The organism is Streptomyces sp. NPDC001568, assembly GCF_042893755.1.
GTDB lineage: Bacteria > Actinomycetota > Actinomycetes > Streptomycetales > Streptomycetaceae > Streptomyces.
Map to the genome: position 1 here is coordinate 19372 of NZ_JBIAVF010000011.1, position 112173 is coordinate 131544.

Consider the following 112173-nt stretch of genomic DNA (forward strand, 5'->3'; position numbering starts at 1 on the left):
ATTTTTTCTGGGGGGGGCCTCTGGGTGGGTTTTGTGGGTGGTAGGGGGGGGGGGGGCGGCCCGGGGGGGGGGCCCGCCCCACAGCGTTGCCGTTCGGCGTCAATCCCTGGTGGTTACTTCGGCATGAGGACGGTGTCGACGATGTAGACGTTGGCGTTGGCGGTCTTGACGTTGCCGCAGACGACGTTGGAGGTGTCGTTGACCTTGTAGGCCTCGCCCGAGCCGCTGGTGGTGAGCTTGGTCTTCTCCAGGGTGTCGAAGGAGCCGTTCTCCAGCTGCTTCGGGGTGAGCTTCTGGCCGACGACGTGGTAGGTGAGAATCTTGGTGAGCATGGCCTTGTCGGCGAGGACCTTGTCGAGGTCGGCCTTCGGGATCTTGGCGAAGGCGTCGTTGGTCGGGGCGAAGACGGTGATGTCCTTGGCGTTGTTGAGGGTGTCGACCAGGCCGGCCTGCTTGACGGCGGTGACCAGCGTCGACAGGGCCGGGTTGTTGGAGGCGGCGGTGGCGACCGGGTCCTTGGCCATGCCGTCGAAGGAGCCAGCGCCGTCGGCCGGGACACCGGAACAGGCCGAGCCGAACGGCTTGTCCATCGCCATCGACGCGTCCGGGGTGGCCGGCTGGGAAGCGGCGGGCGCGTCGCTGCTCTTGTCCGCGGCGGATCCGGAGGCGGAGTCGCTGCCCGAGTCAGAGCAGGCAGCCAGGGAGAAGGGCAGGACTGCGGCCGCGGCAACAGCAAGGGCGGTACGGCGGAAGCGCAGAGTGTTCGACATGATCAGAATCTCCTGTTTTGTTCTCGGATTGGGTCAAGGGTCGGCCTGGGGGCCGGGTGGGGTGTGGAGGTCTGACCGGCGGCGAGTGGCCGGGGCATGACCTGCCGGTCGTTACGTGGTGACGAAGACGCTGTGCCAGCCGCTGGCGCCGTCGGGGATGGTCCTTTTGCGTTCCTCGGTCTGGACCTGGCCGGTGCCGTCGGTGGCGCGGACGGTGAGGTTGTGGCCGCCCGGTGTCGGTTTCCAGGGGAAGGACCACTGGCGCCAGGTGTCCTTGTTCGCCTGGGGGGCGAGGTCGGCGGTCTGCCAGGGGCCGTCGTCGATGCGGACTTCGACGCGGTCGATGCCGCGGTGCTGGGCCCAGGCGACTCCGGCCACCGTCACCACCTCGCCCGTGGGCCGTCCGAAGGGCTTGGGGGTGTCGATGCGGGCCTGCGTCTTGATGGGCGCCTTGCGGGCCCACTTGCGTTTGACCCAGTACGGGTCGTAGGAGTCGAAGGTGGTGAGCTCGATCTCCTTGATCCACTTGCAGGCCGACACGTAGCCGTACAGGCCGGGGACGAGCATCCGGACGGGGAAGCCGTGGTCGAAGGGCAGCGGTTCACCGTTCATCCCGACGGCGAGGATCGCGTCCCGGCCGTCCATGACGTCCTCGACCGGTGAGCCGAGCGTCATCCCGTCGACCGAGCGGGCGACCAGCTGGTCCGCCTTGCCGCCCCGGGAAGGCGGGACGACGCCGCACTCCTTGAGCAGGTCGTCCAGGCGCACACCGAGCCAACGTGCGTGGCCGATGTAGGGCCCGCCGACCTCGTTGGAGACGCAGGTCAGGGTGATGTCCCGCTCGATGAGAGGCCGGTCCAGCAACTCCTGGAAGGTGTAGGTGCGCGGGCGGGTAACGCCCTTGCCGCGGATCCGCAGCCGCCAGGTGTCCGCGTCCACCTTCGGGACGACCAGCGCGGTGTCCACCCGGTAGAAGTCTTTGTTCGCAGTGGTGAAGGCGCTGATGCCCTCCACCTTGAGCTGCACACCGCTCGGAAGCGCGGTAGCGGCGGAGGCCGGTGCCGGCAGTTTGACGGCGGCCCGGGAGGCGCTGGCTCCTTGGCCACTCCTGCCGATGAGTGTGCGTCCCAAGGCGCCCGCGCCGGTGGCGGCGACGGCGGTGACGGAGGCCGCGGTGAGGAAGCCCCGCCGCGACCAGCCCCCTTCGGTGGGCTGCGTGCCGGGGGCAGAGCTGCTGGAGGTGAGCTTGCCGGCCAGGAGGTAGAGGACGGCGGCCCCTGCGAGCGCGCCGACCATGGAAGGCAGTGCGTCCGCGACCCCTTGGGTGTCGGGCCTGCTCAGCGCGGCAGCCGCGCCGATCACACCGAAGAGCAGGACACCCGCTGCGCCAGCTCGTCGGTAGCGCAGGGAGACGATGCCGAGGACGATGCCGAGGAGGCCGAGCACGGCGAGGATGCCGAGCTGGAGGACGACTTTGTCGTTCTCGCCGAACGTGCGGATCGCGAAGTCCTTGACCGCGGCCGGCGTCCGGTCGATGGCGGCGCCACCCACGACGGTCACCGGTCCGGCCTGCGGCCGGATCAGTGAGGCCACGAGCTCGGCCACCGCGAGCGCCGTGTACCCGGCCAACAGACCGGACACGGCGCCCAGCGTGTTGCGGGCTAGGGACTTGCGGAAGGTGCTCACAACGGTCATTCGCTGTGGTCCGTCCGGCGGATTGGTCGCTTCTGCGATCAGTTGAATCTCGCGCATGGAGCGGTTCCGCGATCCGGTGTCGACCAAGCTGTCGAACGGGTAGGCCCGCCTTCGCTGCCGCTCACCCCGCCGTGGGGCGATCGGCACCGGAATCACTCGAAAGAATGACAGCCCAGGTGCTGGGTAGCCGCTCAGGGCAATCCGCACAAATGGCCGCTCCGAAGAAGCGGTAGACAGCGGAGAAACATGGCCGGTCCCCGAGGGGCCGGCCCTTCTCGCGGCGAAAGAGCTGTTGATGACATCAAGGCACGAAAGCGGGTACGGCCTGCGCACGGCCGGGCCGCAGCATCGCACGCGGCAACAGGGGACGGGACGCCGATGACCCAGCCCCAGCAGTCCCGTGCCCATGATCCCGTCGGCCGGCAGCTGCAGGAGGTGATGGAGCGGGTGGGTCAGGGCGACAAGGACGCCTTCTCCGTTCTCTACGACGCGGTTGCCGCGACCGTGTTCGGGATCGTCGTCAAAGTCGTGCGGGACCGGGCCCAATCGGAGGAGGTGGCACAGGAGGTGATGATCGACGTATGGCGTCAGGCCGCTCGCTACCGACCCGAGCAGGGCGCCGTCATGACCTGGGTGGCGACCATCGCCCACCGTAGGGCCGTGGACCGGGTCCGCTCCGCCCAGGCAGCCGTCAACCGCGAACACACCACGGGCGTACGCGATCAGGTGCGGCCCTTCGACGAAGTCGCCGAGGAGGTTGAGAACCGGCTGGACAGCGAGCAGGTACGGCGCTGTCTAAGCGGTCTGACCGAGCTCCAGCGCCAGGCCGTGACGCTGGCCTACTACGGGGGACTGACCTACCGCGAGGTCGCGGAAGAACTGCGATCCCCGCTTCCGACCATCAAGACCCGAATGCGCGACGGACTGATCCGGCTGCGCGACTGCATGGGGGTGACCACATGAAACACGAAGCAGAACTGCACACCCTCACCGGTGCGTACGCACTCGACGCGCTCACCGGTGAGGAACTCCGCGCGTTCACCGCGCACCTTGAGCACTGCGAAGGCTGTCACCAGGAGGTCGACGAATTCGCTGCCACGGCGGCACGCCTGGCCGCGGCGGTGAGCCTGCCCCCGCCCGCCGCCATACGGCAGGTGGTCCTGGAACGCATCGACGGTGTCCGGCAGTTGCCGGCGCGCACTCCACTCGTCCCGTCGGTCCGGCTCACCACACGTCTCACCCGCAGGGCCAAAGCGTTCGTGGTCGCGGCCAGCATCGTCGCCGCCGCCGGGTTCGGCGGTACCGCCCTCTGGCAACACCAGCAGGCGGAGCAGGCCCGCACCCAGGCCCAACGCGCAGGCGAGCAGGTCCAGGACATGACCGCCGTGATGGCCGCCCCCGACGCCCGGACAATCCGTGGCCGCACCAGTACCGGGGCCCTGGCCTCCCTTGTGACCTCCGCCCGCCTGAACCAGGCCGTCTTCCTCGCCTCAGGGCTCCCCCCAGCGCCCGCGGGACGGACCTACCAGCTGTGGTTCAACGACCACGGCACCATGCGCCCCGCCGGCCTCATCCCCGGCGACGGCTCCATCCTCATGCAGGGAGACCCCGGCCAGGCCCTCGCCGTCGGCCTCACCCTCGAACCCGCGGGCGGCTCTGCCCAGCCCACCACCAGCCCCTTGGTCCTCCTCTCCCTTCCCGCCTGACCGGGACAGCGGTTCCGGCGTCAGCCACGGCTTCTACCCTCGCGGCGTCCTGCCCGCCTGCGAGGGTTTCCTGCGCGGTCTGTGCCGCCGGAGCTGCTGCCCTCTCCCTGACCGCAGCAGCGTGGACCGGCCGACACAGCCTCCGCACGAGCGGCCATGCTCTTCGCGCAGCCGGTTTCCGCCTCCCTCACCATCCGGTGACGGCGCGGGCGGTGAGGCCGAGCCCGACGAGGAGGACGAGGGCCGAGGTGGCGGCGGGTCCGATGCGCCCGAGCTTCCGCAGGCGTGCGGAGGCCCGTTCGGCAGTGCGGGCGGCGATGCGGTCGCGCAGCCGTACGAGGAGTAGTCCGGCGAGGGTGAGGGTGACCGCCATGCCGAGGCCGTAGCCAACGACGAGGAGAACTCCGAAGGCGGTCCGGCCGAGGGCCACGGCGCCGAGGAGGACGACCAGGGCCGAGGGGCTGGGGACGAGACCGCCGGCGATGCCGACACCGATCAGCGACCAGCTCCTGCGGCGTGCCGGCGCGTGCGTGTGGTGGTGATCGGCTTCGTGGGTGTGAAGGCGGTCGGATTCACCGTGGTGATGAGCATCGTGGCTGAGCACGGTGGCGGTTTTCGTCAGGACCACAGTGGTGCCGTAGGCCGGCGCGCTGTCCGGGGCTCGGCGTGAGGACGGCAGGCCGGTCGGCGGCTCGTGGCTTTGCCCGTGATCCCCTCCATGCCCGTGGTCGTGGTCGTGCTCATGGTCGCCGTGGTGGTGATGTCCGTGGCCGTGGTCGCCATGGTGGTGTCCATGGCTGTGGCTGTGGCCGTGTTGGAGAGGGCGACCGCGAAGGGCGGAGTGCAGGAGTTGGATGCCGATGGCGGTGACGAGGAGACCGCTGACCAGGCCAAGCCAGGTGAGGACGGTTTCCCCGGCGAGGTGGGTGGCGAGCGGGAGGGCCAGGCCAAGGACGAGGACACCCGCTGTGTGCGTGAGAGTGACGGTGGCGCCGACCGTGACGGCGTCGCGCGGGGTTCCGCGGCGTCCGGCGAGGTAGGCGGCCATGATCGTCTTGCCGTGGCCGGGCATCGCCGCGTGTGAGGCACCGAGGACGACGGCGAGGAGCAGGGCGAGAAGCCCGACGGGGACGGTCAATTCGCGGCTGCCGACGAGGCTGTCGAAGAGGGCGGAGACCTTGTTCAACGCCGCGGTGACGGGGCCCGCGCCGGGCAGGCCGGGCGGCACGATCCGGGCCGCGATCCCCTGACCGGGAGTCGTCCGCAATTCGGCCGTGCGCTGGTCAACCGGGTCGGCGAGAGGATCCTGCGGGTACTGGCGCAGCTGGTTGGTGGGTGAGGCCGCCGCGACGGTGGAGCTGGTGAGGGTGAGGCCGTCACCGCGGGCGGTGATCTCGTGCCAGCCGACGCTCCGGGTGACGCACGAGCGGCGGGAAAGCCGCACCCCGAGAGCGGCGGGCGCGGTCTGGGCGGACTCCACGCACGCGTGATGATGCTCGACGGCCACTTCGAGGCCGGCCCCCGACCCGAGGGAGGCTTCGAAGTCCGGGCCACGCTTCCCTTCCAGCCCAGACAGGCATGAGGCCCGTGACCACTGCACCCGATCTGATCCGCGTCCTCGTCTGCGACGACCAGGCCCTCGTCCGCACGGGCTACGTCACGATTTTCTCCGCACAACCCAACATGGAAGTCGTCGGCGAAGCGGTCAACGGGCACAAGGCCTTCGCGTCCTCACGCCTGCTCACCCCCGACGTGGTCGTGATGGACATCCGCATGCCCCTGCTCGACGGCATCCAAGCAACCCGGCAACTGGCCGGCCCCGACATCGAGGACACGAACCCGCCGAAGGTCCTGGTCGTCACCACCTTCAACGTCGACGCCCACGTCTACGACGCCCTGCGTGCCGGAGCCAGCGGTTTCCTCCTCAAGGACGCACCGCCCACGGAGTTGGTCAACGCCATCCGGACCGTGGCCCGTGGCGAAGCCCTCCTCGCGCCGGCCGTCACCCGCCGCCTCATCGGCCACTTCGCCGGTCACCTGCACCCGACAGGCAACACCCACCCGGCCAGGGACGACGTCGTGCGCGCCCTGACCCCCCGTGAACTGGAGGTGCTCCAGCACATCGCCGAGGGCCTCTCCAACACGGAGATCGCGATGACGCTGTACATCACCCCCGAGACCGTCAAGACCTACGTATCCCGCATCCTCGCCAAACTCGGCCTCCGCGACCGCGTCCAGGCCGTCGTCCTCGCCCACCGCACAGGGCTCGCCCCCGGCCCAGCATGAACGGCGAGCGCCCGAGGAGCCGATCCGGAGACAGGGGACGGGCACCGGTCGAGGAGGCGTGCGAGTTCGAGGACGACGTGCAGGGGCTGGTTGGGCAGTGCGTCGAGCCGCATGTCGTTCTCGTGGACGCCGAGGAGGTCGGCGACTTCCCAGTGACCCGACAGCTCGCCCGGTCGTCAGTCCTCGTGCCCGAGGCGTACGTCCCGTTCGGCGTGACCGCCGCTCGAGACCTGCAGGACCGTCGCCACCGGCGGATAGCCGGCCGCGATGACCGTGTACTCGCCCGATGACAGGTCGACGAACCGGAAGGTCCCGTCCGGTCCGGTGGTCAGGGTGTCCACCACGATGCCGGCCGCGTCGAGCAGGGTGACCCTGGCGTCCTCGACCGGTTTGCCCGAGCCGGCGCGCACTGTGCCGCGAAGGACCGCGCCGCCCCTCAGCTCCACGTCCTGGCGGGTCTCGCGGGAGGCCCGCACGGTCACCGGCAGGGCAGCCGGCCGGAATGCCGGGGCGCTCGCGGCCAGGGTGTACTCCCCCGCCACCAGATCCGGAATGACGTACCTGCCCTCCGGGCCTGTCGGGGTGGAGGAGACCACCTCGCCCCGGATGTCTGTGAGGATGACGGTCGCGTCGCTGACCGGGGTGCCGTCGGCGGTGAGGACCGAGCCGGCCAGCCGTCCGGTGCCGCCGAGCACCACGTCCAGTTCCACCGGCCGCTCGCCCACGGTCACACTGACCGCCTGCGGTTGATGGCCGCCGGCGGCAGCGATCAGGACGTACGCTCCGGGGCGGCTCACGTTGAGCGCGTAGCGTCCGTCGGCTCCGCTGGCGCCCCGACCGACTTGACGGCCGCTCCCGTCGATCAGGGTCAGGGCGGCGCTGGGTACCGTGCTGCCGTCGGGGTGCTGGACGGTGCCGCCGACCGGCAGCCCGCCCGACCAGGAGGCGTCGGTCCAGGTCCGCGCGGCTGGGACCTCGACGGGGAGCGACTGCGAAGGCTCCTCGTGGAGCGGCGAATCGGCTGCGGGGGCGTTGTGGGACAACAGCGGTTTCTCCTTGAGGAAGCAGGCGATGAGCAGGCCGAGGACGAGCACGGGCACGAGGTAGAGGAAGATCCGCGGCATGGCCTCGGCGTAGGCCGCGATGTACGCGTCCCGGACGGCCGGCGGAAGGGAGTGCACCAGCTGCGGGGTGATGGCGGAGGGGTCCGGGAGCCCTGCATCGGCGGGCAGCCGGACGGCGAGGGCGTCGGTCAACCGGCCGGCGAAGACCGTGCCGAAGACGGCGGCGCCGATGCTGCCGCCCATCTGCCGGAAGTAGTTGTTGGCGCTGGTGGCGGTACCGAGGTCGGTGGGTCGCACCGAGTTCTGCACGGCGAGGACGAGCACCGGGAGCACGAGCCCGATGCCGATGCCGAGGACGGCCATCCACAGGCTGTACGCGAGCCGGGTGGTGTCGGTCTCCAGCCGGGAGAGCAGCCACATGCCGAGGATGGACAGTGCCCCGCCCATGACCGGGTAGACCTTGTAGCGGCCGGTCCTGCTGATCAGCTGGCCGGACGTGATGGAGGCGACGACGACCCCACCCATCATCGGCAGCATGAGCAGCCCGGATTCGGTGGCGGTGGCACCCTCGACCATTTGCAGGTAGGTCGGCAGGTAACTGGCGGCGCCGAAGAGCGCGATGCCGACGACGGCCCCGACCAGAGCGGTGACCGTGAAGACCGGGTCGCGGAACAGCCGCAGCGGAATGATCGGTTCGGACGCGAAGTGCTCGGCGACCACGAAGAGCAGGGACGTTCCGGCGGCGCCGACGGCGAGTCCCAGGATCACCCGCGAGTCCCACGCGTACTCGGTACCACCCCAACTCGTCAGCAGCACGAGGCAGGTCGACGCGGCGGCGAGGAGTACGGCACCGATCACGTCGAGCCGGGGCCGGACCGCAGGCTTGGGGAGTTTCAGCACGACTGCGATCACAGCCATCGTGATCAGCCCGAACGGCACGTTGATGTAGAAGCACCAGCGCCACGACGCGTGGTCGGTGAAGAACCCGCCGAGCAGCGGTCCGGCAACGGACGCGAGGCCGAAGGCCGCGCCGATCAGCCCCATGAAGCGACCGCGCTGTCGGGGCGGCACGATGTCCGCGATGATCGCCTGCACCCCGATCATGAGCCCGCCCGCGCCGACTCCCTGGACCGCACGGAAGGCGATCAGCTCGTCCATCGTGCGCGACCAGCCGGCCAGCGCGGAACCGATGATGAAGACCACGATGGCGAACTGGAAGACGCTCTTGCGGCCGAAGAGGTCGCCGAGCTTGCCGTAGAGCGGCAGCCCGATGGTGGAGGTGAGCAGATAGGCCGTGATGGCCCACGACATCCGGTCCAGGCCCTGGAGCTCCCCGACGATCTTCGGAAGCGCCGTGGCAACGATCATCTGTTCCAGCGCGGCGAGCAGCAGCGCCAGCATCAGTCCGATGAAGACCAGCCGGACCCGGCGCGGACTGAACTCCACGCCCCCCGGTTCCCCTTCGCCGGAGGGCGGCGGTCCGCCCGCGACGTCCAGGCCTCCCGGCGCGACTGCGGTCCGCTTCTCGAACCGAACCGGAGTCGGGTGCGGGGCGGCCTGCTCGTCCGTCACCAAGGTGCTACCGCGCACGTACTGCTCCCCTCGTTGCCTCAGGCAATCTCGCCTGCGCCGCCCTTTTCTCGCATTCGGCAACAGCAGGAGCAAACGAGCGGATTGACATCGCGAAGGTGCCCGACGGGCATAAGTGCCGGTGGGAGGGGGTGCGGTAAACCGTCGGCCGGTACGGAGAACCACTCGAACCGGTGAGGCTGCGGACCCGCCCGTGACCGGCGGGCACCAGTCGGCCGGCGACGGCGGAGGGCCTCCTGGTTTCACCGTGCGCCTGGCGCTCGGCGTGCCTTGCCGCCCGGGCTCCGCCATGCTGATCACCCACTGCGACAATCGCCCCAGGCGGCTATCGCCCCCGAAGGTCACCGGTTTCGTGGACCTGGACGAGGTCGAGCCGATCCGGTTCGACAGGGCCCCCTACTCCGGCCCCCGAGCTGGTACTTCATGTTGGCGGAGGCTCAGTGCCGTCCGCGACGTGTGCGAGCGGCCCGTGACGGCCCATTACCGGCCGTTTCCTGTGGGGCAAGGGCGGGTGGCACGTGCCGCGGATCGATGTGGGGCACCGCCGTTCTGGCAGAGAACTGACGGTTCCGCAGAGGCATCGGTTGCTCCGACCGGCGTCCCGGAGCCCCGCGGAACCGAAGCTTTCCCGCCCGCAGCACCTCTACTGAGCTGCACCCTTGTCCGTCAGTGACGGCCCGCTCACCGCTCTGCGCACATACGGGGGCATCGATATCGGCCGGTCCGCAGGTCCTCGTACGGCGGGAGGAACGCTGCGGCGCCGTGCCCGCGCACCTCGGCGCCAGGTCGGATACGTGACTGGATCGCGGCCGTCCGACGGCCTGGCCGATTCTGCAGCCGGGCGTCGCAGGGGAGTTGGCAGAGGGCGCTGTCGAGGACATCATCCTTCTTCGTACGGTCCGACCATTCGTTCGTGAGCAGGAAATGCGTTCGGCAATAGCCGCCGCACATCCCCCCAACGAATCGAGGCGCCGGCAGACGGCACAGAGCCCCTTTTCCCATGGGTGCGAGTACCGAACGCGCTCCCGCCTGACCATCCGTTGCCACACGGCTGCCTCCTCGCACACTCACGCCTCCGTTCATTCGATTTCACCATAGTGGAGTTCTTGACCATCATGTACATACGCTCGAAGTCACTCACCTTCATCGCTGTTGCCGTAGTGATGTGCACCGCCGGTCTCGTCCCGTCGGTCGGCCACGCCGCCGAGATTCCGGCCGATGAGATGGTGCGCTCCTACGCCGAAAACCACGGACTCACCGCAGCCGATGTCAAGCGCATCAACACCCTGAACGAGAAGGCCCTGAGCCTCGGGCCCGGAAAGGCCACGGGCTCCGTACTGCCGGACGCCTCCGCGTCCTTCAGGGACGCGGCGGACGGCGGGATGGAGACCCCGGCGGCCGAGCCGCTGGACCGGATGCCCGACCCGTACCGGGCTTATGGCGGCAGGGCCTCGACCTCGGTCGGCAACTACATACGCAAGTGGCAGCAGGTGTACGGCCAGCGCGACGGTCAGCGGCAGCAGATGACCGAAGCGCAGCGGGAACAGCTCGCCTACGGCTGCGTCGGCGTCACCTGGGTGAATTCTGGCAACTACCCGACGAACAAGCTGGGTTTTGCGTTCTTCGACGAGAACAAATACAAGGACACCATCAAGAACACCAGCCCCCGCCCGGGTGAAACCCAGGCCGAATTCGAGGGGCGCACAGCCAAGCAGAGCTTCGACGAGGAGAAGGGCTTCAAGCGGGCCCGCGATGTCGCATCCGTGATGAACAAGGCCCTCGAAGGTTCCCGCGACGAGAACGCTTACCTCACCAAGCTCAAGACGGAGCTCGGCAAGGCGAACGACTCCCTGGTCAACGAGGACGGCCGCTCGAACTTCTTCGCCGCTCTGCGCAGCACGCCGTCGTTCAGGGACAAGAGCGGAGGCAACTTCGATCCCTCCAGGATGAAGGCCGTCATCTACTCGAAGCACTTCTGGAGTGCCCAGGACCCGCGCGGTTCCGCCGACAAGAGGAAGTTCGGCGACCCCGAGGGCTTCCGGCCCAACCAGACCACCGGCCTCGTCGACATGTCGAAGGACCGGAACACCTCGCGCAGCGCCACCAAGCCCGGCGAGAGTTTCATCAACTTCGACTACGGCTGGTTCGGCGACCAGAAGGAGCCCGCTGCCGACAAGACCATCTGGACCCACGCCAACCACTTCCACAACCCCAACGGCGACATGGGACCGATGAACGTGTACGAGAGCAAGTTCCAGAACTGGTCTTCCGGATACGCCGACTTCGACCGCGGCGCCTACATGGTCACCTTCATCCCGAAGAACTGGAACACGGCTCCGGACAACGTGACACAGGGCTGGCGGTAACCGAGGGACCGGATCCCCTCGACGGGATTGAGGTCGGCGGCGGGACCGCCTGCGGTCGCCGCACTCGCCCGCCGACGCCGATGCCGAACGGCGCGGAGAGGAGTGCGGCGACCGCAACGGACAGGGCCAGTCCTGACAGGCCGGTAACGTCCTTGCCCACCCCCTCTCCTGCCCCTGGGGGCCTCCTGCCCTGGGCCACCTCGTGCCAAGGCGGCTCCTTCCTCCGGAACACCACGGGGCCCGGTCCCGACGACTGGACCGTCACCGTGGCCTCGCGCGACGGCGGCTGGTGGCACTGCACGGGAGGCGCGGTCCGGGGCCTCACCGACCTGATCAGCGGAGCCTTGGATCGTTGGGAGTTCTCGCAGGTGTCAGCACGCTCTGTTTGGATGCGGGTTGCCGCTCCGAGAGAGGGAAGCATGCCCCGTACCACGCCGCCCCGCCCGTTCGACGCCGCTTCGGTCTTCCCGGAGCTCGCCGGGATGTCCAGGACCACGACCCGGCTGCGCCCCCGGCCCGGTGCGCCCACCGTGCGCGAGAGTTCGGTGGGCGGACCGTTGCTGTGGCCGGCCGACGAGCCCTGGGCGTCGTGTTCGCAGGAGCACGACGCCCCCTTCGCGCTGAAGACACCCGATGAGGTGCGCACGCTCCGGCGAATCCATGCCCAGGAGGTCTGGACGGCCGAGGACCACGCCGAGGTCTCCCGGATCAACATCGGCCACGATCCGTCGCTGCTGCCCGAGGGTCCTCACCCGCTGATACCGGTGGCGCAGCTCTGGGCCCGCGATGTGCCCGGCTTGCCGTTCCCCGAGGACACGGACTTGCTCCAGGTGCTGTGGTGTCCGTTCATCGACATCGAGGACCGGCGGGGATCGGAAGCCGTCCAACTGCGGTGGCGACGGGCCGGAGACGTGGCGGAGGTCCTGGATGCCGCGCCCGAGCCCTTGTACGTCGGCACGGACGAGCTGGTGCCGGTCCCGTGCGTGCTGCATCCGGAACAGGTCCGCGAGTACCCGGCCACGCACGATCTGGACCCCGACCTGGCCGCACGGATCGACAGCCGGGAGGAAGACAGGGACACGGGCTACCGCGGAGCGCTGTCCGTCGCGCCGGGGTGGAAGACCGGCGGCTGGGCTGCTCCCTTCACCTTCCGTGATTCCGGCGGTCCGGAGGAACTCCGCTGCGCCCGGTGTTCGGCCGTCGGCGAGCCCCTGCTCACCATCGCCCACGCCGAGTGGGACGCCGAGACGGACAGCCGGCGGCCGATCGAGGAGGCGCACGACGCGTCCACGACCCCGACGAAGGTCACCGTGGGCAGAGGCTACTCCCTGCAGTTCTACGTGTGCCCCATCGACCCCCGACACCTGCCGGTCACCGTCATGCAGTGACGCGACGAGGCCCGGGAGCTGCGGAGCGTCCGCTTCACCGCATGGGGCACGCGCGACAAGGGCCTGCGCGCGGGTCTCACGCACGTCGGTCCGTTCCGCCGCCCACACCGCTCCGAGCTCGAGTGCGCGGCGGGCGCTTCCGGGTTCGTCCACGGGAACGCTGACGCCGACGCACACCCGGTCCGTCGGGCCGAGCCACCGCGCCAGTCCCCGCGAGCCTGCGTTGAAGGGCCGAGCACGTACCGGGGTGCACCGGGGTGCACCCGGGACTCCTGCTCTCGGCGGGGATCGTGGCGCAGTCCTTGGGGAGCCGAACGCCCTACTGATGGATGGGGACGAACTTGCCCGTCACGTTGCCGACGTGGTCGGGCTCCTTCGCCACGTCGAGGCGCAGCTCCGGGGCGCCCTCGGAGAACTCCAGCTGCGACAGCTCGACCCACACCACATTGGGGCTCGTGGTGGACTCGTAGAAGTACCGGCGTTCGGTGCAGTCGGTGACGGTTCGCCAGCGCGTGGTGGAGATGTTCGGCCGCACCTCGTCCGCGGTGCCGAACGGAGCAGAGGCATTGCGGATCACGCTGAACATGTACGCCGCGGCCTCGCGGGGGTCGGAGGTGCCGGGAAGCTGCGCGGAGTAGTAGGCGGCGCGGGCGAAGCGGTCCGGGGAGTCGACGCCACCCGGCAACGGCTGATCGCCACCGAGCCCTTCGTACCGCTTCTGCAGTTCCAACTGGTCTTCGAACCAGGGAGAGTTCGCCATCACCGTGTACTGCTTGCCCTGGTGGACGACGGCCTTGCCCGCGCGGAACTCGATGATGGCCGAGTGGCCGTCCTTGTCCGCGAGCGCGAGGTGACCGGTGCCCGCCCTGCCGCCGAGGTCCTTTGCGATGAGCTGTACGTTCTCACCCTCGATCTTCCTCACCGCGTCGTCCACGTTGTCGAAGCAGTCGAGCAGCCACTGGATCGCCCAGAACAGCTCCAGTCCAGGGCGCGCGGGGTCACGGTCGCCGTACTCCGATTCGGAGAGGTACAGCCCGCTGACCTGGAACCCCGCCTCGTTGACGCCGTCGACGGCGGCCTCGCGGTACATGAGCGCGACGACGCTGCCGAACCGCGACGTCCAGGTGAAGTTGCCCGGGGCCGTGGGTGTGGTGGGCATGCTCCGGCGCTCCACGCCACGCGGGCGCACCGCCAGGATCGTGTCCGTGTCCTGGTACCAGTCCATACTCCGGGCGACCAGCACGTCGCCCTGGGGAGGAGCACCTTGCGTCATGCGAGAGTGCCCCTGCGATGACCACAAGATTCGCGTACACATGAGGGAAGCATGGGCGATGCCCCTGGGATCGGAGGGTAGACCCGCCCGGCTCGCCGCCACGCACCACGATGTCGGCCGAATGCACTTCGCGCAGGAGGTGCGGCGCCGGCACGACGAGGCTTGTGGTCGCCGCACAGCCAGTCCGCCCAGACCGTAGCCCGTGCCGGAGATGTCCACCGCCCAATGAACCTTGCCCGCCGGATTCCGGATCTCGCCGAGCGCGGTCAGGATCGCCGACTCGTCGTTGTCGACCTTCCTCGACCACGGCGTCGCGCCGGTCTCGTCGACCAGAGTCACCCAGTGGTGGCCCTTGCCGGCATCCACACCGACCCAGACCAGTTGAGATGTGCGCGCTTCGTGCGGTCGGTGATTACGGAGACGGCCGGCTGGGTGTTCCTCGGGCCAACTGGATGTCGTACGGAACGAGGAGGGGCGTGTGAACGAGCGGGCGACCCTATCAGCAGCCAGGGCGCCCCGAAGGACCGGGCGGCCACTCCTCCCAAGCCACTGAAAGCAAGCTGTCGTCAGCCACACCGGCCCTCCCGGGCTCTGCGCCATCTGGCGGCGCGACGGGGTCGTCGGCGAGGACCTGCTGTTGAAGCTCGAGCCGGAGGCCCAGGAACGCGTCCGGGCCCTCGGCGTGAGGGTGCGCAGCCCTTGGTGACCGGCAAGCCCGACGAGAAGCTGCTACGCCTGCACAGCACGGAAGGCGACGGCCGGTAGCGCGCCCGGGTCCGGTGGCGTCCTGGCCTTCCTGCGGTAGGGCAGGACGCCGTCATGTCCGTCCGGGGTGTGTCCGGGGCCTGGGCAGCCGCATGATCATCCCGCAGGACCTGGCGCCGTTGCAGACCCGATCAGGCCGAACCGGACCGGGCCACGGAGCCGTGCGCGTTGCCCGGCCCGGCAGCCAGGGCGAGCCCCATGGGGCCGGGCGATGCACGATCACAGGGCTGTTTGCGCCGACCGCGCTCCTTGTGGCGGGACGGAGCCCTCCGACCGATCCCCGTACTTCGTTCACGAGCGTTTCAGGAAGTTGCTTCCGTGCTGTGGAAGGGCTGGTTCTGGCGCTGAAGTGCGAGTTCTCCGGGTGCGCAGGCGGCGAGGGTATCGGGGTCGGTGACCGGCGGCCGGTCGGTGCGGATGACCGACGCGGCCGCGTCCCGCAGCCATGCCGGGTAGGGCTCTGCTTCCGCGAAGGTGGCCAGCCGGGCCAGGTGATGCTCCGGCTCATCGAGGATGTCCTCGTAGGACAGGGCCATCCGCCGTTCTGCGGGAAGGTGCATGAACTCCTCAACGCCCCGCGTGATGAGACCCGACCAGAACGTCCCGAACTCCGCCAGCGGGATCGGGGCGCGCATCACGAACTCGCAGTCCACGTTGCCCGCGAGGTGGACCAGGTGCTGGGGCAGTGAGTCGGCGTGTTCGGGGCCGATCTGGAAGGGGGAAGTGAGGCCGAGCAGCACCATGGCCTCCGTCCGCAGCAGCAGGGTGCGGAAGCCGATGTGCCGGCTCATCGACAGCGCACACGCAGGTCCGGAGCGGCTCAGGTGCACGAAACGCGCTTCGGGGAACATGACGCGCAGTGCGGGGAGGAAGGCGAGCGAGGCACCGGAGCGTTCCACCACCACCGTGCCGCCCAGCCGCTGTCCGAGCTCGGCGAAGAGCGCGCGGTACTGGTCGGCCGCCGGCCGGGCGGGCCAGCCGGGGATCGTGGCGGCGAGTTCGTCGTGCAGCGTGTCGGGGTTGGCTGTCAGCGCGGGCAGTGCCATGTGGGAGATGGCCGGCACGCCGCTCTCGGGACCGAAGCGCCCTTGCCCGTAGGGGTAGAGCAGTTCGGGCATGGGGAAGCCGGAGGCCGCGATCGCGTCGAGAGGGCGGGCCGGACCGCTCAAGAGCGACCAGAAATCGTTCCCGTCGAGCACTCCACCCTCGAACGCCGCGTTGCCCCTGCACGCCAGCGACGTGAAGAACTCGTTCATGCTCAGCACATCAGGATGGGCCTGCAGCGTGCGCGACAGCATGGTCGACCCACAACGGCCGCTTCCCACAACGAAGGTGATGCTCATAAAGCCTCCCGGACGCCATCTCATTCCGTCACCGGGCATGACACTACGTCACACAGCGGCCGGCCTTCCTTGCGCGGATGCCCAGAGGGGCAACTCCGGCCATTCTTCCAACGCGCCGACAAAGCCGATGGGCGCACCGTGTCCGCAGAGGCGCGCTCGTCTCGGAAGGCACCCGTCCGGACGGGTGAACGGACTCCGCCGATGCCCCTCGCCTCCGCGGCCGTCTCACCAAAGTTCACCTGCGGGAGTTCCGCGAGAGCCCTCTCCGCGATCACGCTTCCGTAGGTCGCCGATCGCAAATTTCCGCTCATAACCCGCACGTTCTGCGAGGTACCCGCCAACATGAACACCGCCACCAACCAGGCATCCCGCCGGCCCTCCCCCGGACGCCGGGTCGGCCGGCCGGTCCCGTCGTCGCGGACGCCCTCGGATACCACGACAAAACCACCAGCCACCTCCTCGGAGAGACCGGCGGAGCCTTGAGCCGACACCCCGCAAGCGACCACCTATGGTCACCATCGGCTCGACTCCTCATCGACTCACCGACGGTTGCAGCTCGGATCACGTCCTGGACCGGTTGCGGGTAGCCGGTCTCGGCGATGTCCTCGGCCCAGCCGGCATTGAAGGAGTAGTACCGGCCTTCCCGATCCGGGCTGAGGATCGCATCGAGCATCGCCAGTGAGCGGCACAGGTTCCGCAGGTCAGCGATGGAAGGGAGCCGGCGAGCCATGTCATGGCCAGGCACATTCCCACCCAACCGGATGCCCCTGGCACCCAGGATCTCCTCCCACGGCTGTCACGGTCAGTGGCAGTGCGGGATCGAGGGTGAAGTTGACACCGATACTTGGCTTCCTGAATTATTTACTACCTGAAGTACTGGTACTCGCGCCCGCCCGGCGCGGTCAAACCGGAGGAAGGGCGCAGACATGGACCCCGCCCAGCACGGAGCAGCCGTCGCGGCCGAGGCCGCCTCGTTCATCGCCACGGTCACCGGAGCCGACCTCTCCACCGCGGTGCCGACCTGTCCCGGCTGGACCCTCGGGGACCTCACGCAGCACGTGGGCGGCGTGCACCGTTGGTTCTCCGAGCTGCTCCGTCGGCGTGTCCAGCAACCGCCGACGAGTCGCGCGGTGGACCTGCACCTACCGGAACGCCCCCAGGGGCTCCCGGACTGGCTGGCCGAGAGTGCGGCGCAGTCCGCCGAGGTCTTCGCCGCCACCGACCTGGACGCTCCGATGTGGGCCTGGGGAGTCGACCAGCACGCCCGGTTCTGGGTGCGACGCATGCTCTTCGAGACCCTCGTCCACCGGGTCGACGCCCAGCTCGCGCTCGGGCTGACGCCACAGGTCGACCGGGCGTCGGCGGTCGACGGCATCGACGAGTTCCTCACCAACCTGCCCTTCGCCGCCTCCTTCGCGCCGCTGACCGCCCAACTGCGCACCCCGAACCGCGCCATCCGCTTCAGTTGCCCGGACGAGGACTGGCTGTTCGATCTGCGCCCCGACGGCTTCGCCCTGACGGCGGACACGGCGGACGGCACCGCCGCCCGGACGGCCGATGCCACGGTCCGCGGGACCGCCACCGACCTCCTCCTGCTCCTCTACGGCCGCCTGGACCCGCGCAGCGGCGCCGTCCAACTGCTCGGCGACCAGGACCTCCTAGACCACTGGTTCGCCCACTCGGCCTTCTGAGCCGCGGCAGCCCGGCGGCCCGTGTTCCTCGAGCCGCTCACCGAGGGTGACCCGTCGTGTTCACGCGCCGGTCCCACCCGTGGGACCGAGGCCGCGACCCCGTAGGCCGGCCGTCGATCACCGACTCGGAGCGATCGACCCGTTCATCACTGTCGCGGACCGTTGGGGGGACACGGGAGGCGAGCGGGTCGGTGTTCTGTTGAGGCGTCGGTGCACGACAGATCGAACCCCCACCCCCGGGGTCCCGCCCCACTCGGTGAGGCACCGACGGACCCCGTCGTCCTGGAGGATTTGAACCATGCGCATCACCCGCACGCTCGCCACCGCCGGTCTCACCCTCGCCACCCTGGGCCTCGCCGGCACCGCGTCCATCGCCTCGGCCGCGCCCGTCACCACCAACCCCCCGACTGTCTCCGCCGCGGCGCCCACCCAGGGCGCGCACAGCGGGGGCCAGGTACTCGCCCTCACGCAGGGCGGCTGCCCGCTCTGCCTGCCGTAACCGGGTAGGACCAGCACCCCACCGCAGCGGCTGCCCCTCCTCGGGGCGGCCGCTGCGGCGCGGAAACGAATCCGGCGCCGCGCGTGGTCGGAGTCGACGAGTACGCCCCCCGGAGCCCCCGGTCCGTTCAGGTCGCCGACCGGTGGCACTCGTGGCACAACCCCAGCGAGGCCGCGGAGCGAAGCATCGCCCAGCGCTGCGGCGGCCTGCGGATTGCCCCCGAGGCGAATCTACGGGGCGCGGGCGGTCCATCGTGCGGGCTCCGTACGCCGCCCACCGACGAGGCCGTGCCCCGATGGGCTGTGGCCCGAAGGCTGGTGACTTGTACATGAACGCGTGCAACATCTGATGGCCGACCCGCACACGCTCGCGCTCCACCGTGACGGACACCCGGAGGCGTCCGTTGTGGCTGACCAACTCGGGGGGATCCTGCGGACGGGGTCCGGGTACGGAGGGAGGCTTGGGCACTTGTCCTGTGTTCCAGCTCCGGATATCACCTCGTGACGGCGAGGCGTGGAACACGGCTGCGTGACCACGAGGAGCTCGTCCGACCAGCCCCCTACGACCCGGTCCTTCCCCTCCGTGCGACAACGCGACAGTGTCCGGGCCTCGGTGGCCCGGGCGTGGATGTCGACCGCTATGCCTGGTGGTGCCGAGGCGGTACGGATCGGGCGTTCGTGAAGCAGGCGTGGGCGCACAGGGCGCCGCAGGCGTCCTTGCGCAGGACGACCTCGGCCATCACCTGCCACTCGGGCAATGGGGTCAGGGCGAGGTCTTCGGCGCCCCTTCCGGGGCGGGTGGACGTTCCGCTGATGATGGTGCTCATGATTCCTCCTGTGAGGGTGCGGGTCGCGCACCCTCAAGAACACCACCCGGCCTGCCTGCCCGGTGTCGTGCCTTCGGACGGTTCATCGGATGACAGGCGGGGTGGTGCCGTGGCCGGTACACCGCCCCGACGTCGACAGGCGGGGGGCGGCGTAGAGGCGGGCAGGGCGGGCTTCGGCGACATTCTAGGGGCGGCCCTTGCGGCGCGGCGGGACGTCCGTCTTCACCTGCATGCAGGTTCCCATGCAGAAGACGCAGGAGGCCTTCGCCCGGGCGTCCTGTTCGGATGCCTGGAGATCCAACCGTTCGAGGGTGAGGGGCCGCCCGGGCGACGTGGCACCGATGACGGGAAGGTCGTTGTCCATGAGATGTCCTCCCAACGGGGACGAGTGGAAAATACGGCCATCATCCTCACGTCCGCGACCGGCCGACGTCATGCGACCGGATGACACGGAGGATCACGCACGAACCGCCCGACGAGGCATCCGGGTGCGGGGCCTGTTCCGGCGGCCGGGGCGGAGCGCGACGAGGGACGGTCACGGCTCCTCATGCGGACGGTCGAGATGCCCAGGCCGGGGCTGCGGCGGGTCGCCGCGCAGCCGTGGGGCGGCGCCCGGACGGATGCGGTCTTATGCGTACGGTATGTACCACTTCATGTAAGGGTTGGAATCGGAGAAGTTGCTGGTGTAGACGTCGCCCTTCAAGTTGGAGTCCAAGGCGCGCTTGTTCTGGTGATTGACCAGCGTGAACACGTCCTGCATCACATAGTGCTGATCCCACCACTGCTGGGGATCCTGCGAGTTGCAGGCCTTGGCCGTCACGCGGTCGCTTCCCACTCCCCCGCCCGCGAGGCAGAGGTTGGTCTTGCTGCTCTGCAGCATCGTTCCGTTGCCGGTGGCGTGGAAGATCCAGCGCTGGTACGGGTTGTTCTTGCCGCAGCCGTTGCTGTTTCCCTTGGTGTAGACGGATCCCGTGGTGTCGCCGTCGAGACACCCCGACGTCTGCCAATTGGTGAGCCCACTGGTTGTGCTTTGGGCAGCCGCCGGGGTCTGCGTGGCCACGACGGTCACACAGGCCGCGGCGACCAAGGCGCAGGCCATGCCGGCCTTGTTCTTCATCGAGATCTTCACTGTTCCACTCCACTTGAGGAAGCGCTGTCCGTGGACCGCGAGTTGAGCGCGGGACTCGCAGCGCTGTGATCTGTTCGTACGTCTGTCGTCAATCGGTGACGGATGGCCCAAACGACAGCTTCTGGGCCGAGGGGTTGCGCAGTGGGCAGGGCCGGGCGGTCGTGACCACCGGCGGCGGAGTTCAACCGCCACCACGTTCCGTGGTCAGCGGCTGCCGTGGAGCGCGAGGAAAGGGGCGAGCCGCGGGACTCCGCCGGTTCCGAGGCGGATCTGCGTGAAGTTGTCGTACGTCCGTCCGTCGATGTTCACAGGTGCGACGGTTCCGCCGTTCACGGTTCGGTGGGCGACGCGGGACAGGGCCGCCCACTGGGTCTGCAAAGTGAGGCCGAAGTTGCCGAGGTGACTCGGACGGTTCGGGTCGGTGTCGTCGTATCCCCTGTTGAGGGCAGCGGCGATACGGTGTTCGATCCAGCCGAAACGCGCGGCTTCGGAGGTGGCGCCGATGAGGTAGGCCAACTCGCTGGGCGCGCTGGGCCGATTCGCGGCGGTGAAGTTGTTCAGGAATTGCATGGTCATGTGCATGCTCGCGGCCGTGTAACTGAAGTCGCGGCGAAACCCGTGGGGGTCCAAGCTGTCGTAGTTCCCCCGATATCCGAGACTCTGGAAGAGCGGCGCGTGCTCAAGCCCTTGGCCGCGCTGGACCTCGCCGGCCAACGGGAAGGCGGGGTTCGTGTCGGGCTGGAACATCCAGTGCTGACCGCGGCTGGTGAAGCCGAGGAGGTACAGGTTGTCCACACTGAAGTACAGCTTGAGGTGGGACCTCGGCGCTCCGCCGTTCTCGTTGGTCCAGACGCGGGCTTCGATGACGCGGTTCGTGTTCGTCCGCGTCGGCGTGTCACGCATGTCGTCGCCATTGGCTCCGTCCATCCGGTGGCCGGCAGCCGCACGGAGTTGCGCGATGAAGTCCCGGTACCGGACCGCACGGTCCGCGCCCATGTCGCCACCGTTACCGGTATCCAGACCGTAGACGTACCAGTCGAGAACGGTGTACTGCTTGGAGGTCTCCGCATGGGCCGGGGTGGCGCCCACGGTCACCAGGGCGCAGGTGGCCAGGAAGGCCAGGAACACAGTGCCCAGGCGCCTGCCGGCGCGGCGTATGGCGCAGATCGGATTCATCGGTGGTTTCCCTGAGGTGGTCGGCGCGGGCCGCTCGATGAGACGAGGGCTCCGCGCAAGCGAAGGTGGCGGCTTCGCGGACGTCGGTGCTCCGGTTCCTCGTCCGCTCCACCAGACAACCCCACGGACCCCAGGCAGGACAGGAAGTTTCACCTGCAGAAGTAGGGTGCCGCGCACTTCTGCGGATGGCCGGGGGGAGTAACGCGCGAGCGCTGTCGTACGTGAAGCGTGGATGCTGCGGCGGGCCGCAGCGTGCAAGCCCGGGCGACCACCCCGCGCATGGACACGAGCGAGCAGTTCCTCCAGATCCGTGAGGTCGCCCCGTGTCCGTCCCGTACGGTCATCCGCCGAGGGCGAGCTCGTCGACTGCGTGGTCCTCATCGTCCTGGACCTTGGTGCGGACGAGTTCGTCCTGGCAGCCCGTGCGGCGCCGCCCTTCGCTGCCGCCGAGTCGAGACGCAGGTCCGTGGCGCCCGGGGCTCGGGAACTCTCCCGCCGGGTCGCTCTTGAGGCGCCTCCCGCCCGTGAGCCACCCCGGGCCGGCTTCCGATGAGGAGAGGTTCCGGGTCCCCGGGCGCGGTGCGGGCCGGGACCCGGGCGCGGTGCGGGCCGGGTGCTCACCGGCTTCCCGTGCCCGGGGAGTCAGGGTTGCTTGGGTGGTGCCTGCTGCCGCACCGTCACACCGGCTCCGGTCGGTACCGGCCCCATTGCCTACCGGTTCGTACGGTCACCGACGCCCTCACGATGGCTGTCGCCACCGTGAGGGTCGACGTCGCCCCGCAGCACTCACGACGCGCTCAACGACGCCGACGGCGGCTCGTCCAGGTGCTGCCGATGCCGGCCACTTGGAGAGCGAGCAGCATGAGGCCGAGGATCATGAAATTGCCGGACGAGAACACGTGGTTCGTCGATATTTCCGCCGCGTTGATCAAGAAGCTGATGAAGAACAAGACGGCTGCCGCGATACCAAGCATCACTGCTCCTTCCAGAAGGTGATTGCCGTCTGCCCTGGCCTCGCGGCCGCATGCGAGGCGAACGACGAGCGTTCCGGCGGGACGAGCGACACGGGACGGGTTCAGCACGCGTGCGCGGCGACGCGGAGGCGCAGTCGACGGATGGTGGCGAACGAGTTCTCCACGAGGCGGCGTTCGGCGTGGTAGCCGTCGGCGATCCACTCGTGGGTGTCCGCTGATGGGGCCCCGAACCACCCCTGGGGCGGAGGGGTGGTGGCGACGGCACACCGCCCCTCGTTCTCGGGACTTGCCCACACGTCGCCGACCCGAACCTCGGACGTCCCCCGCCGCACCGCACCACGGTAGGGCGTGGGCGTGCCTGATCCGGATCGGACGGGGTCAGGTGCGCGTGGTGAGGCGTGCGAGTGCCGTGTCGTAGCGTGCTTGGACCCTCTCGTTCGGTGTGGCCCGCAGGAGGGCGCCGAGGGCTCGTACCGCGCCGTCGTCGTAACCGGCAGATTCCGCTTCGCGGGCTGCGAGGTCGAGTTGGGCGATGCCCTCCGTGCGGTTGCCGAGTCCCAGCAGTGCTTCCCCCTGGATGGTGAGCAGCAGGATGTGGGGGATGTCGGTGGTGTCCGGTCGGTGGTCGAAGGCCAGGGCGCGGGTCGCGGTGGTGAGGGCCCGCTGCCAGTGTCCGGCGTCGGTCTGATGGCGGGCGAGGTGCTGCAGAGCCAGGCGTTCGATCCTCCGGTCATTGCTCTCGCGTGCCAGCTCGGCCGCGCGTTCGCAGCTCTTCGCGGCGGCGTCCTGGTCGCCGAGGGCGGCTTGGGTCGTGGCCAGCACGATCAAGGCGTTGGCCTCGGCGAACGCGTCAGCGGCTTCGGCGGCGAGCGCGGCGGCCGCCGCCAGGTGGGTCAGCGCTTCCGAGGTGCGTCCTTCCTCGGTCAGGACCCAACCGAGGACGTTGAGCACCCGTGCTTCGCCGTGCGGGTCGGCGTCGGCCCGGGCCGCCGCCAGGGCGGTTTCCAGGAGCGGTGCCCAGCCGTCCCGGACGCGCCACACGATCAGCGGCCACATCGTCATGACGATCCGCCACGTCCTGCCGTGCAGCGCGGTGGCGTGCGCTGCGGCGACCGCCAGTACGAGGTTGTGGCGTTCGGCGGTGTACCAGGCCACGGCGGCGGACCGGTCGGCGAGCGCGCGTACGGCGGCGGGCGGCAGGAAGTCCGCCGGCAGCGGGAAGCAGTACTCCGAGCCGGGTTCGGCCGCCGCAACGGCGCTGGTGGCGGCGGTGATGTAGTGGTCGAGCACACGCTTGAGCGTGTCGGGGTGGGCGTCCCGGCTGCGGGCGTAGAGCCGCACGAGGTCGTGCATCGTCCACCGGCCGGGGGTGGTCTCGATGAGCAGGTGCGCGGCGGCCAGGCGCTCCAGGGCGGCCTCTGCGGCCGCGGGGTCCGTGCCCGCCAAGGCGGCTGCCGCGTAGCGGTCGACGTGCGTGCCGGGGTGGCGGCCGAGGGCCGCGAACAGGTGGGAGACGTGCTCGGGGAACTGTCGCAAGGTCAGCCGCAGTGCGGCCCTGACTCCGGTGTCCTCCAGGTCCAGCAGGCTCAGCCGGCGTGTCTCGTCGGACAGTTCGGCGGCCATCGCGTCCAGGGTCCAGTCGGGCCGCCCGGCCAGGCGGGCGGCTGCCACCCGAAGGGCCAGCGGCAGCCCGCCGCACAGCTCGCCGAGCCGGAGCGCGGCGGCCGGCTCGGCGTGCACCCGGTCGGCGCCGAGGATCCGGACCAGGAGCATGGTCGCGTCCTGGGGTGTGAGGACATCGACGGCGACGGGCCGGGCGGCGTCGGTGATGATCAGTCCGGGGAGGCGGTGTCTGCTGGTGACGACGGTGACGCAGCGGTCTCCGCCGGGTAGCAGGGGCCGGACCTGTTCGGAATCGCGTGCGTTGTCGAGTACGACGAGGAGCCGGCGATCGGCGGCCAGCGACCGGAACAGGGCGGCCGCGCCGTTCTCGGACTCCGGTATCCGGTCGGGTGGCACGCCCAGAGCCAGCAGGAACTCGCGCAGCACCTCGATGGCGGCCCACACGCCGGTGTCGCTGAAGCCGCGCAGGTCGGCGTAGAGGCGTCCGTCGGTGGGTCCGGCAGGGTCGTGGTGGGCCCAGTGCAGCACGAGGGCCGTCTTCCCTACCCCGGCAGGGCCGACGACCAGACAGACGGGCGCCTCGCCCGCCGTGGCCCGGGACAGGGCGGCGAGTTCCGCCGTCCGGCCGTGAAAGCCGCGCGGCGCGCGCGGCACCAGATCGGGCGCGCTCCTGGGCGCCGCGGCGACCGGGGCGGCGGCGGGCGGCGGGGCGTCCGTCCGGCGGGCCCGGCGGGGACGGCCCAGACTCGCGGCCCGCTCCAACTCCCGGGTACCGGCGGCGTCGAGCCTCAGCGCGGCGGCCAAGGCCTCCACGGTACGGCGCTGTGGTCCGCGGGCGCGCCCGCGTTCCAGGTCGGACAGGGCCCGAACGCTCACTCCCGCCGCGTGTGCCAGGTCCTCCTGGCTGAGCCCGGCTTTCGTCCGCAGACCATGCAGGCGCTCACCGAACCCGCCGGTGGCCGGTGTACCGGTGGTCATCCTCGAAGCATCCTCTGATCCGTGCGGCCCGGCACAGCACCGGAACCATCCGGCAGAATTATGACAAGACATTAGTTCTGCCGGTGAAACTGCCGGGGCCGGCCCGTTCCTCCTCCGTTCGGCTGGAGGTGCTTCGGACGGAGGGTGGGCCCCACCCGGCCCCGGCCCCGGCCAGGCTCGGGCCGCAGGCCGCGAACAGGATCCCCAGGCGCCTGACGAGCAGGCCCCTCGCGGTGATCGGCGCGACGCCCAAGGCGAGCGCCATGAAGGAACCGGCGAAGCCGAGCCACCGCTTGCGCAGCGTGGCCGCAGCGACGGGCAGCAGGAGGGTGACGCTCATGGGCGGCCACCGTCGATCCGGATCGGCTCGGTGGCGTGGTGCGCGTCGTCGTACGGACCTTCTGTCCGGCCGGTGTTCGGGTCGGCCTCCAGCCGCGCCATGTGCTCGGCCACCCGTAGGTGCGTCCGGCCCCGATGTCTCGGAGGTACCCTCGCCGCGCAGCGGCGGTCGAGCGATAGGGATCAGGCGGCGGGCACCTTGTCCAGAAAGCCGTAGACGCCCGTGATCCTGCCGGCGCCGTCGGTGACGAGGACGTCGAAGCCGATGGCCATGGGCTCGGCGCCCGGGCCGGTCACCAGGGCCCACTGGAAACGGGCGACGTTGTGATGGGTGTCGACCGTCCCGTGCAGCTCGAAAGAGAGGCACTCGAACTGCTCGCGGGCGCCCGTGAGAACGGCCGCGATGCCCTCGTGCCCCTCGACCGCGGCGAGCGGGTCGATGTAGGGGGCCTCGGAGGTGAACAGGTCGGCGACTCCTGCGGCGCGGCGGTCGGCGTCGCCTTCGTTCCAGAGGGCGAGGTACTTGGTTACGGTGTCGATCAGGTCGCTCATGAGTCGGCTCCTTGTACGGGTGAAGTGATCGGTAAAAAGATGTCGCGGGGAGCGGCACAGGACGCGAGAGCGTGCTCCGGTGAAGGAGGTGAGGGAGGTGAGGGACGATCATCCCGGCTGGCTCCCATAAGACGGCGGCGCCGGGACCGTGGGCCGTGAGGTGACTTCGCCGCGGCGCAAGTTCGACGAGAACCCGCCGGCGGGAAGGGCGGCACTCCTCATGGGGTGCAGGCCTCGGCGATCGACATGCTGTTCTCGTAGAGGTGGTGCCGGGTGATCCGGCCGCCTTCGACGGTGAGGTGCAGCGCGAACGGGCCCTCGAAGGACTTTCCCGTCGCACGTACGACTCCTGACAGGTGTCCCATCAGGACGGCTTCGGAGCCGTCGACGAGGAAGGTGTCGACGGAGGCGCGAGCCTTGTCGGGCACGGTGTGTTCCATCAACTCCGTAAGCTGAGCTGCGCACTCGGCGGCCGTGGACCGTGGGCGGATCCACGGGACGGCGGGGTTCTCGGCCAGCAGCCAGTCGACCTCGCGGGCGAAGAGCCCGGTGAGCCGCTCGGTATCCCCTGCCACCCGGGCGGCAAGGAACTCCTGCACTACGGCCCGGGTGACCGCGGCAACGGAACTCGTGGTGGTGGCGGTGGCGCCTGCGCGTGCCGTGTTCGCAGTGGACTGGACGGACATGACGCTCTCCTCGCGGCTGCGTTGGCGACGGGCTCCCCGTCGATGTGCTTCATCCTGGCGGCGGAGGAGGTAACGGTCGATTACCCCAGAGGTAAGTAAGTGGTCGGCCGAGACAGGTACACGTTTCCGGGTTCGTCCGGGTGGAGCAACCGGCGCTTGCGGCGCAGGGCTCGGGTGACTTCAGCGCCGACCGGGGCGAAGGCGCATCCGGACCATGGGTCGCGCTCCGCCCCGAACCCGCCGGCCGAGGCGGTCCGCTGGGAGGCCCCGAGGCGTTCGGCGAGGTCGGCTGCGGCGGGAAGCCGCCCGTCACTCGTTCCACCCCGGGACTCACCCGCACTGGGCGGCGGGCAGTGCATTTCGGGGGGTTCGCGTTGTGGGCGAGCGCATTCCCCTCGCGCGGTGTTCCTGAGCCGGTTCCGGGTTTACCGGTGCATGATGCGGCGTCTGCGGATACGCCAGCTGTCCAGTACTGGCTACTTCCACGGCCCTGGAATCGTGCTAGGGCCGGTGCGGGTTCGGTAAGCAGTTCAAGGGAAGGGGCGGGGACGAGAAGGGCAAGGCTGTGCCCCGGCCTGGCTGACCGGGGCACAAGGGGTCAGTGGTTCTCGATCCACCAGACGATCAACCCGACACCACCGGCGCCGGCTCCGTATGCCGCGCCGCGGGCGAGATGGAACGCAAGCGACTTGCGTCGGCGTGCGAACCACCGGCCCACCCTCCCGATAAGGGACAGCGCGCGCGGGCCCGTTTCAATACTTTCGGGCGCGGTCGATTTTGCCTTATCCTGCATAGCGTGCTCCGTGATAGTGACGGGGCCTTGCAAAGGAGCCCTTCCGACGGAGGCCTAGGAACCGTGTCGGAGTTACAAGGGCTCCTTTCGCACGAGTGCAGGGTCCTGCTAGCCGAGCCGGTTAAGTGCCGCCCTGCTGCTCCTCGTTCACACAATGTTGCCTCGATATCTTCTGTAGCGCAGCTGACCATTGGGGGCGGTTTAGGCACCCCTTCTTTGTGAGATCCCTACAATCCGCGTGACGTCTACATAACGCGCGTCGTAGGTTCCTACAAGATATGCGTCATTGACGGATCATCAAATAGGCTTCGTTCATGCGCGGGTGACGGCCCGTCGACGGTCAGGGATTGAACCAGCAACAGCCCTCGCCTACGTTTCTGCGGCGACTTCGCTCACTTCGGCATGCAACCCTCGCCTAGCGCCCGTCACCAACAGCCCAAAGACAAGGTGGTCACCCAACAGAAACCTGACACTCCACCAGGCAGCAGGTCACGTGGCCAAGCGGCACAACAGAGTGTCAAGAGGGAGATTGCACAGTTCGGCGGCGCGATCGCACGTCTCGTAAATGCAGCAGGTCAGCTGCCGAACAACATGCGTGCCACGGCGCTCTCATCCTGCTGCGCGCCGGTGTGCCGTGCAGCAGGGGGAATGGAGCGGCGGCACCCACCAGCAGTGGCGCCCCGAGCCCGTGGGCGACGGCTGCTACCGCCTGGTCACCCGGCACAGCGGCAAGGTCCTCCAGGTCACCACGGTTACCGCCGGCACCCGCAACGGGGCACTGGCGCGCCAGCACCTGTGGGCCAACGAGGACCACCAGAAGTTCCGCCTCGCCCCCCCGTCTGACCGCCCGGCTCCGTCAGGCAGCCCTGACGGAGACCATGCTGCCAGCGCCCTCTCGCCCGCACGAGCACACACAGCGTCGCCCGCCCGTGCCGGCGAGACGAGGGAAGATCCGGCCCTCCGAGGTCCCCATCATGTGCTGCGCACGGCCGACGCCATCGGCTCTCTCACCATCCGAACTGCCGAACAGCGCAGCGGTAGACGCGGGAGCCGGGCGAGAAACTCTGAGCCGAGGACGGAGAGCGGGGTGGACCTCCCGACCACGCGCAGGTGCGCGGGGCCACTCTGGCCCACATGATCACCGAATCGGGGGAACGCCGATGAGCGACGACATCCATCGGCCAGCGCAGACACGATGCGGACGGGGCTCACCGTGTCACCGCTTTGGTCTCCGTCCCGGTCTCGTCCGCCCGGAAGGTGCGCCGGTAGGCGGCGGGCGTCGTGCGCACGGCCTCGTGGAAGCGCCGGCGCAGGTTAACGGCCGAGGAGAGGCCGACCCGGTGCGCGATCGTTTCCACGGGCAGGTCGGTCTCCTCCAGCAGCGCCCGGGTCGCGGCTATCCGGCGGTCCAGCAGCCAACGCCCGGGGCTGATCCCCAACTGTTCGGAGAAGCGCCGGGTCAGCGTGCGCGTCGAGACCTGGGCGCGGGCCGCCATCTCGGCGACGCCGACCGGCTGGTCCAAGCGCCCGGCGAGCCACTCCAGCAGCGGGGCCAACGAGTCGGCGACCGGTCCGGAAGTGGGCAGTTCGGCGTACTGCAACTGGCAGCCCTCACGGTGCGGCGGCATCACCATCTGCCGGGCGATCCGCAGCGCGTGCGCGGCGCCGTGGTCGGAACGCACCAGGTGCAGGCAGAGGTCCACGCCCGCGGCCGATCCGGCGCTGGTCGCGACGTCACCGTGGTCCACGTACAGCACCGCGGGATCGATCCGGACCCGCGGAAACCGGGCGGCCAGCTCCGGGGCTTGGGCCCAGTGGGTGGCGGCCCGCCGGTCGTCCAGCAGTCCGGCGGCAGCGAGCACGAAGGCGCCCGAGCAGATGCCCACGACCCGCGCGCCGCGGCGGTGCGCCTGTCGGACCGCCGCGATCACCGCCGTCGACACCTCGGCGTCGATCGGCTGTTGCCAGCCGGGGATCAGTACGGTGTCCGCCCGCTCCAGCGCCTCCAGGCCCGTCGTGACCAGCAGGTCGTATCCGGCCCGGGTCGGCACCGGGCCGGGATGCTCGGTACAGACCTCGAAGGCGTAGCGGGAGGGAATCGCCGGGCTGTGGTCGCCGAACACCTCCGTCGCGCAGGCCAGCGGGAAGGTCGACTGCGGAGACCGCAGCACGGCCACGACCCGGTGCAGCGCCGGGGAGTTCGGCAGCGTACGAGACGTCATGGCGCGAAAGTACCCCATCGTGTCGTTCAGGACACTGGGGTTGCCGATTGGTCCGGTCCAACATCGTCCTGTGACCACCGCACGTAGGCATACACAGACACAGGCCCGGAGCGCTCCGACCGTCCCGAGCAATCCGCCACCCGCCGCGACCTCGTTGTGGGACCGACGGTTCACGCTCTACTTCACCGCCCGCGCGGTCTCGTTGCTCGGCGACGCGATGATGCCGGTGGCCGCCGCGCTCGCGGTCGGCCCGCTGTACGGGATCTCCGGGGTCGGCTTCGTCCTCGGCACGTGGACAGGGACGTTCGTTCTCCTCGTCCTGTTCGGCGGCGTGTTCGCCGACCGCGTCGGAGCGCGGCGGATGATGGTCGGTGCGGACCTGGTCCGGGTGCTCACCCAGGGTGTGCTGGCTGTCGCGTTCTTCGCCGGCACGCCGCCGTTCTGGCTGCTGGTGACCATGGCGGCACTGGCCGGTGCGGCCGTCGCGATGTTCCAGCCCGGGGTGAACGGGATGGTTCCGCTGGTCGCGCGGGAACCGCAGCGGGCCAACGCCACGCTCAAGGTCGCCGACGCCCTTGCCCACCTGCTCGGCCCCGCCCTGGCGGGGCTGCTGATCGTGCTGACCGGCGCGGGGGCCGTTTACGCGATCGATGCCGGCACCTTCGTGCTCAGCGCCCTGTGTTTGGCTCTGATCCGACTTGCCCCCGCCGACGGGTCCAAGGGGACCTCGACCGACGCCGACTCCACTGCTTCCACGTGGGGTTCGCTCCGCGGCGACCTGCGCCGGGGCTGGCAGGAGTTCCGCTCCCGCACCTGGATGTGGGCGGTCATCCTGATCTGGGTGGCTTACGGCGTACTGCTCTTCGGCCCACTGGTGCCGCTGGGCTCTGCGCTGATCGGAGCCCGGCTCGGCCCGAATGCCTATGGCCTGGCCGTTTCCTCCATGGGCGTCGGAACCGTGCTCGGCGGCCTGTTGGCACTGCGACTGCGCCCGGCCCGGCCGCTGGCCGCCGGTGCCGTCGCCATGGCGTTGTTCACCGTGCTGCCGCTCTGCGTGGCGTTGGGCGCGGGGCTGCCGGTGTTGCTGGCGGGGCACGTCCTCGGCGGGGGCGCCTGGGCGTTCTGGTCGGTGATGTGGGCGACCAGCGTGCAGACCCACACACCATCCGCGGTTCTCAACCGGGTCACCGCGTACGAGCTGGCCGGCTCGGTGTCCGGGATCGCGCTCGGCCAGATCCTGGCGGGGCCGGCCACTGAACTGGCCCCGCCGGAGGGGCTGCTCCTGGTCTCGGCGGGCACCTGCCTCGCGGGATGCGTCGCGTTGCTCTCCATCCCGGCGATCCGCACCCTGCGCCGCGTCGCTTCCACGGACACCGTCACGCCGGCGACCCCGGACGATCCGGACGGATCGTGAACGGCCGCCGACATGGTGTACCGGCCTCTCGGTCAGGCTGACGACACCCGGCGCTCCGGCACCGTCCCGGACTCCCTCACCGTCCCCTGCCGTCGGGCAGCCACCAGGCGGGCAGCCTGCGCCGCGACCGGCGCGAGGTCCGTGGGGGTGCCGCCCGACTCCGGTGGCTCGACACGTCGGCCCATCAGTTCCGCTCGGCGGGCCTGCTCCGTGGGGAGCATGTCGGCGGGCAGGAACCACGAGGCGGCGCCGGTGACGTCCACCTGGCGCAGCAGGCCCTCGGCGGCGAAGTGCAGCCGATGGTCGACGTATTGGAGGTCGGTGTCGAAGAGCAGGGTGCCGGTGACCTGTCCTCGGGCCTGCCGGGCCCAGTACGCCAGTTTGCCCACGGCAGCAGGCAACCTGCGGGCCCCGCTACCCGCGACACCCGCGCCGCGACCGCACCGTCACCGCCTGGGCCCGCGACCACGCAGCCGACCTTCGACGCCTCGCCGGCGAGGTCATCGCCCTCAGCGACCTCCCCACCGGCGCACGAAGCGCCATCGGCGACCTCAACCGGGCGCTCGGCGACAACGACGCGGCCCGCTTCATCCGGCCACTGGCCGACACCCGTCCACACCTGCGTCCCAGGGACTCAGTCCTTGTCGACCGCATCGACGACATGACCCGGCGCACCGACCAGCTCCGCAAGAACAGCCACGACCAGCGCACCTCCTGACCCGACCAACGGCCGGCAGGCCACGCACGTGGGCCAGGCAGTGACTGCCCGGTCTGGAAGGAGGCCAGATACCGCCGATGGCATGACCTGCAGCTCCGCCGGACTCCCTGGGGCATGCGACCCCACCTCGTAACAGCGGCGGGTCTATATGCCCACCTGCGCGGATAAGAAACAGATAAGATCGAATGCATGGTGGGGATGGGGTCGGGCACACGGTGCCTCGGAGGTTGATAACTATGGTTCCCCTGCTTCTCGTTCTTCTGCTGGCACTGATCCTCTTCGGCGCGGGTTTCGCGGTGAAGATTCTCTGGTGGGTCGCCATCGCCGTCCTGGTCCTGTGGCTGGTGGGCTTCGTCGCCCGCCCCAAGGGCAGCAGCGGCCGCTGGTACCGCTGGTAGCCGTACGGCAAGACCGCAGTCCACGCTGCGTGCCGGTGGCCTGGACCCCGTCCCGATCGGGGGTCCAGGCCACCGGCATGTCCGCATCCGCCCCGCTCGGAGAGGGTCGCCTACGGCCGCCACGTTGTCGGCGCCGCCTGCACCGCGACCATCGGGTGGGCGGGCAGGCCGATCTCCCGCCGTTCCAGCGGGTCTGTTCCGGGCCGCAGCAGCACACCCACTCCGTCTTCGGCGACGCAGAGCGTGCCGTCGCTGCCCACGCACATCCCGTACCCGCCGGCGGGGAAGGTCCCCGTTTCGGCGAGGGTTTCGGCGTCAACGATCCTGCCCTCCTCCCCGACGACCGAGAGGTACAGGTGGCGGCCGTCGGGGGACGGGGCGACGTTCGTGATGTCGCCCCACTCCCTGTACTTGTAGCGGGTCTTGACAGCCAGGGTGGCGGGGTCGAGGGCGACGATGCCCTCGTAGTGCTGGAACACCAGGAGACGGGTACCGTCCGGGCCGGGCAGAACGACGACACCGCTCAAACCCCCGCCTCGCCCCCCGAGCGCCTTACCGAAGCCAACTGCCTCACCCGCCTTGCCCTCGACCAGGATCGTCGGTCGCACCGCCATCATGTTGCGGCCCCGGGACAGCCCGGCGTACAGGCACAGGCCGTCCCTGCTCACCGCCAGGTGCCCGATGTCATCGGTGACGCCCTCGATGGTACGGAGCAACGTGTTCGTGGCCGTGTCGATCTCGGCCGCCGCGCCGGTCGGCATGCCGGCGAACGCCGAGAAGAATGCTGGACAGCCGAATGAACCGCGCCACCGAAGGCCACCCCCGGAACGTTCCACCAATTCCGCCGACTATCGGTCTGAGCCGCCAACTGTCGATCGAAGTCTCAACCAGCTGTGGCAACGCAGCACAGTTGGCAAATGGCTCCTGGTCTTGTTCGTGGTCAGTGAGTCGTGATGCTGCCGCAGTTGGCAAGAGTGACGCAGGCTCGTTGGCGCGCTGTCGTCACGGACACCGATCGGATAATTCCATGGGTGTGGGATGTCAGAACGGCGCGGAGGTACGGCTCGGTGGCTCTGCTCGCCGGCGACATGGTCGTTGTGGTTCTCGCGGGTGGGCACCGAATGGGGGACGAGGTGGGGTCACCGAACGGTTCAGTTCGGCGTGGGATCGCACGCCCTGGTCCACCGGCAATGAAGTGCCCAGCCACGCGAGGAGAGCGGCGACGAGGTCGTCCGCCTCTTCCCGAAGCTCCGCCTCTCCGATGCCGGCGCGGAGGCCGGTTCGGTCCAGCTACAGCCGGACCCAGCGATCGGCGATCTCGTCAGCGCGCCCCCGCAGCGCTTTCGTGACACGCTGCCGTACGTCGGCCGCACTGCTGCTCACGTTGGTCCTCTCGATCGCCGGCGCTCCCCCCGATGGACGAGCGCGTGGTGCGCCGAGGCACGCCCCTTCATCGTCTGCGGCCTGCAGTCATCGATGGCACCCGCCACTCGCCGGCAGGCACCACATGCTTCTGCCGCTCCGGCACCCACTTGCGTTCGAATGACGGCGACATACCGGCTTCTTGACTCCCGCACAACGTCCCCGCCGGCCCTACCGAAGGCGTTCGACAGGTCGACGGGAAGGCCGTCCGCGACCGCCAGGTCCAACGCCTCCCCACGGGCGGGTACGGCAGCCGCACAGCCTCGAACCACTCACCACCCACAAAGAGGGACCCGAGCGCGACATCTCGTCGAATGTGAGCTGTGATGGTCCAGCGTGCAGTCCGTCCAAAGGCGTTGAGGCACGCCGCGTGGTCCGGCCCGGCGCGGGGCTCGCACCACAGCTGTGCTCGATCGCTCGGGATCCGGCATCGTTGCGCTCTCCAGGCCGACGAAGACGGGGGCCGTCTGCCGGAAGGTCGGCCCGTTGGGCGACCGACGCCGCCCTGTACGTTCCGGGCCGGGGGCGAAACCGATACGCCGGTGCCGATCACAGGAAGCGGCGGATGGGCTGTACTGCCAGTTCCCGGGCCCGCTGAAGGGTGGGGCGTCGCTTCCAGCGGCCCTCCCGGATCAGCTCGCTCGCCGCGATGTCTTCGTCGAAGTGACCGTCGAGTATCTCGGTGAATCGCTCGTCCAGCACGGCGAGCATGACCTCTTCGTCATGATCGAGGGAGCGGCGATTGAAGTTGGTGGATCCGACCAGCGCGGCGACACCATCGACGGTGATGACCTTGGCGTGCATCATCGTCGGCTGGTACTGGTAGATCTTGACCCCGCAGGCGACGAGGGCCTCGTAGTGGTGCTGGCCCGCGAGCTGGCAGACTCGCTTGTCGGTGTGCGGACCCGGGAGCAGGATCTCCACCTCGACCCCCCGCCTGGCGGTCGCGCACAGCAGCTCGATGAAGTACTCGTCCGGTGAGAAATAGGCGGTTGCCAGGCGGAAGCGGTCCTCGGCGGACTCCAGCATGACCCGCACCAACGTCTGCATGTCCTGCCAACCGAAACTGGCCGAGCCGCGCACCACCTGCACGATGGCGTCGCCCTGCGGCCGGTGGTCGACGAATCGGTCATGGTCGTCGAAGAGCTCGTCGTGGCACTCGGCCCAGTTCTGCGCGAAAGCGGCGGCGATCCCGTCGACGGCGGGTCCACGGACCTCGACATGCGTGTCGCGCCATTCGCGTTCGTTGCGCGCGTTGCCGCACCATTCCTCGGCGATCCCGACCCCGCCCGTGTACGCGATCTCCTCGTCGACGACCAGTACCTTGCGATGGCAGCGGTGGTTCTGCTTGAGCGGGGAGAGGTAGAGCGGCTTACGGAACCAGGCCACCTGCACTCCGGCCTCCTCCATGGAGTCCAGCAGCTCCCGCTCGATCAGGCGGCTGCCGAAGCCATCGAGCAACAGCCGAACCCGTACTCCGGCTCGGGCCCGCTCGGCGAGGGCTCGGGCGAAGTCGTGGGCGATCTCGCCCTTCCAGTACACGAACGTCATCATGTCCACGGTGTGCTGTGCGCCGCGGATGCCGGCCAACATCGCGGCGAAGATCTCGTCCCCGTTGCGCAACGGAGTAAGGGCGTTGCCTTCAGTCGCGGCGATGCCGATCAATCGTTCCAAGCGCCGCCGAAGTCTGGCCACCCGGGCATCGGCGGGCGGCACTCTCAGCAGCGGAGAAGGCTGCTGCCCCGACGCGGCGGAATCCTGGCTGAGGGTCATAGGGGCTCCCGGGATGAAGGAGTAGGACACGAATGGCAGACACCGTCTGCCCGCTCCGGCGCCGCCTGAACAGGCCGGCGGGCTGCGGTCCGGTCCGCATCGTCCGCCTTCTCAGCACCCATGCCTGCGTTGCCGTGCGGCTCCGTACGCAGGAGAGGGTCGGCCCGTCCTTGCGGCGGCACCCACAGGGACCTACGCGGTCGAGAAGCCGGTGACCAGCCCGTGGTCCTGGCCCCGTCAAGGCGTCGAACCGGCCCTGCTCAGCCTGTTGCCCGGCAGCCAGGGCAACCATGTCGAGGAACCGGTCCGGAGAGGAGGAAACCGCGCGGGTCCTCAGGAGCAGCGGCAGCCCGGGCCGGTGGGCGCGAGGAGTATTGCTCGGTGGCCGTCGAGTTTCCGCTCCGCGACGAGGCCGCTCGCCAGGACGCAGGAGCCGGGGACTACTCGTCGGCGTCCTGGGCGCCCCCTCCCCCGCCGCCTCGGGCATTCACCGTCTGCGACGCAGGCGCGCAACCACAATGGTGATCGCCACCGCAGCCATGCACGCCGCGAGCATCGGAAGATGCCAACCATCGGGTATCCACTCGCCCCGGGCTTGGGGCGGGAGCGCAAAGTCGAATGTCACGTCAGCTCCTTCGGGACAAGCTGGTGCCTCAGGGAGTCGGCGGCGTCGCGCCGAGACTTGCGGCTGCCGTCCGAAGGATGTGCCCCGCCCGTCGTTCGCCGGCCGTTGGGCGGGGTCGGCGCTCCACAGGACCGCGGCGACGGCGGCCTGATCATGCGATCATGCCGTCGCACAGGCCGGTCAGGGTGCGGAAAAGCAGGCCGGACACCTCCACCTGCGAGATGGCCGAGCTCGGCTTCGATCTCGGACTGCGTCATCTCCAGGGCGAAGCGCATCCGAAGAACCTCGCGGTCTCGTTCGTCGAGTTCACGCAGAAGCGGCGCGAGGGTGTGGATGTCCTCGCGGAGGACCATCGCCGGATCGATCTCACGAGTCCCCTCCTCCAACGCCTTCGGTCGCACCGGGAACAATCGCGACAGTTCCCGCGCATGCGCGGGCGCCACATCGCGAGCGTTCTCGACCCGCGGCAGCGACGTCGTACGGTGCCCGGCGACGGCGGCCGGGTGGGCACGGGTCGAGGCAGCCGTCCCCGGGGCCGGAATGGTGGCCGCAGCGACGTAAGGCATGAAACCGTTCCTCCTTGCACGAATGGCCTGCCCGGACCGTCTGCCCCCACGAGCGGATCACAATCAGAAACGCCCGAGTCGGTCAGCTGATCAAGGCATCGTGCGCGGCGCCGGGGTGTTGGGACGCGGGCCGGGCAGCGTTCCCGGTCGTGAGGGCCACCACCCTGACCGACGTGGCGGAGCAGGTATTTCCCGCCCCGGTGGCCCGCATGGCGGTCGGCGAGCCCTGCACAGTGCCGTTTCCCCGGTGAACCGTGATCATTGAGCGCTGAGCACTCCGGCGAAGCAAAGGATGCTGAGGACTATCAAGAATCCGCCGATGACCAAAGGTGTTGATCGGTCGGCCATGGGGTGACGGGCCTTCGCCCGGCTGACGACCCCGCTGCCTCCCCGAGGGCGGTGGGAGAACTGGCTACGCATCGCGATGAGCCCGCACCCTGCGATCAGCAGGAAGGCTCCTACCACTATGTCCTTCGTCGTCATCTTCCAGCTCCCTCATGCGTATTGCCCGCGGAACGCGATGTATAGGCCGCGGAGCAGGTTCGGACGGATTTCGGTTCGCTTCGGCGTGGGGGTCCGGCAACGCCCCGGACATCACTTGGGCCGCCCCGAATTCGGTGCGGAGATCCACGCCGACACCGCGATCGACCGAGGCGTGTCGCTCGGACACCGGTCCGCTTTCAGCGACGTGAGCTCCGAAGCTGTGTCATGGTTCGGGGCCGGGGCCCTGCCGCCGGGTGAGATCGGCGGCGACGGTGGGCTGTGGGCAAGGACGCGCGGATGTCGAAGGCGGTCCCTAGTCGGCAATGGCCCAGCCGTAGAAGGCTCCCAGCGCCAGGATGAGGACGATAAAGAACATCTTGGCGAGTTTCAGGGTTCCTCTTTCGCTGGACGTGGCCGGGCCCCGACCACCCGGGGACGGGGGTCGGGGCCCAGCGGGTGACGGATGATCGTCGCCCATGCCTAGTGGCTGAGGTTGTCCTTGATGTCTTCCTTGGTCCGGCGGGCGTTTCTCTTGGCCTGGTCAGCCCGGCCTTCGGCGGTCATCCGCTCGTTGCCGGCCATGCGGCCCATGGCTTCCTTGGTCTTGCCCTTGGCCTGCTCGGCGTGTGCCTTGGCCTTCTCCGTGCCCGACATCGGGACCTCCTCGTGTTGTACCGGATTGGCCGTGACCCACTCGTGCTCACGATCGCAGCACGCAAACCCGTGGGCATTCACCGACTTTCGAGGCCCAGGTCCCGGGGCATGGGCCTCTTACTCAAAAGCGTCGGCCGCAACCTGGACGCGGTCGCGGACGAGGGCCCTGCTCGGGTGACCTGGAACAGGGTGTTGGCCGGGTGAGTTCCGCTCGTCCCGGGCACCGGCACCGCACCCCACGGGTACGGCAGCTGCCTTTACGCCAGGTTCGCCGTGAGGCGCTGGACGGCGGTGATCGTCTTCCCGCCGCCGGGGAGGAGGGTGATGTCGACGTGATCGGCGAGGCGCCTCACGAGGGGCCAGCCGTATCCCCCGGGGTGACCGCGCTCGGTCCTGGAGCGGGCCGCGGGGTGTTCGGGGCTGGCATCGCTGACGGCCAGGCGCAGGGTGTCCCCGTCGAGGGCAGCGTGAAAGCCGGTGATGCCGCCGCCGTGGCGGATCGCGTTGGTGACGAGCTCCGAGGCGACCAGGAGGGCGTCCCCGGCGGCGATGCTGTCGAGGGCGGCGTCCGCGGCCCGGAGCAGCTCGGTGACCCGCCGGCGGGCGGCGGCCACGGTGCCGGCCGCCCGCGCGACGGGGCGGCTGTGGTGGCGGCCGGGGGTGCCGTCGACGGCCGCAGTCGGATTCATGCTGTATCGCCTGCCCCGGGAGATAGGGTCCGAATCGACTGAGGGTGCGGTGTTCAGCAGGTGATCGCCTGCTGCACTCTGTCAGCCCAGAGGAGGGCGGGCGCGGTGTTGGTGACCTCGAACAGGCGGCGGACCGCAGTGTGCAGCGGGCCGGCGAGGACCATGACGGTTCCGGCCGCGGCCCGGTACCGTCGGCTCGGTCTTCCGAGCCCGACCATGCGTGAACGGGTGCGTCCTTGTGCCCGCCTGCACGGATAAGAAGCACATAAAATCGAATGCATGGCGGGGTCGGGGTCGGGCACACGGTGCCTCGGAGGTTGATAACTATGGTTCCCCTGCTTCTCGTTCTTCTGCTGGCACTGATCCTCTTCGGCGCGGGTTTCGCGGTGAAGATTCTCTGGTGGGTCGCCATCGCCGTCCTGGTCCTGTGGCTGGTCGGCTTCGTCGCCCGCCCCAAGGGCAGCAGCGGCCGCTGGTACCGCTGGTAGCCGTACGCAACATCAACGCAACCTTCAGACGTTGCGTGCCGGTGGCCCGGATCCCCGATTGGCACGGGGGTCCGGGCCACCGGCATGTCCGCGCGCCCGAGCGTTTCCCGAGCTGGATGAAGTGCCACAACTGGGGTATCCGGACACCAGCCGGGACGGTTGCCGTGACGCAGCAGGGGACCTGCTCACCTCCAACGATCGGCGGCCGCCCCGGCCCCGCCCCTCCCCGAGCGCGCACGGGCGGGCGGGCAGGCGTCAGGTTCTCCCGCCGCAGCCGACACCCCCGCGGCGGTCTCGCCATCCCCGGCGTGGAGCCGCTGAGCATGCCCGAGGGCTCGATGGGCTTCCGGCCGCCCGTGCGCGGGGTGCGATCGCCCTGATCGATGCTCTGCCGCTGTGATGCGAAGGACCCGGGCGGTGTTGTCGGGAAGCGACACCAACACGATGTCGCCTACAGGACGACGCGGGCAACGCGGTCGGCCTCTTCGAGGGTGTCGTATTCGCCGCGTTCCTGAACGTGGGCGAAGAACGACTCCGTGCGCATCGACATCACGTCACCTCCGTGGATGGGCGAAGGCAGGGGGGTGCGGAGTGCGGTGATTTCCCGAGGAAGTACGCCTGATCGACGCCCGGTCGAGCCGGTGCTCCGGACCCGTCAAGCCCCAGGAACACACCGCGCGCACTACGACGGTTTGGGGAATGCGCGGGGAGCGGCCGTCATAGACGCTCCACCGCGTCACCGACCGGCCGGCCGAACCCGAGCCGGTGTCGAAATACACCGGGGCGGGGACGCTTCCATCGGCCAGAAGCACACTGCCCCGGCCCTCGTGCGAGGTGCCGAACTCCTCCGCCGTCCAATTGTCCTGATCGACCATGACACCCTCCCCCGCCACCCGCCCGCCGAGCGGACTCCGGTCGGACCCGCCCGCCTCCGACCATGCCCCAGCCCGCTCCGGTGCGGGACCGAATCCGCAGTCGGGCGACCCAACTCCCCCGACTGTTGGCTTCGCTTCCAACGGCCCCAGCGCCGCTTTCCTGTTCAGGCCTGTAAGCGCCAGGTCAGCGGGCACACGAAAAAATCCCACCGCCTTCGGTGAGGAAGGCGGCGGGACCTGGTGGAGCGTTGGGCAGGCCTTGCACCTGCATTCCCCCACGGGAAGTGGGGTGTCTTTCCTTGGACCACCAACGCGAGACCCACACACCCGGTACCGGGCGGCGAGCTCAAGATCAATCATAGGCCATGATCTTCGCCATGCATGCCCTGGCCCGGCTACGGCTTGGCCGGTGTGGTCAGGGCAGAACCGCGGAAGCGGCGGCCGCGCGCAGGCAGGGGGCCACGCCCGTGTCAGGTGACGGTGACGCGCAGCACGTACGGCTCCCCGCCGCTGATCGCGTGGGCCTGCTCCCACAGATCCGCCGGAGAGAAGCCGAGCAGGGCCCGGTCCGCGGCGTGGGCCAGTAGGGGAAGGATCTCGGCGGCGGGCCGGCCGCGGTGCGTGCGCGCGAGCGCGGCGAAGGCCTGCTGATAGGGGGTGCCGTAGGTACCGGAGCTGTCGGAGAGCAGCCGCTCCAGGCTTTCCCCGCTCACGCTGATCTCGCCCATGTCCGCTCCCTTCCCGTCGGGGCCGGCCGGTCCATGCCCCTCGTCCTCGACGGTACGGACGGGCACTGACAACCAAGACCCTGCCGCGGGTAGCGCGGCCGTCGCCGCAGATCAGTGAGGGGGTGGTGACCGGTGACGAAGCCAGGGCGGTCATGATGCCGCTCGGCGTCCTCGAGGAAGAGACCCGCTCCGAAGAGGTACGTGCCGCCGCTGGCGAGATGCGGTTCCGCCTCGGCTCACGCCTCGCCCTGACCACCCCGATCCAGCGGCGGCCAAGCCCTGACGGTACGAGGTAGCGTGTTCGCTTCGGACTCCTCCAGGTCCCGTACATGGCGATGCGCACATGCTTCATGCAGACCTGCATGTCTCAAGGTGCGCCCCGGGACCTTCAGCGCCTGAACGTTGTGCTCCGGGTCACCGCAGGACAACGCCGTGACGACCACGCGCCGGGGGCCTGCCTAGATCGCGCCACGCCGTGTTCGCGCCGCCCCTGAACTCGCCTGCTACCAGCGGCCAGCTTTCGGTCTTCCTGTCGCGCGCGGTCACCATCGTGCGCGTGCCGATCAGTACGGCTGCTCCTCCGTCATCCGCGCGGTACCTGTCAGGCGCAGCATCTTCCCGTTGTCGCTGATCTCTGTGGATCCTCTGTGACCGTCGCGGGACAGCGGCGCACGCATGGGACCACGGCGCCACCGGCCGCTCGACGTCCCGAAACCAGCCAATACGTCAGATTCCGGACAGCTTCTCGATCTATCGGACCGGGCTTCGGGACGCGTCCGCCGGCGGCCCGGATTTCGGCGGGCCCGAATGCTCTGCGCACGGCGGCTTGACCGATGGTCTGCGGCAACGTAATTTCGAGCCGACCGGCCCGTGAACTGATGGAGGAGGCGAAGTCGGATGTCGATCATCTCCGAACTGCGCCGCCCCGCGCATCAGGTCGCCTGGACTCCGGGTCTCGTAGCACACGGCTGCTGAACAGCCCTCTTCGCCGGCGTGCCCTTCTGTGGCCCCGGCATCTTTCGATTTCTCACACCGCCTGCGGCACGTCGTCGCGTGCCGAGTCGCGCCCCGGATTTTCCCCGGGCTGCGCCAGCGAAATAGAAAGCCCCTGAAATGGCTATTAGCATAATCAGCTCGACCATGCGCGGAAATGAGGATGGGCCATGGTAGCGGCGCGGATCACCGTCAACGGGAAAGAGACACCGCTTTCCCCGGCTGCACCCCACACCACTGTGCTCGATCTCCTGCGCGAGCGTGGCCTCACCGGTACCAAGGAGGGCTGCGCCGAGGGTGAGTGCGGCGCCTGCTCGGTCCTGGTGGCCCGTCCTGGCGTGAACAAGCCCACCGACTGGGTGGCCGTCAACGCATGTCTGGTGCCGGCCGCGGCACTGGACGGCCAGGAGATCATCACCTCCGAAGGTCTCGCCACGGTCGGCGAACCCGGTACTCGGCCCACGCTGCACCCGGTACAGGAGGAGATGGCGGTCCGCGGCGGTTCCCAATGCGGTTACTGCACCCCCGGGTTCATCTGCAGCATGGCCTCCGAGTACTACCGGCCCGACCGCTGCGCCCACGGCGAGTCCGCCGACACCGGCGACGCCCACGACGCCGAGCACGGTCCGAACGGCTTCGATCTGCACTCTCTGAGCGGCAACCTGTGCCGCTGCACCGGCTACCGCCCGATCCGCGACGCCGCCTTCGCGGTCGGTGAACCCACCGAGGACGACCCGCTGGCGCAGCGTCGCGAGCAGGACCCGCCCGCGCCGGTCGCCACCGAGTACACGCAGGACGGCGCCACGTTCCTGCGGAAGGACACCTTGGCCGAAACGTTGCGGCTGCTGCGCGAGCGACCCGACGCGGTCGTGGTCGCCGGCTCCACCGACTACGGCGTCGAGGTGAACATCCGCTCCCGCCGGGCGGAATGCGTGGTCGCCATCGAACGACTGCCCGAACTCCGTGAGCTGCGCGTCGAATCCGACCACATCGAGATCGGGGCGGCGGTCACGCTCACCGAGATCGAACGCCGCCTCGACGGCGATGTCCCGCTGCTGGCCGAGCTGTTCCCGCAGTTCGCCTCCCGACTCATCCGCAACAGCGGCACCCTCGGCGGCAATCTGGGTACCGGCTCCCCCATCGGTGACAGCCCGCCGGTCCTGCTCGCCCTCGAGGCGTCGCTGGTGCTCGCCGACGCCGACGGTGAGCGCGTCGTCCCGCTCGCGGAGTACTTCACCGGCTACCGGCAGAGCGTGCGCCGCCCCGACGAGCTGATCCGCGCCGTGCGCATCCCGCTGCCGCTGTCGCCCCTCACGGCCTTCCACAAGATCGCCAAGCGGCGCTTCGACGACATCTCCAGCGTGGCGATCGGATTCGCGCTCGACATCGAGGGCGGAATCGTCCGCAAGGCACGCATCGGTCTGGGCGGCGTGGCCGCCACCCCGATCCGTGCCCTCGCCACCGAGGCCGCCCTGCAGGGCAAGCCGTGGTCGGCGGAGACGGTCGACGCCGCGGCCCGGGTGCTGCGGGGTGAGGGCACGCCGATGAGCGATCACCGTGCCAGCTCCGTCTACCGTTCCGCGATGCTCGGCCAGAGCCTGTTGAAGCTGTACGCGCAAACCACCGAGGCGGTGTCTTCATGAGTCATTTGTCCGAGCGTCCCGAGAAGCCGGTGGTCGGCCTCTCCATGCCGCACGAAAGTGCCGTACTGCACGTCACCGGCGCCGCGCTCTACACCGATGACCTGGTGTACCGCACCAAGGACACGCTGCACGCCTACCCCGTCCAGGTCATGAGGACCCGGGGCAGGATCACCGCGCTGCGCACCGAGCCCGCGCTCGCCGTGCCGGGTGTGGTCCGCGTACTGACCGTCGCCGACGTGCCCGGTGTCAACGACGCCGGTATGAAGCACGACGAGCCCCTCTTCCCCGACGAGGTCATGTTCCACGGCCACGCGGTCGCCTGGGTACTCGGTGAGACCCTCGAGGCGGCTCGGCTCGGTGCGGCGGCCGTCGAGGTGGAACTCGACGAACTGCCCTCCATCATGACGCTGAAGGAAGCGATCGAGGCCGAGAGCTTCCACGGCGCCCGGCCCCTGATGGTGACCGGCGACATCGACGCCGGCTTCGCCGACTCCGCGCACGTGTTCAGCGGTGAGTTCCAGTTCTCGGACCAGGAGCACTTCTACCTGGAGACGCACGCCGCGCTGGCCTACATCGACGAAGCCGAGCAGGTGTTCATCCAGAGCAGCACCCAGCACCCCTCGGAGACCCAGGAGATCGTCGCGCACGTCCTCGGTCTGCACAGCCACGAGGTGACCGTGCAGTGCCTGCGGATGGGTGGCGGCTTCGGCGGCAAGGAGATGCAGCCGCACGGCTTCGCGGCCATCGCCGCGCTCGGCGCCAAGCTGACCGGTCGGCCGGTCCGGGTGCGGCTCAACCGCACCCAGGACCTCACCATGTCCGGCAAGCGGCACGGCTTCCACGCCGACTGGAAGATCGGCTTCGACGCCGACGGACGGATCCAGGCGCTGGATGCCACGCTCACCTCGGACGGCGGCTGGAGCCTGGACCTGTCCGAGCCCGTGACGGCCCGTGCGCTGTGCCACATCGACAACACGTACTGGATCCCCAACGCGCGGGTCGCCGGTCGCATCGCTCAGACCAACAAGGTCTCCAACACCGCCTTCCGCGGCTTCGGCGGTCCGCAGGGCATGCTGGTGATCGAGGACATCCTGGGCCGGGTCGCGCCGCTGCTCGGCCTGGACCCGATGGAGCTGCGCAAGCGCAACTTCTACCAGCCGGGTCTCGGTCAGGCGACGCCGTACGGCCAGCCGGTCCCGCAGGCGGAACGGATCGCCGCGGTCTGGCAGCAGGTCGAGAACGACGGCGGGATCACCGACCGCAAGCGCGAGATCGCGGCGTTCAACGCCGCGCACCCGCACACCAAGCGGGCGCTCGCGATCACCGGCATCAAGTTCGGCATCTCGTTCAACCTCACGGCCTTCAACCAGGCCGGCGCGCTGGTGCTGATCTACAAGGACGGCTCCGTCCTGATCAACCACGGTGGCACCGAGATGGGCCAGGGCCTGCACACCAAGATGCTGCAGGTGGCCGCGACCACGTTGGGCATCCCGCTGCACAAGGTGCGACTGGCGCCCACGCGGACCGACAAGGTGCCCAACACCTCCGCCACCGCCGCCAGTGCCGGTACGGACCTCAACGGTGGCGCGGTGAAGAACGCGTGCGAGCAGTTGCGCGCGCGGCTGCTGCAGGTGGCCGCCGGCCGGCTCGGTTCGAACGCCTCGGACGTGCGCATCGTCGACGGTGTCGCCCGCACCCTGGGCAGCGACAAGGAGCTGGCCTGGGACGACCTGGTGAGCACCGCGTACTTCCAGCGCGTGCAGCTGTCGGCGTCCGGCTACTACCGGACCGAGGGCCTGCACTGGGACGCGAAGAGCTTCCGAGGCTCCCCGTTCAAGTACTTCTCCTACGGCGCCGCCGCGGCCGAGGTCGAGGTCGACGGTTTCACCGGCGCGTACCGCATCCGCCGGGTGGACATCGTGCACGACGTCGGCGACAGCCTGTCCCCGATGATCGACATCGGTCAGGTCGAGGGCGGTTTCGTCCAGGGCGCGGGCTGGCTGACGCTCGAGGACATGCGTTGGGACACCAGCGACGGGCCGAACCGCGGCCGGCTGCTGACCCAGGCCGCGAGCACCTACAAGCTGCCGAGCTTCTCGGAGATGCCCGAGGAGTTCAACGTCACGCTGATGGAGAACGCCACCGAAGAGGGCGCGGTGTACGGGTCCAAGGCGGTCGGCGAGCCTCCGCTGATGCTGGCGTTCTGCGTGCGCGAGGCGCTGCGCCAGGCGGCCGCGTCGTTCGGTCCCGCCGGGGTCAGCGTGGAACTCGCCGCCCCCGCGACGCCTGAGGCGGTCTTCTGGGCGATCGAGTCGGTCCGCGAGAAGGCGGAGGTGCGGAGCGGCGACGGCCAGGCTCCGGACGACAGCGGGATTCGTACCGACACAAGCGCTTTGAGCAATGCCTGACATGACCTGGATCGCAGCGGTCACGCGGTTGCGAGCACGCCGGGAGCCCGGCGTGCTCGTGACCGTCGCGACCGTGCGCGGCCATGCTCCCCGTGGGGCCGGTGCCAAGCTCGTCGTGGGACAGACCGAGACCTGGGGTTCGATCGGCGGCGGCAACATCGAGGCCGTCGCCGTCGATCGGGCCCGCCAGCTCAACGTCGAGCCCGATCCGCAGCCGGAACTGATGGAGTTCGCCCTCAACGACAAGGTCGTCGGACCCCACGGTGTGCAGTGCTGCGGCGGCGCCGTCAGCCTGCTCCTCGAACCGCTGCCGGTGGTCCAGGCGGTGGCCGTCTTCGGCGTCGGGCACGTCGGACTGGAGCTGGCCCGCATCCTGGCCCGCCACAACCTCGATCTGCACCTGATCGACACCCGGTCCGACATGCTCACCGACGAACGGCTGAGTGTGCTCTCGGACGCGGTGGCGCAGATCCACGTGCACCACACGCCGCTGCTTCCGGAGGAGGTGCTCGCGAAGCTGCCGCCCGGCGCCCACGTCCTGATCATGACCCATGATCACGCCGAGGACGCCGCACTGTGCGACGCCGCCTTGCGCACACCTGGTCTCGGCTCGATCGGATTGATCGGCTCGGCCGCAAAGTGGGTGCGGTTCCGCAAGCGCCTGGCCACCGAGGGCGGTCACGACGACGCCACCATCGATCGGATCAAGACTCCGATCGGGATGACCGAGATCACCGGCAAGGAGCCGGCCACGATCGCGGTGAGCGTGGCGGCGGACCTGCTCCGGACCTTCGAGCAGGACCGCCCCGGGGCGGTACCGGACCCGGTGGCCGAGGTGCCCGTGGCCCCTGAGGTGCCTGAGGTACCTGTGGTCCGGGAGGTCGAGGTCCGCGCGGCCTCAAGGAACTCCGCGGTCCCCAAGGTCCTCGACGTCCGCGTACGCTCCGGCATCCGTTAGGGCGCTCCTTCTCGGATCACGCCGACCGGGCTCTCCCGGCCGGCATGATCCGAAAGGCAGGCCCTAGCGGACCGTTTCAGAATGAGGTTCGGAGTCGGCGTAAGCAGATGATGCTGCGTGCGAGTGGGAGGAGTCCGAAGTCGTAGCCGCGGTCCGCGAAGAGCCGACGAGGCCGGTGACGGGGCCGTCCGCGAAGCCCGCGGATTCGCGGTATAGCGTCGATGAGAGGCATGAGCTGGATGACACCGTGACGGTTCCCGCTGGTCAAGGAGATCGCGAGGGGGGTGCCGTGCCGATCGACGACGAGGCGGTGCTTGCTGCCCGGACGTGCGCGATCGACCGGCGAAGGTCCGGTGTGAGCCCCCTTTGAGGGCCCTGACGTGCGAAGCGTCGATCGCCGCATCGTCCATGTCGAGCAGTCCGGCGCTCCGGAGCTCGGCCAGGAGGACTTCGTGGAGGCGGGGCCACACGCCGGCCTCGGTCCAGCCCCGAAGACGCCGCCAGGCCGTCACGCCGCTGCAGCCGACCTGCCCGGTAGGGACGTCCCGCCAACTGACGCTCTTGCCCAGCACGTCAACGATGCCCGCAACGCCGCACGATCGTCCACCGGCAACCGTCCCGGATACGAAACCGCCGTGCCGGCCGCTCCGGCAGCAACGGGACCACACATTCCCACAGGTCATCAGGCACAAGATCAGCAGGCACACCCCAGATCCTGCCGACATCCACACCCAACTGCCAGCCCCTCAATGAATCTCTTTCTGGAACGATCAGTAAAGCGCACGCACCCTCATCACTCCCATCCGCAAAACGTTGGTCCCTCAACTACGGCCCCCACACCGACATCATCGGAAGCATCCAGCGCCAGCACTCCTGCCCCCTGCACACGTGAGACTTGGCGGGCGTCACACCAACTCAGGCTCACCCACAATCGCGTGCAGCTCTTTCAGACCACCACCCCCATCGATACCGCCGATTCGCTGAAACGCCTCCGCCAGTTCCTCCTGCTTCTCCGCCTGGGCGGACGCCAGGTCAGGGCGACTCAGACAAGCGTGGCAGATGCCGGCGTTCGGCTGTTTCCGCCCGGGCGCAGGTGGTCTTCGTGAATCATGGAGGCCGTGTCCGGCCCGGGCGCCGCGCTCTGATGATCACGATGGAGGAGACCGTATGGCAGGCGGAGCTTTCACCGATTTCTCCGGCACGTACGAGCTGGTCAGCAGCGAGGGGTACGAGAAGTACCTGGAGTCGATCGAGGTCGACGCGGCAACCCGTGAGGTGCTCGCGGCGGACCCCCAGACGGTGAGGATCGTGCAGGAGGGCGACCACTACACGTTCAGGATCACCGTCGCCGCCAAGGCGGCTGTCCTTCAGTTCACCCTCGGACAGGAGTTCGTCACGAACTACGGGTACGGCGACGACCGCCAGGCCAAGGGGATCGCCCGCCGCGACTTCAACCACGTCACCCTGCAGCGCAAGGGCGGCAACTCCGAGACCACCGTCGTGTACAGCGCCGACGACCAGGGCCTCGACGTGGCGTACACCGGCCCGAACGCGGTGACCGCAAAGCGGCGCTACAAGCGCCAGCCCTGACCGGTCCGGAGGCCACCAGCGAGGCGTGCCCCGGCCGGATGCCATGCCGGGGCCCGCTCGCGCACCGGTAGGTCGGCCTCGCCACACGCCGATGCGGTGAACTTTCGGCCGCCTCGGAGCGGAACGGTCATGTTCCCTCGAGCCAACAACCACGCCACCACCGGACCACGGTCGAACTCCGGGCACTCGCGGCAGGGCTGAAGCCTGGCATTATCGAACATTTCATCGAACGGCCCGGCCCGGTTCATCGCCCACAGCCTCGGGGACCCATCGGCAAACGCTGTTCCTGGAAATGAGCGAAGCCACCCCGTGCGTACCCGCGCCGACGGAATGCAGCACCGAACGGCTCCACGGGCAGCACCGCGGGCAACGCCGCGACCGACTCGTCGCCGGCCGACGCTCGGCGCATGCCGCCCTCGTCTCGGCTGGTCGTGGTCGCGGATTGCGGGGGCCGATGGGCTGTGTCAGCGTGGTTAGCCGGAAGCTCGGGAGGTCAGGGGCGGGGACCCGAGGAATCCCGGACGAGGGGAAACCCATGAGGCACATTCCGAGTCCTGCCGTGACCGCGGCCGCAGCGCTGGTCCTGTCGCTCGGCGGCGCGCCGGCCGCCCTCGCGGCCGAACCGACCCCCAACCAAAGTGCGGCAGCCGCACAGTTGTGCACCGACCTCAACAAACTCCGCTCCGACGCGACGGCATTGGTCGGACTGAACCCGGCCTCCGCGACGAAGGACCAGGTCAAGGACGCGTACAACGACGTCAAGGACGGCTGGGACAACGTCTCGGAATCCACCGCGACATGGGACGCGGCCCAGAAGGACGCCATCAAGTCCGCGGCGGACGGGCTGAAGAAGACCTGGGACGACCTGCCCGACGACACCACCGGCACCGACGCCGCCGGCAAGCTCAAGCCGCAAGCCCAGCAGCTGGACACCGCGGTGAAGTCCGCCCGCACCGGCCTGCAGTGCCCGGGCTGACAACCGCACCCGAACCCAAGGCGATGATCCCCGCGGCAGCTCACCAGGCCGCGGGGATCACCCGTCCACCCGAACGGAGCAAGCACACGCGCACGGCCCGCGGCCCCGGCACGCACGACGCGGAAGACACCCCAGTCGCGGGGCGCAGCGGTGTGTGAGGTCGCCCCGTCCGGCTTACCCGCAGCGTTGCCTCCGGGGGGCCGCTGCCGAGAGTCCTGTGCGCGGGGTCGGTCGGCTCAATGGGGCCAGTGGCGGCTGGTCACCACGTAGGGGGCGAGGGTACGTGCGCGCTTCCAGATGGCGTGGAGTTGTTGGGTGGGGCGTTGCTGTTCGCCCTGGAGGGCGTTGAGGATGATCAGGCCGCCGGTCAGGGTGGGTACCACCCACTGGATGTAGGAGAGGTGGCGTTCGGCCTGGCCGGTGTCGGTCAGGTGATCCTCGTTCTTCTCGGTGTCTGGTTGCTCGAAGGAGGCGAGTTCGATCCTCTTGCCGAGGGCACGGCCGTAGACGGTGGCGGCGAGCGCGGCCCCGGTGAGAACCGTCTTGGCCAGGGAGGAGGCGGCGACGCCCTGCTGGGTGAACACACGGCCGGCGTTCGCCTTGAGCAGGCCGCAGGAACCGACCAGGTGCGTGCCGATCGCGAGGGCGCCCACAGGAGTCCACAGCGCCCAGCCCGCGCTTGCGATCCTGGCCCCTTCATGCCGGCTCGTCCCCTGCTCCTTCGCTGCGCCGTTGAGGCCGACCGCTCCCATCAGGGAACCTCCGAACCAAGCGGCCAGGCCCACGTCATGAAGGCCGCGCATGACGGTGTTGCGTTCGGACACGGCGTGACTCCTCGTGCGGGACGCGGCAGGAACACCGACAGGTCCGTCGGCTCTCCGGTCACCGTCACCCCGGAATCCCGGCAGCGCATCCGGGCTGGTCCGAACGGCCCTCAGGAAGAACGTGCGCTCGCCCAGCTCCGCCGCCTACTACGGATACGGATCGCGTACGGGCAGCCGACTCCGCACGGGAACGGCAGCCCGCATCCGAACCCGCGGCGAGCGCCTGCGGCACCGCGAGGGTGGGTGGCGCACCACCAGGAGAGGACCGCATCACCCAGTTGGAGAGGCTCGGCATGATCTGATCCCACTTCGACGTCTCCTGGGCCGAGGGCCTGGCCGCCGCGCGCGGGTGGGCCGCCGAGCACGGCCACCTCTTGGCGCCGCTGGACGCCATGTTCCAGGGCGCGGCGGTGGGCATCTGCCTGAAAGACGCACGGGTCGCCGCCCGGAAGGCTGTCGAAAACGAGCGGCGGCACGTGGAGGGGTGGCCGGTGGAGTCGTGGGCCGGGGCGCTGACGGACAAGCGGCGCGAGCAACTGGAGGACATCGACGCCTCCTGGTGCCCGAGCTGGCCGGTGACGTGGCAGCGCGCCTTCCACCTCGTCCGACAGCACCTGGACATGGGCGAGGAGGACCTCGGACGGTGGGTGACTCGGTGCGGCTCGGCTGGGACCGGCTCACCGGGGTGCAGCAGTGGTTGTGCGAGCAGGTCCTCGGAAATCGAGCCCACCACCGAGCACGAGATCGCCCCACACCGGCCGACAAGTGGACCGCCCACCTCGGCGCCGCCCGACAGTTCTTCGCGCGCGATGGGCACCCGACGGTCCCCCGCAAGCATGTCGAGACCGTGCTCTCCGAAAACGGTGGGGAGCTCCAGTTCCGGCTGGGGTCATGGGTCAAAAACCAGCGCAGCCGGGCCGCCTCGCTGTCGCCGGAGCGGGTGGAGCAGCTGTCCAAGCTCGGGATGCGGTGGTCCTGATGATGGCCGTCGTCACCGCGGCCGCCGCGCTCGCGGCCGGCCATCTGCTCGGACGGCTTCGCCCCTGGCGGCGTGCGGGCGACTGCGCGGCCGACCTGTTCCGCTCGACCGGGGCGTGGGTTAGGGGCAGCGCGGGGCGGCAGGCCTTCGTCTTCCTGGTCCACGTCGTCACCGCGCCGCGCACCAGCCGGCGCTTCGTGCGCGCCTCGGCTACCGACAGGCAAGTCCGTGCCCCGGCCGACGCAGGCCGGGGCGCCCAGAACTGTCGCGCCTCCTCTGAGCCCTTTCGCGGCCAGGCCGCCACCCTGGAGGAGCTTCGCGTCGACCGGCAGCTCGAAGAGGCCCTCGCCCACGGGCCCGACCCGCTTCACCTCGCCGAGGTCTTCGGCTCGGACGAGAAGACCGCGATCCGCTGCGCGAACTCAGCCCGCGCTCTGCTGGACCAGGACGCTGAACAGCAGCTTCGGTGAAACCCGCTCGACCGGGGACGCACCGTGAAGGAATCATGAGCGAGTGACGCCGACCGAAGCAGCAGCAATCGCTCTACAGGACCAAGCCGCCCTCTGGAGTGTGGGGGAGGTCAGTGCGAGCGAGGTCGTCGATTCCGCCTGCGATGCGCTCGTCGCCGGACTCGACACCCCCAACCTTCGGATCCTCGCCGCCTGCACCCGCGCCGAGGCGGACTACGACGTCCACGACCTGCTTCCCCCAGCACTCGCCGAACTCGGCCTCACCCTCCATCCAGTCGGCGGCGAGGCCGGCCAGGAAGCCGCCGTGCGAGCGCTCGCACGGCGCATGCTCGCCGGCGAGTTGAAACCCTGGGAGCTCACTTTCCAGATTCATCGGCGCTACGGGCACGAGCTGCCTCTGACCGAGCGGCTCGCCGAGCTCGATGACGAGTACGGCATGCTCGAAGACGGCGACGAAGCAATAGCTCAGGTCGATGAAGAGGTCACGGCCGAAGCCCGCCGCCTCGCGAACCTCTCCACGGTTCCCGCCGAACCCACGGATACGCCCAGCTGATGCACACGGAACGACCCGCGAGTTCCCGCTGAACATACTTCGGTTTCCCTGAACCCACGGGGGTCACGGGATGTGACCCAGATGTGCCAGAAACCCGCCAGAACTTGATCTTGGCCTGCTGAGTGCCTGACGAGGTCGGGGATCTTGGGGATGCCGGTCGGCCATGCCCTCGACATCTCAGTTTCCAAGATCCCCGACGTCGTCATCCGCGATCAGCTCCGCGTCTCCTCGCGGCGTCCAACAGCGGCCGCATCGGGTACGACGAGCAACTTGCCGGTGGTACGCCGAGCCTCCAGATCGCTGTGGGCCCGAGCCACCTCGGACAATGCGTAGCGGCCCGTTACGGTGACCTCAAGCGCCTTGGAGCGCACCCACTCGAACACATCGGCGGCCCGTCGGAGCAGTTCGGACCGATCGGCGATGAAGTCCCCGAGGCTGGGCCGGATCAGGGTCAGCGAACCGCCGTGGGCGAGCCGAATCGGATCAAACGGAGGCACGGCACCACTTGCCGCGCCGAAGAGCACGAGATGGCCGCGGGTTCGCAGACTGGCGAGGCTCGCATCGAAGGTGTGCGCGCCGACGCCATCGAAGACAACCGGCAGCCCCTGACCACCGTTGAGCCGCCTCACCTCGGCTGCGAGATCGTCGACGGCGGAGGAAAGGATCACCTCAGCGGCCCCGGCACGCTTCGCCAGCTCGGCCTTCGCCGTGGTCGACGTCGTGCCGATCACCCTGCCGCCGAGATGGGTGATGAGCTGGGTCAAAAGCAGCCCCATGCCGCCGGCAGCCGCATGCACGAGCACCGTGTCGCCCCCCTGAACCGGGTAGGCGTCCTTGACGAGATAGTGCGCGGTCATGCCTTGGAGGAGCACGGCGGCGGCTGTCTCGAAGCCGATATCGTCGGGCAGCGGCACCAGCCGGGAGGAGTCCACGACGGCCCGCTCGGCATACGTGCCGGGAATCTCCACCCAACCGACCCGGTCCCCGACTGCGACGTCAGCGACGCCGGGTCCAACTTCGACGACCGTGCCGGCGCCCTCAGTGCCCGGGGTGAAGGGCAGCGGGAGGCTGTACCGGCCTTCGCGGTGGTAGACGTCGAGGAAATTGACCCCGGATGCGGCGACCTCCACGATCGCCTCGCCCGGACCCGGGCGCGGCTGGTCCACCTCGGCCTCCCGCAGCACCTCGGGACCGCCCACTTCGTACACCTGAATCGCTCGCATGACCCCTCCAATAACGGCTCACCCCCACCAACCCCGTTGATCGCGATCCGATTCCCGGCGAACTCGTGCACGTCGACATCAACAAGGTCGGCAACATCCCCGGCGACGGCCACAAGGTCCCGGCCGGCAATCGAGCCGCAAGACCCTTCGGCCGCGCGGGCTCGCCCCTGCCGCCCCTCTACAAGCGGCTCGTGATGGAGACCGTGGCCCGCGGAAGGGAATACGGCCTCCGTGTCCCAATCCGCTCCGATCGAGACGCGGTCACCTCCCGTGTACTCACCCGTGGAGGCAACGTGTGAGTGAGGCTGCGGCAGTCTTGAACCTCGGTCACTTCCGTCCCTCCGCAACAGCGCGCAGCGACGGCCCGCGAGGGTGGTGACGCGCGACCGCTGCGGTTCTCAATGACTTCAAGTGGACCGCCAACCTCGGCGCCGCCCGGCAGTTCTTCGAGCGCGGGGGCCACCTCACGGTCCCGCGTAGGCACGTGGAGACCGTGCTTGCCGAGGACGGCGGGGAGCTCCAGTTCCGTCTGGGGGCGTGGGTCAACAACCAGCGGAACAGGGCCGCCGCGCTGTCCCCGGAGCGGGTGGAGCAGCTGTCCAAGGTCGGGATGCGGTGGTCCTGATGATGGCCGTCGTCACCGCGGCCGCCGGGCTCGCGACCGGCTACCTGTTCGGACGGCTGCGCCCCTTGTGGCGTACGGCGACTGGGCGGCCGACCAGGTCCGCTTCGCCGGGGCGTGGGTCCGGGGCGGCGCGGGACGGTAGGGAGCCTCTACGCTTCGACCTGGGCAGCACGGACCACGGCTGCGAAAGCGGACCAGCCCAGGCGCTCGCGGGCCTGCCACAGGTAGACGCCGAGCAGGTCGGCTTCCTCGCCCGGTGTGTTCATCGCCCTCCCCGTACCGCAGGCCCACACGACATGACCCCCGGGCGCGTAGGAACGCGCTGGGCGCAGCCCGCCGCACCGAGGACGCCGGACTACCCCGGATGCAGGGAATCCAACTCGTCGAGAAAGTCGTTGCTTTTGAGTCCGTCGGAGATCGTCGGGTGATCGTGGCCCGGCCGGTCGGGGTGACGCCGACCGGCCGCACAAAGCACCCGCCGATCCCCCGAGTTCGCTGGAAGCTCCAACCGCCAGGAAGCGCAGACCATCGCCGGCTCGCGCACGGGAGTAAGCGCCCCTTGCGAAAACGGCCCGGGACTCCCCTGGGCGTGGGTCTCCACGTGGGCCGGGAGTGGCCTCGCGGCCTAAGTAGTGCCAGCATCCGCGGCGGGTGGTCACCGATGCGGAAGGAGGAGAGATACATGCGCATCTGTGCACCGTAGCGTCGCCCGATCCGGGCCGAGGCAGCGTAATCGTCATGCAGCAGCCCTTCCCCTGCGCCGACGGGCCCCGGAGGCCCGTCGTGCAACCCGCGCTCTTGTCCGTCGACGGGTCGAGGCGGCGTGAGTGCGGCCGCACGTCTCCGACCCCTGGAAATCCGCTGCCTCGGCCACTGACCCGGAGCCGATCCCGCGATACTGGTGAGTGGCGAACGCGGCCCTCCCGACATTCGCACCAGGCAGCGTTGGCAGCCATGGCGTCGCGGAAGGTGCGACCGGCCCAGCTCATCCCGCGGGTCGAGGTCTCGTCCGGGAGGGGTGTCCTCCTACTCGTTGTCGAACCAGCGGCGGGGTGCGCCTCCTTCGTGATGCAGCCCCTCGTGGCCGCGCGGCAGAGCGCAGAAGAAGTTGCCCTGCGGGTCGGTGTCCCAACTGTCCGGCCCACTCGCGCCACAGCGGATCGGAAGAGTCGTGGGCTCCGCAGTCTGTATGTCGGGGGAGAACCCTGTATCGGTTTGGCCCTCGGAGCCGGAGTTGTGCTGGTTCTGATTTGTCATCATGCCCCCATCGTCCTACAAGCCAATGGGCTGGGTCGCTCGCGGCTACTGGCCTTGAGGGCGGGGCCAGGGCTCAACTCGCCCTCCACAGCACTTCCAGTGCGGTCCCGGTGGAGACGCTGTCGCGGGCCCGCTCAGCGATCCGGGCATCCGCCAGAGCCCGCGGATCCCGGGCCACGTGGCGCTCGATCACAGCCCAGCCAGGTGTCCCGTCGGGGGCGGGCAGCACCACGATGTGGTGTCGGCACGACCTGTGATCAGGACAGCGAGCAGGGACAGGTACTCGCGTTGCAGGTGAGAGCCGCGGACCGCGCCGTCCGGGCCCGCCGGCAGGGCGGGTTGCGCATCGGCCAGCAGTTGGCAGGTGGCGTCCGCGGCGCGGATCACCGTCTCGAAATCAGCCGAGCCCAGGCGTGCCAGGGCCGCCCGTAGATATTCGCCGAGCACGTCCGTGTCATCACCATGTGTCTTCATCCCCGGCCCCCTACCCACGCTCGGGTCTCCACTCGGTGGGTGGTGCACGCACTGGTGCGGCCGGCGCGCGGGAGTGGTGCGCACCGGATGGAATCGGTGCGTGGAGTGGGCCGGGTGGAGGCACCGTGTTTCTCCTTGACACGCGCCGAGGTCAAGGAGAGACGCACCCGGTTGTCCTCTGACAGGTGGTCTTGACCGATTGACAGGCAAGTTTGACCGGTCAGCTGTTTGCGGCACCACGACGGATGCACGTGCCGCGGCGGAAGAGCTCGTCATCGCACGAAGTCGCTGACGCAGTTGCCGGTGCAGTCGCCAAGCGAGCTCAAGATCATCCCTAGGGCGAGGATCGCCAGGATAATCCACGCAATGTGGGCGAACGAATTGTCTTTTCCATACGGGGGTTCCGGTGTTCCGCCCCGCGGAACCTCCTTGTGGCTCTCGGGCTCGCCACCGGCGCCGTCGTGTCCCTCGTCCACCATCGTGTCATCCCCCGTCGCGGTGCGTCCTCCCATGGCACGGCGTCAGGTCTCGTCCGTCAAGGCATGCGGTGGATCCCTTCCGAACTTGACGGCGCCCGGAGACGTCGCGGTCCGTGCGGCCCTGGCCGCCCGGTTGGCTTCGTTCACGTGTTGTGAAGTCCGTTGTTCACGGATTTAGAAGGCACCCGGCCGGTGCCGACGTCGATGTTCATGAGAAATGGTTCTGGCTCAAGTTCCGCGGTCCGTGACTGTGTGTCACCAATTAGATCTCGAAGAGGGCTTCCTCTTGTGGCGGGATCGGAGGGTCAAGGACGTCGCGGAGGCGGGTGATGTCCTGGCGCCACTTCGACCCGTTCGTAGCTTCGGCCCACAGCTCGGCGAGTTCAGACCGGTTGGAGACCACTTGGTCCAGGGCGTCGACGGCGAGCAATCGAAGGTCTGCAGGCAACTCCGGTAGCGGCTCTGATGGGCCGTAGTTCGAACACGCCGGATCGCCGTCAGGATGCTGGGCGACGACCAGGGCCGCCGCGGCCACTGCACGCTCGCCGTCGTAGATTCCCAGGAAGTCCGCAGGCCCGGCGGCACGCTTGAGCACGCCGCGGATCATGGCTTCGCGTTCTTCCAGTGCTACCTCGTCCAGGTCACCGGCGAAGTCGGCGGCGGTGTCGTTATCGAAGGGGCCGATGTCCCAGGTGCCCATGTCTCTCCTCGCGTGGCCGTCTGGGGATCCTCGCACTGGCCACCGACAGCGAGGTCAGGAGGCCAGTAGTACCCGCTTGCGCAGGAGCTTGAAGCAAGCGCGTCCGTACATCTGCCGCTTGATCATTTTGATGCGGTTGACGTGGCCTTCCACGATGCCTGAGCTCCAAGGCAGGGTCAGGCCGGCGGTGACGGCTGCGAGGTCGCGTTCGAGGCCGTTGATGAAGGTGTGCAGGCTGGGTAGGTCGTCGGCTCGGACCGCCGCGATCCATTCTGGGAGCCGTTCTCCCTGGAGCTGGGTGAGCATCTGCCCGAAGGAGCGGACGTGCCCAGCGAGGGCGTCCAGTTCGGGGCAGCCAGCCAGCACGGACTTGAGCTTCAGTCGCTCCTTCTCCGGAAGCGCGTCGGGGTGGGTCAAGATCCAGCTGGCAACAGTCCTGGGAGATGGCGGCCGACCCCCTGGCACCGCGTCCCGGAAAGGACGAAGGTATGCGCGGACGGCCCCGTATCCACCTGCGTATCCATGCGTCTGAATCTCCTTTCAGAGGGTCCAGGCGTTCGTGCAGCCCCCGGCCCACCGCTCGTGCAAGTACGACTTGAAGTCGTCGAGCTTCGTCCTGCGGTTCTGCCACTGCCCTTGGAAGAGGTCTTCCGGGGTCGCCGCATCGGCCAGACGCTGCACGGTTCGGTAGGTCATCCGGAGTTCGCGGGGCGACCGCCCGCCGACTGTGTCCTTCGCCGAGCATCCCGTGGACGATGGCGTGCTTCTCGCGTGTTCGGTCGGCGAATCGGTGCCTCTTCGGCCAGGGCGACGCGCCAGCTTCAGGAGCTGGTGGCGTCGTGACGCTCTCGGATCCGGGCACCGCGAATGGTGTTCGCAGGCAGGTCCGATGGCGCGATACGCATCGCTCGGTGGCTTCGCCGAGGTTGCGCCAGAGATGGAAACGGTCTGCGACCTGCACCGCGGTGGGTGCCCCAGTGCTGGCGCCTTCGGCGAAGAAGGGGGCACGGTCGCGGCAGACCACCTCAATCCTGGGACACTCAGCAAGCCAGGCGACGACGGTGGTTGCCTCGCGGTCCGGCAACAGATCCACAGGCCTGCGGGCTTCGACATCAACCAGCACAGTCCCGTAGACACGGCCCTTGCGCATCGCGTACTCGTCGATGCCACCACCCGCGGGACCGACGGCTGAGGGTCAGGCATCGAATCAACCAGCCGAAGTACCGTGCTGCGGCTGACGGAGATGCCGAAGACGTCCGCAAGGCGGGCGCCGGCGCGGCCGGCCAATGCGAGGCCCACCTCGGCCAGGACCGAACGCAGCCGGTCAGTCCGCTGAGCGTGACGGCGGGTCAGCCCGGGAACCTGCTCAACGAAGGTCTGCCGTCCGCAAGAGGTGTCCGCGCAGGTGAACCGGCGGACCTGCAGGCGCAGTACTACACGCCTCCCAGCGCTGGGTAGATCAGCGGGAAACCGCAGGTTTGGACCGATGACACCGATTCGACCATCTTCCGCAGCCTGGACACTCGACACCGGCAGACTTGCGCGTGACGCCGATCCAGAACACCTCGCCGTCGTCCTCCGCTGACATCACCGCGACTTCAGGGTCCGACAGGAACAGGAACTCTTCCAGCCGGAGCAGCACTTCCTTCACGGCCCCGAACTCTCAGGCACAGCACGGCAGCCATAGGGCACTTTCGGACGATCGGGTGAGGGCCACTAAGAAGATCAACAGTCACAGAGCGTGGATGCTCCACAGAAGTTGAGCCAGAACCCGAGAAACGGGAGGCACTCGCTGTCAGCGGCGGAACTGCGCGCCCCTGGCGAGGCGTCCGTCGCTACGTGGATTTCGAACAGACGACTCGGTGCAAGGCCGTCACCGGAGTCGCAGGGTGCCTCATCGCCGTGCTCGGCGCCATGGCGGGCTCCGCGGTCTGGCTCCCGTACGGTCGCAGGGGCCTCTTCGGCGACTTCGAAGGCGAGACCAATCAGGACCTGCTCTGGCTGGGCCTGCCGATCCTGGTGCTAGCCGGGACAACCGCCGCCTTGGCCGTGTTTGCCGCCGTACGGGGCCGGTGGCGGTCCGCCCTCGTCCTCGCGGCGGCCTTAGCGGGGCTCGCCGCCCTCGGATACGGCTTCGACGTCCTGGCCGGTCCGCAGGCGACACGACACTGCGCGCCGTCCTGCTGATCCCGACCTGGCCCGTCGTGTTCGGCGGCGCCCCCTCCCCTCTCCAACAACGGCTCCTTCAAGCCGGAACCACGTGGACTGTTTGCGAACTCGTGCGCCGTGTCCGCCCCGGTCCGGATACGAACGTCCTTTTTGAGGGGCGAGGCACTGCCCGTTCTCGTCTGCGATGTGAACAGAGCCATGCGGGCGTCACTCGCAGAATCTGCGAGTAATCGCAGGGGCGACGGCGCCGACGCGGCAGCCGAGTCGGCACTGCTCCACTTCTCCAGCCCACGGGACGCTGCCACCATCGCCGCGTTCCTCCGCACCCGCGTCTACCGACCCGAATCCCTGGTGTGGCTGGAGGGCTACCAGGCCCTGCAGCGCTGGCGGGCGGAAAACGAGATCACCGGCGTCCACGCCGGCCCTATGACGTAGAGACCGAGGTCGGCGTCACGAAGGACTTCCCGCTGGGGCGGTGGGTGCACCAGTAACGCAAGAACCTGCGGGGCGGGGAGCTCGAAGACCGACGCAAGGCCCTCCTGGACGCCGCGGAGGCCGGCATGGTCTGGGAGCCCGGCGAGGAAGCATGGGAAGCCAAGCTCGCCGCCCTCCGCTCCTACCGGCGGGCCGCCGGTAGGAGCACCCCGACAGGACGCCATCTGGGGCGAAGGCAACGAGTTGGTGCCCATCGGACAGCACATGGCCAACCTCCGCCGCAAAGGCACCAAGAACGGCCTCGGCAAAGATCCGGAGCGGGCCGCCGAGCGCGCGGCGCAGCTGACCGCGATCGACTAAGACTGGAACTGCCCCTGACCGCTGGACTGGCAGCGCCAGTACCGCGTCCTGGCCGAACTGGTCGACGCGACGGCGTCCTGCCCGACATCGCGCCGGGCATCGTCTTCGACGGCGACGACATCTGCAAGTGGCTCCAACAGCAGAAGCAACTGCACACCTGGGCGCGGCTCCTGCCCGAGCAGCAGGCACGGCTGACCGCGCTGGGCATCCAGGCCCCCTTCTCCCGCGCCCGCAGTCGCGCGCACGGCGAAGGGGGGCCTAGCAAGGCGCAGCAAGCCTTCCAGCGAGGGCTGACAGCCCTCGGACAGTGGGTGGAACGGGAAGGCGCCCACCGGCCGGTCCCCCGCGGCCACAGCGAGGAGATCGTGGTCGAGGGCGAGGCTGAGCCGGTCGTCGTAAAGCTCGGCGTGTGAATCTCCAACACTAAGAGCCGGCGCGACAAACTCACCTCCGATCAGCTCGCCGCCCTCGCGAAGCTGGGCGTCGACTGGGCGTGACACCCCACTCGGCAGCCAGCCGGGCAAGGTCACCGAGCGGGATGGGACTGTCGGCGAACTGCGCAGGCCGGCTCCCGAACGTGTCCGTCATCGCGGTCCCATGAGTCTCGCGCGATATCTACAGAGCGAATCTACCAATCGCAGCTTCGCCATGCACAAGGCCACGGGCCATCACCCCTGTACTGGGTGACGGCCCGTGGCCTTGTCGGTGTCCTCTGATGGATACGGGGCGATTGTCACTAGTCAGGCGGGAAAGCTTGCGCCTGAAATACCGAAGATCACCTTTCAACAGTCAGAAGTATGGTCTCAGTGGACCACGGAACTACGATTTCCCCGCTTCAAGGAGAGGCCACTTCCAGGACCCTGACACTTTCGATCCTCGACTCCTCCAGAAACTGGGCAAGGACCTGACGTATGTCATCTCCATTTGAATCATCGGCGCGAGTGTAGAGACTATAGCCGTGCACAGCCTGCCCATCGACTGTAGTGAGAGAGACATCGACACCCGATTCCAAACGCCACGCAAAAGTTCGACGGTGACCGAGATCCCACTCCTCGTCAAATTCTTCTTCATTCCCCCAATCGCAGGACAGTTCCTCCGTCGCGAAATCGAGGAATGCTATGTAGACAGCCCTCCTACCGCCTCGCATTTCCATCACCGGGATCCTTTTCATTTGCGTTACCTCACCTCCGTAACAAACACCGGAATTACTGCCCAGTCATCATTCTGCCATCTCAAATATGCCACCCCTGGAGTTCGCCCTTCTTCCCAGGCTGCAATGTTCGTCATGGTTCGCGCCTTAGGAGCGACGGATGTGTAAAACTCAAAACTTCCGGCTGCCGCATCGTCCGTAATTGGCCCCCAATAGGCTTGCACCGTGGCATCCCCACCGCCTGCAATCCCTTTTGGCACCCTGCCACGGAGCTCGCCTGACTCTACGATCATGTCCGTGTGGGCGGAGGTTTGCGTCCCACTGCGGCAAGGGCGCGGGCGTGGCCGGGGTCGGCGATGGCCGCGGGGATTCGGTTGGCCAGCAGGTCGGCAACGGCTTGGGGGTTGCCGACGAGGCTGCCAGCGAGGGTGTCGCACTTCGTAGCCTCTCGCATCGCACCCAGTCATCCTTCGCACTCGCTTTTGCATCACTCACAGATCGACCCAGAAGCAGCCCTGGGGAGTTCCTGGGGGAATAGATGCGGGCGATCTCGTCACCTTGCCCCCGACAGGCCCCTGACCAGCCCTTATATGGCGTCGACAGGCTCTGGGGGGAATCTGGGGAGAATCGACCGGCAGCCTGCGCCCTCGCGTCTGCCGCAACGGGCCCGTCCGGGTTCACGGCCGGAGAGGAAGGCTCGTCGCCACACTCCTCGCCCTTGGGCACGTGTTCGTCGCAGAGCGGGTACTGGACACTCACAGTGAACGGATCCGCAGCCTTACGGGGATCACGGCCGACGCCCGCGGGGATCAGCCTGGGCGAGGCCTACACAGCCGCACGCCACAACATGGGCCATGCGCAGGCCGAGCTGGAGCGCCTCATCCGCCTGCGCCTCGAGGACCGAACTCGCCCACCATGTCATCAGCGGCAAGTGAGCCCGACCCTGGCCAGGCCAGGCCAGGCCAGGCCAGGCAGGAGCATGCAGCCCTCGCGAAGAAGGGCAAGCGGCGGCGCATGGTCGCAACCTACGTGCTGCGCGACGTCGTACCCAGCAGGTGCAGTCCACCCAGTGGCCGCCCTCGCCAGTGGCCCGCCTCGGGGTCGCCGCAGACGGCCAGGATGGCGGCGGTGTCATCGGGCTCGACTTCGCGTAGCGCCAGGCGGGGGCCGGCCAGGCTGACTGGGGTGATGCCTTCGGAGCCTACCTGCGGGGGCACCGGGCGAGGACTGACGTCGCGACGCTAGGATATGGATATGGTTTCCATTACCAATAAGTGATGGCCAGAGAGAGGCAGGAATCACTCATGTCCGCACACTGCCAACTGACCGGCGCCAAGCCAGGGTTCGGCAACAGCATCTCCCACTCGCACCGGCGCACGTCACGTCGCTTCGACCCGAACATTCAGAACAAGCGCTTCTGGCTGCCCAGCGAGGGCCGCAATGTCCGCCTGACCCTGAGCACCAAGGGAATCAAGACGGTCGACGTCATCGGCATCGAGGCCGCCGTGGCCCGGATCCGGGCGCGAGGAGTGAAGGTCTGATGGCGAAGAAGAGTAAGATCGCCCAGAACGAGAAGCGCAAGCACATCGTCGAGCGGTACGCCGCACGGCGGGCCGCATTGAAGGAGATCATCCGGCGCCCTTCGTCCACTGAGGACGAGCGCCGGAACGCACTGGCGGAACTGCGCCGACAGCCGCGTAACGCCAGCGCCACCCGCGTACGCAATCGCGACAGCGTCGACGGCCGCCCTCGCGGCTACTTGCGCAAGTTCGGACTCTCCCGCGTACGCGCCCGGCAGCAGGCGCACGCCGGCTTCCTCCCCGGCGTGACCAAGTCCTCGTGGTAGCCCCACCCGGATGACACTCCGCCGGCGACGTACCCCGCCATGAGATCCGGTGGGGTACGTCGACCTGTGCGGACGTTGGTTCAGCTGCCGTTCAAACCGGGGCCGCTGCGCAGCCGGCGCAGGTGCCGAAGACTTCCACGGCATGGGCGAAGCCGACGAAGCCATGTGTGGCCGCGATCGCCGCAGCCCACTTCTCGACGGCCGGACCGTCGACCTCCAGCGCCCTGCCGCACGAGCGGCAAACCAGATGGCGATGATGATCACCGCTGGAACAGCGCCGGCAGACGGCCTCGCCGTCGCCGGTGCGGAGCACGTCGACTCCACCCGCTTCCGCCAGGTGCTGGAGGGCGCGGTAGACGGTGGTCAGACCCACGGAGTCGCCTCGACGCTTGAGCACATCATGCCGTTGCTGCGCACTCCGGAACCCGTCGACGTCATCGAGCGCCGCCACGACGGCGGCCCTCTGCCAGGTCGACCGTTGCCGGACTGGCGCACCACTCGTCTCGCCAGGCGCAGCCGCCACCGCCACCGCTTCCTCCTCCTTGGGCACGCAGGTTCGTTGCGTCAGGCTACGGACCCTACGCCCGCACCCCCGCAAACCATGACAGATGCCACGGCAATTCCCCTGGCTCAGTGGTCGGGAAGAGGCGGCCTCGCGAGGTCCGCCGCGTGCGCGAGTTCGGTCCCGCCGGGGCCGAACCGACGCCATTGACGGCCGCAGCGTGCCCCGCCCCCCTCTCACGCTCGCCCCGCGGCCGGAAGCGCCGCGCCACCCCAGTGCGGCAAGGACGACCGCCGCATCCTCAGCGTTTTCAACGATGGAAGTGGCACACGATCGCGCGCGATGCCCCGCGGCGCCAAGGGGGGCTCCAACGGGCCTCGCGCGCGGCCGCATTGAGCCAGAGGTCCCGGCCGCACACGCCGGCCGCATAGGTCTCGGCCCCCCAGCCGCTCCCCTTGGCAACACCCTCACCTCAGCCGCACGGGAGGCCACGACCCCGCAACGCCGCACGCCGGCCTGCTGGTTCCCGGACGGCTACCACCCTGGATTGAAAATGGTCGTCGTTTTCATGTAGCTTTCCGTCGCACGCCCTCGACACCTCAGGAGATCCCGATGGCAGTCCCCAAACGGAAGATGTCCCGCAGCAACACCCGCCACCGCCGGGCCCAATGGAAGGTCACGACCCCGCAGCTCGTCCCGATCACGGTCGACGGCTCCGTGTACCAGGTCCCCCAGCGCCTGGCGAAGGCCTACGAGCGCGGCCTTCTGCGCCCCGAAGGCTGAGCCGGATGACTGGCACGAAGCCTGCCGCGCTGCCCGTCACCGTCTTGTCCGGCTTTCTCGGGGCCGGCAAGACCACGCTGCTCAACCACATGCTCGGCAACCGCGAGGGCCTGCGGGTCGCGGTCATCGTCAACGACATGAGCGAGGTCAACATCGACGCCGCCCTCGTGCGCGGCGGAGAGGCGGCACTGTCGCGGACCGAGGAACGACTGGTCGAGATGACCAACGGGTGCATCTGCTGCACCCTGCGCGACGATCTGCTGGAGGAAGTCGACCGGCTGGCCCGCGAGGGACGCTTCGACTACCTGCTCATCGAGTCCAGCGGGATTTCCGAGCCGATGCCGGTGGCGGCCACGTTCTCGTTCCCGCGCGACGACGGCGCCACCCTGGGCGACCTGGCCCGTCTCGACACGATGGTCACCGTCGTGGACGCGGCGAACTTCCTGCCGGAGCTCGCCGGCGGCGATGAGCTCACCGCCCGCGGGCTCGATCAGTACGAGGACGACGAGCGCACCGTCAGCGATCTCCTCATGGACCAGATCGAGTTCGCGGACGTCATCGTCCTCAACAAGCTCGACCTGGTCGGGCCGGACGACCTCGCCCGGTTTCGTGCGACGCTCGCGCGGCTCAACCCGGAGGCGAGGATCGTTCCCGTCGTCCGCGGGCAGGTGGCTCTTGAGCAGGTGCTGGGCACGGGCCTGTTCGATGTCGAGCGGGCCCAGCAGGCCCCGGGCTGGGTCAAGGAACTGAACGGCGACCACGTCCCGGAGACCGAAGAGTACGGAATCTCCTCGCTCGTGTTCCGCTCCGACCTGCCGTTCCACCCCGGCCGACTGTGGACCTTCGTCACCAAGGGGCTCGACAGCGGGACGTTCGGACAGATCCTGCGCTCCAAGGGCTTCTTCTGGCTGGCCAGCCGCCCCCGCGTGACCGGCCTCTGGTCTCAGGCCGGCGCCGTCGCCCGCTTCGAGCCCTCGGGCGCCCGCGGGCCGGACACCACTGAGGGCCAGGAGCTCGTGTTCATCGGCACGGGCCTGCGCGCCGACGCACTGCGGGCGGCCCTAGAAGCCTGCCTGCTCTCCCCGGGCGAGGCCGTGCCCGCCGTGGACGACTTCCCGAAGTGGGAGACGTACGGAATCGACGACGTTTGCGAGCACGAATCCGCCGCCCCTCAGGCGACCTGAAACTCCGGGCCGGACGGTGGTCGCAGCCACGGCACCGTCCGACCCGGCCTTCCATGGACACATCGCTTTCGGGTTCCACGCTCCTCCCCCAGGAGAGAGCCGGAGTGGTTATTGAAAATGATTCCCATTCCCGTATAGTGTCGCCATGGCACGCAACGAAGTACGTCCGATCATCAAGCTCCGCTCCACCGCCGGCACTGGTTACACGTACGTCACCCGCAAGAACCGGCGCAACGACCCGGACCGCATGGTGTTGCGCAAGTTCGACCCGGTCGTCCGCCGGCACGTCGACTTCCGCGAAGAGCGCTGAACAATCCCCCTCCAGAGAGAGCGACCCCATGAAGCCTGGAATCCACCCCGCCTACGGACCCGTCGTCTTCCGCGACAAGGCCGCCGACTTCGCCTTCCTCACCCGCTCGACCGCCACCAGTGACAAGACGGTCGCGTGGGAAGACGGCAACACCTACCCCGTCATCGACGTCGAGATCTCCTCGCAGAGCCACCCCTTCTACACCGGCACCGCGCGGGTCCTGGACACCGCCGGCCGCGTCGAGCGCTTCGAGCGCCGCTACGGAGGGCCCAAGTGACCCTCCCGGTAGTGATAGTCGGAGGCATGCACGCCGACGCGCGCAAGGAGACCGTCGAGCACCTGCTGCGCGCCGTGCCGGGCAGCATCGCCCTGCACCACGACCTGTCCTCCGCTGCCGGCGGTATGGTGCTCCGCACGCTGCGCGATTCCGGGGGCGCGATCTCCGCCGACGAGACGCCGCTGTTCAACGACTGTGCATGCTGCGCATTGCGCGAGGACCTCGTCCCCGAGCTGGAGCGGCTGGCCGCCGGCGGGCTGACCCGCCTGGCCGTGGTGGAACTCTGGGACTCGGTCGAACCCCGGGCGATGGCCGAGGTCGTGGCCGCCCATGCCGGTGAAGTGCTGGAACTCACCAACGTGATCACCGCCGTTGACCCCGCGCTCGTCCTGCCCTGTCTCGGCAACGGGGACGACCTCAGCGAGGCCGGACTCGCCGCGGCGACCACCGACCAGCGGACCGTCGGGGACACCTGGGCCCGTCAGCTCGAATACGCGCCGGTCCTCGCGATCGCCGACAGCGAGGAGGCCGACGACGAGGACCGCGCCCTGCTCGCCCAGCTGCACCCGACGGCCGTCCAGGTGCCCGCCGGCTCCAGCGAACTCACCCGCCTGGCGTTCGCCGGCTTCGACGTGGAGAGCGCCGCGGCCGCCCAGCATCCCGCCTGCGCGCTCCTCCCCCAGGAGGCCGACGAAGCCGGAGTCGCCACGCTCGTCTGGCAGCGCCGCCGGCCCTTCCACCCCGAGCGGCTCTACGAGGCCTTGGAGGACCTGACCTGCGCCGCTGCCCGCAGCCGCGGCCGGTTCTGGCTCGCGGACCGGCCCGACACCCTCTTGGCGTGGGACGCGGCCGGTGGCGCGCTGTGCGTGGAGAGCGCCGGCCCCTGGCTGGCCTCGCTCCCCGACGCCGCCTGGGACCTGGTCCCCGCCATGCGTCAGGCCGCGGCCGCACTCGACTGGGACCCCGAACACGGCGACTGCTGCCAGCACCTCGTCTTCACCTCACCGGGCCTGGACCGCGACGGGATCGAACAGCTCCTGGACTCCTGCCTACTGACCGAAGCCGAGTACACGGCCGGGCGGGAAGGCTGGAAGCAACTCCCCGCCGCCTTCGGCCCGTTGCTCGACTCGGTCTCCTGACCGACCGCCCCCTTCACGCCCCACACCCCTGAGGAACACCGATGGCCCGCCGCCCCTCCCCGAGCAAGCCCCTGAAGTCCCGCCCCAACCCTCTGGACACGGCAGGAATCACGTACATCGATTACAAGGACACCGACCTGCTCCGCAAGTTCATCTCCGACCGGGGCAAGATCCGCAGCCGCCGCGTCAGCCGCGTCACCGCCCAGCAGCAGCGTCGGCTCGCCCTGGCCATCAAGAACGCCCGCGAGATGGCCCTGCTCCCGTACGCGGGCCGCTGACTGCCCTACGGCTCGGGCTCGTCATCGGCTCGCCCTGCCGGATCCCGGTGGGCTACGCGGCCCTCCTCCAGCGGGGCCCGCCGCAGGACGTCCTCACCCACGCGGGGCAGGTGCGGAGTGTGGTTGACCAGGCGAGCGGAGTTGCCCACCACGACGATGCTGCTGGTGTTGTGCAGCAGGGCCGCGAGGACGGGCTTCATCGAACCGCCGGCACCCGCGACCAGGCCGAGGAGATTGACCCCTGCGGGAAGACGAAGAGTGCCCACGAACGGCGCCGGTGATCCCGCCGAAGGAACAAGCCCCGCATTGCACGCTCTGGGCTCCAGATTGTGCTGCTGAAGAACGCGGGCTGCAGTCCGGTTTCCTGCGGACTTAGCGGGTAAAAGCTCATAAAAGTTCACATTATGACTTGCGTCGACTAGCCGGAGGCGTCAGGCATGGATCCATGGCTGATCTGGTTGATCGCCGCCGCGGTCCTGGGCGCGGCGGAGATCGCCACGCTCACCGCCGCACTTGGATTGCTCGGCGGCGCGGCGCTGGTCACAGCCGTGTCCGCCGGTTTGGGCCTGCCCCTTCCCTGGCAGTTCCTGGTGTTCGCGGTGGCGTCGACGGTCGGGGTGGTGTTCGTGCGCCCGGCTGCTCTGCGTCGCTTGTCTTCATCGCCGGACGAGCGCTTCGGTGTGGACGCCCTGGTCGGCGCGGGCGCGTTGGTCACGTCGGAGGTGTCGGCGCTGGGGGGCAGAGTTCGAATCGGTGGTGAGGAATGGACCGCGCGCGCCTATGACGAAACGCTGGTGATTCCTCCCGGCGCGACCGTGGATGTCATCGAGATCAAGGGCACCACCGCGCTCGTCTATCCCCGGGAGTGAGCCCATGGAGATCTCCGCCTTCCTCATAGCCGGCCTTCTCGTCGCGGTGCTTGCCGTCCTGACCGTGGTGCGGGCGGTACGCATCGTGCCGCAGGCCCGCGCCCGCAACGTCGAACGGCTCGGCCGGTATCACCGCACTCTCAAGCCCGGGCTCAATGTCGTCATCCCCTTCGTCGACCGTGTCTACCCGGTGATCGACCTGCGTGAGCAGGTCGTCTCCTTCAAGCCCCAACCGGTCATCACTGAGGACAATCTGGTCGTCGAGATCGACACGGTCCTCTACTTCCAGGTGACCGATCCACGCGCGGCGGCTTACGAGATCGCCAACTTCCTCCAGGCAGTGGAACAGCTGACGGTCACCACGCTACGCAACGTCGTCGGGTCCATGGACTTGGAGAAGACCCTCACCTCGCGGGACACGATCAACAATCAGCTCCGCGGTGTCCTGGACGAGGCCACAGGCAAGTGGGGGCTCAGGGTCAACCGGGTGGAGATCAAGGCCATCGACCCGCCGCAGTCCATCAAGGACGCGATGGAGAAGCAGATGCGGGCCGAACGGGACAAGCGGGCCGCGATCCTCGGCGCCGAGGGACAACGCCAGTCCCAGATCCTCACCGCGGAAGGCGACAAGCAATCCGCCGTCCTGCGCGCAGAGGGCAATCGAACCGCCGAGATCCTCAAGGCGGAGGGCCAGTCCCGAGCCATCGACGAGGTGTTCCAGGCCGTCCACCGCAACGACCCCGATCCCCAACTGCTCGCCTACCAGTACCTGCAAATGCTCCCCCAGCTCGCTCAGGGCCCGGGCAACACCTTCTGGGTGATCCCTGGCGAGGTCACTTCCGCACTCCAGAACGTCACCCGCGCCTTCACCGAGGTGCTGCCACGGTCCGCGGCGACCCGGGAGGCACCCTCCGGCGATCTGGCCCTCCAAGCCGCGGACGACGCGGCAAAGGCCGCGGAAGCCGCCGCCGAAGCCCTCGCCGACGCCGCCGAGGCAGATCGTGACGGCAGGACGATCTCAGCACGTCCCGTCGATGCGGGGCACGGTCCGGGGACAGCACAGACGGCCCCGTGATGGTGATCTGTCGTCGTGGTCATTCGCATGGCCGCCTCTGTGGGTCAGGCGCCGACCAGTTCTTCCCGCTCCTCGCGGCCCCTGCCCGACTGCTGGCGCTCGTCCTGCAACCGCTCATCGTTCACTCCGTGATCGCTGGGAATGTTCCACCGCCCCGACCATCACATACCGCATCATGTGATGACGGAAAGTGATTCACTCCTGTCTTGCGACCGGCGGTTCATCGCACCCGCCCCTCCCCCGAAGAAAAACACATGCTTGAGCACCAGCCACGCAGGGTCACACCGAGGTCACCTTCGTCCTGCCCGCCGACACCCCGACCGGGCCGGTCAGCGGCGTCGGAGACCCCGCGCCCCGACGGCACCCGAGCCGTCACGGTCATCCTGCCGCCCAAGGCCGGCCACTCCTTCCGCTACCTGGTGCCGCATCAGGCAATGTTCGCTCCGGCGTGGCGGTGCCGGGATCTTCGCCGTGGGTGATCATGTGGGCGGCGGGCTCCGTCTGCCGGGCCGGAACGCCTCAGTTCGCTCCGCCCTCCCCGGCTGAACGGCGCCGATACTCCTGGTATTTACGCCGATTCGCCTCCAGCGTGGCGTCGACAGCCCTCTTCAACGGGCTGCCTCCGCTGGCCCGCTCCTCCTGGAGAGCTTCCGAGATCTCCGCCTTGCGGCGCCCCTGCGCCGGCGTCGGCTTCACGTCGGCCTCCAGGGGCCGCACAGTTGCCGCCTGGCGCTCCTCGTCCCTCTGCCGCGCCTTGGCCGCTGACCACCACCGGGGGCCGAACTGCGGAAGATCGAGAGCACCGGGGGCGAAGCACCGGACCATTCCCTCATTCTTCATCTGCTCCAGCATCGCCCGAAGGGCAGCCGCCGAGGTCTGCGGTGCATCTCCCCGCAACGCGCACCGGTTCGCGTCGATCGCCAGCGCGATCCGGTCCTCCCCCTCCGGGCCCGGCAGCAGATCCATCACCTCCAGGATCTCTTCCGCGCTCGGCTGATGGGCGTCCTCGTGGCCCAGCCTCCGCCGTCTCACCACCGCCGCCCCTCATTCCTGCCCGGTAGCCGCGACACCGCCCCCAGGCCTCGCGAACATCTCCGATGATGGCGCTGGCCGCCGTACGAAACCAGGCCCGTGCGCTCGTTGGCCTTCAGGGGCGGCATAGAACGTTCGAGGGCGCTCATTGGGCGATTATCGCCAGTGACTACCGACCTCAGCAGGCAGGACCTCACAACAGTGCGAACGTTGCCTGATAAGGCACTAGGCAGTGTCTCTCGTAGCGTGTGGCGACGGCGCGGAAGCCCTTGAGGCGCTTGATGGCGCGCTCGACGGTATTGCGTTTCTCGTATCGCTCGCCGTCGAAGCCGGTGGGCCGGCCGCCGCGTGCACCGCGGTTTCTTGCGGTGTCTTGGCTGGTCAAGGCGTTCGGGGATGCTGTGTCGGATTCCGCGTCGTCGCAGGTAGCGGCGGTTCTTTCACATTCAGGAGATCGAGCGCGGCCCGCGTACGCGCCGGAGTGCCCCATCGGAGCGCGGGTGGAGGCCAAGGCCGCCGAGCCGGCCAGGCTGGGCTGGAGGGGCCGTGAGCGCGGCGACGATCCGCAGCAGTCAGTCCTCGGGAACGCAGTCGGCCCCCTCTCGGTGGTGCGTCGAGGGGGCCGGTGTCGGGTGCTGGGCCGGTCAGATCACGAGGTAGGCGGCCGGGTCGACCACGTGCGGGCCGTATCCGAACGCCGTGCCAAGGCGTTCGAGGCAGCCGTAGTGCGCAGGTGACAGCCGCACGGCGAACCGCATGAGCGCACTGACCAGGAAGCGGAAGGCCAGGTCCGCGCAGACGGTCGTGGCGCACCGCCGCAGCGCGGCCCGGGTGCCGTCAACTGGCGTGTCCCCGTGTTCGTCCTGGTCGAGCAGTTCGACGAGGTCCAGTACTTGTGCCGTCAGCCGTCGGTGCGCGGCTGCCGCGGGTGAGGTGCCGTGGGGCACGCACGCCGGGTAGGTCGTGACGGAGTCGGCGCAGGCGCCGCGGCCGCGCGCGAGGGGCACGGCCCATGCCAGCACCTCGTCCAGCCATTCCCGTTCCTCGCCGCCGATCCCCGGCACGCCGAGCGACACGTCGGTGGCCTGCCACAGCAGGTCGATCTCGGTTCCGCCGAGCCCCGAGTCCCGTAGGCGCAGCAGGTCCTCGATCAGTAGCACGATGGGGGTGGGGTCGCCCTCCGGGAGGTAAAGGCGCGTGAGGTAATCGCGCCTGTCGTCGGCTTGGAGGATCCAGTCGTTGTGGAAGGACGCGCCCAGGGCGGTCACTCCGAAACCGAGGGTCACCCACTCGCGATCTGCCAGATCATGCATCGTTCGGCTCCTTACACGGGGTAGGCGGTCATGACGTAGAAGCTGCCTGGTTCGTGGCCCTTCTTGATGACCAGGACCGCGGTGAAGCTGTTGCTCGTCGTGACATCGCACAGGCGCTGGCACTGCTGGGCGCGGTCGCACAGGACCCGATGGCCGGGTACGCCTGCGACGGTGACGACCACTGGACCCCAGAGCTCGTCCGCGACTGGTAGAGCAGGCGGGGTCGCGTGCGAGTGTGGGCCGCAGCCCTGGACCATAGGTGGTCGGCCTCAGGCCGGGCGGAGGAACGCGAGGCGGCCGGCGGAGCCCGGGAGTACGTCGCCTACATCGACCGAGGCCTCGCGGAGAACCTCCGCCAATACCTCTTCTGGCTGCCCGAAGGCCGCCCGGCTCCAGCTCACGATCCTCTTGCGTGTCGCGGTCAGCTCCGCCTGAACGTCATCACCACCGGTCCGGGCAGCGGTCGGCGGTGCGGCATGGGCGCCGGGCCGGCGCCCGTCAGCGGCCCTGATCCAGTTCCGCAGCGTCTCGGTGCTCACCCCGAGACCACCGGCGACCGACATGATCGGCACTCCCTGCCTCGAAGCGGTACAACACGACCGCGTCCGCCTTGAACTCTGCGGCGCAATGCTCAACACCCACAGGGACTCCGTTCTCCTGGACCATCAAGATCCCAGTGTCTCCGGTGTCCAAAGCCCAGGGTCAAGGCCCCATCGCCTTGATACCGGCTTCGACTTGTCACAGCGCAACCCCTCGCGGGAAGTATTTGTAAGGCAGTGACAACACCGAACTCGACCATGATGTCGGCCCGTATGAAGGACGGGGAAGGACAGCGTCCATCGGATCGAGGAGTGCCAATGTCCCGAAAGCGGACCATGAGTTCCAAGAAGAAGCTCGTGCTCTCTGTCGCCGCGGGAGCACTGGTGACGGGAGGGTTCGTCGCCACAATGGCGCCCAGTAATGCCGCCATACCTGACGTCGTGTGTCCGGGGTCAACGGTGACGTTGTCGGGCGAGGCGGGGCCGCCGGCCGCAAGCAGCGGGACATTCCCGGTGGGGACGAAGTTGAAGGTGACGAATCTGGACAACGGTCAGGCGACCACGGTGACGGTGAACGGCCCGTCGGGCAGCTGTGTCCTGTTGAACAACGCGGCCTTCGACAAGGTGCGGGAGCCGGGCAAAAACCTGATCCGGCGGGCGCTCATCGAACGCGTGGAAGGTGGCGGTGACGCGCTTGCGGGTGCAGCGGGTGGAGCGGGTGGACAAGTGCCGCCTGCCACAGGTGAGAGGGTGTGTCCGGGGTCGACGGTGACGCTGTCGGGCGAGGCGGGGCCGCCGGCCGCAAGCAGCGGGACATTCCCGGTGGGGACGAAGTTGAAGGTGACGAATCTGGACAACGGTCAGGCGACCACGGTGACGGTGAACGGCCCGTCGGGCAGCTGTGTCCTGTTGAACAACGCGGCCTTCGACAAGGTGCGGGAGCCGGGCAAGAACCTGATCCGGCGGGCGCGCATCGAACGCGTGGGCTAAGAAGTCATCTCATTTGGCGATTCTGCGGTAGTGGATGAGGGTGCACGTTAGGCTGGTGAAGGCGAGGAAGTGCTCGGCCTTGCGTTCGTAGCGGCGGTGTAGTCGTCGGCAGCCGGCAAGCCAGGACGTGGTCCTTTCGACGACCCATCTGTGGCGGCCGAGCCGTTGTGAGGATTCGATGCCTCTGCGGGCGGTGCGGTGCCTGATGCCGCGTCCGCGTAACCATCGTCGCAGGTGGACGTAGTCGTAGCCCTTGTCCGCGTGGAGCTTGCCGGGCTTGCGTCGTCGCCGTCCGCGGCGTGAGCGGATGGGCGGTATGCCGCGGACGAGGGGCTCGAGAGCCTTGACTGTCGTGGAGGTTGACGCCCGAGATCGCGACGGACAGGGGCGGACCGGTCCGCTCGGCGATCAAGTGGATCTTCGACCCGAACTTGCCTCGATCGAAACCACGGGCCGACCGTGACCATCCGGTGTTCTACGCCGTTACCCCGCTGCCGCACGGGCGCTCCCCCGTAGCCCGTGCGGCCCCCGGCGGTGAGGCCCTGCCCGACACCATCGCCGGGAACACCAGCCGGGTGATCACGGCCGAGGGCCCACAACGAAGCCGGCCACCCACCGGCGTACGTCGTGGACACGTTGGGCAAGCGGCCATCAGGGCTGATCGGCTCGGGGGTGGGGTCCGGCCATCCGGAAGGGCTCAAGATCGACTTCCTGGCCCCGGGTCCGCTCCGCGAAACTGGGCACAGGCGCTTTTCGACGGAAACGGGTGAGGTGTGGGGTGGCGGACTCCGAGGACGACCTCATCATCCGCCACGTCGTCGGGCGACTGGTGGAAACGCACCCTCGATTGGAACCCCATCTGGTGGAGACGGCGGTACAGACCGCATACGAGGAACTTCGGTACGCACGGGTGCGGACCTACCTGCCCATGCTGATCGAGCGGCGCGCCAAAGACCTCCTACCACCCGGCGATCAACCGCCTTCACCCTGACCACGGGCGGGCGCGAGGAGCAGGCGGTCGGTCCGCAGCCAATGCCCTCGGCCAACAGCATGGAACGCATCCACTCACCCCCCGACGGAGGCCTCCCCACCAGTGGTCCCGACGGCAAGAACCAGAACGGCACCGCATGGCGCCCTCTGGGCCAAAAAGGGCGAAAACGGTTGCGGAACAGTCGATGAACACTGACGCACTCCTCTTTGACGCCAGACTGAAAGGTGCAGAAGTGGACATAGGCCTGATATGGACTTCAACTCGTCCCCGGCAGGAAAGGGGCCCGAGCCGGAAGATCACCAGCCGACTCGCGGCACACGCGCTTCCTTCTTCCTCGCGCTCACCGCGATCCTCCTCTTCCTGACGGCAGCCGCCTTTCTCGCCCACGGCTTCACCATGCTCTTCGAATAGCACGACCACCCCTGCCGGGCTGCCGGCCGAGGCCGGGACATGCGGCGGCCACGAACCGGAGCGCGCCGGGTTCGAGGCCGCTTGGCCTCGGCGGGAACGCAGGTCGTGCTCGACGACGAGCTCGGCGCGCGCCTCGCCGACCTTGGTGACGCGCAGGCGCCGGTTGCGCGCCCGCATGCCGGCGGCCAGGTCACGGTACAGCTGCTTTTCGGCGACAACGCCGCCGGCCACGAAGCCGTCCCCTCCCAGGGTTCACTCGCGGACGCCCCAGCCAACGCCGGACGCACCCCAGGGGCCGCCCCGACGAACAAGTTCTCACGCCAGGGCCTGTGATCGCCTATCAGTTCCTGGCAGCTTCCTCGTCGGGGCGGTCAGGAGCGGATCCAACCCTAGGGGGTGGTACCTGCCTGCGGCCGGCCACGCCCGCCGCGCTCCTGGACCAGCGCGCCGGGCATGCCGGGCCGTCGCCGCACGACGGCCCGCACCATCAGCCACAGCAGCGAGGCGTTGGCCAGGGCACCGGCCATCAGAACGGCGTAGAAGCCGAACCCGGTCCAAATCGCGGGCTCCGCGAGCACCGACGTGTCGGGGGCCCAGTCGGCGGGAACCGGGGAGGCAGAGAAGTCCGCCGGCTGCGGTGGCGGCTCGGCGCCGGAGTAGGGCTGTCCGACCGGCGCCGCACCGAGAGAGGCGGGGTCGGGCGCTCCGAAGGGGATCAGTAGGAGGAGGCTGATCGGTGCGGTGGCCAGCATCGGCCAGATCCCACCGAACCCGATGTCCCCGGTCCGGGCGACCGCCTCCACCCAGACCTGCAACCCGAGTACGAGCGCCAGGTATCCGGCGGGTACCCACATCTCTACCTTCGCCCAACGCCGTTCCATCCTGCTCCCCATCGCCGTTCCGTTCGATCTGCAGCCAGTGTCGAAGGAACCGGAACACACCACCTGAGTACGCCTACTCATCCCGCCGGACTCGCGTACCTGGTCGCAGCCACCGGGGCTCCGCAGGCGGATCCCAGTGCGCCTGGACGTGGCGGACCGAGCAATGACTGTCCGGGGGTGCCGGATTGCGGCGGGTACTGGGCGTGCTGGTCGTCACCGATGCTCCGCCTGGGTGCGCGAGGTCGGTGAGATGGGGGCCGGCGCCGTGGCCGGGTGTGAGGCAGGTCCGGTCCGCGTGTGTCGCGGACCGGACCTGTGTGGTGGGCGCGGGTGCCCGGTGGGGCGGGTGGGTGTTACGGCAGGGTGGCGAAGGGGATGTCGATGTAGGACTCGTTGTCCTTGGGGGAGGTGATCTCAAGGGCGGCGGGGACGGTGTTCTCGTCCGCGAAGAACGGGTCGTAGCTGTCGACAATGAGTTGCAACTGGCGGCCCTTGGCCAGGACGTAGTGTGCGGGCTGCAGGCGGAAGGTCACCGTGGCGGCCTGCTGGTCGGTCAGGGTGTAGGGGGCGTGGGTGATGATCGCGGCCCGGCCGGTCGCCGGGTCGCAGTCCAGCAGGTAGGCGGTGAAGGTCGAGTTCTTCGTCTGCGGCCTCACGGTGAGTCGGACCTCCAGGTCGCCCTGGACGCGCATCGGCCGTTCCAGCGGCGCGGTGGTCCAGACGGCGGCGACGTCGCGCTTGATCTCGGCGGTCTTGTAGACGTGCGGGAGTCCCACGCGCTCGGCCAGGCCGGTCTGGACGAGCTTGGGCGCGACGACGATCCCGGTGTCCGGGCCGGCGGCCTGAACGGAGCGGGTCCAGCCCGCCTGCGGCTGGCCCTGGGTCAACGGCGCATCCTGCTTGCCGGCGGGCACGGCGCCGAGGTGGAAGCGCTGCTTGGGGAGGGCGTAGTCCGCCCAGTCGTTGTGGGTGAGATCGGACAGCAGGTTGTGCATGTACTCCGAGCGGATGCCGAACTGCGGCAGGGCGCCGTCGCCGGCGGAGCCGCCGAGGTGGTGATCCATCCACCGGTAGGTCATCTCAGTGGGCTTGGAGATGCCGCCGACCAGGCCGGGCAGTTCGCTGTTGCCGTGGTCGCCAACCTGTACCAGCAACGACTTGGGTCCCTGCAGCTTGGTGAAGAGGTCGACGACAGCAGGCACGGAGAAGATCGTTTCGTGCCAGGAAGTGGTCAGCAGGATCGGCAGCTCACGGTCGTTGTATGCCTTCAGCTGCTCCATCGGCGAGCGGAGCTTGGCGAACTTCCTGACCTCATCGTCGATGACGTTGGCGCGGATCTTCCTGATGATCGCCTGGAACTCCTCCGAGCAGCGCTCCTCGTGGAACAGGGCCACGAGCGCCTCGAATGCCTTGATGTGCCGGGTGCCGTTCTCGAACAACGAGGTGAACAGGTCACCCCAGGCGCTGGCGCCCGCCACGGCCTTGACCCGCGGGTCCCGCGCCGCCAACAACAGGCTGGTACCCGCGCCGTAGGAGGCACCGAAGCATCCGATCCGGTCCGCGTCGATGCCTTCCTGCCCTGTGAGGAAGTCGAGGATCTCGACTCCGTCCTCGACATCCCGGGGGCCGGCGACCTGAATCTTGCCCTCGGAGCCGGCCAGACCGCGCTGGCTGTAGGTCAGGACGGCGTAGCCGCCCTGCGTCCAGCGCGGGATCGTGCCGAAGTAGGCCAGCCGGCCGAAGTCGCTTAACGGGGCGGGCATGACGATGGCGGGACAGGTCTGCCCCGGCGCGAGGTTGCGCGGCGTGCTCAGCCCGCCATCGATCCGGGTCCCGTCCGCCATGGCGATCTGGAACTCCCGGTACTCGGCGATCTCCGCCTGCACCTCGTATGTGTCGGCAAGACCCCACTGGTCGAGCCTGCCGATCCGACGCGGCGACGGGTCGAGCAGTGCTTCGCGGATCGCCTCCAGCTTGGCGACATCGTCGGGGCTGAGAGCGAACGGACTATCGGGGGATCCGTTGACCGGCATGGATGTTCCGCCTTCCGTGGCAGTACTTCTGATGGTGTGTCACAAGCATGATCGTTCCGGTGTGATCACCTCCGGCAAGCAAACCGGACCTGCCACTCGAACGAGTGACAGGCGGCTGTTGAAACCTCGGAGGGAACCGATATGGCTCGTCAAGGCACCAAGCCCGGATCGCACCGCACCGCGCGCCAGTGCCAACGCTCAACTCGCCGACTGAAGGACTCTGAAACCCGTGGTCCTGGGTAACCAAAGGGGACACCCCCCGGCCGGGTCAGGGCAGGGGACGACTCGCCGAGCAGCTTGTCGCCGGCCAGTAACGAGAGGAGCAGGGCCCCGGATCCACGGGGCAGTCCTCCGGCGACATCACACGCGTGCACCAGTCGCAGACCAAGCCGGCCCTGGCCCCGGCGACAGTGAGGCGCGTAACTGCCTCCGCTGCCCGCTCGAACCAGGTGGCTTCCAAGACGGTCACCGGGGCGGAGTCAAGCAGTTGTCTGCTCCGCCACGCGCTCAGGCCAGTCAGCGACCGAACCACTTGCACAACGTTGATCCCTCGGGCTCCGACCTCGGTCAACACCACGCCGAACCCTGGTTCCTCCACCATTCCCTCCGAAGGGTGAGATCGGGCTCCGGGGCGGGGCGCCGCCTACCCGCTCCGCAGCGTCGAACCATGCTGCCCGGCGCGGTGGAAGAGCCGCAACTCCATTGGACCGGCGCGGGCTGATCCGTTGTGTGAACCTCGCGGTCGCGGGTCGGAGGGCGGCCTCTCTGGTTGCCGGCCGTTGTCGATGAGCATGCCCGTGGATGTCGAAGAGTTGACCCGGCAGACCGCACGTGCGATCTCTCGGTTTCGTGTCAGTGCGCCACCCGCACGAAAACCGCCTCGTGACAGTGGAATCGCCTCGATCTCTCACATCCACGACAGTGGGCCCCACCCCGAAAAGTAGCGCTGACCTGCGCCAACCCACAAACCCTCACTGTCTCCCACTCCACTGTCACGAAAGCGAGAGATCGCAGGCTGGGTGTGAAGCATGCCGCATGGACCCGTAAGGCCCCCGCGAAGGCAGGGGCGCGGTAGCGGGTACAGCTGGGGGCCAAGACCGACGCCGCCGGGGCTAGCCGAGGGCACCTCCCCCGCTCACGGCACCCCCGCTGAACGATCCGCCGCTCTGGAAGTTGTTGCCGGCGCACTGCGAGGCACCCACGACACCGGTGCAGTTCGCGATGTTCTGCACCTCCTGGTCGACGAGGGGCGCGCCGAGGCCGCCGCACTGGTTGGTGGGAATGCTCAGGGGGACGTCCGCGGTGAGGGCGCTCACCACGCCGGCGGCATACGCGGTGGCCGCCGAGGCCACCGAACGCCCACGGTTGGTGCAGTGGTTGTCATGGGCGCTGTTGCCGACACCAACGACGTCCGTGGCACCCGCCGGAGCGGCGAAGGAGAGCGGGAGCACAACGGCTGACACGGCAACACCGCAGATCACAGCACCACGAAAGGTATTCACCCCGTGTGAACGAGGTCGCCTCCCCCACGTCACTCCGGTCGGCCCGGGGGGGCGGGGGCCGCGAACCCCGCACCGATCCACTCCGGGTCCGCCCCGGCCCGCGCCCAAAACGGAAGTCCGCCTACGTCAGACCGAGGTGGCCGAACAGGAAGGCTCGCCGCGACCGACTCGACTCGGCACAGCTCGCCGAACTCGGCGTCGAGTGGGCGCGGGACGCCTGAGGTCGGCCGGTGCGGGCGCCCAGGGGCGGGTCGGTCAGGTCGGGGTGTCCGGCCGGGTTGGCGGGGTCGGGGCGGTGTGGAGGTTGGGGTTGGGGTTGGGGGTGAGGATGCGGCGCAGGATGGCTTCGACCTCATCGCGGGTGGGCGGGTGGCTGATTGCCAGGCCGTGCAGGGTGATGCCGTTGGTCGCGGCGTCGACGGCGGCGGCGGTGACGGGGTCGGTGTAGCGGGAGCAGGCCCGGATGGTGAGCTCGGTGTAGCGGTCGGCGATGGCGCGCAGGGCGGGGTGGCGCAGGGCGGCGAGGTAGAGCTCGAACTCCATGACGTTCTGGCCCCGGCCCTCGGTGGTGAAGCCGGTCATCAGGGCGACGGTGAGGAGGACGGCGAACTGCTCGGGGGTGAGGTCGGGGCGTTGGGCGGTCCAGGTGTCGAGGTAGGTGGCGAAGCGGTCGACGGCCCGGTGGAGGGCGGCGGCGATGAGGTCCTCGCGGGTCGCGAAGTGGTAGGTCGTCGCCCCGAGGGGGACGGCGGCTTCCGTCGGGGCCTGCCGGCCGGGTGCCGCGGCGGCCGAGGTGGTGGTGGAGCGGGAACGGGCCGCCGCCGGGACACCCTCTTGACCGATACGGGCGCGGCGGGCGCGGAGGGTGGTGTCGTCAGGGAGTGCAGGGTCGCGTCCGCGAGCCGCCCGGCCGTGGTGGAGACGGGTCCGCCCTGCCAGGAGGTGTCGGCCTGGAGGCGGGCCAGGTGCGCGTCGAGGAGTGCGGGGCCGCCCTGGTCGCGGATCCGGTCCATGCGGGCCGCGAGCAGGGGCCAGTAGCGGGAGCCGACCAGGAGAGTCGGCGGCGGCTTCCACCGCCTCCACGAGCGTGATCAGCAGGGTGAGGACGACCGCGGCGCCGCCACCCCGGGCAGCACGGGGAGCCCGCTTCAGGGCCCGGGTCGAAGCGCGCCGTCCGGCACGGGCGCGGCCCTGCAGGGAGCGTGCGCTGCCTTACGCCCACCCCGGTCGGACACGTTCGTCGGCTACGGCGCCCCGGTTCGAAGACCCGTGCGAGAGGAAGTCAGCGGTGAACACGGTGGCGGATCCAGAGGACGCAGGCGTGATGAAGCGCCGTTTGGGCGTGCAGGACGCGGTGGTGATCGGCCTGGGGTCCATGATCGGGGCGGGCATCTTCGCCGCGCTCGGCCCGGCGGCGGGAGCTGCCGGTTCCGGGCTACTGATCGCGCTGGCCCTGGCGGCCGTCGTCGCCTACTGCAACGCGACGTCCTCGGCACGGCTGGCCGCTCTGTATCCGCAGTCCGGCGGCACCTACGTCTACGGGCGTGAGCGGCTGGGCCAGTTCTGGGGCTACCTGGCGGGCTGGGCGTTCATCGTCGGCAAGACCGCCTCCTGCGCGGCCATGGCCCTGACCGTCGGTGCCTACCTGTGGCCCGGCCAGGCTCACGCGGTGGCCGTCGCCGCGGTCGTGGCGCTGACCGCGGTGAACTACGCGGGGGTGCGGAAGTCCGCACTCCTGACCCGAGTCATCGTCGCGGTCGTCCTGGCTGTCCTCGCCGCCGTGGTCGTCACTTCCGTGACCTCCACCGATGCGGACGCCGCGCGGTTGGACATCGGCACGGACGCCACCGTCGGCGGCATCCTCCAGGCCGCGGGCCTGCTGTTCTTCGCCTTCGCCGGCTACGCCCGCATCGCCACCCTCGGGGAGGAGGTCCGCGACCCGGCCCGCACCATCCCGCGCGCGATCCCGATCGCGCTCGGCGTCACCCTCGCCGTCTACACCCTCGTCGCCCTCGCCGTCCTGATGGTGCTGGGGCCGGACGGGTTGGCACAGGCCACCGCCCCACTGTCGGACGCCGCACGGGCCGCAGGCGCCGACTGGCTGGTGCCCGTCGTCCGGGTGGGCGGCGCGGTCGCCGCGCTCGGCTCGCTCCTCGCGCTGATCCTGGGGGTCTCACGCACGACCCTGGCGATGGCCCGGGACCGGCACCTGCCGCACGCCATGGCGACGGTCCACCCCCGCTTCGGTGTTCCGCACCGTGCCGAACTGGCCGTGGGAGCCGTCGTCGCGCTGCTCGCGGCGACCACCGACGTACGAGGCGCGATCGGCTTCTCATCCTTCGGCGTCCTGGCCTACTACGCCATCGCCAACGCCTCCGCCCGGACCCTCACCCCGGGCGAGGGCCGGCCCAACCGGCTCGTGCCCGTCATCGGGTTGGCCGGCTGCGCGGTCCTCGGGTTCGCACTGCCCCTGAGCAGCGTGGTCGCCGGGGCCGCGGTCCTCTCCGTCGGCGCGGGCGTCTACGGTCTGCGCAGGGCCACCACCACATAGGCCGCGTGCCCGGCGAGGCGGGTCAGGCGACGTCGATGTGGACGCTGGTGGACTTGACCCGGGCGGTGGCCGAGACGCCGGGCGCCAGCCCGAGCTCCTCGACGGCCTCGTGGGTCAGTAGGGAGACCACGCGGTGGGGACCGGCCTGGATCTCCACCTGCGCGGTGACGTCGCCGAGGATCACCCGGGTGACGATGCCCGGCATCGCGTTGCGGGCCGAGGTCGTCGTCTTCGATTCCTCGGCGTTCTCCTTGGCGAGCTCGACGCAGAACGCAGCCAGGTCCGGGCCCGGGATCAGCCGCTTGCCGCCCTGACGGGTCGCGGGGAACCGTCCCGCGTCCGCCCAGCGGCGGGCGGTGTCACTGCTGACGCCGAGCAGTACGGCGGCCTCGCTGACGGTGTAGTAGCGCACGCCGCCACCCTAGTTGGGGGCAGAGCAAGGGCATGGTCAGGTGAGGGCCTGGACGGCGTACAGGATGCCGATCGCAGCGGCCAGGGTGCCCAGGAGCAGGCGCAGGAAGGTTTCCGGGAGGCGGGGTTGAAGGCGGGCTCCGAGGTAGCCGCCGATCAGGCCGCCCGCCCCGCAGGCCGGCCCGATCCACCAGTCGGGGGCGACCGGGCCGGTGCTGACCGTGGCCAGCACCGTGTACGTGGCGGCCCCGGCGATGGAGGTGGTGAACGTCGCGGCGAGGGTGGCCGGGGCGATGCGGGTCATGGGCATGCCGCGGGCGGCGAGGATCGGTCCGAGGAGGGAGCCGCCGCCGATCCCGTAGATCCCGCCGACCACTCCGACCGTCAGGGCCAAGGTGGCGAGCGCGGGCGGCGACGGCTCGGCCGCGTCCGGCCGTCGCCGGGCGGGGCGCAGGGTGCGCCAGCACAGCCACGTTCCGAGCGGCAGGAGGAAGGCGGCGACCAGGATGCGGAAGACGCCGGGGCCGGGAAGGGCGAAGACGCGGATAGCGGCGCCGGCGATGACTCCGGGCAGCGTCCAGAGGGCCAGGCGCCGGGCCAGCGGGCCGCGTAGAGCGCCGTCGCGGCGGTAGCGCCACAGGGCGCCTGGCCCGGCCACCACATTGAAGAGCAGGTTCGTCGGCGTGACCGCGGGACTCGGCACGCCCAGAACGCTGATCTGAACCGGCAGCAGGAAGACCGCCCCGGACACGCCGACCGGAGCGGTCACCGTCGAGATCAGCAGGCCGGCCGCGAACCCGGCCCAGATCGTCCACTCCACCACTGCCCCCGCCACTCCTCGATCGCCCGGTCAGTATCAACGCAGCGAGTAGCGGGTACGCGAAGTGGCAACGAGATGTTCACGAGCAGCAGGCGCAACCCGGGCAGCCAGACGGCCGACAGCACCGTGGCGGAACTACATGTCCCCGTTCAGTTCGTCGGCGCGTTCGTATTGGGATAGGGCTTGACCCAGGCCGAACCAGGTCGCCGGCCACGTGGCGATGAAGATTCCCCACCGGTCCGCCCGGTCGATGCCCGCCGGCTCCACCTTCAGCGCGGTCACCCAGGAGGCGACGGACAGTCCGATGGTCAGGCAGGCGATGGTGTTCGCGTGCTCGCTTCGCAGGCCCTCGAATGGCGGGCGCGAGGAGCACCGCAGGAACGCAGTCCCCGGCGGGCAGCCGAAGGAACGTTCGACGACTACCGGCCCGTTTCGGCGGCTTCAACCGCGGATTTGATGCCCCGCAGTGCCTCCGCGAGACCGTCGTCGACCTGGGTGCCTTCGACGCTGTCGGTGTGCAGTTCCACCGAGAGCAGGGAACTACTGGCATGGTCCCCGGCGGTGACGTGCAGTCGGCCGTGGTAGTCGTGCGGTCCCGGTGCACCCCACTCCAGGGACTTGCCCTCCTCCAGCACGCGGATCCACGCCTCGCTCTTGACGTTCTGCTCCGGCTCGCCGGGGGGTTCGATGTGCGCGGTCACGGTGACCCGGTCGCCGTCGTGCGGCTTCGCGGAGGTCAGCCGCGGCATGTAGGCGGGGAGGTTCTCAACGTCGGCGAGGTAGCTGAACAGCGTGGCCGGGGGTACCGCCACGGTGATCGAAGTGTCGTAGTCACCCATGGGGTATCCCGTTCCCCGCCAGCATGACAGGCAAAACCGGACGAATCCGAACCAGCGATGCGGTGATGCAACCGGCAGTGCCGTACCTCCAGCTGGTGCAGAGGTTTCGCATCCATGTCGGCACCGCGTGCGAAGCGACGAAGTCGCCCCGTCCGGCGGAACCGGAACGGCGCGGTCGCGATTGCGCGGCCGGGTCCTGTGCGTGTTGGTCGGTCGGCTCAGTGGGGCCAGTGGCGGCTGGTCACCACGTAGGGGGCGAGGGTACGTGCGCGCTTCCAGATGGCGTGGAGTTGTTGGGTGGGGCGTTGCTGTTCGCCCTGGAGGGCGTTGAGGATGATCAGGCCGCCGGTCAGGGTGGGTACCACCCACTGGATGTAGGAGAGGTGGCGTTCGGCCCGGCCGGTGTCGGGCCGGTGATCCTGATTCTTCTCGGTGTCGGTCACCGTCACCCCGGAAGCCCCGCAGCGCATCCGGGCTGGTCCGAACGGCCCGCCGGAAGGAGCTGCACTTGACCGGCTCCGATCGAGGGGGGCGTGACGTCGAGCCCGGACCGATCGTCTGTTGCGACGTCCTCGTCCGGACCGGCGGGGACGCCCAGTATCCGGCCGGTGCCGGCCACCGCACCGCGCACCCTCGTGGGCCGCTGCTTGATCACGCGCCCGCCCAGCGACGGCACCGGAGGTCGCAGTCCCCGTCTGCCCGGGCCACGCCGTTAGAGCATCCGGAGGGTGGGCCGGGTACGAAGAGCCTGGTGAAGCTGTCCCGCATCGGCTCTGGCGCAGCATGGGGAGTGCCGGTGTCGGCGGCGGGGTGAGAGAGGGTTGGTGCGTGGTCTGTGGAGGCTGATGTGGGGCGTGGTCGGATCGGTCTGGCGGAGGTGCTGGCGGCCGCTGAGGCGGCCGCGCCGGTGGACTCACTCGACGTGGTGGCGCGCAGTCTGCGGGATCGGTTCGGCGCGGCGTCCGTGTCGTTCCTGTTCGTCGATGTCGTCGGTCGGCGTCTGCTGCGGGTTCACGACACGGCGGCGGAGCGGCATGAGGACCGCGCGGAGGAGGCTCGGCTGTCCGGTCGGAGCGTCTACGACGAGGTCCTGAGCGGTCAGCGGCTGGTACTGGCCGCGGACGGCGGGCAGGGGCAACGGGTGCTGGCGCCGGTGACCAACCGCGGAGACACGATCGGGGTCCTGGAGCTGTTCCTGCCCGAGGTCACGCCGGAGGTACTGGTCGAGGTGGAGGAGGCCGCGCACGCGCTGGCGTACATCATCGTCACCGACCGCCGGTTCACCGACCTCTACCACTGGGGCAACCGCACCACCCCGGTCAGTCTGTCGGCGGAGATCCAGCGCCAGCTCCTACCCACCGCCGCCTCCTGCGAAGCCCCCCAGTTCACCCTCGCCGGCGCGTTGGTTCCGGCCTCCGACATCGCCGGGGACACCTACGACTACAGCCTCGACGCCCACACTCTGCACCTGTCGATCACCGACGCCATGGGCCACGACGTCGACGCCGCCCTCATGGCCACCCTCCTCGTCAACGCCTCCCGCGGCGCCCGCCGCGCCGGAGCAGACCTCGCCGAGCAGGCACGCCAGACCCACCAGGCGCTCCTCGACCACGGCCGCCACACCCTCGCCACCGGGCAACTCCTACGCATCGCACTCGACGGAAGCGGCGCCCAACTCGTCAACGCCGGCCACCCCTGGCCACTCCTGCTGCGTGAGGGCGCGGTCACCGAACTGCCCCTGACCGTGAACCTGCCCTTCGGCTACGCCGGCTTCGAAGGCCCGTACGCGGTCCAGGACCTCGACCTGCGACCGGGCGATCGCCTCCTGCTCCACACCGACGGCATGCAGGAACGCGACGCCGAAACCGTCGACCTCCCCGCCCTCCTACGCAAAACAGCCGCCGAGCATCCGCGTGAAGTCGTCCGGACCCTGGTCGGCGCGGTCTCCGACGCCTACGACGGAATGGCGCCCAGGGACGACGCGACCGTCCTGTGCCTCGACTGGCACGGACCCCACAACGACTGACGCCTCACGGACACCCGACCAGGAGCGCGGGCAAGAAACGATACGGGTGGGGTGAAAAGGGGGCTATCCGTAAGGAGAAGGGGCAGGGGCCGTACCCGCCCGCGATGCGGAAGGAGAGCCCGGTGGTTCCACCCGCGCCCTTCCTCGACCAGTCGGTCCCGCGCACCGGCGAGCCCACCAGCACGGCACGTGACGCCACCCGCGACTTCCTCCGCCACGCCACCCTCGCCCGACCGCCCGCACGACCCGAATACCTCGACGCGGTCCTCCTGATCGTCGCCGAACTCGTCACCAACGCCATCCGCCACACCAACGGACCGGCCACCCTCCGCGGCGGCAGGACCATCCACGCCCACGCCCCCTGGTAAGGCCCGAACTCAGCAGCCGGCTTCCCCCGCAGGCGGCAGACGGCAGGCCACGGGCGCGATGGGAAGAGAATGGCCCCGACCGCCCCGCGGGAATGGAACCGGGCAGGGGCGAGCCCCGACATAGCCGGGGGGATGGGACGGCCAGAACTCCGAAGCTGTGTCACGGTTCGGAGCCGGGGGCGCTGCCACCGGGTGAGCTCGGCGGCGACGGCGGGCTCGGGGCGGGCGCGCCTGGTTGTCGAAGGCGCTCCCTAGTCGGCAATGGCCCAGCCGTAGAGGGCTCCCAGCGCCAGAATGAGGGTGATAAAGAACCTTTTGGCGAGTTTCACGGCCACTCTCTCGCTGGACGGGACTGGGCCCCGACCACCCGGGGAAGGGAGTCGGGGCCCAGCGGGTGACGAATGTTCGTCGCCCATGCCTAGTGGCGCCGGTTGTCCTTGATGTCGTCCTTGGTCCGGCGAGCGTTGCCCTTGGCCTGGTCGGCCCGGCCTTCGGCGGTCATCCGCTCGTTGCCGGCCATGCGGCCCATGGCTTCCTTGGTCTTGCCCTTGGCCTGCTCGGCCTGCGCCTTGGCCTTCTCCGTGCCCGACATCGGGACCTCCTCGTGTTGTACCGGATTTGGTCGTGACGTTCTCGTGCTCACGATCGCCGCCCGCAAACCCGTGGGCATTCACCCACTTCCTCGAATCGGCGGGAGAGGCCTGGTGAGAGCGAGGGATCCATACCTGCGGAGGGCACACCCACCTGCCACCTGCCACCTGCCACCTGCCACCTGCCACCTGCCACCTGCCCACGGTGCGCACATACCGCGACGGCCGGACCGAACACTCCCTTACCTGCAGCCGCCGTCAACACGAAGTGCCGGGCACCAGCGGGTCATGGGGTCTCCGCGTCGGCCGTCACGCCAAGATGAGGGCCCCGGAAGGCATCGGCCGTCCGGGGGACGGGAGGCAACGCCTTGATCACTGTGGACGTCCAGCACCGCGACTACACCCTCTGGGCCATCGTCGGGGGGAAACTCGACGCGGACGGCGGCGCGGTGCTGGGGCGGGTACTGGAACAGGTCACCGGCTACGAGCGGGTCCTCATGGTGGATCTGCACGCCATGGTCCTGATGGACCGTGAAGGGCTGCTTCACCTGCTGGACCTGCACCGTCGGGCGGAGGGCTGGGGGCTTCGGGTCCTGGTCGTGGGCTGGCAGCCCCAGCCCCAGCAGTTCATGGCCGACACCGCCGGTATCCGCGGGCGCGGTGCGGCGACCGGCGAGCGGTATGCGCTCGCCGGGTTCCGCCGGCTCATCGAAGAACGCGCTCACCAGGCCCGGGACCTCGCCGACGGGGCGCCACTGGTCGGACCGGCCGGCTGAGTGCCTCCTCGGCCTCGCCCGGCTCCCGCCGTCCTCACCATCCCGGGGCCGGAGTCCTGGTCACCGCGCCGCGGGCCGTTCCATCACGGCCCGCGGTCTCCGGCGGCGACCGGACACCACCGCCGGGACCTCCTCACCGTGCGCGGGACGGAAAACCGATCCTCAGACCTCGCCGCGCCAGGAACCGGTCTCGCGGCCTCGATCCTCGATGTACTCCTTGAACCGCTTGAGGTCGCCGGTGATCTGCCGCTTCACGAACCCGAGCTTGTCCCCGAGATTCTCGGCGAAGCCTTCCGGGTCGTAGTCGAGCTGCAGCATCACCTTGGACTTGTTGTCGGAGAGGTGGTGGAACGTGACCACGCCGGCCTGCTTCACCTCTCCGCCCACTGTGGTCCAGGCGACCCGCTCGTCGGGAATCTGCTCGGTGATCTCCGCGTCGAACTCGCGGTCCACTCCCCCGAACTTCGTCACCCAATGGGTCAGGGTGTCGGTGCGCTGCTCGATGCGCTCGACCCCATCCATGAAGTGGGGGAACGACTCGAACTGCGTCCACTGGTTGTAGGCGATACGCACGGGAACGTCGACCTCGATGGACTCCTCGACCTTCGGGGCCGGACACGTAAGGCGGTGCCAGGCGGGCAGCCGTTCCTCATCGGCCCGAACGGCGGGCGCCCCTGACCGCGACGAGCCGACGGAGCCGCTCTACCGGTGCAATGGGCACCCCGGGCGATGAGCAGGGCGCGAGGTGGCCTATTGGGCCACCGCCGCGGCGGGCATGGGCCATCTCGCCGCTCAGAACGCGGGCATGGTCGATCAAGGCCTGCCCGGCGTGCTCCTGATGGGAGCGTTCATGGTTCAGAGTCTGCCGCTGGGGCGGACAGGCCGGATGACCAGTGTGTGACGGAAGGCATTCCGGGCTCGCCCCGTGGACGGCGTTCATCCGACCTGCGGTTTTGAGGTCCACGCCGAAGGGCACCAAATCCAGGGTTTGGCGTCCGAGGGCGGGATCGGATATCTGGCTAGATCCGTACTTCGTGGGTGGTGGCGAAAGGTAGATTCTGGCGGCAATGCGCAGGTGTCTGGCCCCGCGGCTATCGGCGGCCATCCCGTTTACGCTCGCTGCGCCGCAGTGCGCGACGTTGCTTTCCTGGCAGGGTGGCGGCCAACTCGCCCACCAGGGAGACGTCGTGGCAATCGTCCTTCCGGCTGCCCCGGCACCACCACACCGGTGCGCCGGCCGCGTCCGTTTCGCCCTGGCACCAGTCGTCAGTGGTCCCTGCGGGACGAGGGTGCATTCCGATCTTGTGTTCCGAGCAGATCGGCCAGACCCGCCAGAGCAACTCCATGATGGTCGACTGTGCCGCATCTGCGACCACAGTCAGGACCGTCGTCGCATCGTCCGGCTCTGGCGGGTCGCCCTCCTCCAGGTCGCACACGTTCACCGGATTCCCGTGCCAACGGCCGTCGGGCCGGGAGATGCTGCTGGTCATGACCAGGACCGATGCTGAAATACGAGAAGTGGTTCACCGGGGCATCGTCTCAGTCACCCCGTCTTTCAGCGGTGGCTGAGGGTGAAATCAGCTCAGGACTGAACAGCAGCAGAGACAGGTAGATCACCACGATCAGTGCGGTGACGGCCAAGGCGCCTTTGAAGTCGCCGTATCGCCACTTCCTCGCCTTCCTCGGGTTCGCCGCAGTCATGGCCTGCCGCAAGAAGCGCGCCGAAGTCGCCACGACACTGTCTTAGCGGTAGTACCGCGTCGTCGTTCCGTTGTGGCGGAGCTGGTACAGCTCCGGGTCTGCGGCGCACAGGTGCACCGGAAGAGAAGTCCCGGAGCCGAGGGCATGACTCATCGTTTCCATACCACCCGAAACGGAGTATTTGTTGATCTCTCCCGTGTTTCGGAGCTCGTACACCTTCCCGGGGGCGGCGCCAATCTCCAGAACGTCCGCGTGTGTGGCGACGGAGTGCCATGATCCGCCGGTGTAGTGGAGAACCTCCCCGAAAGCGGGACCCAGTCTGACCTGACACAGGATTCCTGCAGCGGCTGCGATCTGCGTCGTGGCGGGATGGGAGTCGAGGAGTTGCCAGCCGGTCCCGGGAGTGCCGGTGTACCGGTGGATGGCTCCGGTCGTGTGGTGCCGCTGATAGAGCTCGTTCCCGCCGGCCGCGATCTCGATCGTCCTGGCGTTGGAGTCGAGAAGTTCCCAGCCCGTCATGGGCGTGCCGGTGTACCGGTAGATCCTCCCGGTGGTGTGCCGCTTGTACAGGTTTCCACCGGACGCGGCGAGTTGTGCGGTGGCCGGGTTGGAGTCGAGGAGTTGCCAACCCTCCATGGGAATGCCCGTATACCGGTAGATGGCTCCGGTCGTGAGGTGCCGCTGGTAGAGCTCGTCGCCGTCGGCCACGATCTCGATCGCCTTGGGGTTGGAGTCGAGGAGTACCCACCCCCTCGCCGGATCGTCCAGCCGGTACTCGTAGATGCGCCCATTGTTGTGCCGCTTGTACAGCCACATGCCGGACGCGGCCAGCTGAGCGGTCGCCGCATTCGAGTCCAGCGGCTGCCAGTAGAGGCTCCGCGCACGACTGACGTCGTTCGGTGCCAGGTTGCGCTTGATATATCCCGGATTCAGTACCGGCCACATGACGTCCATGTAGCCCTCGATGTACCTGGCATGCGTGAGGCCGATCAGGTGTCCGATTTCGTGGACTGCCATGCTCTGCACATCAAAATGCCCCAGGCTGTACCCGATCGACCACAGCGCCTCTGTGTTGTCGAAGTGAAGGGGTCTGGGGAGCACCGAACCGCCCGATCCCGTCCGGCATCCGGGCGGCAGAGCCGAATGCGCGCTCTCGGCTCCCACGAGCGTCACACAGTTCGGATGGTCCGCCGGCACCCACCTGACCAGGATGTCCGGGTTCGCGCTCTCCACCACTTCGGTGAAAGTCACCGGTATGACCTTCTGCCATGTGGCGAAGGCTTCGCGTACCGCCTTGTATTCGTTGTCGTCCGGGATCTGAGCGGTGCCGCCGCCGAAGGCGTACGTCAGACGGTTGCGTTTCCATGCACAATCGGGACCCTCGTCGGTACCGTTCCTCAGGCTGGGCATCCCACACCGCGGACGTGTCATCTGGTCCCGCGTCTGCGGGTCGAAGACGCCGGTCCGCCGGAGCCCCTCGTACTCCTGGAACCTGTCCAGCGCCAGTGCGGTGATGTCGTCCAGGCGACCTTGTTCGTAGGAGCCCGAAGGCAGGTATCCGTGGCGGACGAGGAACTGCTGGACGGCACCGAATCCTTCACTCCTGTCACCGCGAGCTGTGGGCGCGACGTCGGCCATCTCGAATTTTTGCTCGGGTTCGTGGATTCCCATGCTTCACTCCTCAAGCTTCTTCCGGAGGCGGTGGCGCGGTGGGCATGTGGTCGGGACCGGGACGAGACGCGAGGCGCGAAGGATGCGCGTGCTGCCGAGGCCGGTGACGAGGGGGTCCCCGTCGGGGGTCCCTTCGGGGAGGAGTTCGACGGCGAGGACGCTGAGCGAGGTGTCGGCGGGGAGGCCGAGGGCTTGGAGACTCGTGCGTACGTCGCCCTGGCCGAAGGCGACCTCGCTCTGGTGGAAGGGACGGTCCCCGTCGTCGCCGGTGTCGGGCCGTGGGGCGTACCCGGTCCGCACCAGTACGTTGCGCCAGTCCCGGCCGTCGGCCTGCAACACCTGGGCGTACAGCAGGGCGCCGATCCTCGTCGTCGGCGGGAACGGGCGGACGTCGACGCCTTGGTGAACGGGAGCGGCGTGCGGGGCCCGGACCGCGATGCCCCGGTCGGTGCGCGCGACCGCGCAGCGCAGTCGCGGTGGCGGGTGCTGGACGCCCGCCACCCGAAGCGGCGGACCGAACCGGCCGTGCGCGGTGGTCCAGCGGGTGCCGTCGTGGCCGACCCTCAACTCGTAGACGAAGAAGCCGAACAGCTCCGGCGCGTCGGGGTCCATTCCCTCCGGCAGCGGCAGCAGGTAGCGGCGGCCTTCTTCGGCCGCCGTACCACCCAGCGGCAACTGGGACTCCTCCGCCGGAACGAGCGGCTGCATCAGGGCGAGCCCCGCCGCGTCCCTGGAGCTGCCGGGCACGATGACCCGGACGGGTTCGTCGACGGCGAGGGGTGGCTCGGAGGGTTCAGGCAGCGGCCGGTCGTGGCCGAGGAGCATGGGGTCCGGTCCGTAGGCGAGGACGCGGGCGAAGTACCGGTCGTCGGGGTCGTCCGGCGGCCGGTCGAGTTCCACGTAGAGTCGGTTCAGGCGCTCCCCGGTGAAGGTGTAGCGGCCGGCATCACGGACGTAGGCGTCAGCGGCGAAACCGGCCGAGCGCAGCCGCGGGACCTGCGCGGGCGGGGTGGTGATGGGGAGGTTCAGCCGCCAACTCCGGTCGGGATCCCGGTGCTGTGGCTCTTCCCCCGAGCGGAATATCGGCGTCAGGGTGTAGCCCAGGCGAGCCTCGCGGGGCGCCGTCCCGCCCGGCTTGGGGTCGTAGGCGTCGAGGAACACCAGCTGGGTGCGCTCCCTGTCAGGCGGTTGCGCGGCGGCGCCCGTAACCGCGGCGGCCGTGCCGACCGCCCGTGGCAGCACGATCTCGCCGATGACCGCGCCGTCGCGGCGCACGCTGAAGGCGACGGGGTCGAGCCCGTCCCACGTCCAGTCCCGCTCGATGCTCAGCCGGACGCACACCAGCCAGCGCAGCGCGAGGTCGTCCGCGGCGGCGAAGGTGAGCGACGAGCGGTCGTGGCCGAGGATGTGCCGCAGGCTGTTCGCCGCGCCGAGCACCAGCCGGGTGCCGGCGGGTGCGGAGAGCGTGAGCCCGGAACGTACGAGCCTCAGCTGGTGGGCGAGCCGGTCCAGCAGATCCGACGGGGCGTCCTGTCGCCGGCGTCCCGTGGCGGCGAGAGCGGCCTCGAGGACGGGGCCCGGCGGTTCGTCGGGTTGCAGGAACACCGCCTGGATGTCCGGGCCCTCGGCCGGCCCGGCGAGGAGCCCCGTCTCCTTCTCCGGTCGGGCGCGCAGCTTGAGGCCGATCGGGGTGGTGCCGGTCCGCGTCTCCTGGGTGCCCCAGTACGCCGGCGTGGGGTCGGGGCGCCCGACGGGGGTGAGGACGAGCCGTACGTCGCGGGCGGTCGGCAGGCACAGGGGGGCGAGGGGGCCCGGGAGCCGGTTCGCGAGCTCCTCGGCCTGCTCGATGTCCTCGAAGACCGCGCCCAGGACCAGCGGCTGGTCGGCGGCGGGCGGGAACTCGCGCGTCACCGAGTAGAGCGGTACGTACGGCAGACCCGTGTCGGAGTCGGCGGCCGGGTCGCCATCGAGGGTGCGCACCAGGACGTCGACCCGCAGTCGGGTGACGTCCGGGTCGGGCAGGGCGGCCTCCCGGCCGGCCGCCCGGGCCGCCGGGGCATCGGCCAAGAGCAGGTCCATGGCCTGTGGCAGACCGGTGTAGAGGATGTCGGGGTAGCCGAGGAGGGGGCGGCGGATCTGGTAGACCGCGCTCTTCCCGTCGGGGGGAGGGCCGCCGCCCGGGTCGACGCGGACCGGCCCGGGCGGTACGTAGCGGCGGAAGTGAACGACCGTCGTCGGTGCGGGCCCTGCCGCCGGGTCTTCGGCGTCGGCCACCGTGGGACCGCCGCCCGCAAGGTCCGCGAGACGCACCCGGAACCGGTACGAGCGTCCGTAGCGCAGGGGAGGAATGCCGGCGGTCACCGCCCGGTACACGCCGTCGGAACCGAGCTGGGGCTTGCCGGTGATGCGGAACGCACCGGGGTCCGTGAGGACGTTCGAACCACCGGTCCAGGCCGTGAAGTAGCTCGGCAGCCAGAATTCGCCGCCCGCACTGAAGGTGTGGTTGACCGGCAGGGTGTCGACGGTCAGTTCCCCGTCGAAGGGGCCGAGGGCCATGCCGTCGAGCTCCAACCGGTCGCCGTGGACCGCGGCGAGGGAGTGCCAGGACGGATCGGTGGCGCCTTCCTCACGTACATCCACGCGGTAACCGGCCACGCCCGACGGCGTATTGGGCGCGGGCCCGGCACACAGGGCGTTGACGCCGAACTGGCGGTTGAGCCACACCGTGACCTGCTCGTCGTCCCAGCCGAGACGGATACCCGTGTCCTTGACGGGCGGCAGCGCCCCCGGCGCCGGCTCGGGTCCTTGGTCGACCTGGGCGGCGCTGTGCGCCTGGTCGCCGTGGACGGCGCGGGCGAATCCGTCGTCGTAGGCGTCGGCTTCGACGAACACCTCGTCGAAGGTGCCGGGCGCGGAGCCGGAGCCGGGTCCCTCGGTGGCGGGGAAGAGCACGGCTGCGAAGACGGACCGCTCGGGCGCGCCCGCGAGCGGCGGTATCCGCGCGGCGAAGCGGGCCAGGAGCCCCGGGTCGCTGTTCGCCTGCGCGCGGTAGGCGCTCCCGGCGGCCAGGTCGGCGAAGAGGTAGCCGCCCCGGTCGAAGGGGTTGTCTTCGGGCAGCGCGAGGGTTGTCGTGTGGAGGAGACCGAGCCCGGTCGCGAGGAGGGGCTGGCGCAGCACCAGGGCGAGGATCTCCTCCCATTCGAGACCGGTTCCGGGCTGGTCGGGTGGGGACGACGACGGCGTGTCCTTCAAGGCGCAGGTGTACGAAGCGTCGGTGACGAAGTACTGCGAGTCCGACTCCGTGTACTGGGTGGCGTTCCGGTAGCTGTGCGGCAGGAACTTCTTGACGGCTCCTGGCGGCGGCTCCTGCGGCTCGCTCGTCGACCGGATGGTGAAGCTGCGGGCCAGTGCGTCGAACAGGGCGCGCCGCCGGGAGGCCGGTGCGGTGGCGAGGGGTTTGCGCTGATTGGCGGCGGCGGTGAGCTGCGGCAGCGCGTCCAGGGTGGGCACGATGACGGCCTCGAAGGAGAGGTCGGCGTCGGCGAAGGGCGTGGGGGTGCCCTGGAGCGAGGCCCGGGGGTCGCCCTGTGGCAGGGCGAGGACGGCGAGCGTGAGGGTGGCGGGTGAGGACGGCCCGGTCCGGGGGCGCCAGCGTCGGGGCATGACCAGGAGGTTGAGGGGTGCGCTGTCGATGGCCATCGGATCGTCTTCCTGGTCAGGGGACGGGCAAGATGCCGGCCTTGGCGGCCACGAGGAGCGTCTTCCAGTCGACGACTACGTCGAAGGTGGTGTGGAAAGACTTCCGCTTCTTGATGGCCCAGGCGACGGTGACCGTGCCCGCGACCAGGATGTCGCCGCGCAGCCGCACCCTGTTCTCTTCCGGATCGCTGCCGAACTGGACGCGGTCAAGGACGAGTCGCCCTTCGACGGAGAGGCTGAATCCGAGCAGTCCCGACAGGAGCTTGGCGCGACCCGCCATGCCGACTATGGCTCCCGGCCGGAACCGGTCCCCGTCCACGCCGATGAAGTAGCCGTATTTGACGGTGGCTTCGAGCTCGATGAGATGGGGGATGAGGTCGCCGCCGACCGATCCGACCGTGCAGGCGTCGAGCTCCACGGCGGCGGTGCCCGAGGCGTCGCCGCGGATCCGGAAGCGCAGCTCTCCGCCGCCGTAGATCTCCGGGAAGACCAGCTGCTGGTAACCGCCGGTGATCTCCAGGAACACGGAGCCGCCGACCCGGGCGGAGAGCACGTCGGCGACGAGCTCCGCGCCGAGCTTGAGGCCGCCGCGGACCTTTCCGATGCCGCATTCGACGCCTTGGCCGTCCTCGCCCTGGAGCAGGAAGTCGGCTACGGCCGCCAGTCGGTACGAGGTGCCGCTGGACGAGGTCGTGACGTGCAGCGGGCCGGGCAGCGCCGGGACCTCCACCCGTTCCCCCGCGTCAGCCGCTGTGCCGGGGACCAGTTTCTGCAGGAGGTCGAGTACTTCGGCTACCGGCCGGAGCGCGTCTCCCGGCCGGACCTCGGGCGCCGGGAAGCCGGTGGGGCCGACGGCGGGCGCGTGGATGTCGTGGACGAACTCCAGGATCGTGCCGAACGGGAGGAACGCGAGTCGCTGGGCGATGCGGGTGGCGTCCACGGTCCAGTCGTTCGCTGACCGGACCGTGAAACCCGTCCCCTCGTACCGGGCGTCCGTCGTCCACGCGGACGCGCTGACCAGCCGCTGGGAATGGGGCGGCGGGGTGAAGGTCACGGTCTTGTCCGGTGACAGGCGCAGGAGTCCCGAGGAGATGGTGAGCCGGCACGTTCTGCCGAGATCGAGGGCCTCGTCGAGGCGGGGGAAGAGCCCGCTCGTGCGGAGCATCGCGTACGGGTCCGCGAGCAGCGGGTTGAGGGGGCTGCTGATGTTCGTGGCGGTGGCGCCGATCCGGGGGCGCGCGTACAGGATTCGCTGGGTGTCTCCGGCGCAGAGCAAGGCGTAGTCGGTTTCCGGATTGTTCGTGAACAGGTGCTGCGGGTCGGCCCACCGGAAGGGTTGCCCGGCCGAGGACGCCGGAGCGTTGCGGCGGATCAGCGGGACGCCACGCTGCCCGTCGACCGGTCCGACGGTCCCCGAGGTGTGGTCGACGCGTACGACGGTCCACTGTCCGGCCGCGGGAAGGTGCGGGCTGCCGCACGCGGCCACCGCGAACTCCGGCTCGTGCGAAGCCGGGTTGACGCCCGCGTTGTCCGCACGGACGCCGGTGACGCGCATCGTGTGGGGCGAGGCTCCGATCCGTATGGTGCAGTCGGCCGGCCCGCCGATCGGGCCCTGGAGGTCGAAGAGCTCCTTGAGCTGTGCGGGGGTGAGCGGCCCGACACCCAGGCCGGTGAGGGCCGCGCCGAGCGGGATGCGCTGCACGAACCCCAGCTGGTGGTGTACGGGGACCTTGCCGTTCGCGCCCTGCCCCTGCTGGACCCCGTCGATCCCGAGGTCCGCGTCGTAGTACACGGCCTGCACATCGGCCTTGGGCGCAGTACCGTCGGCGGCGAGTTCGACGATGACGTCCGTATCCCGGATCTCCCGGATGTCGTACATGCCCTGCACGACACCGGGATGGCAGACGGGTTCGGCGTTCGGGTGGTTGAAGAGACCGGGAGTGGTCGCGGCCCAGCCGCTGTCCCACCGTACGACCGACCCGCTGCCGTAGCGCTCCAGGGTGATGGTCCGGACGAGCATCGCGGCACAGGGGAAGAGCAGGGTGGTGAGCTGGATCCGCTCGAAGGCCGTACGTCCGTGGTAACCGTCGAAGGCGACCTGACTGATGGAGACGCCGGACTTGTGGGTGTCCACCCAGCGGCTGACGATGTCGGCCCCGTACCCGCCGAAGTCGACGCGCGAAAGGGGGACTTCCCTGCCGAATGTGGCGTTGAAGCTGTCTGCGAGGGGGCTGAGCACCGAGGTGAGCTCCGGCTCGGTGGGGTCGCTCTGCGGGAAGGTCGCCGACTGCCGGGCCCAACCGAGCAGGATCGGTGGCAGCAGGGGGTCGGGCTCCCCGTCCTCCCCCGAGCGGACCCCGGCCCGCAGGCTCAGCCGGCGCGCACCGGTGAAGCCCTCGAACGGGACCCGGAGTAGGCGCAGGTCGGGCGGGATCCGGTAGGCGGGGTGGTCCGGGTCGAGCGAGGCGAGCGCACGGATACCGAACGGTAGCGAGGCCAGAACAACGCTGCGGGTGCGGTCCTGCGCGTAGGCCCTTACTACCTCCTCGGCCATGTGGACCGGACTCACGGGCACGAGGACGACCGAGTTCGCGCCCATCACGGTCGGGCCGCCGTCGTTCGCGAAGGTGAGCACGGCCTGCTTCGTGTGCTTGGTGAGCGGGTTCGGACGGTTGCGGACCGGTTCCCACTGGAACTGGGGCAACAGGAAGACGGCCGCGTCGCCCGCCTTCGTGTGGAGGGTGAGGCCATCGACCGTGAAGGACGCCAGGGGGTTCCGGCCCGGCACGAGGACAGCGACACCCAGCCGGTCGGCGGCCGAGGAGAGATCCAGCAGGCCCAGTGTCCGCCCGCGGGCTCGGCGCAGCCACCCCTGAGTCTCGTCCGGAAGGTCCGCTTCCCGATCAGCCCGCCCGGGAGATTCGACGAGCGGCAGGATCCCCGCGGCGGGGACGGACTCCTGCGGAGTTCCGTCCTCGGCTGTGGCCGGCAGCTCGATCGCCAGGTCGGCGTCCTTGCCCGGTTCCCATGCGAGGTGCGCCCGGACGACGGAGGCGCCGTCCTGGTCGAGGCCCGTGGGCAGCGGGGCGAAGTTGGCCGCATAGGGGTCGGGGAGCATGGGGAGCAGGTGGAGGAGGCCGAACGAGAGGTCGAGCCGGCCGGTGTCCACCTGCCCGGGCGCGCCCAGTGACCCGATGAGGAAGACGGCGAGCGGTGTCGTGGTCGTCAGCAGCGCGTTGGTCAGAGCGAGCGCCATGCGTGTCTGCGGTGCGGGCGTGCCGCCTGCCCGGGTGACCGTTTCGAGGGTGAGCGTGATGTCGTCGGCTTGGTCCACCAGTGAATACCTCACGGTGAGCGCGCTGTCGACGCGTTCGCCGGCCGCGGTGCGGGGCTGGTCGAGCCGGGTACGGGCGAGGCCGTCCGGGGGCGAGAGCACGTCGGCCTGTTCCTTGCGAAGGCTGTTGAAGAGAAGACCGCCCGGCACGGGAAAAGCGATCTCCAGAGCCGAACGGGTCTGCGGGTCCTTCGCTACCGGCGGCCAGAGCCGGAACGTCTGGCGGGCACGGCGCCAGTCGGCCGAGTGCACGGACCAGCGCAGCCTCGACCCGTCGAAGGAAACTTCGGCTCCCGGGAGCGGAATCGGACCTCCGTCCATGCCCTGCCATGCGGCGCGGAGACCCGTCCCGAGGCGGAGCAGCAGGCGGCCGGCTCCCGAACTCTCGCCGAAAGCAGCCCCGGACAACAAGGTGGGCGAGACGAGGGGAAGCATCCAGGAGGCCTGCACCACCCGCGCGGCCCCCGACGGGGCGAAGAGCCGGGACCGGACCCGGGTGACGGCGAACGTCCGCGGTGTCGAGTACGCCGGTACGCGGATGCCGCTTCCCGCCTCGTAGCGCGCTTCCTGTGCCTCGTCGTGCCGCAGTCCGATCCGGCAGCCGAGGACTTCGAGAGCCGCCGTGAACGCGCCGACGGCGCCCGTACCATCCGGGTCGAGGAGGAAGGTGACGGTCCGGGGCAGCTCGCAGACCGAGTGGGCGGCGTCCGCGCCCGCCCCCGTGCCGGGAACGGGGCCGGGGCCGGGGCCGTTCGCCGGCGAGGCAAGGTCGAGGGTCAGCTGTACGCGGGAGTCGCGGGTCACCTCCGCCGTGCCGGGCGAGAAGCTGACCGGGCCGATGAAGCGGACCTCACCGCCGGTGATGCGCAGCCCCGCCCACTGGTTGGCCGGTGCGCCGACCGCGAGCCGCCGGGCCGCGATCCACACGCTTCCCGCGGGCAACTCCGCCGCAGCAGGCGGATGCAGCAGGCGTTCCTCCGGCAGGAGATGCGGCAGCTTCAGGAAGACCGGGCCCGTGTGGCCGATCCGGACGTCGAACCATCGCGCGGCCGCGCGGAACAGGTCGTACCAGACCCGGCGTCCGGCGCCGTCCAGGAACGGACCGAAGCTCCGCTCGGGCGCCGCTCCCTCCTCCGCGGCGAAGAGCGAACCGCGCCGCACCAACCGACTCGGGCGTGCGGCACCCTGCCGTACGCTGCCGTCACCATCGTGGTCGGCGAGATGACGGTCAACGAGATACTCCAGCTCCGCCCGAAGCGGCTCGTCCACCTCGGCAACTGCGCTGTCCACGCCCGGTCCCCCGAGGCCCCCGCTGACCAGGACGGCGCGCCTGAGGTCTGCCAGCTCGGCGAGGGAAGTCCCGGGATCGGGCCGGAGATCACCGGTTTCGGCAACGAGGAGGGCGATGAATTCGGAGCGCCGCATGTGAGGTCCTCTCAACAGCGGGGGCGGCTGGTCACGGGGCGTCTTTGGTGAGCAGGGCCGACGTGTCGGCAGCCCCCACCAGGCTGCGCCCGGCGAGCCGGGCGACCTGCTGGAAGCCCGTCAGGGCGATCGTCCGCACCTCCCCGGACTCCGCTGCGTATTCGACAGCCATGGGTTCACCTCTTCGTGAAGACCGTGTAGGACCGGACCGGATTCCCGAGCCCTGATACGCGGTGCGGAAGAGTCGTAGGAGACGAACGACCGGCCCCATGCCGGGTCCTGCAATCGTCAGGAAACGCTCGACAAAGGGGAGCATCTCTCCGAGCACGGTCTGGATCAGATATCCGGTGACGACTGGGAAATGGGCCTTGTCCGGGTCGCCGCTCCCGCCCCGGTGCCGCGGGGCACGCGCAGCGGGATCCTGCGACGTCAGCCCTCACTTCCCATGCTGGGGGCACAACACAGGACCTGCAATCGCAAGAACAACAGGGAAGGAGGCCGGAACGAATCAAGGAGGGGAAACCCCTGTCCGACCGGGGCTGGGGATGGCAGGCCGGTCCTGGGACTTTGGGGTCAGTACGGTGGCCAGGCCTTTTGTCGCAACGACGAGCTCCGCCGGACTCTTTGAGTCAGCACTTGGGGTAGACGATGCCGTCCGTCGTAACGGCTTGGCGGCCACTGGTGCCCTCAATGGCGATCTTGACCGTGTGGCTACCCTGCGTGCTCCACGCCTTGACCCAGATGGCTTCGCGGCATTTCGTGGTGGCCGACCTCAGGTCGATGGAGTTTCCGTCGACGTGGATGTGCACGCCACCGGAGCCGCTCGCACGGGAGACCACCCAGGCGCCGGAGCGACCTGTGAATGTCCAGCCGAGACTCGCATGCGCGGAGGAACTGGAACGGGGTCCAAGGCCATCGAGGCACGGGGCGTTCCTGGGCCGTGATTTTGCCGCGCGGCCGCAGGTCGACCGATGCCCACGACCCAGAGTGTCCACTGTCCCGTGCTCGCACGGACTGAGCGCTTTCGGCGGCGCTCATGAGCCAGGAAAACGGGGCGGTATCCGGCGCGGACGGGTATGCCCTAGGGTTCGGAGTCTCATATAAAAGGATGTGCGTTGTGGCTGATGGGAACGTTACGGACCGCCTGATCGGCCTGTTGACGGCGCGGGGTGAGGATCTGGGGGCCGAGTGGGCCGACAAGGTCACCGGCTCGCTGGGCGGACGCGTGAGCCGCAGCGAAGTGCAGCGCGAACTGCAGGAGCTGTACACATCGCTGGTGGCCGCGTTGGGCGAGGGCAGCCTGGACGCGCGCGGGGAGGCCTTCGGTGAAGTCCGTGCGCTGCTGGGCGAACTGTCGCGCAATCGGGCCCGGCAGGGCTTCAGCCCTACCGAGACCGCGGCGAGCGTATTCGCGCTCAAGGAGGTCCTGGAGCCGGCGCTGGCCGGCAAGGGCAGTGACGTTCAGGCCTACCTGCACTTCACCACCCTGTTGGATGCCTTGGGTCTGTTCACCATCGAGGTGTACACCCGTACCCGCGAGGAGTTGATCTCCGCACAGGCCGAGCAGCTGATGGAGCTGTCCACGCCGGTGGTGAAGCTGTGGGACGGCATCATCGGTGTGCCGTTGGTGGGCACCCTGGACTCGGCCCGCACCATGGTCGTGATGGAGAAGATGCTCCAGGCACTGATCGACACGGGCTCCGAGCAGGCCATCATCGACATCACCGGTGTTCCCGCGGTGGACACCGAGGTGGCGCAGCACCTGTTGAAAACGGTGGTGGCGGCCCGCCTGATGGGTGCGGAGTGCACGATTTCGGGGATCCGTCCGCAGATCGCGCAGACGATCGTGGCGTTGGGCATCGACTTCGGTGACATCGTCACCAAGGCCACGCTGGCCGACGCGCTGCGGCATGCGTTGCGTCGCTCCGGTGTCTCCTTCTCGCGTGCCGCTGCGCAGGGTGGTAGCCGGTGAGTGAGCGCGTTCCGGTCCTGCGGATCGGTCAGGTTCTGCTGGTGTCGATCCAGACGGACCTGGATGACCAGGCGGTGATGCTTCTTCAGGACGATCTCGCGGCCGCGGTCGTGGACTCGGGTGCCCACGGGGTGGTCATCGACATCACCGCCGTGGAGATCGTCGACTCGTTCGTGGGGCGGATGCTGTCCACGATCGCTTCGATCTCGCGTCTGCTGGACGCGCAGACCGTTGTGGTCGGCATGCGGCCGGCCGTCGCGATCACGCTGGTCGAGCTCGGTCTCTCGCTCGGCGGGGTACGGACGGCGTTGACCCTGGACAAGGGCCTGCAGGTTCTGGAACGGGCCCGCAGAAGCCAGTTGGGTGAGGATTCCTTCTCCTCCGTCGCCGAATTCGGTGATCCGGGTGTCGGGCCGGATCCTGCGGCAGGCCGGTGAGCGGCCCGGTCGGCCAGGGTCCGACCGTGTTGGAGATCAGCGCCAACGCCGGCGTCGTTCAGGCCCGTCAGCTGGTCCGTACCCTGGCCCAGGAGTGCCGGCTTTCCCTGGTGGAGCAGACCAAGTTGATCACCGCCGCCAGTGAACTGGCCCGTAACACCCTGATCTACGGCGGGGGCGGGACCATGACCGCCGCCCTGGTCAGCGAATACGGCCGGCGCGGCGTGCGCCTGGTCTTCACCGACCAGGGACCTGGAATCCCCGATGTGGACCTTGCCCTCACCGACGGCTGGACCTCGGGCAACGGCATGGGGCTCGGATTGTCCGGCTCCAAGCGGCTGGTCGATGACTTCGTCCTGGACACCGCCCCCGGGCAGGGGACCACCGTATCCATCACCAAGTGGGCGAGATGATCGCCATGGGGGATGCGCTGTTGCTGGACTGTGAGGACACCGCCTGGTTCCGTGACCGGCCCGAAGCCGCCCGCGGCGCGGCCGCCGCACTGGGCCGACGCATCGGGCTGGGAGAGCACCGCACCGCCCAGTTGGTGCTGGCCGTGACCGAATTGGCCACCAACCTCGCCAAGCACACCGTCGACGGCTCGATACTCCTGCGGGTTCTGCGCAACCGGAGCGTCGCCGGCGTCGAGGTGATCGTCATCGATGGCGGCCCCGGCATGGCGGACGTGCCGGCGGCCCTGCGCGACGGGGTGTCCACGGTCGGAACTCTGGGGCTGGGACTGGGCGCGGTGACACGGTTGGCCGACCGGTTCGACATCCATTCCCTGCCGGGCACCGGGACTTTGCAACTGGCCCGGTTCTGGCCCCATCCTCAGCCTCTCTCGGTGGCGGGCGAGGCCTTCGTCGCGGGCATCAGCCGGCCCATCGGCGGCGAAGAGGTCTGCGGCGATGCCTGGGCCGCACGCGGCGACGAGCCCACCCCAGAGCACGCGACCGTCGATGACGCCGCAACAAACTCCGCTTCCAAGGACACCGCACCCGCGGTTCTGGACTGGTCGGCGATGACAGCGGCCCGACCCGGCGGCTCCTCCCACCCACGGATCCAACGGCCGGATCGCCTCCTGCGGCCAGGTATCGGCGGCCGTTCGGAACTCGTCCACGACGCCGCCGCCGCATCGGGCCGGGGCGTGCTGGTCATGTCCTGCGACGGACTCGGCCACGGGCCGATGGCGGCCACCGCCTCTCAGGCGGCCATCCAGGCCTTCCGCACCGGAGTCGGGCACACACCCGCCCAGGTGATGGAGGAAGTCCACCGGGCGCTGCGCGGCACCCGCGGCGCGGCGGTCGCGATCGCCCGCCTGGAGCCCGGTGGGCGAGTGTTGTTCTGCGGCATCGGGAACATCACCGCTGCCGTCATCGGGGCCGACACCCGTTCCAACCTGCTGTCCCACCCGGGCATCGTCGGCCACCAGATGCGGCGGCTGCGTACCTACGAACAGCAGCTGCCCATGGGCGGGGCGCTGGTGATGCACTCCGACGGGCTCAGCGAGCGTTGGAAGCCCGGTGATCTGGCGTCGCTGCTGCACCATCCTCCGGCGCTGATCGCGGCAGGTCTGCTGCGCCTGGCGGGAACCCGCCGCGACGACGCCAGCGTGGTGATCACCAAGGGGGCCTGGTGAACGTGCCCGCCGCCCGCACCCGCGGCCAGTCGCCCGCCCTGATCACCGCGGTGGCCACCGAGCAGGACGTTTTCGCCCTGCGCCGGCGTGCCAAGTCCGTTGCCCAGGCCGCGGGTCTGGACGCCCGCGACCAGGTGCGCCTGGCCACCGCCGTGAGCGAGCTGGGCCGTGACCTGTTGCGCGCCGCCCCGATGACCGCCTCCTTCGAGGTCCTGCGCGAACCGGCTGCGCTCACCGCCTCTCTGCGATGGCATGACGACCGGGTCCCCAGCGGTGAATCCCTGGCCGCCGTCACCCGCCTCCTGCCGCAGACCCAGTACACGCCCGCCACCAGCGGAACCGGCGCGGGCGGCCTGCGCGGGGGGCGCATCGAGATCGCCTGCCCGCTGCCCCAGATGTCGGGTGAGCAGGCGGCGGCCCGGGTTCACGCGCTCGTCGAGGCGGAGCCCCCCACCACCGCGATCGACGACCTGCGGGCCCAATCCCGCGATCTGATCGCAGCCTTGGAAGAGGCCCACGCACAGCGTGACGAACTCGAACGCCTCAACGAGGAACTCACCGAGACCAACGCCGGGGTCATGGCCCTCTACGCGGAACTCACCGTCGAGCACAAGGACGTCGTCGAACGCTTCAGCAAGGAACACGAACTCGCCCTGACCCTCCAACGCACGTTCCTGCCCGCGTACCTTCCCACCTCCCCCGGTGTCGAGCTCGCCGTGCGTTACCTGCCCGCCGTCACCACGGCCGAGATCGGCGGCGACTTCTACGAAGCGGTCCACACACCCGACGGCCTGCTCCTGGCCGTCGGAGACGTTGTCGGCCACTCCCTCCAGGCCGCCGTCGTCATGGGCCAGCTACGTCACGCCCTGCGCGCCTACGCCGCCCAGGGCCTTCCCCCGCACGTTCTGCTGGAACAGCTCGACCACCTCCTGGGCCTGCACCAGCCCGGCTGGACCACCAGCGTGTGCATCGTGCTGATCGAGCCGGGCAACGCCCGCATGCAGGTCGCCAACGCCGGCCACCTGCCGCCCCTGCTCCTCCCGCCCACCGGTCCGCCGCGCTTCTTGCGGAAACACGGGCCGCTCCTGGGCATCGCTCTGCCCCACCCACCCGCCACCAGCCACCCGATCGAGCCCGGAAGCCGCCTCCTTCTGGTCACCGACGGGCTCATCGAAACGCGTGGCAGCGACCTCTACGACCGCCTCGACCTGCTCGCCGCCACCGCCGAGGCAGGTCCCCACGAACCCGAGTCCCTCTGCACCCTGCTCGTCGACACCTTCGCCACGGAACCCGACGACGACATCATCGTCTTCACCGCCCGTCTCAACCCCGCCCCCTGAAGAATCGAGCCGGCCCGGTACGCCCACACACACACAAACCCAACACTGCGTGCATTCAGCGGACCGCGAGCACCGTAAACGACCGAGCAAGCTGCACCAGCACGCCGGTGACCAGGGCGGCCAAACATGAACCCCGGGTGCGGGCCGTGCGCCACGGTGGTGGATCGGGCTGGGGAACGTCAGGGTTGAGCCTCGACCGTGCGTAGTCGGCGGGCATGGAAGCCCAGGACTGTGGACTCCCGCTACCCCCGCGTGCACGGCGTCCTTCATTATGAGCAGCATGGAAGATCGAGACGGAAGCACGCGCGGCGTGTGGATGAATGATGACGACCGCTGCCTGGTTATTCACGTCGGCGGCGAGATGGACATCGACCGCGCCCCGATGCTGCGCAACGCCCTGCTCTCCGCGGCTACTCAGGCGGACGGCCGCGACGAGATCGTCCTCGACCTGTCCGACCTCTCCTTCTGCGACTCGGCAGGCCTCAACACCCTCATCCAGGCACGGCAGACCGCGGCAACACACGGCAAACGGATCAGTCTGCGCAACCCGCAGCCCCAGATCGTGCGGCTGCTGGAGATGACCGGCGTCGACGCCCTCTTTCTCACGCCCGGCACCTGACCGATCCCGGGCCGCTGCCCGAGCACCACAGCGCTCGACGACCGCCAGGAATCCGACCCCGATCAGTTTGGGGGCCGGACCCGGCCGGGGTCAGATATCCCTGGCTCCGGCCCATGGCGGGCGATCACGGAGAGGGGTCAGGGCGTGGGCGAGCCGAGCGATAGCCGATCCGTCTCCTGCGCCTTCGATCCGGATCCGCAGCCGCGCACCGCCTCGGCTTTACAGGGTGCGCGCGGCCGCGATGCCATCGGCTGAGGGCAGCAAGTCGCGGACCTGGGTGAGGTCCAGGAGCCGTCCCAGCCGTGGGGGTACCGGTCCGGCCAGGACCAAGCGGCCGGTGTGCAGCATGCGGATGAGGAGGTTGAGCAAGGAGGAGTCGGCGAAGGTGATCCCGGTGACGTCGAAGATGACCCTTCGTACGGCCGGGTCGTTCGCGGCGTTCGTACAGGCCTGGTCGAGGGGTTGCAGGGTGTCCTGGTCGAAGTCGCCCGCGCACACGATGACGCGGACACCGCCCTCGTCGGGCATGACCTGCACCCGCTGTTCCATCTGCGCTCCCCAGCGTCCGTGGGCGGCGCGATACCGCGGCCCGTCACACGGACAATACCGCGCCGACAACATCCGTTGTCCTTGGAGCATGATCCACGCTGACATCGACCACCCTCAGGTGGGCAGGGGCGCTTCCACTTGGAGTTGTGGCGCGAGGGGCCTCGCGGCGGTGTGGAGGCGGCAGCTGGGCGTCGGATGCTACTCCGGCAGATCGCGGGTATGCGGGCGGATAGAGTCCCTACGTGGTCGCTCGCAGCGTGGCCGCCGAAGAGGACTGAGGAGGCCGGACAGCCCGTGAGGCGCACCAACCCCATATCGTGCTCCGCCGCATACGCTGGCGGCGAGCCGGTCGCCGAGGCCCGCCACCTCACCCGCCGATTCCTCACCGAAATCCAGGACGTACACCGTGTCCCGGTCAGCGAACGCGCCCTGGACGTCGTCGAGCTCGTCGTCAGCGAGCTCGTCACCAACACCCGCAAGTACGCCCCCGGACCGAGCCGGCTGACGTTGGAAGTCCGCGAAGGCCGGATGGAAGTCATGGTGTGGGACAGCAACCCGAACCCGCCTGCGATCCTGCCCCCCGACCCCCTGCGCATCGGACAGCAAGGCCTCGCGATCGTCATGGCCGTTACCCACGCCTTCGGAATCCAGCGTGAACCCTCCGGGAAACGGATCACCGCCTCCATCGCGCTGACCGACGACTGAGGGGCGGCCCGGCACGAACAGGCTGACAGACGGGCCGCGAACCGGAGGCACGTCCGGGCCTTCGCGACCATGCTCACCGAGCGCCAGGGCGAGGGCATGTCAATCGGATCAAAATGCTCAAGCGCCAGATGTTCGGCCGAGCCGGCTTCGCACTCCTGCGAGAACGAGTCCTGCTCGCCTGATGTTTTCCATCACATGAGTCATCCAGGCCAGGGCAGCCGCCCTCCCCACATCAGATTGCGGGGCGACGCAGCACGTCAGTGGGCTCCCAATCGCTCTTCCAGAAGGCTTCAAGCCCGTGCTCGTTGATGAACTGCCGCTCCACCTCGTGGATGGGGTACATCCCTTGGATGTTGATCACGTCGTGACCCTCGTGTCCCGGAACGCCGACGTCGATGCCCAGGTAGTCGTCTCTTTCCAGGACCATGGGCGCGAACACGCAGAATGCCGTCATCTCCGACTCCGGCACGATTCGCTCGCCGAAATCAATGGTGCTGCCGTAGCTGAAGGGGCAGGTGCCACGGAGCTGCTCGGCGAGGAAGCCCACCGCGTGGGCCCAGATCACGTTGGTCGAATTCACGCTGAGACAGAGTTCCGGTGAGCCGTGCTGCCAGTCCGGATGTTCTGCCAGCGACAAGCCGTAGGTGAGCGCCGTGAGAAGCCCGTCCGGCAGGTCCTCGTACACGAGCTCCGTCACACCACGGAGCCCCGGTTTGGTCGACTCGACAGGGAAGAACCTCGGCTCACGCCCCCCGGAGAGCCGATCAAGATGGGCGAGGTACTTCTCTACGCGACTGTCCATATAACCAGCCTGCACGATCACCCACACACGGATGCCACCGGGGCGCCACCAGTGACGATCTGCAAAGGGTCCACCGAAGGTGCGCCAGAACCCGTTCTCGTGAACAGAGCCGGCCCCGCGGCGTCCAACGGGCGGCGACATCCGAGAGGTCGTGGAGCCCTATCGGTTGGCCGACGGCTACCAAGACCCCACCGGTGTCCACCGCTTCCAGGCCGCCGACACGACCCCAACGTTGGCCTGTTCACCCAGCGGGATCCCTTCGGCTTCACCCAGCGGGATCCCTTCGGCCGGATTCCCTACCGCTCACTCCGAGGGTGGCCCCGTCAACCTCATCAATCCCAACGGCCTGCTGGGCCTCGCAATCCGGTGCACGGCTACGGAACCCGAGCGGCACGGGCAACCACCTGTTTCGTGGGCGCAGCGGTTTCCGTGGCGGCCGTCGGGTCGTCGAAGGGATTCCTGACGACGGCGGGAGGCGTGGCCGCCGACGCCGACACGGCCGGCCTCGTCGAGGCCCGGCTCTCGTAAGCAGTGACCTGGTGGGGCATCAGAACGCAGCTGCGACCTCGTTCTGGCGAAAGATCCCCCGTGTCGGCGTACTCGGTGAAGGTCCTCAGCGGCGTACGGATGAATGCGGACTGCTCTTGGACGCGCTGGGCGTTGTTCGGCCGTCTGCGGCCGGCCGATGCCTGACGGTGGCCGGCCGTAGAAGCTGGTGGCGGGTCGGGTCGGCCGTACGCGCGGTCAGGCGTAGCCTGCCGGGCGGGAAATGCCTTCGACCGGCCGGGTGCCGATCCGGCACCCTCTCCAGCATGACCACGCCGTCCTTCGTTCCCGGGCTGGAACTCTCCCACCGCTTCTACTGCGAAGCCGTACGGCCTTTGCTGGACGAAGCCGCCCCCGGGGTTACGCACTCCGCCGCTCGTCTCGGCAGCGGTTCGGAAGTCCTCGGATTCGACACCGCCCGCTCCGCCGACCACGAGTGGGGACCTCGCCTGCAGATCTTCCTGCGCTCGCAGGACGTCACCCGCCACGGCGCGAGGATCACGGCGCTGCTCTCCGAACGCCTGCCGAAAACCTTCCGCGGCTACCCGACGCACTTCGCCCCCGCCGGCGAGGCGGACATCCGGGTCATGCGGACCACTGACGGGCCAGTCCACCACCGGGTCGAAGTCACCGATCCAGGGACCTGGTTCACCGCACAACTGGGCTTCGACCCGCGTACCGACATCACCCTGTCCGACTGGCTGGCCACCCCCACCCAGCTCCTCGCCGAAGTCACCGCCGGTGCCGTCTTCCACGACGGACTCGGCCAACTCGCACCGGTCCGCGCCAACCTCGACTGGTATCCCCACGACCTCTGGCTCCACCTGCTCGCCTGCCAGTGGCAGCGCATCTCCCGGGAGGAAGCCTTCGTCGGCCGCTGCGGCGAAGTGGGCGACGAAATCGGCTCCGCGGTCGTCGCCGCCCGCCTGGTACGCGATCTGATGCGGCTCTGCCTGCTCATGGATCGCCGCTACCCGCCCTACAGCAAATGGCTCGGCAGCGCCTTCGCCCGCACCGCCCAGGCACCCGCTCTCACCCCGGTCCTCACCGCCGCCCTCGCCGCCACCGACTGGCACACCCGCGAGCACCACCTGGCCTGCGCCTACGAAGCCGTCGCGGCCACACACAACCAGCTCGGCCTCACCGATCCTGTCGACCCCGCCACGCGGCCCTACCACACCAGACCATTCCAGGTCCTGCACGCCGAACGCTTCACCGCGGCGCTGAGAGACCGCATCACCGACCCGAACATCAGGTCCCTGCCAACCATCGGCACCGTCGACCAGTTCATCGACAGCACGGACGTCCTCAGCCATCCGGAACTGACGCGCGCCGCCACCAACGCGCTGCTCTCCCCTTGAGCCTCCGTCTCAAAGCAAGAGAGGCAAGAGCAAAGCGGCCCGACAACCAGGGACGCTGAGCTGTACGCCGCTGGGGAGCCGGGACCGTACGCCGACGCCCCAACGGCCCAGCTCCGTGCCGGAGGCCTCAACGACTCGATCCAGGACCACCATCACGGGCGGCACACCGTCGAGGTCGCCGATCGAGCATGTCCAGGAACCGGGCAAGCTCGGCCGCATCGGCGGCGTGCGCCGCAACAGTTCGCGCGGCGGCCAGGCGTTCCTGGGACACCGTGAGGGCGACAACAGGTTCTTCGAGATTGTGGTTCATGGACAGGGATCCCATCACGCGTTCGAGCCGACCGCGGCAGAGACCGCGGAAGATCGACTTCCGGGCTGAGGCCGGCTCCGGAAGACCGGGTGTGTCGGTCCCCGAGCGAAGGCTGGTCCGTGGTGGCGGAACCGGAGGATTCCCCCACCTCGTCGGCCGGGCCCTGCAGCCAAAGCCCGGCGGGGGAACATGGCGACGCTGATCGTGCCGGTGTTACTGCGGGAGGACCAGAATCCCGAGGACATGCTCTCCTCGAAGTCTTACGGCACGTTGATTCGGGTGTTGAACGGGCTCCGGGCGCACGATGAACGCGCGGTGGAAATGCTCGCCGTTCCCCAGGAGAACCAGAAGCACGTCGTGGACCCGTCGCCGCTCGTCGGTGAGGCGCCGGGCGACGGCGAGGAGGAAGCGCGGCTGCTGATCCGGTTCGCAGCCCCCCGCGATCCGGCCTTGGTCGCGAAGTGGATCAGCTATCAGGTGTTCGACACCGAAGGGCAGGGCTGACGCAGGGGCGCCGAGGCCGCGTGGCGGTACCGGGAATGCGAGCACCACCTGAAAGTGCCGTTGAAAGTGCCGTACGACCACGCGGAACGGACAGACGCCGATGATCCTCGACCGGAACGCGGCGCCTTCGGCGCTCTCGGTGTGCAGTTCTGTATGGAAAATTGTCCCGCCAGCAGCGAGGGCGAGCATACGGGGGTCGATTTCCTCTGACTGGGGCGTTGCACGCTCAGGTGCGTACGTGGCTGCGGCTCCCCCACTGGTGAAGGAGCCGCAGCAGCATACGAGTCAGACGTTGCCGCGGCCGTAGTACTGGCCGAGCTGATCGCGGTAGGAGGCGTCACCTCGATGCTTGTCCTTGTCGTACTCCGGCGAGTCCTTGATCTGGTCCTTGGTGAGGTTGACGTTGATCGTCTCCTCCTTCACGTCGACGCGGACGACGGTGCCGGCTGGAATGAGGACTTCCTTGCCGAAGATCCACGGGCCGGTGTCGACGACGATGTAGGAGGAGCCGACCTCCTCGGTGGCCTCGTCGACCTTGCCGATGTGGCCGTCGCTGGCCTCGACCTTGAAGCCGACCATGCTGGTGCCGGGGGTGTAGTGCGACTCGGGGTTGTAGCTCCACATGTCAGCCACGGGTGACTCTCCTTCATGGGGTGGGGAACGTTCTTGGGAACCCTGCCCGCCATCACGTGATGACCGGGCTGGGGAGGGCGACGGTGCGGGGTGAGGTGGCTACTTCTGGTTCAGGGGCAGGGCGACGTCGAAGACCTGTCGGTCGTCGGGGAAGGCGCCGGCGTCGCGGGCCGCTCCGGTGAGCGGGTTGACCTTGTAGAAGCGGTAGGAACCGTCGATGGAGAGCGCGGCGAAGCCCTGGTTGCTGCCGTCCTTGGGTGAGAAGTAGATGTCGAAGCCCGCGCTGGGTCCCGCGTCGACGCCGAGGTTGCCGGTGGGGGCGAGGGTGCCGGAGTTGGCCGGGGACTGCAGCACCACGCGGTCGGCCGCGGTGTCGATGTCGAACAGGCTGGTGGCCGTCGCCGGGTCCAGGTCGTTGTTGGTGTACGCGGCGCCGGTGACGCCCAGGGTGGGGGTGGTGGCGGGCGGGGTGGTGAGTGGGGTGTCGGCGAGGGTTCCGCCGGTGGCGACGTTCACGTTGTGGCGCAGGTTCTGGCCGGTGTCGCTGATGATCCGCAGCCGGTCGGCGGCCGGGTTGAAGTCCACGCCGAAGGCGGTGCCCGTCAGGGCGATGCTCAGCTGGGACACCTTGGTCGCGGCGGCGGTCGTGGTGTCGAGGGTGTACACGCCGCCGGCGTTGCCCACGCCGTAGAGCAGACCGTTCTGGACGCGGTAGTCGATCCCGACCAGCGTCGAGTCGCCGGCGAGACCGGTGACGGTCCCGGCCGTGGACACCCGGTCTGTGTCGCCGGCGCGGAACGACACCAGTTGCTGGTCGTCGGTCAGGCCGGTCACCTTCGGACCGCCCCGGCCGTGGTCGTGCGGGTCGCTGTCCGCGGCCACCGCCGGTCCGGTCACGGACAGGGCGGCGGCGAGCGCCATCACGAGGACTGCCTTGCGCATGAGGTCTCCACTGAGTCGAACCGCCCGCACAGCCGGGCGTCACCTGGCAGACACAACCAGTCACGTCCCGGTCCGGCCCGTCGAGCACAGCCAGATGGAGGCGCATTCACCCCGCGCAGGGGGCGAGGGAAAGCTCTGGATGCCCCTGCCGGCTGCGAACCGCATCCTCATCGCCCTCCCCGCCCTGTCCGTCACCCACCGGCCGACCACAGGTCACCCGTTCTCCGCCGCGACGGCCCGCACTCTCCCCGCCGAGGGCGCGGCCCGCGTCGAGCAGGAGCACAGCCCGTGACCGACGACCTCACCCTCGCCACCGCACACGTCCGCGGGCGCCTGGCGGTCGCCGTGATCGGCGGGGACATCGACATCGCAACCGCGCCTGCCCTGCGCACACACGGCCTGGAACTCATCGCCCGGGGCCACCCGCACGTCATCCTGGACCTGACGCACGTCACCTTCTGCGACTCTTCCGGACTCAACGCCCTCATCGGCATCATGCGTTGCGCGATCGCCGCGAGCGGATCACTGACACCGGCCGCGGTACCCGGCCGCCTCGCGCGAATGCTCAACCTCACCGGCATCAGCACCGCCATTCCGTCCTTCCCCAGCACGACGGCCGCCATGGACGCACGCCTCGCCGACGTCACCTGACCGGCGTCGCGCACGCGGTGTCAGCGGCGCTGACGAGCCGCTCCGGGCCCGGTATTGCGCGGTCGCGGTGTCGGGCCGATCAGGACACGTTCCACTGGCCGGTGTTCGCAGAGAACCCGCTGTTCATCGCGAACTGCACTTTCGCGATCTTGGAGGCTTTGGGT

At 69.2% G+C, this 112173-nt stretch carries 107 protein-coding genes and 10 pseudogenes (1 of these 117 only partly in view); 52 read left to right on the plus strand and 65 right to left on the minus strand.

Annotated elements, in window-relative coordinates; translation table 11 throughout:
* Positions 1-113: 113 nt before the first annotated feature.
* Both ACFY0I_RS20760 and ACFY0I_RS20765 read right to left on the minus strand, forming a co-directional pair.
* Positions 114-770, minus strand: a complete 657-nt coding sequence (locus ACFY0I_RS20760; protein ID WP_388897717.1) for a fasciclin domain-containing protein — start codon at positions 768-770, stop codon at positions 114-116.
* A gap of 111 nt (positions 771-881) precedes the next feature.
* On the minus strand, positions 882-2465 hold the full coding sequence (locus ACFY0I_RS20765) for a molybdopterin-dependent oxidoreductase (protein ID WP_388897720.1): 1584 nt from the start codon (positions 2463-2465) through the stop codon (positions 882-884).
* Positions 2466-2903: 438 nt separating this feature from the next.
* Here ACFY0I_RS20765 and sigK point away from each other — a divergent pair, with 438 nt between their 5' ends.
* Positions 2904-3428 carry an ECF RNA polymerase sigma factor SigK gene (sigK, locus tag ACFY0I_RS20770; protein ID WP_388898425.1) on the plus strand — a complete coding sequence of 175 codons (525 nt, stop codon included), beginning with the start codon at positions 2904-2906 and terminating at the stop codon, positions 3426-3428.
* On the plus strand, positions 3425-4171 hold the full coding sequence (locus ACFY0I_RS20775; protein WP_388897723.1) for an anti-sigma factor domain-containing protein: 747 nt from the start codon (positions 3425-3427) through the stop codon (positions 4169-4171). Before sigK ends, ACFY0I_RS20775 begins: the two co-directional genes overlap by 4 nt.
* Before the next feature lie 187 nt (positions 4172-4358).
* On the opposite strand, the gene ACFY0I_RS20780 is transcribed toward ACFY0I_RS20775, so the two are convergent.
* A complete protein-coding gene (locus ACFY0I_RS20780) occupies positions 4359-5651 on the minus strand; it encodes a nickel/cobalt transporter (RefSeq protein ID WP_388897726.1) in 1293 nt (430 codons plus the stop codon).
* 98 nt (positions 5652-5749) lie between these two features.
* On the opposite strand from ACFY0I_RS20780, the gene ACFY0I_RS20785 reads away from it, so the two are divergent.
* The gene (locus ACFY0I_RS20785) at positions 5750-6457 is read left to right on the plus strand and encodes a response regulator (protein ID WP_388897729.1); all 708 of its coding nucleotides are present in this window, start codon (positions 5750-5752) and stop codon (positions 6455-6457) included.
* Positions 6458-6633: 176 nt separating this feature from the next.
* On the opposite strand, the gene ACFY0I_RS20790 is transcribed toward ACFY0I_RS20785, so the two are convergent.
* Positions 6634-9111 carry an MFS transporter gene (locus ACFY0I_RS20790; RefSeq protein WP_388897732.1) on the minus strand — a complete coding sequence of 826 codons (2478 nt, stop codon included), beginning with the start codon at positions 9109-9111 and terminating at the stop codon, positions 6634-6636.
* Between the two features lie 1115 nt (positions 9112-10226).
* Between ACFY0I_RS20790 and ACFY0I_RS20795 the strand changes: the two genes are divergently transcribed.
* Both ACFY0I_RS20795 and ACFY0I_RS20800 read left to right on the plus strand, forming a co-directional pair.
* The gene (locus ACFY0I_RS20795) at positions 10227-11477 is read left to right on the plus strand and encodes a protein-glutamine gamma-glutamyltransferase (protein ID WP_388898428.1); all 1251 of its coding nucleotides are present in this window, start codon (positions 10227-10229) and stop codon (positions 11475-11477) included.
* A gap of 419 nt (positions 11478-11896) precedes the next feature.
* On the plus strand, positions 11897-12865 hold the full coding sequence (locus ACFY0I_RS20800) for a hypothetical protein (protein ID WP_388897735.1): 969 nt from the start codon (positions 11897-11899) through the stop codon (positions 12863-12865).
* A 319-nt stretch (positions 12866-13184) separates the two neighbouring features.
* Here ACFY0I_RS20800 and ACFY0I_RS20805 read toward each other — a convergent pair whose 3' ends face one another.
* The 3 genes and pseudogenes from ACFY0I_RS20805 to ACFY0I_RS20815 form a co-directional block, all read right to left on the minus strand.
* Positions 13185-14138: a linear amide C-N hydrolase gene (locus tag ACFY0I_RS20805; RefSeq protein ID WP_388898430.1), complete on the minus strand. Its 954-nt coding sequence runs from the start codon at positions 14136-14138 to the stop codon at positions 13185-13187.
* A 201-nt stretch (positions 14139-14339) separates the two neighbouring features.
* Positions 14340-14519 (minus strand): annotated as a pseudogene (locus tag ACFY0I_RS20810) (transposase); the annotation flags it as partial.
* 686 nt (positions 14520-15205) lie between these two features.
* Positions 15206-16159 (minus strand): sulfotransferase, encoded by a 954-nt coding sequence (locus ACFY0I_RS20815; protein WP_388897737.1) that lies wholly within the window; start codon positions 16157-16159, stop codon positions 15206-15208.
* A gap of 1013 nt (positions 16160-17172) precedes the next feature.
* Between ACFY0I_RS20815 and ACFY0I_RS20820 the strand changes: the two genes are divergently transcribed.
* The gene (locus tag ACFY0I_RS20820) at positions 17173-17937 is read left to right on the plus strand and encodes a maleylpyruvate isomerase family mycothiol-dependent enzyme (protein ID WP_388897740.1); all 765 of its coding nucleotides are present in this window, start codon (positions 17173-17175) and stop codon (positions 17935-17937) included.
* A gap of 298 nt (positions 17938-18235) precedes the next feature.
* Complete coding sequence (locus ACFY0I_RS20825; RefSeq protein WP_388897743.1) at positions 18236-18436, plus strand: hypothetical protein; 201 nt, start codon at positions 18236-18238, stop codon at positions 18434-18436.
* A gap of 637 nt (positions 18437-19073) precedes the next feature.
* Here ACFY0I_RS20825 and ACFY0I_RS20830 read toward each other — a convergent pair.
* The 10 genes from ACFY0I_RS20830 to ACFY0I_RS20875 all read right to left on the minus strand — a co-directional run bounded on the left by ACFY0I_RS20830 (position 19074) and on the right by ACFY0I_RS20875 (position 26719).
* The gene (locus ACFY0I_RS20830) at positions 19074-19262 is read right to left on the minus strand and encodes a hypothetical protein (protein WP_388897746.1); all 189 of its coding nucleotides are present in this window, start codon (positions 19260-19262) and stop codon (positions 19074-19076) included.
* Positions 19263-19446: 184 nt separating this feature from the next.
* Entirely contained in the window at positions 19447-19626 is a 180-nt protein-coding gene (locus ACFY0I_RS20835; RefSeq protein WP_388897749.1) for a hypothetical protein, read from the minus strand.
* Between the two features lie 264 nt (positions 19627-19890).
* Positions 19891-20391: a ricin-type beta-trefoil lectin domain protein gene (locus ACFY0I_RS20840; protein WP_388897752.1), complete on the minus strand. Its 501-nt coding sequence runs from the start codon at positions 20389-20391 to the stop codon at positions 19891-19893.
* Between the two features lie 204 nt (positions 20392-20595).
* Positions 20596-21567: a ribosome-inactivating family protein gene (locus ACFY0I_RS20845; protein ID WP_388897756.1), complete on the minus strand. Its 972-nt coding sequence runs from the start codon at positions 21565-21567 to the stop codon at positions 20596-20598.
* A 797-nt stretch (positions 21568-22364) separates the two neighbouring features.
* The gene (locus ACFY0I_RS20850; RefSeq protein ID WP_388897759.1) at positions 22365-22541 is read right to left on the minus strand and encodes a hypothetical protein; all 177 of its coding nucleotides are present in this window, start codon (positions 22539-22541) and stop codon (positions 22365-22367) included.
* Between the two features lie 101 nt (positions 22542-22642).
* A complete protein-coding gene (locus tag ACFY0I_RS20855) occupies positions 22643-22837 on the minus strand; it encodes a hypothetical protein (protein WP_388897762.1) in 195 nt (64 codons plus the stop codon).
* Positions 22838-22919: 82 nt separating this feature from the next.
* Positions 22920-25142 carry a helix-turn-helix domain-containing protein gene (locus tag ACFY0I_RS20860; protein WP_388897765.1) on the minus strand — a complete coding sequence of 741 codons (2223 nt, stop codon included), beginning with the start codon at positions 25140-25142 and terminating at the stop codon, positions 22920-22922.
* 58 nt (positions 25143-25200) lie between these two features.
* Positions 25201-25482 (minus strand): hypothetical protein, encoded by a 282-nt coding sequence (locus ACFY0I_RS20865; protein WP_388897768.1) that lies wholly within the window; start codon positions 25480-25482, stop codon positions 25201-25203.
* Positions 25483-25664: 182 nt separating this feature from the next.
* Positions 25665-26033: a nuclear transport factor 2 family protein gene (locus ACFY0I_RS20870; RefSeq protein WP_388897771.1), complete on the minus strand. Its 369-nt coding sequence runs from the start codon at positions 26031-26033 to the stop codon at positions 25665-25667.
* A gap of 218 nt (positions 26034-26251) precedes the next feature.
* The gene (locus tag ACFY0I_RS20875; protein ID WP_388897774.1) at positions 26252-26719 is read right to left on the minus strand and encodes a nuclear transport factor 2 family protein; all 468 of its coding nucleotides are present in this window, start codon (positions 26717-26719) and stop codon (positions 26252-26254) included.
* A gap of 1358 nt (positions 26720-28077) precedes the next feature.
* On the opposite strand from ACFY0I_RS20875, the gene ACFY0I_RS20880 reads away from it, so the two are divergent.
* Positions 28078-28650, plus strand: coding sequence for an RICIN domain-containing protein (locus ACFY0I_RS20880; protein WP_388897777.1), 573 nt, complete (start codon positions 28078-28080; stop codon positions 28648-28650).
* A gap of 70 nt (positions 28651-28720) precedes the next feature.
* On the opposite strand, the gene ACFY0I_RS20885 is transcribed toward ACFY0I_RS20880, so the two are convergent.
* On the minus strand, positions 28721-29734 hold the full coding sequence (locus ACFY0I_RS20885) for a GlxA family transcriptional regulator (protein ID WP_388897780.1): 1014 nt from the start codon (positions 29732-29734) through the stop codon (positions 28721-28723).
* Positions 29735-29888: 154 nt separating this feature from the next.
* Here ACFY0I_RS20885 and ACFY0I_RS20890 point away from each other — a divergent pair, with 154 nt between their 5' ends.
* Positions 29889-31148 (plus strand): MFS transporter, encoded by a 1260-nt coding sequence (locus tag ACFY0I_RS20890; RefSeq protein ID WP_388897783.1) that lies wholly within the window; start codon positions 29889-29891, stop codon positions 31146-31148.
* A 32-nt stretch (positions 31149-31180) separates the two neighbouring features.
* On the opposite strand, the gene ACFY0I_RS20895 is transcribed toward ACFY0I_RS20890, so the two are convergent.
* Positions 31181-31537, minus strand: a complete 357-nt coding sequence (locus tag ACFY0I_RS20895; RefSeq protein ID WP_388897786.1) for a hypothetical protein — start codon at positions 31535-31537, stop codon at positions 31181-31183.
* 565 nt (positions 31538-32102) lie between these two features.
* Between ACFY0I_RS20895 and ACFY0I_RS20900 the strand changes: the two genes are divergently transcribed.
* Entirely contained in the window at positions 32103-32264 is a 162-nt protein-coding gene (locus ACFY0I_RS20900; RefSeq protein ID WP_267726032.1) for a hydrophobic protein, read from the plus strand.
* A 110-nt stretch (positions 32265-32374) separates the two neighbouring features.
* On the opposite strand, the gene ACFY0I_RS20905 is transcribed toward ACFY0I_RS20900, so the two are convergent.
* From ACFY0I_RS20905 to ACFY0I_RS20925, 5 genes are all read right to left on the minus strand, one after another.
* Positions 32375-33025 (minus strand): YncE family protein, encoded by a 651-nt coding sequence (locus ACFY0I_RS20905; protein ID WP_388897789.1) that lies wholly within the window; start codon positions 33023-33025, stop codon positions 32375-32377.
* A gap of 1210 nt (positions 33026-34235) precedes the next feature.
* Positions 34236-35459 carry a phosphatidylserine/phosphatidylglycerophosphate/cardiolipin synthase family protein gene (locus ACFY0I_RS20910; RefSeq protein ID WP_388897792.1) on the minus strand — a complete coding sequence of 408 codons (1224 nt, stop codon included), beginning with the start codon at positions 35457-35459 and terminating at the stop codon, positions 34236-34238.
* Between the two features lie 621 nt (positions 35460-36080).
* Positions 36081-36650, minus strand: a complete 570-nt coding sequence (locus ACFY0I_RS20915; protein WP_388897794.1) for a sigma factor-like helix-turn-helix DNA-binding protein — start codon at positions 36648-36650, stop codon at positions 36081-36083.
* A 963-nt stretch (positions 36651-37613) separates the two neighbouring features.
* Positions 37614-37787 (minus strand): CsbD family protein, encoded by a 174-nt coding sequence (locus ACFY0I_RS20920; RefSeq protein WP_388897797.1) that lies wholly within the window; start codon positions 37785-37787, stop codon positions 37614-37616.
* 257 nt (positions 37788-38044) lie between these two features.
* On the minus strand, positions 38045-38476 hold the full coding sequence (locus tag ACFY0I_RS20925; protein ID WP_388897800.1) for an ATP-binding protein: 432 nt from the start codon (positions 38474-38476) through the stop codon (positions 38045-38047).
* Positions 38477-38802: 326 nt separating this feature from the next.
* Between ACFY0I_RS20925 and ACFY0I_RS20930 the strand changes: the two genes are divergently transcribed.
* On the plus strand, positions 38803-38964 hold the full coding sequence (locus ACFY0I_RS20930; protein WP_267726032.1) for a hydrophobic protein: 162 nt from the start codon (positions 38803-38805) through the stop codon (positions 38962-38964).
* A 1345-nt stretch (positions 38965-40309) separates the two neighbouring features.
* Here ACFY0I_RS20930 and ACFY0I_RS20935 read toward each other — a convergent pair.
* Positions 40310-40567 (minus strand): hypothetical protein, encoded by a 258-nt coding sequence (locus ACFY0I_RS20935; protein WP_388897803.1) that lies wholly within the window; start codon positions 40565-40567, stop codon positions 40310-40312.
* A 1163-nt stretch (positions 40568-41730) separates the two neighbouring features.
* Here ACFY0I_RS20935 and ACFY0I_RS20940 point away from each other — a divergent pair.
* The 3 genes and pseudogenes from ACFY0I_RS20940 to xdhC form a co-directional block, all read left to right on the plus strand.
* Positions 41731-43203, plus strand: a complete 1473-nt coding sequence (locus tag ACFY0I_RS20940; protein ID WP_388897806.1) for a xanthine dehydrogenase small subunit — start codon at positions 41731-41733, stop codon at positions 43201-43203.
* The gene (xdhB, locus tag ACFY0I_RS20945; protein ID WP_388897809.1) at positions 43200-45611 is read left to right on the plus strand and encodes a xanthine dehydrogenase molybdopterin binding subunit; all 2412 of its coding nucleotides are present in this window, start codon (positions 43200-43202) and stop codon (positions 45609-45611) included. Before ACFY0I_RS20940 ends, xdhB begins: the two co-directional genes overlap by 4 nt.
* Position 45612: 1 nt before the next feature.
* Positions 45613-46413: pseudogene (gene xdhC / locus ACFY0I_RS20950) on the plus strand (xanthine dehydrogenase accessory protein XdhC); the annotation flags it as partial.
* Positions 46414-46708: 295 nt separating this feature from the next.
* On the opposite strand, the pseudogene ACFY0I_RS20955 reads toward xdhC, so the two are convergent.
* Positions 46709-47274: pseudogene (locus ACFY0I_RS20955) on the minus strand (IS5 family transposase); the annotation flags it as partial.
* A 462-nt stretch (positions 47275-47736) separates the two neighbouring features.
* Between ACFY0I_RS20955 and ACFY0I_RS20960 the strand changes: the two are divergent.
* Both ACFY0I_RS20960 and ACFY0I_RS20965 read left to right on the plus strand, forming a co-directional pair.
* Entirely contained in the window at positions 47737-48159 is a 423-nt protein-coding gene (locus ACFY0I_RS20960; protein WP_388897812.1) for a lipocalin/fatty-acid binding family protein, read from the plus strand.
* 535 nt (positions 48160-48694) lie between these two features.
* Entirely contained in the window at positions 48695-49135 is a 441-nt protein-coding gene (locus ACFY0I_RS20965) for a hypothetical protein (RefSeq protein WP_388897815.1), read from the plus strand.
* Positions 49136-49371: 236 nt separating this feature from the next.
* Here ACFY0I_RS20965 and ACFY0I_RS20970 read toward each other — a convergent pair whose 3' ends face one another.
* Positions 49372-49959: a hypothetical protein gene (locus tag ACFY0I_RS20970; protein ID WP_388897818.1), complete on the minus strand. Its 588-nt coding sequence runs from the start codon at positions 49957-49959 to the stop codon at positions 49372-49374.
* Between the two features lie 332 nt (positions 49960-50291).
* Here ACFY0I_RS20970 and ACFY0I_RS20975 point away from each other — a divergent pair.
* From ACFY0I_RS20975 to ACFY0I_RS20990, 4 genes and pseudogenes are all read left to right on the plus strand, one after another.
* Positions 50292-50450: pseudogene (locus ACFY0I_RS20975) on the plus strand (hypothetical protein); the annotation flags it as partial.
* Between the two features lie 152 nt (positions 50451-50602).
* Complete coding sequence (locus tag ACFY0I_RS20980) at positions 50603-50938, plus strand: helicase associated domain-containing protein (RefSeq protein WP_388897821.1); 336 nt, start codon at positions 50603-50605, stop codon at positions 50936-50938.
* On the plus strand, positions 50938-51408 hold the full coding sequence (locus tag ACFY0I_RS20985) for a hypothetical protein (RefSeq protein ID WP_388897824.1): 471 nt from the start codon (positions 50938-50940) through the stop codon (positions 51406-51408). Before ACFY0I_RS20980 ends, ACFY0I_RS20985 begins: the two co-directional genes overlap by 1 nt.
* Before the next feature lie 43 nt (positions 51409-51451).
* Positions 51452-51961: a hypothetical protein gene (locus ACFY0I_RS20990; protein WP_388897827.1), complete on the plus strand. Its 510-nt coding sequence runs from the start codon at positions 51452-51454 to the stop codon at positions 51959-51961.
* A gap of 212 nt (positions 51962-52173) precedes the next feature.
* On the opposite strand, the gene ACFY0I_RS20995 is transcribed toward ACFY0I_RS20990, so the two are convergent.
* Entirely contained in the window at positions 52174-53184 is a 1011-nt protein-coding gene (locus ACFY0I_RS20995) for a quinone oxidoreductase family protein (protein ID WP_388897830.1), read from the minus strand.
* Between the two features lie 415 nt (positions 53185-53599).
* On the opposite strand from ACFY0I_RS20995, the pseudogene ACFY0I_RS21000 reads away from it, so the two are divergent.
* Positions 53600-53809: pseudogene (locus tag ACFY0I_RS21000) on the plus strand (helicase associated domain-containing protein); the annotation flags it as partial.
* Positions 53810-55255: 1446 nt separating this feature from the next.
* Here ACFY0I_RS21000 and ACFY0I_RS21005 read toward each other — a convergent pair.
* The 6 genes and pseudogenes from ACFY0I_RS21005 to ACFY0I_RS21030 form a co-directional block, all read right to left on the minus strand.
* Positions 55256-55540 (minus strand): hypothetical protein, encoded by a 285-nt coding sequence (locus ACFY0I_RS21005; protein ID WP_388897833.1) that lies wholly within the window; start codon positions 55538-55540, stop codon positions 55256-55258.
* Between the two features lie 741 nt (positions 55541-56281).
* Positions 56282-56719 (minus strand): DUF4259 domain-containing protein, encoded by a 438-nt coding sequence (locus ACFY0I_RS21010; RefSeq protein ID WP_388897836.1) that lies wholly within the window; start codon positions 56717-56719, stop codon positions 56282-56284.
* A gap of 54 nt (positions 56720-56773) precedes the next feature.
* On the minus strand, positions 56774-57136 hold the full coding sequence (locus ACFY0I_RS21015) for a transposase (RefSeq protein ID WP_388897839.1): 363 nt from the start codon (positions 57134-57136) through the stop codon (positions 56774-56776).
* Between the two features lie 123 nt (positions 57137-57259).
* Positions 57260-57415: a hypothetical protein gene (locus ACFY0I_RS21020; protein ID WP_388897842.1), complete on the minus strand. Its 156-nt coding sequence runs from the start codon at positions 57413-57415 to the stop codon at positions 57260-57262.
* 247 nt (positions 57416-57662) lie between these two features.
* A pseudogene (locus ACFY0I_RS21025) lies at positions 57663-57869 on the minus strand (transposase); the annotation flags it as partial.
* A gap of 309 nt (positions 57870-58178) precedes the next feature.
* Positions 58179-58370, minus strand: a complete 192-nt coding sequence (locus tag ACFY0I_RS21030) for a hypothetical protein (protein ID WP_388897845.1) — start codon at positions 58368-58370, stop codon at positions 58179-58181.
* A gap of 188 nt (positions 58371-58558) precedes the next feature.
* Here ACFY0I_RS21030 and ACFY0I_RS21035 point away from each other — a divergent pair, with 188 nt between their 5' ends.
* The 4 genes and pseudogenes from ACFY0I_RS21035 (at position 58559) to rpsN (ending at position 62679) form a co-directional block, all read left to right on the plus strand.
* The gene (locus ACFY0I_RS21035) at positions 58559-58906 is read left to right on the plus strand and encodes a hypothetical protein (RefSeq protein ID WP_388897848.1); all 348 of its coding nucleotides are present in this window, start codon (positions 58559-58561) and stop codon (positions 58904-58906) included.
* Between the two features lie 222 nt (positions 58907-59128).
* Positions 59129-60180: pseudogene (locus ACFY0I_RS21040) on the plus strand (helicase associated domain-containing protein); the annotation flags it as partial.
* Positions 60181-62137: 1957 nt separating this feature from the next.
* Positions 62138-62374, plus strand: coding sequence for a 50S ribosomal protein L28 (gene rpmB, locus ACFY0I_RS21045; RefSeq protein ID WP_388897851.1), 237 nt, complete (start codon positions 62138-62140; stop codon positions 62372-62374).
* A complete protein-coding gene (gene rpsN / locus ACFY0I_RS21050) occupies positions 62374-62679 on the plus strand; it encodes a 30S ribosomal protein S14 (RefSeq protein ID WP_388897854.1) in 306 nt (101 codons plus the stop codon). The genes rpmB and rpsN overlap by 1 nt, the downstream gene beginning before the upstream one ends.
* A 91-nt stretch (positions 62680-62770) precedes the next feature.
* On the opposite strand, the gene ACFY0I_RS21055 is transcribed toward rpsN, so the two are convergent.
* Positions 62771-63202 carry a Fur family transcriptional regulator gene (locus ACFY0I_RS21055; RefSeq protein WP_388898434.1) on the minus strand — a complete coding sequence of 144 codons (432 nt, stop codon included), beginning with the start codon at positions 63200-63202 and terminating at the stop codon, positions 62771-62773.
* A gap of 591 nt (positions 63203-63793) precedes the next feature.
* Here ACFY0I_RS21055 and rpmF point away from each other — a divergent pair.
* The 6 genes from rpmF (at position 63794) to rpsR (ending at position 67152) form a co-directional block, all read left to right on the plus strand.
* Positions 63794-63964 (plus strand): 50S ribosomal protein L32, encoded by a 171-nt coding sequence (gene rpmF, locus ACFY0I_RS21060; RefSeq protein WP_388897857.1) that lies wholly within the window; start codon positions 63794-63796, stop codon positions 63962-63964.
* A 5-nt stretch (positions 63965-63969) separates the two neighbouring features.
* The gene (locus ACFY0I_RS21065; RefSeq protein ID WP_388897860.1) at positions 63970-65148 is read left to right on the plus strand and encodes a GTP-binding protein; all 1179 of its coding nucleotides are present in this window, start codon (positions 63970-63972) and stop codon (positions 65146-65148) included.
* A gap of 145 nt (positions 65149-65293) precedes the next feature.
* Positions 65294-65458, plus strand: a complete 165-nt coding sequence (rpmG, locus tag ACFY0I_RS21070; RefSeq protein WP_007267663.1) for a 50S ribosomal protein L33 — start codon at positions 65294-65296, stop codon at positions 65456-65458.
* Positions 65459-65486: 28 nt separating this feature from the next.
* Entirely contained in the window at positions 65487-65735 is a 249-nt protein-coding gene (locus ACFY0I_RS21075; RefSeq protein WP_388897864.1) for a type B 50S ribosomal protein L31, read from the plus strand.
* Positions 65736-65761: 26 nt separating this feature from the next.
* Positions 65762-66874 (plus strand): CobW family GTP-binding protein, encoded by a 1113-nt coding sequence (locus tag ACFY0I_RS21080; protein WP_388897867.1) that lies wholly within the window; start codon positions 65762-65764, stop codon positions 66872-66874.
* A 41-nt stretch (positions 66875-66915) separates the two neighbouring features.
* The gene (gene rpsR, locus ACFY0I_RS21085; protein WP_388897870.1) at positions 66916-67152 is read left to right on the plus strand and encodes a 30S ribosomal protein S18; all 237 of its coding nucleotides are present in this window, start codon (positions 66916-66918) and stop codon (positions 67150-67152) included.
* Positions 67153-67157: 5 nt separating this feature from the next.
* On the opposite strand, the gene ACFY0I_RS21090 is transcribed toward rpsR, so the two are convergent.
* Complete coding sequence (locus ACFY0I_RS21090; protein ID WP_388897872.1) at positions 67158-67418, minus strand: hypothetical protein; 261 nt, start codon at positions 67416-67418, stop codon at positions 67158-67160.
* Positions 67419-67589: 171 nt separating this feature from the next.
* On the opposite strand from ACFY0I_RS21090, the gene ACFY0I_RS21095 reads away from it, so the two are divergent.
* Positions 67590-68021, plus strand: a complete 432-nt coding sequence (locus ACFY0I_RS21095; RefSeq protein ID WP_388897875.1) for an NfeD family protein — start codon at positions 67590-67592, stop codon at positions 68019-68021.
* A 4-nt stretch (positions 68022-68025) separates the two neighbouring features.
* On the plus strand, positions 68026-69096 hold the full coding sequence (locus ACFY0I_RS21100) for an SPFH domain-containing protein (RefSeq protein WP_388897877.1): 1071 nt from the start codon (positions 68026-68028) through the stop codon (positions 69094-69096).
* A gap of 519 nt (positions 69097-69615) precedes the next feature.
* Here the strand turns inward: ACFY0I_RS21100 and ACFY0I_RS21105 are convergent.
* The 3 genes and pseudogenes from ACFY0I_RS21105 to ACFY0I_RS21115 form a co-directional block, all read right to left on the minus strand.
* Positions 69616-70062 carry a hypothetical protein gene (locus ACFY0I_RS21105; RefSeq protein WP_388897880.1) on the minus strand — a complete coding sequence of 149 codons (447 nt, stop codon included), beginning with the start codon at positions 70060-70062 and terminating at the stop codon, positions 69616-69618.
* 259 nt (positions 70063-70321) lie between these two features.
* Positions 70322-70568: pseudogene (locus ACFY0I_RS21110) on the minus strand (IS5/IS1182 family transposase); the annotation flags it as partial.
* 204 nt (positions 70569-70772) lie between these two features.
* A complete protein-coding gene (locus tag ACFY0I_RS21115) occupies positions 70773-71441 on the minus strand; it encodes a hypothetical protein (protein ID WP_388897883.1) in 669 nt (222 codons plus the stop codon).
* 53 nt (positions 71442-71494) lie between these two features.
* Between ACFY0I_RS21115 and ACFY0I_RS21120 the strand changes: the two genes are divergently transcribed.
* Positions 71495-71653: a hypothetical protein gene (locus tag ACFY0I_RS21120; RefSeq protein WP_388897885.1), complete on the plus strand. Its 159-nt coding sequence runs from the start codon at positions 71495-71497 to the stop codon at positions 71651-71653.
* Positions 71654-71710: 57 nt separating this feature from the next.
* Here the strand turns inward: ACFY0I_RS21120 and ACFY0I_RS21125 are convergent, their stop codons facing one another.
* Positions 71711-72004, minus strand: a complete 294-nt coding sequence (locus ACFY0I_RS21125) for a hypothetical protein (RefSeq protein ID WP_388897887.1) — start codon at positions 72002-72004, stop codon at positions 71711-71713.
* 312 nt (positions 72005-72316) lie between these two features.
* On the opposite strand from ACFY0I_RS21125, the gene ACFY0I_RS21130 reads away from it, so the two are divergent.
* Positions 72317-72970: a hypothetical protein gene (locus tag ACFY0I_RS21130; RefSeq protein WP_388897890.1), complete on the plus strand. Its 654-nt coding sequence runs from the start codon at positions 72317-72319 to the stop codon at positions 72968-72970.
* Between the two features lie 9 nt (positions 72971-72979).
* Here ACFY0I_RS21130 and ACFY0I_RS21135 read toward each other — a convergent pair.
* Positions 72980-73412: pseudogene (locus tag ACFY0I_RS21135) on the minus strand (IS5 family transposase); the annotation flags it as partial.
* A gap of 336 nt (positions 73413-73748) precedes the next feature.
* On the opposite strand from ACFY0I_RS21135, the gene ACFY0I_RS21140 reads away from it, so the two are divergent.
* Positions 73749-73961, plus strand: coding sequence for a three-helix bundle dimerization domain-containing protein (locus ACFY0I_RS21140; protein WP_388897893.1), 213 nt, complete (start codon positions 73749-73751; stop codon positions 73959-73961).
* On the opposite strand, the gene ACFY0I_RS21145 is transcribed toward ACFY0I_RS21140, so the two are convergent.
* Entirely contained in the window at positions 73953-74549 is a 597-nt protein-coding gene (locus tag ACFY0I_RS21145; RefSeq protein ID WP_388898437.1) for a DUF6354 family protein, read from the minus strand. The two genes, ACFY0I_RS21140 and ACFY0I_RS21145, sit on opposite strands and share 9 nt — an antisense overlap.
* Here ACFY0I_RS21145 and ACFY0I_RS21150 point away from each other — a divergent pair.
* Positions 74478-74705, plus strand: a complete 228-nt coding sequence (locus ACFY0I_RS21150) for a hypothetical protein (protein WP_388898490.1) — start codon at positions 74478-74480, stop codon at positions 74703-74705. The two genes, ACFY0I_RS21145 and ACFY0I_RS21150, sit on opposite strands and share 72 nt — an antisense overlap.
* Positions 74706-74761: 56 nt before the next feature.
* On the opposite strand, the gene ACFY0I_RS21155 is transcribed toward ACFY0I_RS21150, so the two are convergent.
* From ACFY0I_RS21155 to ACFY0I_RS21175, 5 genes are all read right to left on the minus strand, one after another.
* Complete coding sequence (locus tag ACFY0I_RS21155; RefSeq protein WP_388897896.1) at positions 74762-75253, minus strand: SCO4225 family membrane protein; 492 nt, start codon at positions 75251-75253, stop codon at positions 74762-74764.
* 353 nt (positions 75254-75606) lie between these two features.
* Positions 75607-77286, minus strand: a complete 1680-nt coding sequence (locus tag ACFY0I_RS21160; RefSeq protein ID WP_388897899.1) for a CocE/NonD family hydrolase — start codon at positions 77284-77286, stop codon at positions 75607-75609.
* Positions 77287-77554: 268 nt separating this feature from the next.
* Positions 77555-77887, minus strand: a complete 333-nt coding sequence (locus tag ACFY0I_RS21165; protein ID WP_388897902.1) for a ribosomal protein L7/L12 — start codon at positions 77885-77887, stop codon at positions 77555-77557.
* Between the two features lie 511 nt (positions 77888-78398).
* Positions 78399-78749: a hypothetical protein gene (locus ACFY0I_RS21170; protein ID WP_388897905.1), complete on the minus strand. Its 351-nt coding sequence runs from the start codon at positions 78747-78749 to the stop codon at positions 78399-78401.
* A 294-nt stretch (positions 78750-79043) separates the two neighbouring features.
* Entirely contained in the window at positions 79044-79871 is an 828-nt protein-coding gene (locus tag ACFY0I_RS21175; RefSeq protein WP_388897907.1) for a TetR/AcrR family transcriptional regulator, read from the minus strand.
* Between the two features lie 241 nt (positions 79872-80112).
* Here ACFY0I_RS21175 and ACFY0I_RS21180 point away from each other — a divergent pair, with 241 nt between their 5' ends.
* On the plus strand, positions 80113-81339 hold the full coding sequence (locus ACFY0I_RS21180; protein WP_388897910.1) for an APC family permease: 1227 nt from the start codon (positions 80113-80115) through the stop codon (positions 81337-81339).
* Positions 81340-81361: 22 nt separating this feature from the next.
* Here the strand turns inward: ACFY0I_RS21180 and ACFY0I_RS21185 are convergent, their stop codons facing one another.
* The 5 genes from ACFY0I_RS21185 to ACFY0I_RS21205 form a co-directional block, all read right to left on the minus strand.
* Positions 81362-81751: a molybdopterin-binding protein gene (locus tag ACFY0I_RS21185; protein ID WP_388897913.1), complete on the minus strand. Its 390-nt coding sequence runs from the start codon at positions 81749-81751 to the stop codon at positions 81362-81364.
* A 36-nt stretch (positions 81752-81787) separates the two neighbouring features.
* Positions 81788-82570 (minus strand): sulfite exporter TauE/SafE family protein, encoded by a 783-nt coding sequence (locus ACFY0I_RS21190; protein WP_388898440.1) that lies wholly within the window; start codon positions 82568-82570, stop codon positions 81788-81790.
* Positions 82571-82705: 135 nt separating this feature from the next.
* Entirely contained in the window at positions 82706-82852 is a 147-nt protein-coding gene (locus ACFY0I_RS21195) for a hypothetical protein (RefSeq protein ID WP_388897916.1), read from the minus strand.
* A 137-nt stretch (positions 82853-82989) separates the two neighbouring features.
* Positions 82990-83409: an SRPBCC family protein gene (locus tag ACFY0I_RS21200; RefSeq protein WP_388897919.1), complete on the minus strand. Its 420-nt coding sequence runs from the start codon at positions 83407-83409 to the stop codon at positions 82990-82992.
* 218 nt (positions 83410-83627) lie between these two features.
* The gene (locus tag ACFY0I_RS21205; protein ID WP_388897922.1) at positions 83628-83852 is read right to left on the minus strand and encodes a hypothetical protein; all 225 of its coding nucleotides are present in this window, start codon (positions 83850-83852) and stop codon (positions 83628-83630) included.
* Positions 83853-84256: 404 nt separating this feature from the next.
* On the opposite strand from ACFY0I_RS21205, the gene ACFY0I_RS21210 reads away from it, so the two are divergent.
* Together ACFY0I_RS21210 and ACFY0I_RS21215 are read left to right on the plus strand one after the other, a co-directional pair.
* Entirely contained in the window at positions 84257-85435 is a 1179-nt protein-coding gene (locus ACFY0I_RS21210; protein WP_388897925.1) for a PP2C family protein-serine/threonine phosphatase, read from the plus strand.
* Between the two features lie 122 nt (positions 85436-85557).
* Positions 85558-85803 (plus strand): hypothetical protein, encoded by a 246-nt coding sequence (locus ACFY0I_RS21215; protein WP_388897927.1) that lies wholly within the window; start codon positions 85558-85560, stop codon positions 85801-85803.
* Between the two features lie 418 nt (positions 85804-86221).
* Here the strand turns inward: ACFY0I_RS21215 and ACFY0I_RS21220 are convergent, their stop codons facing one another.
* Positions 86222-86395 carry a CsbD family protein gene (locus tag ACFY0I_RS21220; RefSeq protein ID WP_388897930.1) on the minus strand — a complete coding sequence of 58 codons (174 nt, stop codon included), beginning with the start codon at positions 86393-86395 and terminating at the stop codon, positions 86222-86224.
* 375 nt (positions 86396-86770) lie between these two features.
* Between ACFY0I_RS21220 and ACFY0I_RS21225 the strand changes: the two genes are divergently transcribed.
* Positions 86771-87169 (plus strand): hypothetical protein, encoded by a 399-nt coding sequence (locus ACFY0I_RS21225; protein ID WP_388898443.1) that lies wholly within the window; start codon positions 86771-86773, stop codon positions 87167-87169.
* Positions 87170-87331: 162 nt separating this feature from the next.
* On the opposite strand, the gene ACFY0I_RS21230 is transcribed toward ACFY0I_RS21225, so the two are convergent.
* The 7 genes from ACFY0I_RS21230 to ACFY0I_RS21260 all read right to left on the minus strand — a co-directional run bounded on the left by ACFY0I_RS21230 (position 87332) and on the right by ACFY0I_RS21260 (position 99171).
* Complete coding sequence (locus ACFY0I_RS21230; RefSeq protein ID WP_388898446.1) at positions 87332-87811, minus strand: SRPBCC family protein; 480 nt, start codon at positions 87809-87811, stop codon at positions 87332-87334.
* A 449-nt stretch (positions 87812-88260) separates the two neighbouring features.
* Positions 88261-88659: a hypothetical protein gene (locus ACFY0I_RS21235; protein WP_388897932.1), complete on the minus strand. Its 399-nt coding sequence runs from the start codon at positions 88657-88659 to the stop codon at positions 88261-88263.
* Between the two features lie 49 nt (positions 88660-88708).
* On the minus strand, positions 88709-88903 hold the full coding sequence (locus tag ACFY0I_RS21240) for a hypothetical protein (RefSeq protein ID WP_388897935.1): 195 nt from the start codon (positions 88901-88903) through the stop codon (positions 88709-88711).
* A gap of 9 nt (positions 88904-88912) precedes the next feature.
* Positions 88913-90541 carry a matrixin family metalloprotease gene (locus tag ACFY0I_RS21245; protein ID WP_388897938.1) on the minus strand — a complete coding sequence of 543 codons (1629 nt, stop codon included), beginning with the start codon at positions 90539-90541 and terminating at the stop codon, positions 88913-88915.
* 3 nt (positions 90542-90544) lie between these two features.
* Positions 90545-94240, minus strand: a complete 3696-nt coding sequence (locus ACFY0I_RS21250; protein WP_388897941.1) for a hypothetical protein — start codon at positions 94238-94240, stop codon at positions 90545-90547.
* A 16-nt stretch (positions 94241-94256) separates the two neighbouring features.
* On the minus strand, positions 94257-98999 hold the full coding sequence (locus ACFY0I_RS21255) for a hypothetical protein (RefSeq protein WP_388897944.1): 4743 nt from the start codon (positions 98997-98999) through the stop codon (positions 94257-94259).
* 31 nt (positions 99000-99030) lie between these two features.
* On the minus strand, positions 99031-99171 hold the full coding sequence (locus ACFY0I_RS21260) for a hypothetical protein (protein ID WP_388897947.1): 141 nt from the start codon (positions 99169-99171) through the stop codon (positions 99031-99033).
* 936 nt (positions 99172-100107) lie between these two features.
* On the opposite strand from ACFY0I_RS21260, the gene ACFY0I_RS21265 reads away from it, so the two are divergent.
* From ACFY0I_RS21265 to ACFY0I_RS21290, 6 genes and pseudogenes are all read left to right on the plus strand, one after another.
* The gene (locus tag ACFY0I_RS21265; RefSeq protein ID WP_388898449.1) at positions 100108-100971 is read left to right on the plus strand and encodes an STAS domain-containing protein; all 864 of its coding nucleotides are present in this window, start codon (positions 100108-100110) and stop codon (positions 100969-100971) included.
* Positions 100968-101318: pseudogene (locus ACFY0I_RS21270) on the plus strand (STAS domain-containing protein); the annotation flags it as partial. The gene ACFY0I_RS21265 and the pseudogene ACFY0I_RS21270, both read left to right, overlap by 4 nt.
* An 86-nt stretch (positions 101319-101404) precedes the next feature.
* Positions 101405-101821: an anti-sigma regulatory factor gene (locus ACFY0I_RS21275; protein WP_388897949.1), complete on the plus strand. Its 417-nt coding sequence runs from the start codon at positions 101405-101407 to the stop codon at positions 101819-101821.
* Positions 101818-103047, plus strand: a complete 1230-nt coding sequence (locus ACFY0I_RS21280) for an ATP-binding protein (protein WP_388898452.1) — start codon at positions 101818-101820, stop codon at positions 103045-103047. The genes ACFY0I_RS21275 and ACFY0I_RS21280 overlap by 4 nt, the downstream gene beginning before the upstream one ends.
* Positions 103044-104387: a PP2C family protein-serine/threonine phosphatase gene (locus ACFY0I_RS21285; RefSeq protein WP_388897952.1), complete on the plus strand. Its 1344-nt coding sequence runs from the start codon at positions 103044-103046 to the stop codon at positions 104385-104387. The genes ACFY0I_RS21280 and ACFY0I_RS21285 overlap by 4 nt, the downstream gene beginning before the upstream one ends.
* Positions 104388-104667: 280 nt before the next feature.
* Positions 104668-105006, plus strand: coding sequence for an STAS domain-containing protein (locus ACFY0I_RS21290; protein ID WP_388897955.1), 339 nt, complete (start codon positions 104668-104670; stop codon positions 105004-105006).
* A 219-nt stretch (positions 105007-105225) separates the two neighbouring features.
* Here the strand turns inward: ACFY0I_RS21290 and ACFY0I_RS21295 are convergent, their stop codons facing one another.
* Complete coding sequence (locus ACFY0I_RS21295; protein ID WP_388897958.1) at positions 105226-105555, minus strand: STAS domain-containing protein; 330 nt, start codon at positions 105553-105555, stop codon at positions 105226-105228.
* Positions 105556-105849: 294 nt separating this feature from the next.
* On the opposite strand from ACFY0I_RS21295, the gene ACFY0I_RS21300 reads away from it, so the two are divergent.
* Complete coding sequence (locus ACFY0I_RS21300) at positions 105850-106260, plus strand: ATP-binding protein (protein ID WP_388897961.1); 411 nt, start codon at positions 105850-105852, stop codon at positions 106258-106260.
* Between the two features lie 232 nt (positions 106261-106492).
* Here ACFY0I_RS21300 and ACFY0I_RS21305 read toward each other — a convergent pair whose 3' ends face one another.
* On the minus strand, positions 106493-107062 hold the full coding sequence (locus ACFY0I_RS21305) for a suppressor of fused domain protein (RefSeq protein WP_388897964.1): 570 nt from the start codon (positions 107060-107062) through the stop codon (positions 106493-106495).
* 812 nt (positions 107063-107874) lie between these two features.
* On the opposite strand from ACFY0I_RS21305, the gene ACFY0I_RS21310 reads away from it, so the two are divergent.
* Together ACFY0I_RS21310 and ACFY0I_RS21315 are read left to right on the plus strand one after the other, a co-directional pair.
* The gene (locus ACFY0I_RS21310) at positions 107875-108969 is read left to right on the plus strand and encodes a DUF4037 domain-containing protein (protein WP_388897967.1); all 1095 of its coding nucleotides are present in this window, start codon (positions 107875-107877) and stop codon (positions 108967-108969) included.
* 499 nt (positions 108970-109468) lie between these two features.
* Positions 109469-109783 (plus strand): hypothetical protein, encoded by a 315-nt coding sequence (locus ACFY0I_RS21315; RefSeq protein WP_388897969.1) that lies wholly within the window; start codon positions 109469-109471, stop codon positions 109781-109783.
* A gap of 285 nt (positions 109784-110068) precedes the next feature.
* On the opposite strand, the gene ACFY0I_RS21320 is transcribed toward ACFY0I_RS21315, so the two are convergent.
* Together ACFY0I_RS21320 and ACFY0I_RS21325 are read right to left on the minus strand one after the other, a co-directional pair.
* Positions 110069-110407, minus strand: coding sequence for a PRC-barrel domain-containing protein (locus ACFY0I_RS21320; RefSeq protein ID WP_388898455.1), 339 nt, complete (start codon positions 110405-110407; stop codon positions 110069-110071).
* Between the two features lie 108 nt (positions 110408-110515).
* Positions 110516-111358: a DUF4394 domain-containing protein gene (locus ACFY0I_RS21325; RefSeq protein ID WP_388897971.1), complete on the minus strand. Its 843-nt coding sequence runs from the start codon at positions 111356-111358 to the stop codon at positions 110516-110518.
* A gap of 139 nt (positions 111359-111497) precedes the next feature.
* Here ACFY0I_RS21325 and ACFY0I_RS21330 point away from each other — a divergent pair, with 139 nt between their 5' ends.
* A complete protein-coding gene (locus ACFY0I_RS21330; RefSeq protein ID WP_388897974.1) occupies positions 111498-111650 on the plus strand; it encodes a hypothetical protein in 153 nt (50 codons plus the stop codon).
* Positions 111647-112009, plus strand: a complete 363-nt coding sequence (locus tag ACFY0I_RS21335; protein ID WP_388897980.1) for an STAS domain-containing protein — start codon at positions 111647-111649, stop codon at positions 112007-112009. The genes ACFY0I_RS21330 and ACFY0I_RS21335 overlap by 4 nt, the downstream gene beginning before the upstream one ends.
* 79 nt (positions 112010-112088) lie before the next feature.
* Here the strand turns inward: ACFY0I_RS21335 and ACFY0I_RS21340 are convergent, their stop codons facing one another.
* Positions 112089-112173: the 3' portion of a DUF4352 domain-containing protein gene (locus ACFY0I_RS21340; RefSeq protein ID WP_388897983.1), read on the minus strand. 326 nt of this gene lie beyond the right edge of the window; 85 of the gene's 411 nt are visible here — the last part of the coding sequence; its start codon lies off the right edge, out of view; its stop codon occupies positions 112089-112091.

Coding starts and splice junctions, on each gene's coding strand:
- ACFY0I_RS20760 (WP_388897717.1), bottom strand. CDS start 770: ATGTCGAACACTCTGCGCTTCCGCCGTACCGCCCTTGCTGTTGCCGCG.
- ACFY0I_RS20765 (WP_388897720.1), bottom strand. CDS start 2,465: ATGACCGTTGTGAGCACCTTCCGCAAGTCCCTAGCCCGCAACACGCTG.
- sigK (WP_388898425.1), top strand. CDS start 2,904: ATGGAGCGGGTGGGTCAGGGCGACAAGGACGCCTTCTCCGTTCTCTAC.
- ACFY0I_RS20775 (WP_388897723.1), top strand. CDS start 3,425: ATGAAACACGAAGCAGAACTGCACACCCTCACCGGTGCGTACGCACTC.
- ACFY0I_RS20785 (WP_388897729.1), top strand. CDS start 5,750: ATGAGGCCCGTGACCACTGCACCCGATCTGATCCGCGTCCTCGTCTGC.
- ACFY0I_RS20795 (WP_388898428.1), top strand. CDS start 10,227: ATGTACATACGCTCGAAGTCACTCACCTTCATCGCTGTTGCCGTAGTG.
- ACFY0I_RS20800 (WP_388897735.1), top strand. CDS start 11,897: ATGCCCCGTACCACGCCGCCCCGCCCGTTCGACGCCGCTTCGGTCTTC.
- ACFY0I_RS20805 (WP_388898430.1), bottom strand. CDS start 14,138: ATGACGCAAGGTGCTCCTCCCCAGGGCGACGTGCTGGTCGCCCGGAGT.
- ACFY0I_RS20815 (WP_388897737.1), bottom strand. CDS start 16,159: ATGAACGAGTTCTTCACGTCGCTGGCGTGCAGGGGCAACGCGGCGTTC.
- ACFY0I_RS20820 (WP_388897740.1), top strand. CDS start 17,173: ATGGACCCCGCCCAGCACGGAGCAGCCGTCGCGGCCGAGGCCGCCTCG.
- ACFY0I_RS20825 (WP_388897743.1), top strand. CDS start 18,236: ATGCGCATCACCCGCACGCTCGCCACCGCCGGTCTCACCCTCGCCACC.
- ACFY0I_RS20830 (WP_388897746.1), bottom strand. CDS start 19,262: ATGAGCACCATCATCAGCGGAACGTCCACCCGCCCCGGAAGGGGCGCC.
- ACFY0I_RS20835 (WP_388897749.1), bottom strand. CDS start 19,626: ATGGACAACGACCTTCCCGTCATCGGTGCCACGTCGCCCGGGCGGCCC.
- ACFY0I_RS20845 (WP_388897756.1), bottom strand. CDS start 21,567: ATGAATCCGATCTGCGCCATACGCCGCGCCGGCAGGCGCCTGGGCACT.
- ACFY0I_RS20850 (WP_388897759.1), bottom strand. CDS start 22,541: ATGCTTGGTATCGCGGCAGCCGTCTTGTTCTTCATCAGCTTCTTGATC.
- ACFY0I_RS20860 (WP_388897765.1), bottom strand. CDS start 25,142: ATGACCACCGGTACACCGGCCACCGGCGGGTTCGGTGAGCGCCTGCAT.
- ACFY0I_RS20865 (WP_388897768.1), bottom strand. CDS start 25,482: ATGAGCGTCACCCTCCTGCTGCCCGTCGCTGCGGCCACGCTGCGCAAG.
- ACFY0I_RS20870 (WP_388897771.1), bottom strand. CDS start 26,033: ATGAGCGACCTGATCGACACCGTAACCAAGTACCTCGCCCTCTGGAAC.
- ACFY0I_RS20875 (WP_388897774.1), bottom strand. CDS start 26,719: ATGTCCGTCCAGTCCACTGCGAACACGGCACGCGCAGGCGCCACCGCC.
- ACFY0I_RS20880 (WP_388897777.1), top strand. CDS start 28,078: ATGCAGCAGGTCAGCTGCCGAACAACATGCGTGCCACGGCGCTCTCAT.
- ACFY0I_RS20885 (WP_388897780.1), bottom strand. CDS start 29,734: ATGACGTCTCGTACGCTGCCGAACTCCCCGGCGCTGCACCGGGTCGTG.
- ACFY0I_RS20900 (WP_267726032.1), top strand. CDS start 32,103: ATGGTTCCCCTGCTTCTCGTTCTTCTGCTGGCACTGATCCTCTTCGGC.
- ACFY0I_RS20905 (WP_388897789.1), bottom strand. CDS start 33,025: ATGCCGACCGGCGCGGCGGCCGAGATCGACACGGCCACGAACACGTTG.
- ACFY0I_RS20910 (WP_388897792.1), bottom strand. CDS start 35,459: ATGACCCTCAGCCAGGATTCCGCCGCGTCGGGGCAGCAGCCTTCTCCG.
- ACFY0I_RS20915 (WP_388897794.1), bottom strand. CDS start 36,650: ATGCCTTACGTCGCTGCGGCCACCATTCCGGCCCCGGGGACGGCTGCC.
- ACFY0I_RS20920 (WP_388897797.1), bottom strand. CDS start 37,787: ATGTCGGGCACGGAGAAGGCCAAGGCACACGCCGAGCAGGCCAAGGGC.
- ACFY0I_RS20925 (WP_388897800.1), bottom strand. CDS start 38,476: ATGAATCCGACTGCGGCCGTCGACGGCACCCCCGGCCGCCACCACAGC.
- ACFY0I_RS20930 (WP_267726032.1), top strand. CDS start 38,803: ATGGTTCCCCTGCTTCTCGTTCTTCTGCTGGCACTGATCCTCTTCGGC.
- ACFY0I_RS20935 (WP_388897803.1), bottom strand. CDS start 40,567: ATGGGCGAGATCAGCGTGAGCGGGGAAAGCCTGGAGCGGCTGCTCTCC.
- ACFY0I_RS20940 (WP_388897806.1), top strand. CDS start 41,731: ATGGTAGCGGCGCGGATCACCGTCAACGGGAAAGAGACACCGCTTTCC.
- xdhB (WP_388897809.1), top strand. CDS start 43,200: ATGAGTCATTTGTCCGAGCGTCCCGAGAAGCCGGTGGTCGGCCTCTCC.
- ACFY0I_RS20960 (WP_388897812.1), top strand. CDS start 47,737: ATGGCAGGCGGAGCTTTCACCGATTTCTCCGGCACGTACGAGCTGGTC.
- ACFY0I_RS20965 (WP_388897815.1), top strand. CDS start 48,695: ATGAGGCACATTCCGAGTCCTGCCGTGACCGCGGCCGCAGCGCTGGTC.
- ACFY0I_RS20985 (WP_388897824.1), top strand. CDS start 50,938: ATGATGGCCGTCGTCACCGCGGCCGCCGCGCTCGCGGCCGGCCATCTG.
- ACFY0I_RS20995 (WP_388897830.1), bottom strand. CDS start 53,184: ATGCGAGCGATTCAGGTGTACGAAGTGGGCGGTCCCGAGGTGCTGCGG.
- ACFY0I_RS21005 (WP_388897833.1), bottom strand. CDS start 55,540: ATGAAGACACATGGTGATGACACGGACGTGCTCGGCGAATATCTACGG.
- ACFY0I_RS21010 (WP_388897836.1), bottom strand. CDS start 56,719: ATGGGCACCTGGGACATCGGCCCCTTCGATAACGACACCGCCGCCGAC.
- ACFY0I_RS21020 (WP_388897842.1), bottom strand. CDS start 57,415: ATGACCTACCGAACCGTGCAGCGTCTGGCCGATGCGGCGACCCCGGAA.
- rpmB (WP_388897851.1), top strand. CDS start 62,138: ATGTCCGCACACTGCCAACTGACCGGCGCCAAGCCAGGGTTCGGCAAC.
- rpsN (WP_388897854.1), top strand. CDS start 62,374: ATGGCGAAGAAGAGTAAGATCGCCCAGAACGAGAAGCGCAAGCACATC.
- rpmF (WP_388897857.1), top strand. CDS start 63,794: ATGGCAGTCCCCAAACGGAAGATGTCCCGCAGCAACACCCGCCACCGC.
- ACFY0I_RS21065 (WP_388897860.1), top strand. CDS start 63,970: ATGACTGGCACGAAGCCTGCCGCGCTGCCCGTCACCGTCTTGTCCGGC.
- rpmG (WP_007267663.1), top strand. CDS start 65,294: ATGGCACGCAACGAAGTACGTCCGATCATCAAGCTCCGCTCCACCGCC.
- ACFY0I_RS21075 (WP_388897864.1), top strand. CDS start 65,487: ATGAAGCCTGGAATCCACCCCGCCTACGGACCCGTCGTCTTCCGCGAC.
- ACFY0I_RS21080 (WP_388897867.1), top strand. CDS start 65,762: ATGCACGCCGACGCGCGCAAGGAGACCGTCGAGCACCTGCTGCGCGCC.
- rpsR (WP_388897870.1), top strand. CDS start 66,916: ATGGCCCGCCGCCCCTCCCCGAGCAAGCCCCTGAAGTCCCGCCCCAAC.
- ACFY0I_RS21095 (WP_388897875.1), top strand. CDS start 67,590: ATGGATCCATGGCTGATCTGGTTGATCGCCGCCGCGGTCCTGGGCGCG.
- ACFY0I_RS21100 (WP_388897877.1), top strand. CDS start 68,026: ATGGAGATCTCCGCCTTCCTCATAGCCGGCCTTCTCGTCGCGGTGCTT.
- ACFY0I_RS21105 (WP_388897880.1), bottom strand. CDS start 70,062: ATGGATCTGCTGCCGGGCCCGGAGGGGGAGGACCGGATCGCGCTGGCG.
- ACFY0I_RS21115 (WP_388897883.1), bottom strand. CDS start 71,441: ATGCATGATCTGGCAGATCGCGAGTGGGTGACCCTCGGTTTCGGAGTG.
- ACFY0I_RS21125 (WP_388897887.1), bottom strand. CDS start 72,004: ATGTCGGTCGCCGGTGGTCTCGGGGTGAGCACCGAGACGCTGCGGAAC.
- ACFY0I_RS21130 (WP_388897890.1), top strand. CDS start 72,317: ATGAGTTCCAAGAAGAAGCTCGTGCTCTCTGTCGCCGCGGGAGCACTG.
- ACFY0I_RS21145 (WP_388898437.1), bottom strand. CDS start 74,549: ATGCGGGCGCGCAACCGGCGCCTGCGCGTCACCAAGGTCGGCGAGGCG.
- ACFY0I_RS21155 (WP_388897896.1), bottom strand. CDS start 75,253: ATGGAACGGCGTTGGGCGAAGGTAGAGATGTGGGTACCCGCCGGATAC.
- ACFY0I_RS21160 (WP_388897899.1), bottom strand. CDS start 77,286: ATGCCGGTCAACGGATCCCCCGATAGTCCGTTCGCTCTCAGCCCCGAC.
- ACFY0I_RS21165 (WP_388897902.1), bottom strand. CDS start 77,887: ATGGTGGAGGAACCAGGGTTCGGCGTGGTGTTGACCGAGGTCGGAGCC.
- ACFY0I_RS21180 (WP_388897910.1), top strand. CDS start 80,113: ATGAAGCGCCGTTTGGGCGTGCAGGACGCGGTGGTGATCGGCCTGGGG.
- ACFY0I_RS21200 (WP_388897919.1), bottom strand. CDS start 83,409: ATGGGTGACTACGACACTTCGATCACCGTGGCGGTACCCCCGGCCACG.
- ACFY0I_RS21220 (WP_388897930.1), bottom strand. CDS start 86,395: ATGTCGGGCACGGAGAAGGCCAAGGCGCAGGCCGAGCAGGCCAAGGGC.
- ACFY0I_RS21235 (WP_388897932.1), bottom strand. CDS start 88,659: ATGACCAGCAGCATCTCCCGGCCCGACGGCCGTTGGCACGGGAATCCG.
- ACFY0I_RS21245 (WP_388897938.1), bottom strand. CDS start 90,541: ATGGGAATCCACGAACCCGAGCAAAAATTCGAGATGGCCGACGTCGCG.
- ACFY0I_RS21250 (WP_388897941.1), bottom strand. CDS start 94,240: ATGGCCATCGACAGCGCACCCCTCAACCTCCTGGTCATGCCCCGACGC.
- ACFY0I_RS21255 (WP_388897944.1), bottom strand. CDS start 98,999: ATGCGGCGCTCCGAATTCATCGCCCTCCTCGTTGCCGAAACCGGTGAT.
- ACFY0I_RS21260 (WP_388897947.1), bottom strand. CDS start 99,171: ATGGCTGTCGAATACGCAGCGGAGTCCGGGGAGGTGCGGACGATCGCC.
- ACFY0I_RS21265 (WP_388898449.1), top strand. CDS start 100,108: ATGTGCGTTGTGGCTGATGGGAACGTTACGGACCGCCTGATCGGCCTG.
- ACFY0I_RS21280 (WP_388898452.1), top strand. CDS start 101,818: ATGATCGCCATGGGGGATGCGCTGTTGCTGGACTGTGAGGACACCGCC.
- ACFY0I_RS21290 (WP_388897955.1), top strand. CDS start 104,668: ATGGAAGATCGAGACGGAAGCACGCGCGGCGTGTGGATGAATGATGAC.
- ACFY0I_RS21295 (WP_388897958.1), bottom strand. CDS start 105,555: ATGGAACAGCGGGTGCAGGTCATGCCCGACGAGGGCGGTGTCCGCGTC.
- ACFY0I_RS21305 (WP_388897964.1), bottom strand. CDS start 107,062: ATGGACAGTCGCGTAGAGAAGTACCTCGCCCATCTTGATCGGCTCTCC.
- ACFY0I_RS21310 (WP_388897967.1), top strand. CDS start 107,875: ATGACCACGCCGTCCTTCGTTCCCGGGCTGGAACTCTCCCACCGCTTC.
- ACFY0I_RS21315 (WP_388897969.1), top strand. CDS start 109,469: ATGGCGACGCTGATCGTGCCGGTGTTACTGCGGGAGGACCAGAATCCC.
- ACFY0I_RS21320 (WP_388898455.1), bottom strand. CDS start 110,407: ATGTGGAGCTACAACCCCGAGTCGCACTACACCCCCGGCACCAGCATG.
- ACFY0I_RS21325 (WP_388897971.1), bottom strand. CDS start 111,358: ATGCGCAAGGCAGTCCTCGTGATGGCGCTCGCCGCCGCCCTGTCCGTG.
- ACFY0I_RS21330 (WP_388897974.1), top strand. CDS start 111,498: ATGCCCCTGCCGGCTGCGAACCGCATCCTCATCGCCCTCCCCGCCCTG.